Source organism: Oligosphaera ethanolica (assembly GCF_030814695.1).
GTDB lineage: Bacteria > Verrucomicrobiota > Lentisphaeria > Oligosphaerales > Oligosphaeraceae > Oligosphaera > Oligosphaera ethanolica.
In genome coordinates, this window is the sequence record NZ_JAUSVL010000001.1 from 2,190,619 (window position 1) to 2,305,961 (window position 115,343).

At 59.8% G+C, this 115,343-nt stretch carries 90 protein-coding genes, 1 tRNA gene, 1 pseudogene and 1 CRISPR repeat array (1 of these 93 running past the window's edge); of the genes and pseudogenes, 28 read left to right on the plus strand and 64 right to left on the minus strand.

Annotated features, from left to right (window positions below; all coding sequences use genetic code 11):
• A protein-coding gene (locus tag J3R75_RS07360; protein ID WP_307260838.1) for a heparinase II/III domain-containing protein crosses the window boundary here: on the minus strand, positions 1–162 show its start. Its footprint begins 2,085 nt before the window's first position; the window shows 162 of its 2,247 coding nt (coding positions 1–162); the start codon lies at positions 160–162; the stop codon falls past the left edge of the window.
• 225 nt (positions 163–387) lie between these two features.
• On the opposite strand from J3R75_RS07360, the gene J3R75_RS07365 reads away from it, so the two are divergent.
• The 3 genes from J3R75_RS07365 (at position 388) to J3R75_RS07375 (ending at position 4,028) form a co-directional block, all read left to right on the plus strand.
• On the plus strand, positions 388–2,175 hold the full coding sequence (locus J3R75_RS07365; RefSeq protein WP_307260840.1) for a hypothetical protein: 1,788 nt from the start codon (positions 388–390) through the stop codon (positions 2,173–2,175).
• A gap of 60 nt (positions 2,176–2,235) precedes the next feature.
• On the plus strand, positions 2,236–2,442 hold the full coding sequence (locus J3R75_RS07370; RefSeq protein WP_307260841.1) for a hypothetical protein: 207 nt from the start codon (positions 2,236–2,238) through the stop codon (positions 2,440–2,442).
• Between the two features lie 416 nt (positions 2,443–2,858).
• The gene (locus tag J3R75_RS07375; RefSeq protein ID WP_307260842.1) at positions 2,859–4,028 is read left to right on the plus strand and encodes a M14 family zinc carboxypeptidase; all 1,170 of its coding nucleotides are present in this window, start codon (positions 2,859–2,861) and stop codon (positions 4,026–4,028) included.
• 118 nt (positions 4,029–4,146) lie between these two features.
• On the opposite strand, the gene J3R75_RS07380 is transcribed toward J3R75_RS07375, so the two are convergent.
• Positions 4,147–4,974, minus strand: a complete 828-nt coding sequence (locus J3R75_RS07380; protein ID WP_307260843.1) for a sugar phosphate isomerase/epimerase family protein — start codon at positions 4,972–4,974, stop codon at positions 4,147–4,149.
• A gap of 200 nt (positions 4,975–5,174) precedes the next feature.
• Here J3R75_RS07380 and J3R75_RS07385 point away from each other — a divergent pair, with 200 nt between their 5' ends.
• Complete coding sequence (locus tag J3R75_RS07385; RefSeq protein WP_307260844.1) at positions 5,175–5,963, plus strand: glycerophosphodiester phosphodiesterase; 789 nt, start codon at positions 5,175–5,177, stop codon at positions 5,961–5,963.
• A 9-nt stretch (positions 5,964–5,972) separates the two neighbouring features.
• On the opposite strand, the gene J3R75_RS07390 is transcribed toward J3R75_RS07385, so the two are convergent.
• Complete coding sequence (locus J3R75_RS07390; protein WP_307260845.1) at positions 5,973–7,937, minus strand: glycoside hydrolase family protein; 1,965 nt, start codon at positions 7,935–7,937, stop codon at positions 5,973–5,975.
• A 158-nt stretch (positions 7,938–8,095) separates the two neighbouring features.
• On the opposite strand from J3R75_RS07390, the gene J3R75_RS07395 reads away from it, so the two are divergent.
• A complete protein-coding gene (locus tag J3R75_RS07395) occupies positions 8,096–8,230 on the plus strand; it encodes a hypothetical protein (RefSeq protein ID WP_307260846.1) in 135 nt (44 codons plus the stop codon).
• 999 nt (positions 8,231–9,229) lie between these two features.
• Positions 9,230–13,110: direct repeats of the CRISPR family, unit length 37 nt; unit sequence GTCACAATCGCCTTACGGCTTCAGTCCTGATTTGGAC.
• Between the two features lie 232 nt (positions 13,111–13,342).
• Here the strand turns inward: J3R75_RS07395 and cas2 are convergent.
• The 15 genes from cas2 to J3R75_RS07470 all read right to left on the minus strand — a co-directional run bounded on the left by cas2 (position 13,343) and on the right by J3R75_RS07470 (position 29,995).
• Entirely contained in the window at positions 13,343–13,720 is a 378-nt protein-coding gene (gene cas2 / locus J3R75_RS07400) for a CRISPR-associated endonuclease Cas2 (RefSeq protein ID WP_307260848.1), read from the minus strand.
• Positions 13,717–14,739, minus strand: coding sequence for a CRISPR-associated endonuclease Cas1 (gene cas1, locus J3R75_RS07405; protein WP_307260849.1), 1,023 nt, complete (start codon positions 14,737–14,739; stop codon positions 13,717–13,719). Before cas1 ends, cas2 begins: the two co-directional genes overlap by 4 nt.
• A gap of 22 nt (positions 14,740–14,761) precedes the next feature.
• The gene (gene csx2, locus J3R75_RS07410; RefSeq protein WP_307260850.1) at positions 14,762–15,991 is read right to left on the minus strand and encodes a TIGR02221 family CRISPR-associated protein; all 1,230 of its coding nucleotides are present in this window, start codon (positions 15,989–15,991) and stop codon (positions 14,762–14,764) included.
• Between the two features lie 169 nt (positions 15,992–16,160).
• Complete coding sequence (locus tag J3R75_RS07415) at positions 16,161–17,519, minus strand: PDDEXK family nuclease (RefSeq protein ID WP_307260852.1); 1,359 nt, start codon at positions 17,517–17,519, stop codon at positions 16,161–16,163.
• Positions 17,516–18,682, minus strand: a complete 1,167-nt coding sequence (locus J3R75_RS07420; RefSeq protein WP_307260853.1) for a hypothetical protein — start codon at positions 18,680–18,682, stop codon at positions 17,516–17,518. Before J3R75_RS07420 ends, J3R75_RS07415 begins: the two co-directional genes overlap by 4 nt.
• Before the next feature lie 149 nt (positions 18,683–18,831).
• A complete protein-coding gene (locus J3R75_RS07425) occupies positions 18,832–19,812 on the minus strand; it encodes a hypothetical protein (RefSeq protein WP_307260855.1) in 981 nt (326 codons plus the stop codon).
• Positions 19,809–20,252 (minus strand): hypothetical protein, encoded by a 444-nt coding sequence (locus tag J3R75_RS07430; RefSeq protein ID WP_307260857.1) that lies wholly within the window; start codon positions 20,250–20,252, stop codon positions 19,809–19,811. The genes J3R75_RS07425 and J3R75_RS07430 overlap by 4 nt, the downstream gene beginning before the upstream one ends.
• Before the next feature lie 276 nt (positions 20,253–20,528).
• Positions 20,529–20,909, minus strand: a complete 381-nt coding sequence (locus tag J3R75_RS07435) for a hypothetical protein (protein WP_307260858.1) — start codon at positions 20,907–20,909, stop codon at positions 20,529–20,531.
• 988 nt (positions 20,910–21,897) lie between these two features.
• A complete protein-coding gene (cmr1, locus tag J3R75_RS07440) occupies positions 21,898–22,989 on the minus strand; it encodes a type III-B CRISPR module RAMP protein Cmr1 (protein WP_307260859.1) in 1,092 nt (363 codons plus the stop codon).
• Complete coding sequence (gene cmr6 / locus J3R75_RS07445) at positions 22,986–24,326, minus strand: type III-B CRISPR module RAMP protein Cmr6 (RefSeq protein ID WP_307260860.1); 1,341 nt, start codon at positions 24,324–24,326, stop codon at positions 22,986–22,988. The genes cmr1 and cmr6 overlap by 4 nt, the downstream gene beginning before the upstream one ends.
• A complete protein-coding gene (gene cmr5, locus J3R75_RS07450) occupies positions 24,310–24,702 on the minus strand; it encodes a type III-B CRISPR module-associated protein Cmr5 (protein WP_307260861.1) in 393 nt (130 codons plus the stop codon). The genes cmr6 and cmr5 overlap by 17 nt, the downstream gene beginning before the upstream one ends.
• 13 nt (positions 24,703–24,715) lie before the next feature.
• Positions 24,716–25,639 (minus strand): type III-B CRISPR module RAMP protein Cmr4, encoded by a 924-nt coding sequence (cmr4, locus tag J3R75_RS07455; RefSeq protein ID WP_307260862.1) that lies wholly within the window; start codon positions 25,637–25,639, stop codon positions 24,716–24,718.
• Positions 25,640–25,655: 16 nt separating this feature from the next.
• On the minus strand, positions 25,656–26,978 hold the full coding sequence (locus J3R75_RS07460; protein WP_307260863.1) for a type III-B CRISPR module-associated Cmr3 family protein: 1,323 nt from the start codon (positions 26,976–26,978) through the stop codon (positions 25,656–25,658).
• Positions 26,975–29,716 carry a type III-B CRISPR-associated protein Cas10/Cmr2 gene (cas10, locus tag J3R75_RS07465; RefSeq protein WP_307260864.1) on the minus strand — a complete coding sequence of 914 codons (2,742 nt, stop codon included), beginning with the start codon at positions 29,714–29,716 and terminating at the stop codon, positions 26,975–26,977. The genes J3R75_RS07460 and cas10 overlap by 4 nt, the downstream gene beginning before the upstream one ends.
• A 3-nt stretch (positions 29,717–29,719) precedes the next feature.
• Positions 29,720–29,995, minus strand: a complete 276-nt coding sequence (locus J3R75_RS07470; RefSeq protein WP_307260865.1) for a hypothetical protein — start codon at positions 29,993–29,995, stop codon at positions 29,720–29,722.
• Positions 29,996–30,748: 753 nt separating this feature from the next.
• On the opposite strand from J3R75_RS07470, the gene J3R75_RS07475 reads away from it, so the two are divergent.
• The 4 genes from J3R75_RS07475 to J3R75_RS07490 all read left to right on the plus strand — a co-directional run bounded on the left by J3R75_RS07475 (position 30,749) and on the right by J3R75_RS07490 (position 38,913).
• Positions 30,749–34,390, plus strand: a complete 3,642-nt coding sequence (locus J3R75_RS07475) for a DUF6259 domain-containing protein (RefSeq protein WP_307260866.1) — start codon at positions 30,749–30,751, stop codon at positions 34,388–34,390.
• 414 nt (positions 34,391–34,804) lie between these two features.
• Positions 34,805–36,790 carry an alpha-L-fucosidase gene (locus J3R75_RS07480; RefSeq protein WP_307260867.1) on the plus strand — a complete coding sequence of 662 codons (1,986 nt, stop codon included), beginning with the start codon at positions 34,805–34,807 and terminating at the stop codon, positions 36,788–36,790.
• Between the two features lie 136 nt (positions 36,791–36,926).
• Positions 36,927–37,889: a thiamine pyrophosphate-dependent dehydrogenase E1 component subunit alpha gene (locus J3R75_RS07485; protein WP_307260868.1), complete on the plus strand. Its 963-nt coding sequence runs from the start codon at positions 36,927–36,929 to the stop codon at positions 37,887–37,889.
• Between the two features lie 34 nt (positions 37,890–37,923).
• Complete coding sequence (locus J3R75_RS07490) at positions 37,924–38,913, plus strand: alpha-ketoacid dehydrogenase subunit beta (protein WP_307260869.1); 990 nt, start codon at positions 37,924–37,926, stop codon at positions 38,911–38,913.
• Between the two features lie 40 nt (positions 38,914–38,953).
• On the opposite strand, the gene J3R75_RS07495 is transcribed toward J3R75_RS07490, so the two are convergent.
• Entirely contained in the window at positions 38,954–39,823 is an 870-nt protein-coding gene (locus tag J3R75_RS07495; protein ID WP_307260870.1) for a PHP domain-containing protein, read from the minus strand.
• 143 nt (positions 39,824–39,966) lie between these two features.
• Here J3R75_RS07495 and J3R75_RS07500 point away from each other — a divergent pair, with 143 nt between their 5' ends.
• Together J3R75_RS07500 and J3R75_RS07505 are read left to right on the plus strand one after the other, a co-directional pair.
• Positions 39,967–42,048 carry a PEGA domain-containing protein gene (locus tag J3R75_RS07500; protein WP_307260871.1) on the plus strand — a complete coding sequence of 694 codons (2,082 nt, stop codon included), beginning with the start codon at positions 39,967–39,969 and terminating at the stop codon, positions 42,046–42,048.
• Between the two features lie 80 nt (positions 42,049–42,128).
• A complete protein-coding gene (locus tag J3R75_RS07505) occupies positions 42,129–43,766 on the plus strand; it encodes an ATP-binding protein (RefSeq protein WP_307260872.1) in 1,638 nt (545 codons plus the stop codon).
• 406 nt (positions 43,767–44,172) lie between these two features.
• On the opposite strand, the gene J3R75_RS07510 is transcribed toward J3R75_RS07505, so the two are convergent.
• The 11 genes from J3R75_RS07510 to lexA form a co-directional block, all read right to left on the minus strand.
• Positions 44,173–46,164, minus strand: coding sequence for an alpha-amylase family protein (locus J3R75_RS07510; protein WP_307260873.1), 1,992 nt, complete (start codon positions 46,162–46,164; stop codon positions 44,173–44,175).
• A 52-nt stretch (positions 46,165–46,216) separates the two neighbouring features.
• On the minus strand, positions 46,217–48,130 hold the full coding sequence (locus J3R75_RS07515) for an endo-1,4-beta-xylanase (protein ID WP_307260874.1): 1,914 nt from the start codon (positions 48,128–48,130) through the stop codon (positions 46,217–46,219).
• Positions 48,131–48,226: 96 nt separating this feature from the next.
• Positions 48,227–49,171: a TonB C-terminal domain-containing protein gene (locus J3R75_RS07520; protein ID WP_307265509.1), complete on the minus strand. Its 945-nt coding sequence runs from the start codon at positions 49,169–49,171 to the stop codon at positions 48,227–48,229.
• A gap of 647 nt (positions 49,172–49,818) precedes the next feature.
• The gene (locus J3R75_RS07525) at positions 49,819–49,944 is read right to left on the minus strand and encodes a hypothetical protein (RefSeq protein ID WP_307260875.1); all 126 of its coding nucleotides are present in this window, start codon (positions 49,942–49,944) and stop codon (positions 49,819–49,821) included.
• 443 nt (positions 49,945–50,387) lie between these two features.
• Positions 50,388–50,828: an ExbD/TolR family protein gene (locus tag J3R75_RS07530; protein WP_307260876.1), complete on the minus strand. Its 441-nt coding sequence runs from the start codon at positions 50,826–50,828 to the stop codon at positions 50,388–50,390.
• Positions 50,829–51,001: 173 nt separating this feature from the next.
• Complete coding sequence (locus tag J3R75_RS07535; protein ID WP_307260877.1) at positions 51,002–51,793, minus strand: MotA/TolQ/ExbB proton channel family protein; 792 nt, start codon at positions 51,791–51,793, stop codon at positions 51,002–51,004.
• A 15-nt stretch (positions 51,794–51,808) separates the two neighbouring features.
• Positions 51,809–52,651 (minus strand): 16S rRNA (adenine(1518)-N(6)/adenine(1519)-N(6))-dimethyltransferase RsmA, encoded by an 843-nt coding sequence (gene rsmA, locus J3R75_RS07540; protein ID WP_307260878.1) that lies wholly within the window; start codon positions 52,649–52,651, stop codon positions 51,809–51,811.
• Between the two features lie 40 nt (positions 52,652–52,691).
• A complete protein-coding gene (locus J3R75_RS07545; protein WP_307260879.1) occupies positions 52,692–53,570 on the minus strand; it encodes a YicC/YloC family endoribonuclease in 879 nt (292 codons plus the stop codon).
• Between the two features lie 48 nt (positions 53,571–53,618).
• On the minus strand, positions 53,619–54,659 hold the full coding sequence (gene ruvB / locus J3R75_RS07550) for a Holliday junction branch migration DNA helicase RuvB (protein ID WP_307260880.1): 1,041 nt from the start codon (positions 54,657–54,659) through the stop codon (positions 53,619–53,621).
• 58 nt (positions 54,660–54,717) lie between these two features.
• On the minus strand, positions 54,718–55,344 hold the full coding sequence (gene ruvA / locus J3R75_RS07555; protein ID WP_307260882.1) for a Holliday junction branch migration protein RuvA: 627 nt from the start codon (positions 55,342–55,344) through the stop codon (positions 54,718–54,720).
• A 416-nt stretch (positions 55,345–55,760) separates the two neighbouring features.
• On the minus strand, positions 55,761–56,381 hold the full coding sequence (gene lexA / locus J3R75_RS07560; protein ID WP_307260884.1) for a transcriptional repressor LexA: 621 nt from the start codon (positions 56,379–56,381) through the stop codon (positions 55,761–55,763).
• A gap of 202 nt (positions 56,382–56,583) precedes the next feature.
• Here lexA and J3R75_RS07565 point away from each other — a divergent pair, with 202 nt between their 5' ends.
• A complete protein-coding gene (locus tag J3R75_RS07565; protein WP_307260885.1) occupies positions 56,584–57,624 on the plus strand; it encodes a DUF4159 domain-containing protein in 1,041 nt (346 codons plus the stop codon).
• Between the two features lie 69 nt (positions 57,625–57,693).
• Here the strand turns inward: J3R75_RS07565 and J3R75_RS07570 are convergent, their stop codons facing one another.
• The 6 genes from J3R75_RS07570 to J3R75_RS07595 all read right to left on the minus strand — a co-directional run bounded on the left by J3R75_RS07570 (position 57,694) and on the right by J3R75_RS07595 (position 64,234).
• Complete coding sequence (locus tag J3R75_RS07570) at positions 57,694–58,200, minus strand: HIT family protein (protein ID WP_307260886.1); 507 nt, start codon at positions 58,198–58,200, stop codon at positions 57,694–57,696.
• Between the two features lie 413 nt (positions 58,201–58,613).
• Positions 58,614–59,051: a helix-turn-helix domain-containing protein gene (locus tag J3R75_RS07575; RefSeq protein WP_307260887.1), complete on the minus strand. Its 438-nt coding sequence runs from the start codon at positions 59,049–59,051 to the stop codon at positions 58,614–58,616.
• 253 nt (positions 59,052–59,304) lie between these two features.
• Complete coding sequence (gene nikR / locus J3R75_RS07580; protein WP_307260888.1) at positions 59,305–59,730, minus strand: nickel-responsive transcriptional regulator NikR; 426 nt, start codon at positions 59,728–59,730, stop codon at positions 59,305–59,307.
• A 38-nt stretch (positions 59,731–59,768) separates the two neighbouring features.
• Complete coding sequence (locus J3R75_RS07585; RefSeq protein WP_307260889.1) at positions 59,769–61,637, minus strand: glycosyl hydrolase family 95 catalytic domain-containing protein; 1,869 nt, start codon at positions 61,635–61,637, stop codon at positions 59,769–59,771.
• A 92-nt stretch (positions 61,638–61,729) separates the two neighbouring features.
• A complete protein-coding gene (locus J3R75_RS07590; RefSeq protein WP_307260890.1) occupies positions 61,730–63,439 on the minus strand; it encodes a carbon starvation CstA family protein in 1,710 nt (569 codons plus the stop codon).
• 672 nt (positions 63,440–64,111) lie between these two features.
• Positions 64,112–64,234 (minus strand): hypothetical protein, encoded by a 123-nt coding sequence (locus J3R75_RS07595; protein WP_307260891.1) that lies wholly within the window; start codon positions 64,232–64,234, stop codon positions 64,112–64,114.
• Between the two features lie 657 nt (positions 64,235–64,891).
• Here J3R75_RS07595 and J3R75_RS07600 point away from each other — a divergent pair.
• From J3R75_RS07600 to J3R75_RS07610, 3 genes are all read left to right on the plus strand, one after another.
• Positions 64,892–64,966 (plus strand) — tRNA-Asn (locus J3R75_RS07600).
• A gap of 624 nt (positions 64,967–65,590) precedes the next feature.
• On the plus strand, positions 65,591–66,391 hold the full coding sequence (locus J3R75_RS07605) for a type IV toxin-antitoxin system AbiEi family antitoxin domain-containing protein (protein ID WP_307260892.1): 801 nt from the start codon (positions 65,591–65,593) through the stop codon (positions 66,389–66,391).
• Positions 66,392–66,411: 20 nt separating this feature from the next.
• Entirely contained in the window at positions 66,412–67,353 is a 942-nt protein-coding gene (locus J3R75_RS07610) for a nucleotidyl transferase AbiEii/AbiGii toxin family protein (RefSeq protein WP_307260893.1), read from the plus strand.
• A 693-nt stretch (positions 67,354–68,046) separates the two neighbouring features.
• On the opposite strand, the gene J3R75_RS07615 is transcribed toward J3R75_RS07610, so the two are convergent.
• On the minus strand, positions 68,047–68,502 hold the full coding sequence (locus tag J3R75_RS07615) for a hypothetical protein (protein ID WP_307260894.1): 456 nt from the start codon (positions 68,500–68,502) through the stop codon (positions 68,047–68,049).
• Between the two features lie 103 nt (positions 68,503–68,605).
• On the opposite strand from J3R75_RS07615, the gene J3R75_RS07620 reads away from it, so the two are divergent.
• Entirely contained in the window at positions 68,606–68,908 is a 303-nt protein-coding gene (locus tag J3R75_RS07620) for a hypothetical protein (protein WP_307260895.1), read from the plus strand.
• A gap of 23 nt (positions 68,909–68,931) precedes the next feature.
• Positions 68,932–70,005: an IS3 family transposase gene (locus J3R75_RS07625; RefSeq protein ID WP_307260896.1), complete on the plus strand. Its 1,074-nt coding sequence runs from the start codon at positions 68,932–68,934 to the stop codon at positions 70,003–70,005.
• A gap of 70 nt (positions 70,006–70,075) precedes the next feature.
• On the opposite strand, the gene J3R75_RS07630 is transcribed toward J3R75_RS07625, so the two are convergent.
• Together J3R75_RS07630 and J3R75_RS07635 are read right to left on the minus strand one after the other, a co-directional pair.
• Complete coding sequence (locus tag J3R75_RS07630; RefSeq protein WP_307260898.1) at positions 70,076–70,351, minus strand: hypothetical protein; 276 nt, start codon at positions 70,349–70,351, stop codon at positions 70,076–70,078.
• Between the two features lie 66 nt (positions 70,352–70,417).
• Complete coding sequence (locus tag J3R75_RS07635; RefSeq protein ID WP_307260899.1) at positions 70,418–70,648, minus strand: DUF2188 domain-containing protein; 231 nt, start codon at positions 70,646–70,648, stop codon at positions 70,418–70,420.
• 188 nt (positions 70,649–70,836) lie between these two features.
• On the opposite strand from J3R75_RS07635, the gene J3R75_RS07640 reads away from it, so the two are divergent.
• From J3R75_RS07640 to J3R75_RS07650, 3 genes are read left to right on the plus strand one after another with little or no spacing between them, the layout of a single operon-like run.
• The gene (locus tag J3R75_RS07640; protein WP_307260900.1) at positions 70,837–71,406 is read left to right on the plus strand and encodes a sigma factor; all 570 of its coding nucleotides are present in this window, start codon (positions 70,837–70,839) and stop codon (positions 71,404–71,406) included.
• A complete protein-coding gene (locus J3R75_RS07645; protein ID WP_307260901.1) occupies positions 71,396–71,836 on the plus strand; it encodes a hypothetical protein in 441 nt (146 codons plus the stop codon). The genes J3R75_RS07640 and J3R75_RS07645 overlap by 11 nt, the downstream gene beginning before the upstream one ends.
• Positions 71,805–72,620, plus strand: a complete 816-nt coding sequence (locus tag J3R75_RS07650) for an ImmA/IrrE family metallo-endopeptidase (protein ID WP_307260903.1) — start codon at positions 71,805–71,807, stop codon at positions 72,618–72,620. Before J3R75_RS07645 ends, J3R75_RS07650 begins: the two co-directional genes overlap by 32 nt.
• Before the next feature lie 16 nt (positions 72,621–72,636).
• Here J3R75_RS07650 and J3R75_RS07655 read toward each other — a convergent pair whose 3' ends face one another.
• The 19 genes and pseudogenes from J3R75_RS07655 to J3R75_RS07745 form a co-directional block, all read right to left on the minus strand.
• Complete coding sequence (locus tag J3R75_RS07655; RefSeq protein ID WP_307260904.1) at positions 72,637–75,567, minus strand: ATP-binding protein; 2,931 nt, start codon at positions 75,565–75,567, stop codon at positions 72,637–72,639.
• 303 nt (positions 75,568–75,870) lie between these two features.
• Positions 75,871–76,437 (minus strand): hypothetical protein, encoded by a 567-nt coding sequence (locus J3R75_RS07660; protein ID WP_307260905.1) that lies wholly within the window; start codon positions 76,435–76,437, stop codon positions 75,871–75,873.
• On the minus strand, positions 76,434–77,543 hold the full coding sequence (locus tag J3R75_RS07665; RefSeq protein WP_307260906.1) for an AAA family ATPase: 1,110 nt from the start codon (positions 77,541–77,543) through the stop codon (positions 76,434–76,436). Before J3R75_RS07665 ends, J3R75_RS07660 begins: the two co-directional genes overlap by 4 nt.
• Before the next feature lie 13 nt (positions 77,544–77,556).
• Entirely contained in the window at positions 77,557–80,568 is a 3,012-nt protein-coding gene (locus J3R75_RS07670) for a DUF1156 domain-containing protein (protein WP_307260908.1), read from the minus strand.
• Between the two features lie 4 nt (positions 80,569–80,572).
• Positions 80,573–82,705 (minus strand): hypothetical protein, encoded by a 2,133-nt coding sequence (locus J3R75_RS07675; RefSeq protein ID WP_307260909.1) that lies wholly within the window; start codon positions 82,703–82,705, stop codon positions 80,573–80,575.
• Positions 82,702–86,145, minus strand: coding sequence for a helicase-related protein (locus J3R75_RS07680; RefSeq protein WP_307260910.1), 3,444 nt, complete (start codon positions 86,143–86,145; stop codon positions 82,702–82,704). Before J3R75_RS07680 ends, J3R75_RS07675 begins: the two co-directional genes overlap by 4 nt.
• 22 nt (positions 86,146–86,167) lie before the next feature.
• Complete coding sequence (locus tag J3R75_RS07685) at positions 86,168–86,365, minus strand: helix-turn-helix domain-containing protein (protein WP_307260912.1); 198 nt, start codon at positions 86,363–86,365, stop codon at positions 86,168–86,170.
• A 704-nt stretch (positions 86,366–87,069) separates the two neighbouring features.
• On the minus strand, positions 87,070–88,488 hold the full coding sequence (locus J3R75_RS07690) for a PDDEXK nuclease domain-containing protein (RefSeq protein ID WP_307260913.1): 1,419 nt from the start codon (positions 88,486–88,488) through the stop codon (positions 87,070–87,072).
• A gap of 374 nt (positions 88,489–88,862) precedes the next feature.
• Positions 88,863–89,186 carry a hypothetical protein gene (locus J3R75_RS07695; protein WP_307260914.1) on the minus strand — a complete coding sequence of 108 codons (324 nt, stop codon included), beginning with the start codon at positions 89,184–89,186 and terminating at the stop codon, positions 88,863–88,865.
• Between the two features lie 84 nt (positions 89,187–89,270).
• A complete protein-coding gene (locus tag J3R75_RS07700; RefSeq protein WP_307260916.1) occupies positions 89,271–92,504 on the minus strand; it encodes a type I restriction endonuclease subunit R in 3,234 nt (1,077 codons plus the stop codon).
• A 2-nt stretch (positions 92,505–92,506) separates the two neighbouring features.
• Positions 92,507–93,211: a DUF4276 family protein gene (locus J3R75_RS07705; protein ID WP_307260917.1), complete on the minus strand. Its 705-nt coding sequence runs from the start codon at positions 93,209–93,211 to the stop codon at positions 92,507–92,509.
• On the minus strand, positions 93,147–94,376 hold the full coding sequence (locus J3R75_RS07710; RefSeq protein WP_307260918.1) for an AAA family ATPase: 1,230 nt from the start codon (positions 94,374–94,376) through the stop codon (positions 93,147–93,149). The genes J3R75_RS07705 and J3R75_RS07710 overlap by 65 nt, the downstream gene beginning before the upstream one ends.
• 242 nt (positions 94,377–94,618) lie before the next feature.
• Positions 94,619–95,977, minus strand: coding sequence for a restriction endonuclease subunit S (locus J3R75_RS07715; RefSeq protein ID WP_307260920.1), 1,359 nt, complete (start codon positions 95,975–95,977; stop codon positions 94,619–94,621).
• 32 nt (positions 95,978–96,009) lie between these two features.
• Positions 96,010–96,930, minus strand: coding sequence for an ORF6N domain-containing protein (locus tag J3R75_RS07720; RefSeq protein ID WP_307260921.1), 921 nt, complete (start codon positions 96,928–96,930; stop codon positions 96,010–96,012).
• A 528-nt stretch (positions 96,931–97,458) separates the two neighbouring features.
• Positions 97,459–97,695: pseudogene (locus J3R75_RS07725) on the minus strand (ORF6N domain-containing protein); the annotation flags it as partial.
• On the minus strand, positions 97,679–99,220 hold the full coding sequence (locus J3R75_RS07730) for a DUF8451 domain-containing protein (RefSeq protein ID WP_307260924.1): 1,542 nt from the start codon (positions 99,218–99,220) through the stop codon (positions 97,679–97,681). The gene J3R75_RS07730 and the pseudogene J3R75_RS07725, both read right to left, overlap by 17 nt.
• Before the next feature lie 47 nt (positions 99,221–99,267).
• Positions 99,268–100,893, minus strand: a complete 1,626-nt coding sequence (locus tag J3R75_RS07735; protein ID WP_307260925.1) for a type I restriction-modification system subunit M — start codon at positions 100,891–100,893, stop codon at positions 99,268–99,270.
• An 83-nt stretch (positions 100,894–100,976) separates the two neighbouring features.
• The gene (locus tag J3R75_RS07740; protein WP_307260926.1) at positions 100,977–101,174 is read right to left on the minus strand and encodes a helix-turn-helix domain-containing protein; all 198 of its coding nucleotides are present in this window, start codon (positions 101,172–101,174) and stop codon (positions 100,977–100,979) included.
• A 232-nt stretch (positions 101,175–101,406) separates the two neighbouring features.
• Entirely contained in the window at positions 101,407–101,580 is a 174-nt protein-coding gene (locus J3R75_RS07745; protein WP_307260927.1) for a hypothetical protein, read from the minus strand.
• 546 nt (positions 101,581–102,126) lie between these two features.
• Between J3R75_RS07745 and J3R75_RS07750 the strand changes: the two genes are divergently transcribed.
• The 8 genes from J3R75_RS07750 (at position 102,127) to J3R75_RS07785 (ending at position 110,997) form a co-directional block, all read left to right on the plus strand.
• Complete coding sequence (locus J3R75_RS07750; RefSeq protein WP_307260928.1) at positions 102,127–102,714, plus strand: type IV toxin-antitoxin system AbiEi family antitoxin domain-containing protein; 588 nt, start codon at positions 102,127–102,129, stop codon at positions 102,712–102,714.
• Positions 102,714–103,580 carry a nucleotidyl transferase AbiEii/AbiGii toxin family protein gene (locus J3R75_RS07755; protein ID WP_307260929.1) on the plus strand — a complete coding sequence of 289 codons (867 nt, stop codon included), beginning with the start codon at positions 102,714–102,716 and terminating at the stop codon, positions 103,578–103,580. Before J3R75_RS07750 ends, J3R75_RS07755 begins: the two co-directional genes overlap by 1 nt.
• 124 nt (positions 103,581–103,704) lie before the next feature.
• On the plus strand, positions 103,705–104,043 hold the full coding sequence (tnpA, locus tag J3R75_RS07760; RefSeq protein WP_307260930.1) for an IS66 family insertion sequence element accessory protein TnpA: 339 nt from the start codon (positions 103,705–103,707) through the stop codon (positions 104,041–104,043).
• On the plus strand, positions 104,043–104,405 hold the full coding sequence (tnpB, locus tag J3R75_RS07765) for an IS66 family insertion sequence element accessory protein TnpB (RefSeq protein WP_307260931.1): 363 nt from the start codon (positions 104,043–104,045) through the stop codon (positions 104,403–104,405). The genes tnpA (J3R75_RS07760) and tnpB (J3R75_RS07765) overlap by 1 nt, the downstream gene beginning before the upstream one ends.
• A 56-nt stretch (positions 104,406–104,461) precedes the next feature.
• On the plus strand, positions 104,462–105,808 hold the full coding sequence (locus J3R75_RS07770) for an IS4 family transposase (RefSeq protein ID WP_307260932.1): 1,347 nt from the start codon (positions 104,462–104,464) through the stop codon (positions 105,806–105,808).
• 196 nt (positions 105,809–106,004) lie between these two features.
• On the plus strand, positions 106,005–107,669 hold the full coding sequence (tnpC, locus tag J3R75_RS07775; protein WP_307260933.1) for an IS66 family transposase: 1,665 nt from the start codon (positions 106,005–106,007) through the stop codon (positions 107,667–107,669).
• Between the two features lie 93 nt (positions 107,670–107,762).
• Entirely contained in the window at positions 107,763–108,647 is an 885-nt protein-coding gene (locus J3R75_RS07780) for an IS3 family transposase (RefSeq protein WP_307260934.1), read from the plus strand.
• 301 nt (positions 108,648–108,948) lie between these two features.
• Positions 108,949–110,997 carry an RNA/DNA-binding domain-containing protein gene (locus tag J3R75_RS07785; protein ID WP_307260935.1) on the plus strand — a complete coding sequence of 683 codons (2,049 nt, stop codon included), beginning with the start codon at positions 108,949–108,951 and terminating at the stop codon, positions 110,995–110,997.
• 486 nt (positions 110,998–111,483) lie between these two features.
• Here the strand turns inward: J3R75_RS07785 and J3R75_RS07790 are convergent, their stop codons facing one another.
• The 6 genes from J3R75_RS07790 to tnpA (J3R75_RS07815) all read right to left on the minus strand — a co-directional run bounded on the left by J3R75_RS07790 (position 111,484) and on the right by tnpA (J3R75_RS07815) (position 114,885).
• On the minus strand, positions 111,484–111,621 hold the full coding sequence (locus J3R75_RS07790) for a hypothetical protein (protein WP_307260936.1): 138 nt from the start codon (positions 111,619–111,621) through the stop codon (positions 111,484–111,486).
• Between the two features lie 201 nt (positions 111,622–111,822).
• Positions 111,823–112,047 (minus strand): transposase domain-containing protein, encoded by a 225-nt coding sequence (locus J3R75_RS07795; RefSeq protein WP_307260937.1) that lies wholly within the window; start codon positions 112,045–112,047, stop codon positions 111,823–111,825.
• A 253-nt stretch (positions 112,048–112,300) separates the two neighbouring features.
• On the minus strand, positions 112,301–113,872 hold the full coding sequence (gene tnpC / locus J3R75_RS07800; protein WP_307260938.1) for an IS66 family transposase: 1,572 nt from the start codon (positions 113,870–113,872) through the stop codon (positions 112,301–112,303).
• Between the two features lie 62 nt (positions 113,873–113,934).
• Positions 113,935–114,276, minus strand: coding sequence for an IS66 family insertion sequence element accessory protein TnpB (gene tnpB / locus J3R75_RS07805; RefSeq protein WP_307260940.1), 342 nt, complete (start codon positions 114,274–114,276; stop codon positions 113,935–113,937).
• The gene (gene tnpA / locus J3R75_RS07810; RefSeq protein ID WP_307260941.1) at positions 114,276–114,614 is read right to left on the minus strand and encodes an IS66 family insertion sequence element accessory protein TnpA; all 339 of its coding nucleotides are present in this window, start codon (positions 114,612–114,614) and stop codon (positions 114,276–114,278) included. Before tnpA (J3R75_RS07810) ends, tnpB (J3R75_RS07805) begins: the two co-directional genes overlap by 1 nt.
• Before the next feature lie 100 nt (positions 114,615–114,714).
• Positions 114,715–114,885, minus strand: a complete 171-nt coding sequence (gene tnpA, locus J3R75_RS07815; protein WP_307260943.1) for an IS66 family insertion sequence element accessory protein TnpA — start codon at positions 114,883–114,885, stop codon at positions 114,715–114,717.
• Between the last annotated feature and the right edge of the window lie 458 nt (positions 114,886–115,343).

The window sequence follows — 115,343 nt, forward strand, 5'->3', positions numbered from 1 at the left end:
GTAATCGCGCAAGCCCGGCAGCATATCCTGGTTGATGAACAGGCGCGGGCGATCCGGACGAATCTTCGCCACGACCTCGTCAACGCTCGGCGGCGGCAGACCCTCGGCCATAGCCAGGCTCACGGGTAGGGCAAGTAACAACATTGTCTTCAACAGGTGCATATGCGGTCCTTTCGCGGCAACGGCGACTCGTATGATGTGATAATCCTTGCGGCAACACTCAACAACGGGCATACAATATCAGCTTTTCCGACATTGGACAGATCAAAGCGCGGATTCTCGGCAGCCAGCACGTAATGCCTTTTGCGTGTATGTCCTTTCATAGCCGCTAGCATCTTGCTATTGTAATAGCGCCGCCATACCACACACCATCCAGGGGGCACCACGATGTTTCGCATCCGCAGAGTCTTTGATGACATTTCGCCGGTCAACCAGCTCATATTGACGCAGGCCCAGGACTTGCTGCGGGAGCTGTTTGCCGGCCTGGAGCACAAGAAGATCGACCGTATTCCGGAAGTCCTGCGGCACCCGCTCAAATACGGCTTTCGGACGATACTCTACGTCGCCGAGGATCAGCGACAGCAGCTGTTGGGTCTGGCCCTGCTCGACCACGACGCCGGGCTGTCCTTCGCGTATCTGGACTACCTGGCCAGCGCAAGTCGCCTGGCTGGCCGTGGCGTGGGCGGCGCTCTGTACGACCGCGTTCGCAGCGAGGCGCTGTCGCTGGGCGTGAAGGGACTGTTTTACGAATGCCTGCCAGACGACCCGGCGCTATGCCGCGACCCGGCCATTCTCAAACAGAATCGCGCGCGACTGCGCTTCTACGAGCGCTACGGCGCGCGACCCATCGCCGGCACGGCCTACGAAACGCCGGTCAAAGTCGGCGGCGACAATCCGCCATACCTGGTCTTTGACGACCTCGGCCAAAGCACGACGCTACGACCGGATTACGTTCGCGACGTCGTCAAGGCGATCTTGCAACGCAAGTACCCGGAGCTCTGTGGCCCGGAGTACATCCGCATGGTGCTGGCGTCCATCAAAGACGACCCGGTGCGACTACGGGGGCCGCGCTACAACGGCGCGCGTGACAACGCCGAGAAAAGCGCGGCGCCCAGCCCGTCGACGTTGCGCCGCATCGCCGTGGTGGTCAGCGACCAGCATGAGATCCACCATGTCCACGAGCGCGGCTATGTCGAGTCGCCGGCGCGGGTAAAGACCATCCGGCAGGCGTTAGCAAGCAGCGACGCCTTCACCGAGCTGCCGCCGGCGCATTTTCCCGACGAGGCGATTATTGCGGTGCACGACCCGGGCTACGTCCAGTATTTCAAGCGGGTTTCAGCCCAGATTGATGACCGCACGCCCTTGTATCCCTACGTCTTTCCGCTGCGCAATCGCTCGCGGCCACCGCAGGACCTGCCGATCCGCGCCGGCTACTATTGTTTGGACACCTTCACGCCCATCAGTCGCCATGCCTACATCGCCGCGCGCCGCGCCGTGGACTGCGCGCTCACCGCCGCGCAGGAAGTCCTCGCCGGCCGCAAGATCGCCTATGCGCTGGTGCGGCCGCCCGGCCATCATGCCGAGCGTGGTGTCTTCGGCGGCTTCTGCTACTTCAACAACGCCGCCATCGCCGCGCAATACCTCAGCCCCTTTGGTCGCATCGCCATGCTGGACATCGACTACCACCACGGTAATGGCCAGCAGGACATCTTCTTTAAACGGGCAGACGTCTTCACGCAGTCCATTCACGGCCATCCACGCTTTGCTTATCCTTATTTCACCGGTTTTGCCGACGAAACCGGCGAGGACGCCGGCCGCGGCTTTAACCATAATTATCCCCTGCCAGAGAAAATCAGTCCGGAGCTCTACCTGCAGACTCTCGGCAAGGCCCTCCGGCGCGTGCGCGAATTCAAGCCGGCCTACCTGCTGGTCTGCCTCGGGCTGGACACCGCCGGCGGCGACCCCACGGGCACCTGGGACCTCAAAGCCGCGGATTTCAGCGCCGTCGGCAAGGCCATCGGCCAACTGGGCCTGCCGACACTGGTCGTCCAGGAAGGCGGCTATCGCCGCGGCGCCCTCGGCAGCTGCGCCAAAGCATTCCTCCTCGGCCTCCGGGACGGACAGGGCCCCCAGACCGCACAAAATCCCCCCCCGACAAAAAACGCCCGTGAGTAACCCACCCGAAGCCGGCAATCGGTCAGTAACCACCCCGGTGGGGAAAACACCGGGGACAATTTGCAGGAAACCCACGGCCAGTCGCCGCCCAGCCAGTCGACCTTGATTTCCGCTGACCTTTGCGGCAGCGTGTTTCATAGGAGTAACCACCCCGGTGGGGAAAACACCGGGGACAATTTGCAGGAAACCCACGGCCCGCCGCCGCCCAGCCATTCGACCTTGATTTCCGCCGACCTTTGCGGCAGCGGGTTTCATCGGAGTGATTGATAATTAAGTCATCGAGCCTGGTGCGGAGTGAAGCGTGCCGGTTTCCCTGGCCGCGAAGCGGCAGAAGCGCTGAAAGCGCGAAGCATACCAGCCCAGGGCAAGCACGCTGAAAGCGTGCGCCGCCCTGGGTAGAACGGCGACTATGTTCGTGTTCCTCGGCCTCTTTGGCCCCAGTCGGCGAAGCTGACTGGGGCCAAAGAGGCAATGGAACTCCCTTGCTCACCTGGGGGTAATGTCAGAGGCTTACCGGTCGGCACAACGCCACGGCGTTTGCAGGACCGCCGCAGTGCATTACAGTGTGCTGTTCCGGGGAGAAAGCCCAGCACGAAGGACCTACGCAATGACCATACGACTCTTGCGTTCTGTGGGGCACGGCTTGCCGTGCCCTGCGCCAAGCAGCACGAAGGACCTACGCAATGACCATACGACTCTTGCCCGTAATCCTGGCAGTGGCCTGCGCCGGCTGCCTGAGCCCGCAACAGCAATGCACATCTGAGGAAGCGACCATGGCATCACTGCGCGACGCATATCAAAACCTCCGTTTCCCGCAATCTGAATATGGCGGCCAGGCGCCGCGGCCGTCGTGGTGGCGCTGCCGGCCGGAAGAAATCGCCGACCTCTGCCTGGGCGTCAAGAAGGGCCGCTGCGAAGTCATTGGCCAGACCGCGGCGGGCTTTCCGCTTTTCGCCGTCTTGTATGGCGAGTTCAACGACGGCGGACCACGGCAAAGCACGTGGGCGGCGTCGTCGTCATCGGATGCGTATGAGTGCTATTATGGCCAACCGGAGAAGCAGACGATTGTCTGGGCAACAGGCTTTCACGGCGCCGAGCCCGAAGGCGTGGTCGCAACGCTGAACATGATTCAACTGCTGGAAACCGGCAAGGATCTACGCGGCCGCAGCTACCCGAAGCTGCTGGAGCTCGTATCGCAGTTCCGCATCATCTTCCTGCCCTGTGTGAACATGGACGGCCGGGCCATCTCGCCGGACCACCTGCAGGGCACCGACAAAGTGACCTTCCGCAAGGCCTGCCAGGGCGAATGGCTCGACGGCCAGCCCATCGAGTGGCGAGAAAGCAAGCGCTACTTCCCCCTGCCGCTGGATCGCGTCAAACACCCCGGCGGCTACCCCAATGCCGATGGCTTCAACATCATGCACGACGCCACCCCGGGCAATATCCGCACACCCGAAGCGCGAGCCATGCTGGAGCTCATTGAGCGCTATGGGGTGGATTTCTTCTTCAACGGCCATTCCTGCGAGGGCAAACCGTTCATGATCATGCCGTCAGAGATCAACTACCAGGCACACGTCGAACGGGGCCTTGAACTGGCCGACGCCATCAACGCCCGTCTGGTCGAGGCCGGCCTGCGCAGCGGCATGCCCAAAAAGGCGGCGACGCGGACCCTCAACTTCAACAATCTCGTGTCGCTCACCAGCGGCGGCCTGGCGCTGTCCAACGAGCTTAATTCATGGGCGGAGAGCTTCGACGACATGATTGAGCCCAATTTCATCATCATGGAAGTCATCCTCGCAAGTGCGCTCAAAGAGCCCCTCGCCGACCGCGCGGCACTCCTCCGCGGGAAATAAGGCGGCGCGCCAAACACGAGCGGCGGCAGCCCCCCCCCAAAAAAAAACGCCGTCGCGCCCCTGCCGTGCATCAGCTGCACGGCAGGGGCGCGACGGCGTTATGGGGATATGTGCTCGTTCAGCGGGCTTTTTTCTGGTCGAGGCGATTCATAAAGGTGACGAAGGCCGGGAAGGCCATTTCGGGCTCGGCCAGCTCGGGGTGCCACTTCTTCTCCCATTCGAAGGAGAAATAGCCCTTGTATTTATCATCCTGGAGCTGCTTGATGATCTTCTCCAGCGGGATGTCGCCTTCGCCGAGCATGCAGAGCTTGAACTGCCCGTTCTCGCCGCGCTGGTAGTCCTTGATATGGACGTGTTTGAGCTTGGGCTTGATCAGCTGGTAGAAGGGCATGAAGTCGTCGCCACAGGTCTTGTCGCTGTGCTGGACATCCCAGAGGATACCGAAGGCCTTGTTGCTCTTGAGGGCCTTGACGATGGGCTCAATTACCTCGACGCTGTTGAAATTGCCGTGGATCTCCAGATTGACATCGACGCCCTTGGCCGCGCCGTAGTCGCTGAGGTCCTTCAGGGCGGCAATGACGCGCTCAATAATCGCGTCGCGCTGGGCCGGGTCCTTGATCTGGTCGCCAAAGACGCGGATGGCCGGAATGCCCATGCGCTGGCAAATGTCAATGGCGCGCTTGGCGGCGGCCACGTTGGCCGCGCAGGTCTTCTCGTCATGAAAATTGGCGGAGGTGCCAAAGCCAGCCCATTTGAGGCCGAAGCGATCCATGAGCTTCTGGGTCTCGGCCATGTTCTCAGGTGCGAACCAGCTGATTTTCTCGGCGTCCATTTCGCCGTCGAGGCCACGGACTTCCAGGCCTTTAACCCCGCAGATGCTGAGTTCCGTCAGGACCTTCATGAAATTCCACTCTGGGCATCCCAGTGTCGATATTGCCAGTTTCATAACCACCCCGTCGTTGTTGCGCGCTCAACTGCTTTTATGCCGGCTGCGGTGTCGTGCCGCCGGCGTGTGTGATTTATACGTGAAAGATGTACATTACCGCGACAAGGCCGCCGATACAATCAGCCCAGGGGGCCAAAAACGGGTTTCGTGGAGCTGCAGAACAAGCCGTTTGGCGACGCAATGAAGGAGCATGACGAGGCATGGCAACGAGTCGTTATCATTCCCTGACGGCCCTCTCTGAGGACTGGGACCAGGTCATCATCACGGCGCATCGCGGCGCCAGTGGCTGCTATCCGGAAAACTGCGCGCTAGCCATGCGCAAGGCGGTAGAGTGGGGCTGCGACATGATCGAGTTCGACCTGCGCATGACCAAGGACTGCGTGCCCGTCCTGCTGCATGACGCCACCCTCGACCGCACGTCCAATCTGCAAGGGCCGCCCGCGAACTACACCCTCGCGGAACTCAAACAGGGCAATTTCTCCCACCAAAACGCTCCAGATCAGCCGCCGCGCGCCGCCACCTACGCGGAGATGCCCATCGCCAGTTTTGAGGACATCCTGCGGGAGTTCCGCGGCCGCGTCGGCATGAACATCCAGGTCTATGCCGGCGCGGCCGGCATCGCCGAAATCTGCCGCCTGTACTTGCAGTACGACATGGTCGACCACGGCTATCTCACCCTGGCGTCGCTGGACGAGATCAAGGCCGTCCGCGCCATCAATCCGGCCATTGAAATCTGCTACACGCCGCCGTGGCAAGAGCGTGGCAATCCCGACCAGCTGCGCCTCTGCAAAGAGCTCGGCTGCCGCTTTGTGCAACCAGTCGCCGCGCATAGCGGGCCGGAATGCTACGCGCTCTGCAGGGAGCTCGGCCTGCGCGCCAATGCGTTCTACTCCGACACCGACGTCGGCAACCGCCGGCTTCTCGCCCAAGGCGCCACCGGCTGGCTCAGCAACCGCGCCGATATCGGCCTGTACACCATCGGGCGCTAACGACGACGGTCAATCCGCGCGCAGCGGTGCAATCCTGAACTCGGCGACCGCCGTGGCACTTTCCGCCAGCAACTCGACACGACGCGGCCGCAGCCCCGGCCGGCACGTGATCATTGTCTGCTGGCCGGCGAATTCCGCGTCGAGGATGCAGCCCCCCAGTTTGTTGTCGACCATCACCAACAGACGCAACGCGGTGGGCGTGTTGGCAGCGAGGACATTCTCCCGGCAGAAATTGCGGCCGCGCATATGGGTATTTGGCAGCTTGTGGAAGCTCTTGACGTCGGGATTTTGCGCACAGAGCTCGCGAGCGCTGGGCAGGGCTTCGGCAAGCGCACCATCGGGGCATTGATCATGCCACTGGGCGCGGCCGCGTGCGAAATCCAGCTGCAATTCACAGCATTGGCCGCCGTCGCCATAAACACGCAGGGCAAAGCGCCCGGGTGCCGTCGGCGGTGGCGTAATGCGCATGCTCAGCAGCAGCGACTGCGCGGGCAGATCGCGATTGAAACGGGGCGTTGCCGGCCCGATAACGGTGCTTTCGGCGATGATGTCCGTTGGTGCGGTGTCAGGCGTGGCTTCGGGCAGCCATTTCATGCCGAGGTTGCCGTCAGGGAGCTGGATCAGTTCGCGCAGCACCAGGTGTCCGCCCCAGCCATTGCCGGCGAGCCACCCGGCCAGGACACGGCGGTCGCCAGTGAATGCCGCGACCATGGGCACGCCAAGGCCGTCATAGAGATCATGCCCCTCGGCGGCGAGATCGCGGTAAGGGCCAAGCGGGCCGTCGTCGCTGACAAAGAAGCCCGAGAAGCCCCCGAGGACGTAGTCACGACCATGCCAGGTGAAATAGCACTGGCATTCCGAACTGTTGCGCATGGCGGCGCCGCCGCCGCTGGGCGGGAAGGACGGATTCACGCAGCGCCAGGCGCCAATGCGGTCCGAGAGCCAAGTGCCTTCCAGGCCATAGCCGGCAAAAAGCAGCAGCCGGCCGGCGGGCAGGGCGTAGATGCTGGGATTTTCGCAGGGATGAATGACCTCGCCGCTCTTGCGAAAGCTGATGCCGTCGTCGCTGTAGGCGCAGAGGGTGCCTGCGGGCACGCCGGGCAGCTCATCGCGAGTGAAAACGCCGCTATGGCCATGGGCGGCAAGGTAGTCACGCTGAACCCGGACGGACTCGCGCGCGGATGCGTCCATGCGCGCCGAGTGCATACCGTAGGAAAAACAGACGCGGCCGTCCCACAAAAATGGCGTGCCAGTGCCGATAGTCTCCCACTGTTCGTCAATCCCGATCGCCGTGGGATGCTCCGTCCAATTCCGCAGGTCGCTGGAAGAGAGATGGGCGAAGTAATGCCCGCCACAGCCAAATTTGCTCGCGTGGTGGCGACGGTCAAGGAGGTAGTAAATGTGAAAAACGCCGGCGTGAAAGAAGGTCACGACGTCGCCAACCCAGCTGTTGTGACCCGCCGGAGTGTAATACTGCGCCCGCAGGCCCGTCCGCGGCGCCACGGCCGACGGACGCCGCCCCGGGCACGACAAGGCCGGCGCCATAACACCCGCCGTCACCCGCATCTCCCCAGCGGCAGGCCGAGCCGGATAGCCGTAGGGGAAATTTTCGTCCATGAGCCAGCCATCGGCGTAGAGCCGCAGGGCCGCGCCGCTGAAGTCGAGCGAAATTGCGATGTCGCCCTGGTCCGATCGCTGCAGGCAGCGCAGGGGAAAGCCCACGCGAATTTCACGCCACTCGGGGCGATTGTCGCTATGCACGGTCAGGACTGCCTCCAAAACCGGACAAGAGCCATCAGGGAGAGCGTAGCATTGATAATTCTGCTGGCGATCCCATGCTTGCAGTGCGGCGTCATCACCCGTCTGACGCAGTAGGAGCACGCAGACGCCGGGAAGGGCGATCAACTCCCCGGCTGGCACATCGCGGCGCAACCGACAGGACAAGCTAAAATCTTCGCAACGTTTTGGTTCCATACCATTCCCCGTTTTGATTGCTTGTAGACTTTCGTTGGCTCCCGCGCAGTCGAGCAACGACAGCATCCCCGCCCACAAAAAGGCTCTGAGAAAGACACTCTGCTCAGCATAACACCGGTTCAAGTCACTGTATAATCCCACGGCATGAATTCATTTTTTTGCGTAGTCAGTCAGTGTACACCCCGGCGCTTCGCTGGGACAATTTGCAGGAAACCCACGGCCCGCCGCCGCCCAACCATCCGACCTTGATTTCCGCCGACCTTTGCGGCAGCGGGTTTCATAGGAGTGATTGATGTTGGATGCACGATATGCCTCTCTCCGGTGCGGTGAGTCTGGACGTGCCTAGCCAATGTGGCACCCTCCGGGCGCCTCATCCGGGGATATGCATGGTACGGCCCTCCGGGCCGAACTTGGCCGATCTGGCATTTTATTGCCGCGAAGCGGCAGAAGCGCTGAAAGCGCGAAACATACCAGCCCAGGGCAAGCGCGCTGAAAGCGTGCGCCGCCCTGGGTGCAACGGCGACTATATTCGTGTTCCTCGGCCTCTTTGGCCCCAGTCGGCGAAGCTGACTGGGGCCAAAGAGGCAATGGAACTCACTTGCATACCCGGGGGTGACGTCGGTGGCATGCCTAGCATCCGTTATCAATCGCTGACCGATTTCCGCCGACCTTTGCGGCAGCGGGTTTCATAGGAGTCATTGCTACTGGCGGTTCCCGCAACCGGTGGACCTAGGCGCGCTACCGGCAACCCCGGCCGGGAAACACACGCGCGGCGGTACCGGGATATGTCCTGTGCCTCGCGGCTTGCCGCGAGGGTAGCGGGTATGATCGCGGGCCGTCCTGGGCCTCGCGGCTTGCCGCGAGGGTAGCGGGTATGATCGCGCGCCGGCCTGTGCCTCGCGGCTTGCCGCGAGGGTAGCGGGTATGATCGCGGACCGTCCTGGGCCTCGCGGCTTGCCGCGAGGGTAGCGGGTATGATCGCGCGCCGGCCTGTGCCTCGCGGCTTGCCGCGAGGGTTAAGCCGAGGAACACTTGAATAGGATCGTTCGGGTGTCGCGCGAGAAGCTGGCCTCTCGTAACGGTGCGGGCGAGACGCCCGCACCACGGCCGGAACACGGGCAAGCGACAAGAAGAGCCGCCGGGACGGCGGCGCTCCCAGGAATCCCCAGACGGCCCATGGGACCAGCTGGTATCAAGAGAAGGAATGATTGCGCCCCGTAGTAATCGGTCAATCATTGATACTGGCAATTCCCGCAACAGGCGAAGCGAGTAGCGACCGCGCGCCGTGACGCGTCACAATCGCCTTACGGCTTCAGTCCTGATTTGGACTGGAAGGAACCACAAAGGTCTCCCTGGAAGTGCTGTAGTCACAATCGCCTTACGGCTTCAGTCCTGATTTGGACGATGGCTGCATTAATGGCTGAGATGAAAGCCATGCGGGAGGGTCACAATCGCCTTACGGCTTCAGTCCTGATTTGGACGGGAAGGGACCTACGGTGATTATGTATATGTCTGGGCTGAGTCACAATCGCCTTACGGCTTCAGTCCTGATTTGGACCGACTTGCGCTGGCGTATAGCGTTGCTGGCGGGTATGGGTCACAATCGCCTTACGGCTTCAGTCCTGATTTGGACCGACGTGACGGGCGATTTTTTCGACGTCGGTGAACATTTGGGTCACAATCGCCTTACGGCTTCAGTCCTGATTTGGACATACCCGCTGTGCCGAGCTTACCATACTCGGCATGATTGCGCGGTCACAATCGCCTTACGGCTTCAGTCCTGATTTGGACGCCGGCGTTGATGGCCGGTGATCAAGGCAGGAGCTTATGTCACAATCGCCTTACGGCTTCAGTCCTGATTTGGACTGGTGACGACGAGCCAGAGCCGTCAAGGCATGCGCATGGTCACAATCGCCTTACGGCTTCAGTCCTGATTTGGACCTGGGTACCCGCCAAAGAAGAGACAACCTTCTCGCGTGATAAGTCACAATCGCCTTACGGCTTCAGTCCTGATTTGGACAAATAAGGTCTATAGCACAGACGAGCTTTTTGCCTGGATGAGTCACAATCGCCTTACGGCTTCAGTCCTGATTTGGACCAGGGGTGAGGGCACGTATGGCGACTATATCTATATGTCACAATCGCCTTACGGCTTCAGTCCTGATTTGGACGACTATCGCGGGCTGCATGGAGTCGGAAAAAGCCGAACAAGCGTCACAATCGCCTTACGGCTTCAGTCCTGATTTGGACACAACAAGGAGGATTGAACAATGGAAAAGCAAGTGAAGGTCACAATCGCCTTACGGCTTCAGTCCTGATTTGGACCAAATCTCAGAAGGTCATCAGTATGTTCCAGCGTCTTATTGGTCACAATCGCCTTACGGCTTCAGTCCTGATTTGGACGGCTGCATGGAAAGCGAAAGAGCGGAACAAGCGTGCAGTCACAATCGCCTTACGGCTTCAGTCCTGATTTGGACGGCTCCACGCCCATAACCGTCACCATAGGACAATTGCCGCCGTCACAATCGCCTTACGGCTTCAGTCCTGATTTGGACCGCGAAGAGGAGGAGTATAACAGCTTCATCGAAAACGTATGTCACAATCGCCTTACGGCTTCAGTCCTGATTTGGACATGAGATTGTTATTGGGCTGAATGACAAAGACACCAAGCAGGTCACAATCGCCTTACGGCTTCAGTCCTGATTTGGACGGCCCTGGTGAACTTGGTAGAGCGGTTTAACTCCGCCGCCTGGTCACAATCGCCTTACGGCTTCAGTCCTGATTTGGACCCATGTATATCCACCAAGATAATCTATACTTCGAGCACAAGGGGTCACAATCGCCTTACGGCTTCAGTCCTGATTTGGACAGTGTTGCGTCAAGGTGGATACGGGTATGCGACCAAGAAAAGTCACAATCGCCTTACGGCTTCAGTCCTGATTTGGACTTGCACGCCCACGCCATTGCTTGCATGACGATCGCGGCGTCACAATCGCCTTACGGCTTCAGTCCTGATTTGGACCAGTATGCGCTTGATTGCTGGAGACCGTCGAAGGAAGAGACGGTCACAATCGCCTTACGGCTTCAGTCCTGATTTGGACAAACGCATACCCACCCCACCACTTCCCACCAAACGAACAAAGTCACAATCGCCTTACGGCTTCAGTCCTGATTTGGACTTGAGCCTTACGGAATTCAAAACACAATTCGAGTTATTTGGTCACAATCGCCTTACGGCTTCAGTCCTGATTTGGACGGGTGCTTTTTGGCTGCTGAATAGGGGCGTTGACTTAGGTTGGTCACAATCGCCTTACGGCTTCAGTCCTGATTTGGACCCTTAACGCCGCGATCAAGATGGTTGTACGAGGATGGTACGGTCACAATCGCCTTACGGCTTCAGTCCTGATTTGGACTACGTTACTACGAACCCGCAACGCTACCGTTTGGTCAGGTCACAATCGCCTTACGGCTTCAGTCCTGATTTGGACTTGGCTCATCTGGAATGAAGAGGAGCAGGAGGCCCAAAGTCACAATCGCCTTACGGCTTCAGTCCTGATTTGGACGCGAGCAAGGCCGCAGGAATCCGCGAGCAGCTGGATCGGGTCACAATCGCCTTACGGCTTCAGTCCTGATTTGGACATAACCCAATCACGCCGGGGCCGCAACGCCCCGGCGGATGTCACAATCGCCTTACGGCTTCAGTCCTGATTTGGACTTGGCGATATTATTGATTTCTGGTTGGATGTTGAAGTCACAATCGCCTTACGGCTTCAGTCCTGATTTGGACTTTGTGTTGATGGCTGCTACTGAATATGATTTTGCTCGGTCACAATCGCCTTACGGCTTCAGTCCTGATTTGGACATACCGGCGGGGCTCTGCGCATCTACGACTACAAGAACGGCGGTCACAATCGCCTTACGGCTTCAGTCCTGATTTGGACGGCAGCTGGGTGATGGTCCTTTGGCGACGTTTGGTGGGTCACAATCGCCTTACGGCTTCAGTCCTGATTTGGACGCCGGAAAGAAGCTGGAGGAGCTTATTAAACGGCATGACTAGTCACAATCGCCTTACGGCTTCAGTCCTGATTTGGACGGCTATGGGATATAGCATGGAATACTGCATATGATGCAATAGTCACAATCGCCTTACGGCTTCAGTCCTGATTTGGACAAACAACTACCAAATCGCAACGTATCATCGGAATGTTTGGTCACAATCGCCTTACGGCTTCAGTCCTGATTTGGACGCGGCAATGGCCTTCGCAATGCGGTAAAGGTCATTGCTTCGTCACAATCGCCTTACGGCTTCAGTCCTGATTTGGACGCCTAGGCAAGGCTGCGAAAATTATTGTGCTATTTTTCTCGTCACAATCGCCTTACGGCTTCAGTCCTGATTTGGACCTTCAAGCAGATTCAAGACCAAGGCGCCAGGATCAAAAAGGGGTCACAATCGCCTTACGGCTTCAGTCCTGATTTGGACCGCCGCTGGCGTTGTCGATAGTGGCAACATACGCGGCATGTCACAATCGCCTTACGGCTTCAGTCCTGATTTGGACAGGCACTCGGCATCAGCGAGGACAGCATGAAACGCCTGCTGGTCACAATCGCCTTACGGCTTCAGTCCTGATTTGGACATGGAAAGAGCAAGGATAAAAACGGCAATGGCAAAGGTCAGGTCACAATCGCCTTACGGCTTCAGTCCTGATTTGGACGCAGCCACCATCACGCCGGAACAACTCGCAACGCTAGGGTTGTCACAATCGCCTTACGGCTTCAGTCCTGATTTGGACCTCTGGAGAGAGATTGTTAACGCCGAGAAACTTATAGAGGTCACAATCGCCTTACGGCTTCAGTCCTGATTTGGACCACCAGTAGACCGCTGGAGTAATGCACAGCTACTCGTTTACGTCACAATCGCCTTACGGCTTCAGTCCTGATTTGGACAGGTCCACAATATCCTATATTTGATTAGGATGGTGTCGTCACAATCGCCTTACGGCTTCAGTCCTGATTTGGACCTACACTAACGGGAACGCTAAACGGTAACGCACTATTAGCGTGTCACAATCGCCTTACGGCTTCAGTCCTGATTTGGACAAATTGGTTACATGACCGTTAAGCTGCATGAGCACGGCCGTCACAATCGCCTTACGGCTTCAGTCCTGATTTGGACTGTTGTGGATGTACTATAGTGCAGGATAGGGAAATAGGGATGCTGATCGGCGGGGGGGGTAAAAATGGGGTCCATTTGGTGTTCACGTGGTAGTAGAAAATGGCGATTAATAGTCATAAGTGTTTGCCTGTACGTTGTCGGCGGCGCTTCTGCGTGGCGTGGTGATTTTTTTCTGCCGCCGACGAGGTGTTATTGGGGTTTCTGGTCATGCTGGGATTGTGGTTGTGATTCATCAGATGATGTAGCAGATTGCCTTACGTGGCCGGGAGATTTTTCCGAGGACCTCGACTTGTTTGACGCATGCTTTGCAGATTTGGTAGGCGACGACGCAGTCATCGTCTTCTTCGATGACGCCCATGAGTTCGAGCCAGAAGTCTTGGAAGCGTTCATCGGGCAGATCGCATTCGAAGACGCTTTTTTCGACTCTGACGCCATAGAGTTCGCAGATTTTAGCGACCTTGCGGAGGCGTTTATCGTCGGTGATGTCATAAGCGACGATACGGAGCATATTTCGGTACTCCCAGTCGGCGGGTGTAGACTCGATGTGGTCGGCGGGATAGAACCGTTCGTACCACTGCACGGGTTGTTGCCAGAGATCGTCGTCCATCATGGCATCATGAAGAATTGTGGTTCCTGGTTGCTTTCGACGGTCTGCGAGATGGCATTGACCATATTGCGGATGACTCTGCGGAAGGTCACTCTGCTGCCCCCCTTGGACTCGGCGAAGAACCGCTCCATATACTGCTCGTATTCGCAGAAGAAGATTTTTCTGCTGTCGGATTTGAGGTAAACACCGCCGTCATCGGCGTGATTTTCAAAGTGTTCTTTTTTCAATAATTTATGATTGAGCAGATTCAGCGCGAGCAGATCACACAGCGGCGCGCGTAGGGGCTCGACGAGATCGAGAGCGAGTGACGGCCGGCCGTAGCTGATATCATGCAGGAAGCCGAGGCAGGGATCGAGGCCGGCGCAGCGGATTTCGGCGTCGATTTCGGCACCGACGATCGTGTAGGTCCATGACAGGATGGCGTTGGCGGCGTCGCGGGGTGGTCGGCGACTGCGGCTGGTGAAAGGCAGGTCTTCCGGGAAGAAGGCGCCGAGGCGCCGGAAGTAGCATGCCGAGGCGATGCCTTCGTAGCCGCGAATGGCGGCGACGGTGTCAGCGTCCATGACTTTTTGTGCGTAGCCCAACAGGGAGTTACAGGCGTCCATCTGCTCGACGTCTTGGGATTGTTCGCGATTGGCGGCCAAGCGTTGCAGGACTCGGCGCATATTGCGAATTTTGGCGTAGACCAGTTGGCGGGCGATCATGACGGCGAGAGTGGCTGACCGCGCCGCGTCGTACTGGCGGAGGCGGCGCAGGGCGCTGCCATTGCTGTTGGGCACCATCGAGCTGACCCAACGGCCGTGAGCCGAGAGAAAGTACACCGGGATATTGGCGTACATGAATTTGTGCAGGAGCTGCATGCTGACCCTGGGCGTGCCGATGACCACCACGCGGTCAATATCGAAGATCGGCACCGTAAAGGCATCGACATCGTCATTGGTGTAGTCGAAGCGACTCAAGGCGACGCGGCGGTCGTTCAGGCGGGCATCGACGCCCTGGCTATTCAGATAGAGGGTTGGCACAGCGGTAGTTCCTCGGATTTAGTTAGGGTCTTGGCTGCATATCTTCGTAGCGCGTAAAGAGATCATCGGCGATTCTGCCGAGCACCTCGCGGAAGCGATTTTCGTCTTGAAGCAGCCCCTGCACTTCGCGGCTGATTGCCGAACGCGTTTCCGGCGAAGATGCGTGGGCGAGGCAGTTGCGGAGTTCGTTGAGGAGTTCGTCGGTGTGGTCGGTGTCGCGATTGAGCTCGCTGAGTTTTTTGTCTCGGGCGGCCTGATTGTGCTGTTGGTTTGGCGGCAGTGCCAGGGACACGCGCGCTTCGCGCAGGAGGATGACGCAGCGCAGGAAATCGCCGGCACGGAGCGCGGCCTTGGCGGAGAGGATTTGCCAGGACGCCAGGTCGTCGCCCTTGCGCCAGTTGAATTTGCGTTGCAGGGTCGTGCGATAGAGCTCTGCGACTGGATCGGCAAAGGACTGTTCGAGCAGGACGTCAATGTCTTTGGCGCTTTCACGGGCGGCGACGGTTTGATTGGTGCGCAAATGCAGACTGTGCGCCGAGAGGGCTTGCGCCAGCTCGGGGCGTTCGGTCATGAGTTCGGCCAGGGCGTCATAGCGGCCCGTGCCTTCGGCTATGGGCAGAGTGCTGAGCCATTTGAACAACTCCAGCACGTAGTCCAGGCGAATCACGGGCGCGGTAAGCACGCCAGCATTGCTCTCGGCGAGATCGGCGGCGCCATAGAAGAGGCCGGTGACGCGCGCTTGGCGCACTTGCTGGAGGTAGATCATCGCCAGCAATTCCAACAGCGGCAGAATGCGCAGACCGTGGGTGACATCAAGACAGACGGAGGCCTTTTCGGGCGTTTCCGCAGCCATGATGCGGAGAATCTCGGCCTGCTCGACGGCATTTCGGCCCAGGGGAATGAGTTGGCAAGAGATGTCGTAATGCAATACGGCGCTGAGTTCGCGGCTGAGTTCGCGGAGGGTCTGCGGCTGGACGGCGCCGGCGTCGGTTTCCGTCAGGACTTTGTCGGCCAGCTCGGTATTGTCCATCGGCGTCATTTCGAGCAAGGCGTCCCACATGGAGGAGGCCGTGCCCATGACCAGAATGCGTTCCGGCGCTTGTTGCAGCTTTTCGCAGTGCTTCAGCAGAGCCAGGAGGAAAAAGCTGCTGGTGAAAGTGAAGCCATCCGCAAACTGGTAGCTGATTTCGCGGTAACGGCCGTTGTCACTTTTGCGTGCTTTGCCGAGAGTGGTGATCAGAATGGACGACATGGGCTGCCTTTCGGTTTTGGTCGTTCGTAATGCCTGTTGGTTGACAATCTATATAGGGAACCCCACACGCGTTTTTCCACGCTGCGGGCGCAAAAAAACAAAAAAAGAAGCGATGGTCATTCGGCGGCGGCCCGCGAACAGGCGCAGTGGCCACGCGCGGCTGGCGCCATCACCGCCACACGGCGCTGCGGAGTTCGGCCAGAGAGGGCAGGGGGCCGGTGAATTGCCGTGGAGCGCTACCATAGAGATACCCCCAGTTCACGCGTTGGGGTTGGGGGCAGTTGTTGCCGTGGACTTTGCCATTGCGGGGTAGATCGACGGGGCCCTGCGCGAAATCAATCACTTCCAGCTCATCGGGTTCAGCGTTGATATCGCGGTAGATCATTTTCATGCCCTGGGCTTTTGCTGCGAGCATGGCCGCCTGCCCCATCAAGCGATTGCCGCCCGTGATATTGACCAGCGCAGTCGCTGGGTCGCGCTGGCCAAACTGGTTGCGCAGCAGGACTTCACTCAAGGCCAAGTGATTGGAGGGTATTTCCTGGGTCGTGACGATAAGCGCGACGTGCTTTTGGTCAGCAAAGAACGCCTGCAGGAGATCGGCCTGCGGCTTGGTCTGTGGCGAATAGTACAAACACAGCTCGCGTGGTTGGATCAGCAGCGGCACACTCAGCGCGGGGGGGAGCGCGCCGCCCACGAGCTGGTGGAGCACGCTTACAGATGTGGGAAACTCAAAGTGCTGCTCGAAGACACCGTGGTCGCGAACGTAAATCACGGCGTCGCGCAGACTGCTGGCGGCATAGACGGCGACGGCGGGGTTCCGGGCGGCGGCGGCAACGGCGAATTCCTGCCAGACGTCGTTGGGGACCAGCCAGTAGCGAGTGGTTCTAGCCGCAAGCTCGGCCTTGTTACCAATAGCAACTGAAAGGACATCCCCTTTGCCATCACAGGCGCCGCTGACCGCCCAATAGCTGCCTAGGCGCACGCGCATCGCGCGGTCAGCAATGGCGATTTTGGCCATCTCGGCGGCGAGCTGCCAGGAACGGCCCTCCAACGGCGCCGCCGACCAGGACGGCGGCTGGACGAGCAGGCTGCAGTCGGTGGCGACATTCTCGCTGAAGGCCAGCAGGCGACGGGAGTCCTGGCGCAGCCGGTGGGCAAGAACATAGATTCTCGCCAGTTCGGATGGCTGGCCATTGCAGCCGGCCAGAGGAAAGACGGCCATGGCGGCGTGGTGCGCGTGTTCGAGGAGCTCGCGCAGACTGTAGTCAAGATGGGGAAACGGCCTGACCGCCAGCAGCCAGGAGGGCAAACGGTCATCCGTAACGGCGTCAAGCGCGATGGCCTGCCATAAAGCCAATTCAGCCAGGAGCGCCTGGGCGCGAATATCGAGCTCGCTGACGCGCGGCGATGAATAACACGCACGGAAATCCCAGCTAGGAGACGGCTCGTGCTCGAAGCATTCCCAGAGCATGAGCTGGGCGTCGCCCATCAAGAGCTTCTGCAGCGATGGCAGGACTTGTGCGTTCATAGAACCGCAGTCTCACAGAGCAAAATGGTCAGATCGGCTGCACTAGCAAGCGGCGGGTGTTCGCAGGGTAGCCAGTCGCTGAGCACTACGCTGCTATCTTCCTCGTCCACCCGCGCATAGCCACTGGCAAGCAGGGTGCGGCGCTTGCTGTGGATGAAGAGCGCGTCGTAACTCCCCATGGGCAGGTCGCAATCGGACAAATCCCACAGGAGCGTCCGATACTGATCCGGCTGCAGGGCCGCGAAAGGGCCGCCATAATAGCGGGCATAAACTGCGTCCACGGCGGGGCCGGTCGTCGCCAAATCGCCATGAGCCATGGCTGGCAATGCCTGGTTGGCTGGCAGCGGCACGCGCCAACAGGGGCTGCGTTGAACTGCCCCGGCGGCGGCGTACTGGAGCTCCTGCTCGGCAACGCGGAGACGGCGGCGGCGCGAAAAATCCACCGGCTGGATGGTGTTTTCCCGACCGGCCGGCGTGGTGGCTGACGAACGCCACGCGGCGTGCTGAGCAAAATGGTCGCATTGTTCCATCCAGGCAAAATCGGCGCTATCCAGGGCTGCGAAACGATCAAGCGTTGCGGCCTTATAGTCGAGTCGCGGATCATCGGCGCTCTGAATGGGCAAGGCCATGTGCGACAAAATTTCCTCAGGCAGAACCTGGCCGGTTTGAACAAAGGCGAGGGCCTGCCGCGCCGTCGTCAACTCGCTGTCCGTGAGGGTATCGACGAGCCAGCTGCGGCGCAGGAACAGCGCGTGTATGCTGCGAGCATTCCATAACTGCAGCACGGCGAGGTAGTCCGTACGGCCGTCATTGAGCAACAGTTCTTCGTCCGTAGCCGGTAGAGGAAAGCGGGAAAAAGGTACAATTAGGTAGCTGGCAGAATCCCACTGCCGGAGCAACAGCACATGGCAAAGACTATCTGGTTGCGACAAGAGACGAATCTGTCCGGCAGCCAATTTATCCATGGCAAAATCCGCAACCAGGGCCTTGACGGCGGCGCCATGGCCTATGCTAGTGGCGTGTGGGAGCGTGGGCGGCGGCTCGTCCTCGTCGGCGCTGTCGTCGGAATGCCCTTGCACCGCTAGGTACACCAACAGCTGGTCGATAAAGCGTTTGGTCAAATCCCGCCGCAGGGCGTCGATTCCGCAGTGTTTAGTATTCATGATGCACCTGACATTTCACCAGAGAAGTAACTGACTGCCGTCATGCTGGCCGCAAGACCATGGCATTGCGAAGACGGCGGCCGGTGGCGCATGACTCCCTGTCCTATATAGGGACCAAGCGGCGCAAATTTCCGGCAGTTGCGGCAGGTTCACTGTGCTGCCGCCGGCAAAGCCGTAATCATCGCCAGAAAATCCCGTATGTTCTGGTTATGGGTTGATTGTTCCTGCAAAGCGTGAACAAGGACTGCGCGGAGAGCGAGAAAGAAGGACACGTTCATCGCTGGGCGACCGCTACTCTGGGCCAACCAGAACGACAACTTCTGCGGCAGCGCCGCCGCGAGCCGACAGCATGTTGTTTTTTGCCGGCCGACGGCCTTACACAGTTCGGCTGCTGACGCCTTGATGCCATGCAACATCGCCAGGAGGATGATAATTTCTTCTTGGCTGAGTATCGCGATCAACTCATGAGCGTGGTACGCGTACTCGACATCGTTGTCAGCGGCGGCTTGATCGGGAGGCAAGGCCAGTTCATCGACAATCATGTCGCCGAGTGTGCGCGCGTCGTTGTCGGCGACCTGCTGGTCGATGCTCTGGGCATAAAAAAAGCGTCGGACCGTTTTTTGGCTTTCCTGGTGGATGACTCTCGCGCGGAAGGCCGGAAAATAGGACTCGATCAGCTCATTGCCGACTTCGTTGATCATGCCGCGCGGCCCGAGTAACATGCCGTTGATGACTTTCATGGGCGGATCTGCGCTGGCGCTAATCTTTGCCCAGACGAAGTCTTTGTGTTCTTTATACTGCCGGCGGCTAGGGCCGTGGCTCGGTTCCGGCGCGTCGGCCGGATTGCTGTGCTGGTCAGCGCATGCCGGTTGGTCTTTGCTGGCTCGAAACAAATCGAAGGCCTGAATGATGTCATGATCGCTAACCGGCCCGTACTGCCCGTTGCTGTTGAGACAGTCACGACGCTCGAGAGCACCATTGTTGACGAGCAGCCGCAACATCTTGCTGACAATGCGCCGCTGGAGATAGGACCGCACCGCCGGCGGACAACCATCCACGAAACAGATTTTTTTCCAGGTATTCCAGGCTGCCAGTTCCTCTTCTGGTGACAACAACGACGGGGTAGTCATCGGCTAAGACCTCCTTCGACCAAAAAACGCGTGAGTTCCTGCGTTTCCTCCGAAGTCAGCTTTGGCTTATGGAGATTGCGTTCAACTTCGGCGCGCCACTGGCGCGTGTTGCAGAAATTCAGCGGCCGTACAGGCACGGGCCGCAGGATGCTGAAGTAGGTCCGGCGCTCCGGTTCCCTCTTGGCCATGATGTCACATGCCGAAAAACATCGCGAGCGAGCTTTGCTGGTGCCAATCAGCATACTAACGACGTCCTGCAGGCTGCTGGGTGTCCGTCGATTGACGCTGAGCCCAGGATGGGCGCGGCGAGTGCTGCGTTGATCATAGCCCGCAACCGTGCGCTTGAGCAGACTTTCCTTGAGAAACCACAGCGTTCCCAGGTGACAGTCGATGCCAAAGTTGAACAAAACCAGCCAACGTTTTTCTTCGCTTGCTTCCACCGCCTGCTCCCAATTCCACCTGTATGGTCTTCCGCCACCCACGCCATGGTCAGATGCCCGCTATTGCCGCGCGCCCTAGGACTGTCACTACGGAGTGAACAATAACCAGCACGCCGGCATTGTCAATGCGGCAAGCATACGCAGGGCAAACCAGGAGGAGATTTCCTTTCTTGCGCAAGAGAAGAGGGAGGAGAGGTTCATGGCCCGCCCCGCAACCAGACGCAATTCCCCCCGCCACAAGCAAAGCGCTTTCTGGGGTAGCGCCGACGGCTGCGGCTAGTTTGGGTCCACAATACAAGCCGTGCCGCCCAGAACAGGCGGGGGCGTTTGCCAGCTCAGGTACAAGACCTGCCAGGACATAATCGCGCTCTCCGGAACTTCCTGCCCAGGCGCCGGCCGGAAATTGGCCACATAGTTGGGTGATAACAGCCAGCATTCCTGAAAAGACCGCCCCCAAAAACAGGGCAGCGCCGAGGCGTCGAGGCTGATGACCGGCCGACGCTGGGGAGGAGTCAAATCGCAGCCCAGATAACGCGATGCGGCCAGCAAGGTGTTGTCATGGCCCCAAAACGAAAACAGGACGCAATTTTGCAGGGCGCTGAGCAAAGCCGCCCGTTCCCGAGGCACGATAAGCACCGGCCGACGGATTAGACTCATGGGAAAGCTGTTGCCAATTAGTAGACCGGGGGACTCGGGTTTAACCGGCAATGGTGATATCGACGATGATGACGCTTGCACAATAATGGCCTCCGCCGGTTAACGCCCGGCGTGACGGATGGACGGGGACGGCAATGGACGAAGCTGGAAACAAAGAAGGCAATACAGGGAAGGCAATACAGGGAGTTCTATTGCCTCTTTGGCCCCAGTCAGCTTCGCCGACTGGGACCAATGAGGCCGATGAACACGATCATCAATGGCGCGTTACCCAGGGCGGCGCGCGCCTGCAGCGCTGCTTGCCCTGGGCTGCTATGTTTCGCGCTTTCAGCGCTGCTGCCGCTTCGCGGCAAGGGAGTGCCACGGCAATTGTGTGGTCTTCAGCGGAGAGGGGGCGGCCCGAGCGTCTTTCTTGTTATCGCGGACAGGCCGGTCGGATCGTCTTTCTTGTTATCGCGGACGGATCGGACGGATCGGACGGATCAGACGGATCAGATGATTGATCGGTCCGATCGGTCCGATCCGTCCGATCGGTCTGATGGCAAGGCGCAACATTACGTTCTATTGCCTCTTTGGCCCCAGTCAGCGTCGCCGACTGGGACCAATGAGGCCGATGAACACGATCATCAATGGCGCGTTACCCAGGGCGGCGCACGCCTGCAGCGTGCTTGCCCTGGGCTGCTATGTTTCGCGCTTTCAGCGCTTCTGCCGCTCCGCGGCAAGTAAATGCCACGGCAATTGTGTGGTCTTCAGCGGAGAGGGGGCGGCCCGAGCGTCTTTCTTGTTATCGCGGACGGATCGGACGGATCGGACCGATCGGACCGATCGTCGATTTGATCAGTCGGATCAGTCGGATCGTCTTTCTGGTTATCGCGGACGGGTCGTGCCACGTCGCCACCGGCCCGCGCCACCGGCCCGCGCCACCGGCCCGCGCCGACACGCACCGCCCCGTCGTTTAGCCCACGGTTTTTGGCCCTCAATCGCCAGCAACTTAATCCGGTGACAGTTCTTTAACAAGAGATAGCTTCGGGTCCTGTTTCATGCGTTGGTACATTTCCAAACTGACTTTGTGGTGTTCCTCCTTTGTGAATTTTGAACGAAGAACAACCTCGGCTTGTGGCGGCCAAGCATACTTGTCCACAAAGAACACAAGAGCCTTTTTGAGACCGGTATGAGGGGAACGATATGGCCTAAGAATGACGGGAGAAGCAAAGCGCTCCATGCCCTCTTCTGCGGGCTCCCAATTCACGGTGGGATTCGCATTTCGATACCGTTGGATAATTGGCAAGCCGAGAGCAGGACGGTAAGTCGTTTGTCCTTGTTTCTCGAAGTGAAACCCGACATCGTGGTCATTCTTGGCGTACGAAAAGCCAGGTGCCCCTTCGTTGGGTTCCATGTTATGATTGAGGTAGGCCCGCCAGTTGCGTAACCAGGCTGCCAACACCGAAACCGGATCTTCGCGATCCGCCATGGCAATCTCGCGAATACAAAAGCTGTCCGGCTCTGCAAAATGGCGGATGACCTCTGCAAACGGAGGAATGCGTTGGTCATTGTCGGGAGCGAAGGCCAAAGCGCCCATTGCGCGCCGTGAGCGCATACCCAATGAACCCAAATAGCCAAAGAGAAATCCGAGAGCTTCAATATCGGCAACCCACTCAGCATCACCACGCCAATTCAGATACAACTCAAAGCTTGGCAGACAATCATCGAAGACGGCGCGTTTGGCCTCTTGAAGCGCGTTTGGATTCTTTTTCTGTTCAGCAGGCCTAAGAGGGAAGAGCAAGTAGTCATAGGATTGTTGCATGTCACAAAGATTTTTGGGCGTACTCTGCGCACTACGCATGATGCGTACCCGCACATGCAATTGACTGGCCTGGCATTTGTCTTTCCGTGCTGCACCAAAGATTGTGTCTTCTTGTTCGCGCAGCCCCATCCCTTTTTGGCGCAGACTGGCAAAGCCTCCGAGCAGGCGAAACCACCAACGCAGCTGGCCGCGTATGGCCGGCACGCGAATCTCGGCCCGTGTTTTGGGCTGTGCTCCACCACAGAATCCGGGTGAAATCAACTCCAAGTTCATTTTCATGTCAAATCCACTCCTGTTTTACGTGCGGCGTTGCGCAAAGCTTCCACGCGACGGAAGGCCTTGCCATTTTTTTTGTCGTCCGGGCCCTTGGCTTTGAGTGCATCCCGACAATCGCTCGCCCATTCCTTAGCGAAATGCAGTTTGAAAGCCAAGCAAATCATCCGCTGTTCATCCACTGACAGCGAATCGATTTTCGCAATCATCCCTTTCAAGGCGCCAAGTTCATCGCCTTTTGGCAGGCTTTTCATGAATTTGGCAAGCTCTTGTTCTTCTGGTGTCATCGACTCAAAGGCCTCCTGTGCTCGCCGTTCTTCCTCGGCCTTATCACGTTCTTTTTGCAGGGTTTGGGTCTTTGTTTCATTGATTTCCAGCCAGCCGTAGCCAGCGCTCGTTTTAGCGCCAATGCCATACTCGGACAAGCCCCCGCGTAAGCATTCCCCCCCGAATGCTAGCGGCGAAAACGACACATCTTTCTCAAGCGCCCGCAAAGGCAGCAAGACAAAGAGGAAATCAAGATCGGCGCAGACTGCTGGGAAAAAGTTGGGTATCGGTGACTCTATATCCAAGGCGATACGATTTTGCCTCTCGTCTTGATAATACTTACTGTGATGGCAATTCACGATGTCGGGATCCAGTAGTGAAAGAGAGAGTTTGTTCGGATTCGTCAGAATATCATCAGAGATATGAACACATGCGGGTAGGAAAGCAATGGTGCCGGCAAAGTTTGTCAGTGCTTTCCATGGTTCATGACGATGCTTGTCAGTGATAATCGTTCCTGTGATATCAGCCAATTTCCGAGCACACTTTTCCCATACAATTTGCCGATGCTCAGCGCACGCGTAAACGAAAGCACTGAGAGGCTTTTTGTCATTGACTGCCGACGGTTTCGGCTCCGACCAATCTTGTTCCGACCAGCCGAAGGTCAACGCCGTTTTCAGCAATAATTGGCATTTCGTGGCGTGATCCGTTGCCCCGCGAACTGCCTCTAACGCATATTTCCGGGCAATACCCTTTTGTGCGCTACCGGGAATCATTGGTGTCCCATGGAAACGATGCAAACACAAGCCGGTATTTTCCAGGATGCCACCAGAATGATTGATCAGCAGTCGGGACTGGGTTGTCATAACAAACTGCTCGGCACCGGAGATACGATGGAATGGGAACGTAGAAAACGACAGGTTTTTCTTCGTGTTAGCACAACGACAGATTTGCTCTATTTCCAAGTTCTTGTCTTTTTGACGCTGAACCACGAATTTCTCCAGTCGCAGGGATGGCGACTGGCAGCGTTCGAAGGTGTTTCCGAGGAGATCGACAATATCCTTAGTTGCGGTTTGCATCGTCATCTCCTTTTTTTGCGAAGCGGCGGAGGATACTGAGATACGCCATAGCTTCGGCGGTGACAACGCGGAGGGTATCGGATTGTTTGCTGCAAAGCCAGGACGCGAAGGCGTCGAGGTCGTCTGTACCGGCGTAGAGAGCGATGTCGCGATCGGCGAGGTGCTTGATGATGGCGCGGAAGGTCTTGGCGTAGCCGGAATCGGCATTCTTGCCGTCGTGTTCGTCTTCGATGGCGAATGCCAAGGCGCCGATGAAACCGTTCTGCTGGATCATGGCGGGGATTTTTTTGACGACCTCGCCATCGTTTTTGCCCTTGATGGACTCTTTGGCGGCCAGGAGCGCATTTTTGGCGCGGATTTGTTCGAGATTTTTCATGCTTGGCCTCCGCTTAGTTATTGTTATTGATGACATTGACGCTGCACCAGCCGAGGCCGGTGGTGGCGTCGGCGCCGATCTGCAGCACATTGTCGTTTGCGTGCAGCTTCTCAGCGAGTTTATTGATCATCCCATCGGCCAGTTCGTTCAAGACGACATAGAACATGCATTCGGAAGGCACATTCTCCTGGTTGAAGAGCGCGCCGCCCTCAGCCGTGCCGGTATCGGGATTGATCTTGACATGCTGGGCGATTTCGCAGGCATTGGTGACGAAGTAGGAGAAGAATTCGTCGGAGACGACCACGAGGTGGGCGGCCAGTTCTTCCTGCCAGGACTCGTCGTCGCTGAGTTTTTTCAGCGCTGTCACCAGGTCAGCGGGAACATCGCCAGCGCGCTTCAGGCAGTATTCTTCGAGGATGACTTTGCCGTCGAAGCCCATGCATTCGGGTGCCAGGCAGGCCTCGGCGTCGTTCAAGGTGGGCAGAGTGAAGGCCAGGCCGGCGTCGCGTTTGAGGCGAGACAGGGCCAGGGGGCAGGTCAGCCAGGCAAAACCGCCCTTGGCCGAACGCACGGGAAAGGCGAGGATTTTGCCCTCGCCAATGAGGAGCTTGCCGGACTGGGCGTTCTTGGGATCGCGGTCGGCGCCAAAGAGCTTCGCGAGGTCAGAATCCTTTTTGCGAACACGGCGCGGTTTCGGGGCATTTTTGCCGGTGCTTACGGCTTCGTCCACCGGCTTTTCGGATTTGTCGTCCGGCACGATTTCTTCTGTCTCCTCTCGCCACAGGTCAGCGAGGACGCCCTTGAGGCTGGAGCCCGGGATGACCGGGTAGCCGGTATGGCGTTCACGGATAATGGGCAGGTCCACCGCGCCGACGGATGAGCCGGCGCCAATGTGCATGGGGGTGCGAGTGAAGATTGCGAGCAGCTGTTGTTTCATGATCATACTCCTTGAATTAGTCCTGATTGCTGGGAATGAGACTGCAAACACCGATACCAAAACCTTTTTCGCCGTAGAGCGACGACCGCCGGTTGATGCGTCCGGGCGTAGCCTGGGCATCCAGCACCTGCCAGAGGGCAGACAACGCGGCGTGATCGTCACAGGCAAAGACATAGACCGATCCGGCGGGCACGGCCGCGCGGGTGGGTTTTGCGCCCTGGCCGAGAGCGTCGTCGCCCTCGGCGGCATTTTTTGCATGCAGGTCCCAGCCGGAAAAGAGCTGGGGCTTGCCGATGCGCGCGGCCACGAGGGTCGCGGCGATGGGTTTTTGCTGCTGCTGTTGCCGGGTGCGCCAGGCGCTGCGGTCTTCGCCGGGGCGGCGCGCAAGTGCCTCGCCAGGCGCGAGCAGCTGGACGGCGCCGTCTGCCGGGTTGATCCAGGTCGGCAGCCAGCCGCCGGGATGCCCGCCGGGGTAGCTATCGCTGGCGGCCAGGGACGGGAATACCGCCGGGCTCAGGAGCGTCCAGCGCAGAAGCGTCTTGGCGGAGCTGGTCGCCGGTGCCGCGCTCTGCGGCAGCTGCCACGTGGCGTGGTCGATGGACATGACGCCCTGTTGGCCGCCGAGAATCAGGTTCGCCGGCAGGCCCAACTGCGCGAAGACATCAACGAGTTTATCGCCCTGCCCCTTGGGTTTGATCATGCAGGATGCCAAGCAAGCCAGACTGATGTCGTCATGCAGACGCAGATACTCGGCCTGATAGAGCTTGCCGTCCTCGACGCTGCCACGCTCGGCATCAACGCCAATGCCGATGCGGCGTTCGGCGGCGTAGAGGTCGGGGACCGCCTTGAGCTCAATAGTCTTTCCCTCCAGGTAGGAGAAGTAGTCGTCAGCAGAAAGCCATTGCGGCAGCTGTTGTTTGCCCAGCACCGGTGTGCTGAACGACCGCGACAGCGGCTGCGGTAAATTGGTGCCGGCGCAGTCGCTCAAGGTCATGGGCACGATTGTGCCATCTTCGGACATGGCCAGGTCCAGCGGGCAGGGCAGATAGAGCGTGCCGTCCCGGTCATCGAGCGGAAAGGGCCCGATGCTCTGCAGGGCGCCGAAGCGATCCGAGCTGTGCCGCGTACTGCCGCGTTCGCGATCCGTTTTCCGGTGCTCTGCGCCCTCCCATTGCTGGCGTTCCGGCCAGTTGCGATGGAAGCAGTTGATCAATGCATTCCACAGCTGGTCGGGCCGTGGCCAATTGGCCCCCAGGCCGGCATCAGATGCCTCCATGGGCCGCGCATCACGCAGAAAAAGTAGATCGCGGGGTTTGAGTTTCAGGGTGTAATTACTCATTCGTCACCTCTTGTGCCACGATTGATGAAGGTCTCAGTCATAAACGGCTGGATGAAATCGCCCAAATGCTTAAGAGAAGCGCCGGCCGATGCAGCGGTGGCCGGCTTCTGGTCGGCAGCCTGCACGGGCTTTGTCTCGGCGCATTCGTCAAGCCAGTCGTTCATGTCTTGGCGGAGGGCCATTTTGTCCTCTGGCCTGAGGTCGGCGCCCTGCCGTGACAGCACGTGATCGACTTCTTTCATGACGATTTCGCAAAGCGTGTCGCGATCAATGGTCAGGTTCTTGTCCTTATCCAGCCGGTAGGGCGCCAGCAACGCCGCAAGGGCGTAGGGGAAGCGCTCAGAGAGCTGGCCGGCGGCGCTGCCGTTGCCATTCTTGTCGTCTCTGGCGCTGAGCTGTTCGAGACGGGTCATCAGTGGCAGTGCGGCACTCGTCCATTTGCAGCCCCACTGAATGATTTCGCCTGAGCGCTTATAGAGTGAGAAGGCCACGGCCGCCCGGCCATAGTGATGTTTTGCCCGGTGCTCAGCCGCCTGGGCTTCTCGCACCAGCATTTGCAGGGGGGCCTGGAAATGGCCGATGGCGATGCCAATTGATACCTCCGCGCGTTCACCGGGCATCTGCAAGGGATAGCCCGCCGCACCGTGTACCATGCCTTCTGGCTCGACATTCAGGGGGTAGTTGCTCGGTTCTTCGGGGCATTTACCGCGGAAGAGTTCACGCAGGGCCTTGGCGCAGGCCAGCGCGCGGTCGGCCGGCAGCATGGCCAGGACGTCATCGCCGCCGGCGTAGATCAGCTGGCCATCGTGGGCCTCGACGACTGGGCGGGCAATCCAGGTGGCGAAATTGGCCAGCGCCTCGCTGAATTGCAAATGGTAGGACGGCGTGAGCAGGCGCCGCAACTCGGCGCAGTGGTGGGCCTGCAGCAGGGGCTCCAGGTAGCGCCGGGCGGGCTCTGACAGCTGGTCTAGGAATGCCGGCGTATTCATGCCCGACACCCACTTGCCCATTTCGTCGCCATCCATGGCCAGCACGGCGACATACTTGCCGTGGCGTTGATTACCCTTGGCAATATCTTCGACGGAATCGAATTTGAGGACGTCCTGGAAATCGCCAGAATCCAGTCCCAAAGCATCACGGAGGTACGGCACGATATTGTCGCGGCACCACAGGCGTTTGATGAGATTCATGGCACCGTAGCTATGCCCCGCCGTGGTGAAGAGATTGCCATTGTCCTTACCGTAGTGTTCGCGCAGGTAATCCCAGAATTTCTCGTCGCCGATGACTTCTTCCTTGCCCGAGAGGGAGTCCTTGATGCTGCTGGTTGGGCATGGGTCATTCCAGGCAGCGAAATCGCGGGTGTTGCGCCGGGCGGCGAGTTTGGCATCGACCAAAGCGTAGTGCGCTGACCAGAGAATGCCGGGGTTGTTGAGGCGGTCTTTGAGTTCTTTATCCGTGTAGTAGCGCTCGTCGCGGTCGGCCTGCGGCAGCCATTGTTCGGCGAGAGCGAGGACCGTGTTGAGCAGGTCGAGCGGCGTGTGGTCGGCGCCATGGGTCTCTTTCGCCGGCTTCTGTCGCTGATTCACCGGCAGTTTGGCAAAGTGCTTGAGGCATTCTTCCCGTTCCAGCCATGGCTGTACGGCCCAGGTGATTTGCGGGAAGGCCTCAATTTGCGCATGCCAGCGTTTGCGCCATTGCTCAAGGCCTGTGCAACCGGCGGCTTGTGCCTCCCGGTCGATCCACGCCCAGACAGCGTCGCCAATCCGCTTCAGCTCGTCGCGCAGGGCTTTTTCGGCGGCTTGGGCGAGGTCTTCGGCGCGGTCGGCGGGTACCAGAGCGAGGAAGCGATTGGGCAACGTGGGTGTCGTCAGCCAGCGGGCAGCCGGCGAGGCGGCAGCGGTCATACCAGACCGGACGGCGTCATTTTTTTCGTGGAGGATGCGTTCCCAGAGACTCTGTTTCTTGTCGCCGCTGTTGAAGGTGACCGCGTACATGGACTCGCGGTGGAGCGCATCGAAGATGCCATTGCCACGCAGGTTCGGAAAGATCATGGCGTCTGGCCCGACGGCGTCACTGACGGCTTTCATGGCGTGGCCCATGAGCCATGATAGCAGGTACGATCCGCTCCAGAGGTCGCGGGTGCTGCGGGCCTGAGCGATGAAGTCCTGGACCGGGCCGAGCTGGAAGAGAAGCATGGCCGGGCGCAGCACGCTATCGACGGCACAGCCGGCCAGCGCGGAAGTGGCGCTGTTATGTATCCAGATGCTGTGGTCAGGTATGCGGGTGTCAGCCGGCAACAAGGCCAGATCAAAATCCTGTCCGGCGGTCGCGGCGTTTTCCAGCCAACGCCGCCAGTACAGAAAGAAGGCCTTATGTGGGTCGTCCGTATCAATACCGCCGATAGCACCCTGAAGGATGTCATGGACCAGGCCGGCCTGGTTGAGTAGCTTGCCGACGGGCAATTCGTAGGGCGTCGACGATAGCGGATGAATGACCTTGCCGCTTTCCGAGGCGCGGAAAATCGTTGCGCACTTGCCTTTGGCGAAGGCGAAGCGGTCGGCGGCGGCGGCGAAATGATCTGCGGCCTTGACGACATGCTGTTCGAACATGTCCGGCTCGACCAGGCCGGCGCCGACTTGAAAACGCCTGGCGCTTTCTTCGTGGTCGTGGATCGCCAGGCACTTGTCTGGCGGATCATGAAGAAGGGCCGCCAATTTTGTCTGCCAGGATGATGTCATGAATTACTCCTCTCTAAATGATGGTTCGTCACAAAACAACGGACATGAGCCGATTGTCAAATCGTGCATAAGCCAATCTTGCCGTGTGGTGCAAAGACCACGGCGCAGCAGCCATTTCATGGTCGCGCGGCGGCGTCTCTTCCCTGGAGAACGTCGAGCATAAGTAAAGCGGAACAGATGGGTATTGCAAGCCGTCGGCGTTTCTTTTTCCTGGCCTTTGTGGGCTCCTGTTGTGCGCACTGAAGCGGCCCAATTTGTATCGTTGTCGGTGTATTGCATGGGGTATCTCCGGGACTGTTGGTTTTGCGTTGCGAGGGCGGCTAACGACGCACCCCCGACACTTCTTTCTGCTGCATATAGGGCCGCAAGATGGCGCTTTTCCAGGCCCGGGATATTTTTTCCCAAAATTTATGGACGCTCTGGACGCAATGGACGCAATGGACGCGGAAGTTTTGTCCGCAGATGGCGCCGATTGACGCAGATTGTTTGAGGGAATTCGCCAAAAAATGGATTCAACCGCCGGATATGGAAAAGCGCATGTACGGTGGCGTGGAAGGGCACGGGGCGAAATCCACGTTGCCCCATCCGATCGGCCGGGAAACGGGCGCGCGAGTGGACAGGCCGGGAAACGTCTGCGTGGGGCCGTTCGAGTGTCGTGCGAGGAGCTGACCTCTCGTGACGGTGCGGGAGGGACGCCCGCACCACGGCCGAAATACACGCAGGCGAGACGCCGGGCACCACGGCCTTCCCTTGGCGATTGGGCTAGGCGGCCGCTTGCGGGCCTTTCCGTCCTATGCCGCGCCGCTTGCGGCGCGGATTCCCCGCGCCGCCCGTTCTGTGCCGCGCCGCCGTTCTGTGCCGCGCCGCTTGCGGCGCGGATTCCAGCGCGGATTCCCGCGCGGCGCCGGCGGTACGCGCCTGTTGTTTTTTGGGCGGCGCGGGCTAGATTCACTGAGGCTTTGTCGCTATGGACAAAAACACACGCCAATAGGCGCGATTCCATGCTCATTATATCGTCGGGGAGTTGACACTATGGACGAAAAGATTCGCAGACAGGCCGATCAGTTCATCAATGAAGAGAGCCAATTCCACCTGGGCTTTCTGCCGACGGAGCAATCCAACCCGCTGACGCACGGTTTGGAGGACGATTTTCGGCGCTCGCCGCTGGCGGGCGTGCGCACACTGCAGCGGGTTGACCGCGAAGTGCTGGCGATGGCGCAACGGGTATTGGCGGCGGCGCCCTACGCGCGGCTGGTCGACTGCGGCGAGCGAACCATTCGGAGCGGCGGCCGGATCATCTTTTCTGGCTGTGGCGCGACGGGCCGTCTGAGCATATTGCTGGAGGGCATGTGGCGCGACTGCTGCGCCAAGGACGGCGCGGCAACGCCCTATGCCGACCAGGTGGAGAGCATCATGACCGGCGGCGACTACGCGCTGGTGCGCTCGGTGGAATTTTTCGAAGATTACGCGGCCTTTGGTCGTCGGCAGGTCCAGGATGCGGGCATGAGTTCCAAGGACATGCTAGTGGCTATTACCGAGGGCGGCGAGACCTCGTCGGTCCTGGGCACGGTCGACGAAGCGTTGGCGCGTGGTGCGGCGGTCTTCCTGCTCTTCAACAATCCGGCCGAGCTTTTGGCGGAACGCTTGGAGCGTTCGCGGCGGGCGATTCGCGATCCGCGCGTCTGCGTGCTTGATCTCAGCTGCGGTCCCATGGCGCTGGCGGGGTCGACGCGCATGCAGGCGACCACCGCCGAGCAGCTCATTGCGGGCGCCGCCCTGGAAAGTGTCATGCACCGGCTCCTTGGTCGGCCCCAGCGCGACTACGCCACGGACTTTGCGGCGCTGCTCAGCTCACTGGAGCGCGACGACAATGCCCAGGCCATCGCCGATTACATGGCATTCGAGGCCGACGTCTATCGCCAGAAGGGCAAAGTCACCTACTTCGCCAATGATTTCATGCTCGACATCTTCACCGACACCACCGAGCGCTCGCCGACCTTCATGCTGCCGCCTTTCCGCCGGCGGGACAACAAGAGCGCGCCGGCGTCATGGGCCTTTGTCAAGAATCCCCTCGGTGACACCGCCGAGGCCTGGTCGCGGAGCATGCACCGGCCGTTGCGCTGCCTCAACTGGAACGTCGCCGACTACGACGCCATGGGCACTGCGGACAAGATTCGCAGCAATCCGCCCGCGCTCAGTGCCGCTGATCTCCTGCAGTTCCCCATCGGCGCCGAAGAGCTCGACGAGCGCTGCGATCAAGCCGCCGATGCCGCCGTGATGGTCATACTTGCGGATGACGCGCCGCTGCGCCAGGCTTACGCCGCGCTCCGCCCGCGCTTCCAGCGCCATGCCGTGCTGGCACTGACCCCGCAACGCGACCTCCCCGATGCGGTCGTCATCAACGCGGCCGACGCCAGTGGCGCGCTTGGGCTGATGAAGCACCTCGCGCTCAAGCTCGTGCTCAACACCGTCTCGACAGGCACCATGGCTCTCCTGGGGCGCATCACCGGCAACTGGATGAGCTGGGTCGATTGCACCAACAAGAAACTCCTCGACCGCGGCACTCGCCTCCTGGTGGAAATTGCGCAGGTGGACTATCGCCAGGCCTGCGAGACGCTCTTCGCGGCGTTGGACGCCCTCAAACACTTCAGCGGCGAAAAGCCCTCGCCAGTGCAAGTCGCTCTGCAATGGCTGCGCCGTCAGACGCCAGCGACCCTCGCTGATTTCCTCCGCGACGCCGACGAAGGCTGGCGCGTCGTCATCGGCAAGGCCGGCGGCGCCGCACCGCAGCGCTACAGCTCGACGGATATGCTGCGCCGCAGGCAGGACATCTGCGCCGACGGCAAGAGCGCCACGATCGTCTGGGAGGGCCATCCCGTCCTAGGCGAGACCTTCCGCGCCACGGCGACGTGGACGCAGTGCGCCGACGGCCGCTTCGAGGGCCGCTGGGAATGTGACGGCTACACAGGCGACGAGTTCTTCGAGGAAGTCCACTTCCCGATCATCCGCGCGCCTTTTGACCGCAGTTCACGCATTTTGCTCGGCAGCTGGGACACGGGCTTACTACTGCATGACGCCACGCTTCCCGGCCCCGGCGCAACCCGGCACGACGCCTTCCGGTCCATGCAGTTCAACGCGCTGCTCAATACAGCCGGCCCCTGCGTCTATGTGGACCATCGCGATCCGGACTGGTATAGCAAGGCCAGTGAATTCACGGTAGCGGCTGACAGCTGGTCCGCGACCTACAGAGGCATCTTCATGGTCGGCGCCGGCGCTGCGCCGACGGCGGGCTGTGCCGTGCCCTATCCGTCCAGCGTGGCCTATTTTGCCGGCGACTGGTATGACGCCGCGCAGATCTACAAGCCATGGGCCTGCGCGCAGTCGTGGTGGGCGTCCCGGCCAACGGCGAATCCCATGCGGGACATCGCCATGTGGGTTTGGAACCGCGGGCTGATCGAAGACGTTGTGCCCACAGTTGAGAAACTCCAGCAGGACGCCGGCGTGCCGGTGGCCCTCGACTGGTACTGGTGGCACAACAACGCCTACGACACCGACTACCCCAATTTCTGGCCGCCGCGTGAAGGCGTCGGGCCGTTCCGGGCCGCCGTCAAGCGCCTGCGTGATCAGGGCATCTACAGCCAGGTGTACGTCAACGGCGTCTGCTGGGACCTCGATGGCGTCGATTTTGAAGAGGGCGGTCGCGACGGCGTAGTCGTCAGACGCGACGGCACGCCGAATGCCACGGCCTTCAACAAGTATAACCTGCACCGCCTGGCCTATATGTGCGGCGAGGCACCGGCTTTCCACGACCGCATCAGCGCACTGCTCGGCGAGCTCAAGGCCAGCGGCCTCAATGGCCAATATCTCGACATGATTGGCTGCGCTTACCACATACCCTGCTACAACCCCGCCCATAAACACAGCAAAGGCGGCGGTAACTACGTGGTGCAGGGCTACCGGGGCCTGCTGGAGCGACTCCACCGCGAGTTGCCAGACTACCCCCTGACCACCGAGACCGCGCACGAGGCCTACATGGACCTCTTCGATGGCTCTATCATCTGCAATTCGACCTCCAGCGAGCACCTCGGCATCACGCCCGACACCCTGCCGCTGTTCACCGCCGTGTACCACGGCAAATACGCCTTTTTTGGCAATTACGCCCATCCCGACGGCATACCGCCATGGGACCCCAAGTGGCCCGCCGCCGACCGCTGGCAGCATGAGCAGCCGTGGCACAAACTCTATCCGGACCAGTTCGCTATTGAGCTCGCGCGCACCGTCGTCTGGGGTGCCCAGCCCATGATCTGCCATATCCGCCCGGCAGTCCAGAAAGACCCGGAATTCGCGGACATTTATCGCTTCATCCTCGACACCGCGCGCTTCTACCACGCCCAACGCGCTTTCCTCTTTGATGGCCAGATGCTCTCGCCCGACGGCTTTGCGTGCGACAGCCGCAGCGTGTCCTTCATGGCCCGCATGATCTTCACCAAAGAAGCCCAGTGCCGAATCGTCACCAAGGAGCAGCCCGCCGTCCTCCATTCCTGCTGGCAGGCCCCTGACGGCCGCAAGGCGCTCATTCTGGCCAACTACGGCAGCGACGAGCAGGCGTGGTCCTTCCGCGGACTGAGCGGCCGGCTGGCGCCGCGCAGCTATGCCTGCGTCGATTTGCCCTGAGGTCACAAGCTGAGCAATGCCGTCGCATGTTACACACAAGGAGTGTGAGTTCCATTGCCTCTTCGGTCCCAGTCAGCTTCGCCGACTGGGGCCGAAGAGGCCGAGGAACATGGCCATAAATGGCGTTTTACCCAGGGCGGCGCGCCCCTGCGGGGCGCTTGCCCTGGGCTGGTATGTTTCGCGCTTTCAGCGCTTCTGCCGCTCCGCGGCATTGGCAGACCGGTTACGGCTGAAGGCACCCGCAGCGCTTCTGCCGCTTCGCGGCATTGGCAGACCGGTTACGGTTGAAGACACACAGTAAGATACCCAGTGTGGTTATTGCATAGGTCAGAAGCCTTGTCGAATCGTCATGCAACGCATCTCGCTCCATTTCGGGAGTCACCAACCAGTCGCGCAAGCAAGGGAGAAATTGCCATGAAGCCGCTCAAATGGTGCCTGTTTTTCGACTTTCACACCATGCCGGCCAACCCCGATGTCGGCAAGGACTTTGACGCCGAGGCGCTGGCGGCGCTATTTGCGCAAGCCGGCGTGGACTACGTGGTTTTTCCAGCCCGCTGCAATCTCGGGGTGGCGTATTACCCGACGAAGCTCGGCATACCCCATCCGTCGTTGCATCGCGACATCCTGGGCAGCCTGACCAGCGCCTGCCACCGCCGCGGCATCCGCGTCAGCGCCTACATCAACCTCGGCCTCAGCCATGAAGAGGGCCTGCGGCACCGCGACTGGCTCGTCTTGCCGCAGAATGGCGAGACCTACAGCAAAGATCCCCTGAACAGCTTCTTCCGGCAGATGTGCTACCTCAGTGACTACGGCGAACACGCCATCGCCATGGCGAAAGAGGCCGTGGCGACCTGCGGCGTCGACGGGCTTTTCCTGGACTGCATGAACACGCGGCCCTGCATTGGCAAGGAATGCCTGGACGCGATGGCCAAGGAGGGCGTCGACTGGCAGGACTCGCGGCAGTTGCACGCCTTCAACCAGCGCAAGATTGTCGGCATGGCCAAGCGCCTGGCGGATGCGGTGCGCACGGTCAAGTCCGACCTGCTGCTGTATTTCAACGGCGTGGGCTACGAGGCGCAGCAGTCCATCGGCAGCTATCTGGAGTTCGAATGCCTGCCCACGGGCGGCTGGGGTTACGAGACGCAGGCGGTGGGCTTCCGCTATCTGCGCACCTTCGGCAAGCCCGTGCTCAATATGACCGGCCGTTTTCACCGTTCCTGGGGCGACTTCGGCGGCATCCGTACCGAGGCGAGCCTGGAGTACGACTGCCTTAACGGCCTGGCCAATGGCATGCGGCCGACGATCGGCGATCACTTCCATCCCCGCGGCGACATCAACCGCGCCGTCGCCGCCCTGGACACCCGCATCTACCAGCGACTGCAGAAGCTCGAACCGTGGCTGGAAGATGCCAAGCCCCTGACGGAAATCGCCGTGCCCACGCTCAGGCCTTACCCGGGCTACGACTACCTCGCTTCCGAAGAGCGCGACGACTACAACCGCGACTTCACCGCCATCAAAGGCGCGACGCGTATGCTCTGCGAGCTCAAACAGCAGTTCGACGTGCCATCGCCCATCAGCTCCTGGGAAAACTACCGCGTGCTGGTCCTCGCTGACAGCGTCATCCTGGACGGCGACTGCCGGCAGCGCGTGGCCGATCATCTCGCTCGCGGTGGCGTGGTCATCGCCAGCGCCCAGGCCGGCCTGGACCGCGACCGGCGCGACTTCGCGCTCCCCGAGTGGGGCCTGCAATACCACGGCGACGAGGCAACGGAAACGACTTTCCTGCAAGCCGGGCCGGAGCTTGCCGCCGGGTTACCGGATATGCCTATGGCCTTCTACGAGCGCGGCGTGGTCGTCAGCGCCAAGCCGGGCACGGCCGTGTTGGGCACGGTTGTCGAGCCCTATTACGATCGGCACTGGGACGGGCGCCACGGCTTTGTCTATCTGCCGCCGGACAAGGACAGCGGCAGGCCGGCGGTGACCTGCAACCGCCAGGTCGGCTATCTCTCGCACCCGGTTTTCACCAGCTACTACAAGCACGGCTCAGTGCCCATGCGGCAGCTCGTCGAAAAGCTGCTGGCGCGGCTCTTCCCGCAGCCGCTGCTGCTGACGCCGGGCGCGCCGTCTTTCATGCGAGCGACGGTCTGTTCGCAGACGGGGCGCCGCATGGTCCACCTGCTGGCCTATCTGCCCGAGACGCGCGGTGCCGGCTGCGCCATGATCGAAGAGCCACTGCTGGTCGAACAGCAGCGCATTGCGTTGCGCGAAGACGACCGGGAAGTCCGCGATGTCTACCTCGCGCCGCAGGGCGAAAAACTGCCCTTCAGCCGCGAAGACGGCTACGTCGTGGTCACAGTGCCGAAGCTGCGCGGCTACGCCCTGGTGGTCTTCGCGGAATAAAAGGCCGGCACGCGGCAAATCCGGCCAAGCATCCGCTCGTTGTTCATGCTGAAGACGACAAGCGTAGCGCGTTGCGGTGGCGCCGCGGGGCAAGAATGCCTTGCGGCGCTGGCGCCATGATGAGAGGAAGCACGGCATGAACGACCTGATCAGCAGCAGCGATTTGCTGCACATGTACCAGCGGATGGTCAGCATCCGCGCCTTTGAAGAGACCCTCAGCGGCCTCTTCAGCAAGGGCCTGCTTGGCGGCACGTCCCATTTCTGCATCGGGCAGGAATCCTGCGCGGTCGGCGTCATCAGCGCCGCTCGGGAAAGCGACTGGCTGGTGTCGAACCACCGCGGCCACGGCCACCTCCTCGCCCGGGGGTTGGACATCGCCCGGGTGATGGGCGAGCTCATGGGCAAGCTCAGCGGCTACTGCGGCGGCCGCGGCGGCTCGCAGCACCTCTGCGCCATGGACCGCTGCTTCCTCGGCACCAACGGCATCACGGGCGGCGGCATACCCATCGCCACCGGCGCGGCGCTGGCTCTCAAGTACCGCAAGAGCGACAACGTCGCCATCGCCTTCTTTGGCGACGGCGCCAGCAACCAGGGCACTTTCCACGAGAGCCTCAACATGGCGTCGCTGTGGAAACTGCCCGTGCTGTTCGTGTGCGAAAACAACCTCTACGGCATGAGCAACCCCGTCAGCAAATCCTGCGCCAGCGGTACCATCGCGGTGCGGGCGCCGGCCTACGCCATGCACGGCGAGACCCACGACGGCTTTGACGTCGAGCTCGTCCACGAGGTCACCAGTGCGGCCCTCGCGCGCGTCCGCGCCGGCCAGGGCCCCGAGCTGCTCGAACTCATCACCTACCGGCAATGCGGCCATTCCAAAAACGACGCGCGGGTCTATCGCAGCCGTGAAGAAGAAGCCCACATGGCTGAGCGCGACTGCCTGCTGCTGACAGCCAAGAGCCTCCGGCAGCGCGGCGTCAGCCAAGAGGACATTGACGCCGCAGCCGAGGCTGCGCGGCAGGACGTCGCCGCCGCTGCCGAGGCTGCTCTGGCGGCTCCGGCGGGCGGCCGCGAGCACGCTCTCGACGGGCTCTTCGCGTGAACAGCAGCGGCCGCAGTGCCAGAAAGGCCATAGCATGACAGACGACGAACGCACCATCTACTATTCCAAGGCCGTGAACGAGGCCCTTGATGACGAGCTCGCCCGCGATGACAGCGTAATACTCATCGGCGAGGACATCGGCTGCTACGGCGGCTCCTTCGGCGTCACCAAGGGGCTCTATGACAAATATGGCGCCGAGCGCCTCTGGGAGACGCCCATCTCCGAAAACAGCTTTGTGGGCATCGCGGTTGGCGCGGCGATGATGGGCCTGCGGCCGGTGGTGGAAATCATGTTCATGGATTTTCTGGCGCTGGCGTTGGACCAGCTGCTCAACAGCGCGGGCAAACTGCACTACATGTACGGCGGGCAGGTGACGGTGCCCATGGTGTTGCGCACGCCGGGCGGCGCCAAAGGCGGCTATGGCCCCAGCCATTCGCAGATGCTCAGCAATCTCCTCGTGGGCATACCCGGCATCAAAGTCGTCGCGCCGTCGACGCCGGCGCAGGTAAAGGGCATCCTCAAGGCGGCGATACGCGATCCCAACCCGGTCGTCGTCATTGAAAACAAACGGCTGTATCCCCAGCGGGGCTACGTCCCGGCGGAGGACTACGTCCTGGCGCTGGACAAGGCCGTGATCGCCGCGGCCGGGCAGGACATCACCCTCATCAGCTACTCGTCCATGACGCCGGTGTGTCTGGCGGTGAAAGAGGCGCTGAAGCCGGTGGGTATCGACCTCGAAGTGCTGGACTTGGTCAGTTTGCAGCCGCTGGACAAGGAGAGCATCTTCGCCAGCGTCCGCAAAACCGGCCGGGTGATCATCGTGGAAGAGGCCTGCCTCACAGGCGGCGTCGGCGCCGAAGTATCCGCGCTCATCTCCGAACACTGCCTGGACGCCTTGGAAGCGCCGGTCATGCGCGTGGCTGCCGCCGACATGCCCATACCTTCCGCGCTGGCGCTGGAAAAATTTGTGTTGCCGCAGGCGGAAGACATCGTCGCCGCCGTCAAGCGCATCCGGGAGTACTGAGCAACGCCACGAGCCGCCGGCACATGGCGTCAACGGCGTCTCAGGTGCTTTGCGGGCGGCGTGCTGCGATGCGGTCGATGATAGGCTGGAGCAGACAGTCCGGCACTTGGAAGGGATGGCCTTTGCCAATGCCGAGCCGGAGGCCGGGGATATTCTCACCATGAAAATCCGTGCCACCACTAAGCAGCAAACCGCGTTCGCGGGCGATAGACCTGACTGTGTCGGTCTGGCCCTTGGTATGTTCGGGGTAGTACGCCTCAATGCCGTCCAGGCCGCCGGCCTGGAGTTCTTCGACGATGCGGAGGCATTTGCTGCCGGTCATGCTATTGCTAGTCATGGGATGCGCCCAGATGCTCACGCCACCAGCGGCGCGAAGCGCCTGCAGGCATTCGGCGGCACTCGGGACTTTGCGGCCGACGTAGGCGGGCTTGCCGCGGCCCAGGTAGCGATCGAAGGCGTTCCGCATCGTCCGGCACACGCCCATGCGGACCATCGCCTTGGCAAAATGCGGCCGCCCCAAAACGGCATTTTCATTGCAGGACCGGACCTGCTCCAGGCTCAAGTCGACACCGACTTCGCTCAACTTCACCAGCATCTGTTCGTTGCGCTGGTGGCGGTAGTCCACCAGCTGCGCCATCAGCGCGCGCAGCATGGCGTTGGCCGGGTCAATCCCCAGCCCCACCAGGTGGTAATGCTCGCCGCTGCTCACCGACCCAGCCAACTCCACGCCAGCAAGAAAAGTGATAGCGGGAAATTTCTTTCCGGCATTCATAAATGCTTCGACACCATCTATAGTATCGTGATCCGTCAATGCGAGAGCGCTAAGTCCCGCGGCGTGAGCCAGAGCCGGCATCTCTTCCGGGGCGACAGTCCCGTCGGATGCCGTGCTGTGGCAGTGTAAATCAATCATCGGATTGGCAGCCTTTCTCATACATCAACCAAGATTTCGCCGCCGCCGAGAGCATTTTTGTCTCGTGTGTGCGGACGCGGGGAATAGCCCCGCCAGGAAACGGGCCAATATAGCTCCGAATTGCGCTGGAAAGGGATTTGGACATGAATCTGCGAGTCGTCAAAGGCGATAATCCCGGTCAGGACATCCCGGTCGATGGCGGCGTTTTCGCCATTGGTCGCGAGAAGGACAACGGCTTCGTCATCAATGACCCGGGCATTTCGCGGCACCACTGTGTCTTCCGCCGCGAAGGCGGCCAGTGGTGGATCGAGGACCTCCAGAGCGTCAACGGCGTTGCCGTCAATGCCGTGAAAATCACAGAGAAGACCCAGCTCAAGCCTGGCGACGAGATCACCGTTTTCAACCACATCTTTGTCTTCGAGCCGATGGACGTGGTACCCGTTGCCGCGAATGGCCTCAAGGTGCGCAAGCTCGAACAACTGCCCGGCGACACGTCGGCCATCGCGCCACCCGGGGCGGTGCCAGCGCCCGCGCCAACTTCAGCGCCAGCGCCCGCCAGCAGCAAGGCTGAACCGGCGGCCAGCAATGGCCCCAGCCCGATCATCCTGATTGTGAAGATCGCCATGCTGTTGATCATCCTGGCCCTTGCCGGCTACATGGCCATGCTGATGTTTTCCGGCGATCCGCAGGCCGGCACCGAGCCCATGGAACTGGCCGCCGCTGGCGAAACCGCCGCCGCCGCTCCCGGCGCTGGGGCAACCGCAACGGCACCCGGCGCCGAACAAACGACGGCACTACTTGACCCGGCGACCCTCGACCAGCTGGAGGCACCCGTTGACGAAGCGCCGATGTTTGCCCCGCTGACCGATGCCGCTCCACAGACCGAGCCTACTCGGCTGCGGCCCCTCCCCCAAGCCAATGCCGGTGAGGGTGAGGGCGACGGCGACGATGACGACGATGGCGCCCCGGCACCACTTGCCACCGGCGCGGCGGTCAATCTCGTCCTGGTGACCAGCGATCCCAGCGCTGCCGAGGTCTATCTTGACGACCAGCCCGTCGGGACGACGCCCTTGTTGCTGCGTGATGCGTCTCCTGGACGGCACATGCTGGCCTTGCGCAAGGACGGCTACGAAGACCTCACCCGGCAGATACAGGTCCCGGATCAGCTGCCGAGCCGGCCCTATCAACTGCGGCTCAAGGCCGGCACGCTGCTGATCACTTCCGAACCCAGTGGCGCCTGGGTGATGCAAGGCCGGCACTTCCTCGGTTTGACGCCATTGCTGCTTAGCGACCTGCCCGCCGGCGAACACGAATTCATCTTGCGTGGTCCCGGCTGCGAGCCCCAGAAAGTCGCGGCGTCAGTCAACCCCGCCGCCGGGGAAACCGTGCGCGCCGAACTGGCTTCGCTGCTCGGCAATATCGAGCTAAACAGCCGGCCACCCGGCTGCCGAGTGTATCTCGATGGCGTCCTCATGGGCGAAACTGCCGAGATGGAGGGAAACCCCATGCGCGCCGCGCCCTTTATCCTCAAATCCCTGACCGCAGGCCCGGCCTTACTGAAAGTCGAGCATCCCAGTGGCATCAACGTCACGGGCAAAATCACGATCCCCAAGGGCGGCACCGTCCGTCAACAGGCGGCCCTGTGGGTGCCGACCCACCGCCTCACCCTCATTGACGGCGCAGTCAAGTTCGGACTCCTCCTTGAAGAAAACGAGCTTGGCGACGTGGCGCTGGAAGAAGTCGGCCGGCGCAGCGCTCGCTACCTCAAACCACAGATCGCCGAACTGCATCGCCTGAGCAACGCTGAAATCACCGATTACATCGCCCAAAGCAACAAAAGTCGCCAAGACGCGGCCGCTGGCGCCGGCGGCGAAGCCTTGGAACTGGCCCGCAAAGACGACCTGGTCATGAGTGTCGCCGATATGCTCCAGGACCTGCGGCGGCTGACCATCAACGACTTCAATGCCGCGTATCGCGACAAGCAAATACGCATCAGCGGCAACTCGTCAACGCGCTATAAAGACAACACCGAGACCATTGTCGTCGAGTTCGGCACCAAGGCCATTCGCTGCACATTTGAAAAAAACACGCCCAACGAAGACTGGGAGATCATCTCCCAAGCCGCCAAAGCCAAGACGCCCATATCCGTCCGGGGCTTTTGTGAGGGTCTCAAAAACGACATTGTCGTCATGAGCAACTGCTCGCTGGTCATGGGATTCCAATAGCCGCGCAGAATACGGAATCAAGATGGGAAGGGAAGCGCAAGAGGCAAACAGGAACCGGTCTGTAGCGCTTCAACTGTATTATGAGTATTGAAGGGCAACTCAGCGACTACAAATCCCTGCGGGCTATCACCGGCAATAACTCCGAATGGGCAGAGCTGGCCAAGGATTGTGTTGCCTTTGCCAATGCCCAGGGTGGACAGCTGCGAATTGGTATTGAAGATGGCGCAAGCGAGCCTCCTGCAGGGCAAAGTGTTCCAACAGAGTTGATCGAAAAAGTTCGTTCCAGAATTGGCGAATTAACAGTCAACGTGACGGTTGGCGTACAACTCCACCGATCGATAGCCACTGGCGGAGAGCATCTGGTGATTAGGGTTTCGCGTTCCGTTTCACCGGCTTCGACAACTGACGGGCGTTTTTACCTACGGGTGGGCGACGCCTGCAAGCCGCTGGTCGGCGAGGAGGTGCAGCGGCTGCTGGCAGAACGCAGCGCCCAGCCATGGGAAACCTTGACCTCGTTGGGGGTCTCGCGAAACGAATATGACCCAGCCCTTCTTGCGTATTTCGTTTCCGGCATCCGTGCATCCAACCGGGTCAAGGCTTGCATCAAGGAAAAAAGCGACGAAGAGCTGCTCGACCACTATTATCTAGCCATTGGGACTCAGCTAACCAACCTGGGTATCCTATGTGTAGGCCGCCGCGAACACCGCGCTCAACTCGGTTCCGCGCCGATCATCCAGTCCATCAAGTACGACGAGGCTGGGCGCAAGGTCAACAAGCTGCTCTGGGACGATCACACCTTGTCCCCGATGCAACTGGTTGATGTCGTTTGGCGGGACATTGCTGAATTCCGGGAAAGTTACGAATTGCCGGATGGGCTTTTCCGCCAACATCTTCCTGTCTACGATGATCGCGTTGTTCGTGAATTTCTGGTCAATGCCCTAGTTCATCGCCCCTACACTCAGCGCGGAGACATCTACATAAATTTGCACCCTGACCACCTAGAAGTAATCAACCCCGGCCGGTTGCCATTGGGAGTAACCCCGCAGAACATCCTTCATCAGTCCGTTCGACGCAACAATGAATTGGCGCGAGTTTTTCATGATCTCGGGCTAATGGAGCGTGAGGGCAGCGGTTACGATCTGGTGTACGAGGTGCTTCTTTCGCAGGGCCGTCCTTTGCCACAACTTGTTGAAGGGCCAGATTACGTAAAGGTGGTCGTTGAAAAGCGCATCGTTAAGCCCGAGGTGATCGACTTTCTGGTGAAGGCCGATCAGAGCTACCAGCTCCGGCAGCGCGAACGAATCGTACTCGGATTGTTGGCACAGAGTGAAGGCTTGACGGCGCGTGAACTGGCCGTCGCATTAGAACTGCCCGATACTGACAAAATAGCGGTCTGGCTGGGCCGCCTGCCGGAAATCGGCATTGTGCGGCAGACCGGGCGCACCAAGGGCACGCGCTATTTCGTGGAACCTGAGTTCTTGCGGCGGCAGGAGTTTCCCAGCCGAACCAGCTTGGCTCGTATCGAACCACACCGCTTGGATGCCTTGGTACTTGAGGATATTTCGCGATATCCGGGAGCGGCAATAAGCGAGATTCATGAAAGAATAGGGTCGGAAATCAAGCGGCGACAGGTCAAACTGGCGTTGGACCGCCTTTGTGCCACTGGTAAGATGCGACCGGTAGGAGACAAGCGTGGCCGGAAGTACTGGGCGAGATAATGGATGATTATCGACGGAATCATCGCCAATAAGCAATACGCGTCGATAGTTTGCGTCGATAATTCACGCTAATTTATTTGCAATCAATTATTTACACTATTGACGTATGATGACTTGCGGTCAAATACAGGAATAACGTGGAGTCTTAACCGACATGTCCCCACCTCTCCACGGAAGAACCTCTCATTCAGCAGACCATCATCGGGCTCATGGGAGTATCTGTGCTGCCCAGCTGAAATTCCTGCTGCCTCTCCATCTGCCGCAGGCCGTAGACAAGCGCAAGCCAGTTGCGGGCCTGGCGGTGCCCGCTGCATAAGAAACCGCCCCTTGCCTTAACGCCGCCCTCACACTACGAACGCGTCCATAGCGTCCATCGCGGTAATCGCTCTCGCCGGGAGGCCTGCGCTCAGTATTCGACGGCGACCAGCTGTGCCAAGACGAGTTTCGGCAGCGTGAATGACAGCACGCCGTTTTGCCACTGGTGGGGCACGTCGCTGCCTTCGGGTGCGAGGACGACTCGGCGGGGCTGTTGCTTGGCGCGGAAGGACACGGCGATATCCTGGAGGGGGACGACGTCCTCAATCACTTCAACGGCGCCGCGTTTGACTGGGGCAGCGTAGAGGAAATGGAGCACGTGGCGTTTTTCGCTGGCCTGCCAGGTCACGGCGCTGCGTCCGCAAGACGGCAGGGCGGCCTGGAGCAGCGGCTGGGCGTAAAGCCGTTGCAGGCAATTGCTGACCACTTGGCGGTGTTGGCGCATGCCTTCGGCGTCATACATGCTGAAAATGGGATGTGCCAGGTAGATGATGCGCCCTTTCTGGAGGGCGGCCGGCCAATCCACCTGCCCCCCAGGAGGCGTATTGCGATGTGAGCAGAAATGCGCGTAAGTGCGGTTGAACTGCGGCTGGATAGTATGAGCCAGCACGTCGGCGTCCCTGACCTTGGCTTTAATGCCGCTCTGGTAGAGCAGCACGGGTGAGCGCACCATGCCTTCGCTGAGCGCATCAGTGACATCAAGGTACTCGACATCAAAAGGCGAGGCTCCCTCGCAGTCGGCGCCGATATCCAGGGCAAATGACCAACCGTCGCTGGCCACGCCGCTCTCATAAGACATAAGCAGGGCGCCGCCGTTTTTGAGGTAGCGCGTCAGTTTATCGCGCACGCCGTGGTCCAGGCGCCCCTTGTCCGGCATAATGATCAGCCGGTAGGGCGCAAAGTCCATGGTTTCGTCAATGACAGCGTGGGGTACCTGCAGTTCCATAAGCATCTTGCCGGCGCCCTGGATGGCCTGCTGGCCAGTACGGCTGAAAAACATCTCCATGGTACCGAGGATGGCGACATCCGAGTAGGGACGGGCGCCTTTGAGCCAATCTTCGCGCTCTTCGAGGTATGCGTAGGCATCGCCAATAACCCGATATGTTTCCGGATCCATGTAGCCGGACGGATGCAGCTGGTCGCCCGTGCAGGTCAGACAGCCCAGACTGGCAATCTGCGCGCATTCGTAGCGCAACGCGACGGGGTCTTTGAAGCCACCGAATTCGCCCCAGGATTTGTGAAATTTACCGGTCATGCCCACGACTTGCAGATCATCGTTCAGCGCAGTGAAATAGCGCGCATTGGGCGGAAAGTGGTCGTAGCCCCAGCCGCCCGTCGGTAACGACTCGATTTCAATGTGGCTGTCGAAGGGATAAATGTCATGACGGGCGCGGAGGCTCGACCCGTTGTGGTACACGGTCAATGACGGATCGACGCCCCACACCAGCTTGGTGGTCGCCTCCAGATAATTGGCATAGACGCCGGCGGCGAACTTCTTCTGGTCGGCCGCATTTTCGGGATTGAGCCCGGCGGCCAGCATGTCTGCGCGGCACTTGTCGCAGAGGCAGACCGTCTCGCCAGTGATGTCGTACCAGATGCCATTGGGGCGATAGCGTGTGAGGACATCGCGGGTCACGTCCAGCACCACCTGCAGGTAGTCCGTATTCAGGCACATGCGCTTCCAGCCCCAAGGGCGGGGGCTGTCCGGATGGCCTTCCGGCGGGCTGTTGACGAACTTGCCGTCGGCGCTGCGCACGCACCACTCGGGATGCTCGCGGCTGGCCTTGTCATTCCAGCCGACCGTGATGTAAATCTCGGCGTTGATGCCTTCGCGGCGGCAGACATTGAGCATGCCGCCGACCAGATCCTGGCGCAGCTGCGGATGGCTCAGCCCGCGCACTGCGTCGGGATAATAACACCAGCCGTGGTGGCAGTAGGCGAAGAAATTGATGGAGCGCACCCGACCGCGTTTCAGCATCGCGGCAAACTGCTCTTCACTGAATTCGGCGCCAACGTCCTGGCAATGTTCGGAGGTGTGGAAGTCGAGGTGGATTTGCCGGTCGGGCAGTGCTGTTTTGAACATGTTGTGGGGGCTCTCCGCATGGGCGGCCCGAGCGGCCGCACGTGGTGTTGGGTTAATCGGCGTTAATGACTACGGCGATGCCGCTGTCGGTCTTATTGAGCGTAACGGGGCCGACCTTGGTGGCTTTGGCAGGGCGGTCGGCCAGGGCGGGTATATCGATAGTGGCTTTGATGTCTTTGCCGTCGACTTTGGCGATCAGCTCATAGCTGCCCACGAAGGCGTCGAGCGCGGTCGTACCGTCTTCGCCAGTGACCAGGTCGGCCTTCGTCAGCCATTCCTCCGTCAGCAGTTTGACGAGCATGGCGCCAGCCGCGCGCGGGGTGAAATCGGCATTGACGTAGGCCATGTTGGAATTGAGCAGCGCTGGCGCCCACTGTTCGGCGATGGATACGCTCGCCACTGCGGGATGGGAAAAGAACAGCAGCAGATAATCGCGAAGCATATCCGCCTGCCGTTGTTCGTCATCGGTATTCAACGACAGCCCGGCGATATGAATGGGCAGTGACAGCCGGCCGCTGATTTGGTCGAGGCGTTTTTCCATGGACTGCGGGCCGACGTCAAGACGCTTAAGCGTCGCGCCCATGACAATGCCATCGACTTTGGTGCCGCCCTGGTTCAGCCAGTCGACGAGCTCAATGGTATCGGACAGGGGCACGTCAGACAGCGCCGTCAGCGACTGGATGTCGCTCACCATGAGCTTGGCTTCTGGCGCGGCCTTGCGGGCGATCTGGAAAGCCCGGGACATGCTATCGACACCGATGTAGTCGTAGATCTCGTAGTAGTCGATGCCGCCGTGAAGCACGGACCATTCGGCCACGCCGGCCTGGTGCTTTTCGGCCAATTTGCGGATATGGCCGACGAGGGCGTTGGTCAACGCTTCGCGGTCCATGTTGCGGCAATTTACTGGCGCATAGTGATAGGCGGGGACGTAAAGCGCATGCCCGCGCACGGCGAGACCCGCCGCGCGCGCGGCGGCGACCAAGGCACTGTCCACGTCCTTGCCCCACACGCTGCTGTCACGCCAGATCAGACCGTCGTAGAACGTGATGAATTGATAGAGGCTGCTTTTTTGGAAAATCCACTCGCGGTATTTTGGCAGTTCCGCCTGTTGTTCCTTGATTTGGCGGGCCAGTTCGGCCAGGGCAGGTTTGGCCAGCACTTCCGGTGCCAGCAGGGCCATGGACGCCTCGACGCCGAAGCGGAAAGGCCGGGCCGTTTGCCGCAGGGACACGCTGACGCCGGGGAGGCCTTTGCCGCCCTTCTGCACAGAGACGGTCACCGGCAGCTGCCGGACCTTGGCCAGCCGCGCCTCCTGGATGCCGCGCCAGTCCTTATCGTAGAAATCGCCGCCCAGCACTGGCGTGGCGTTGGTCACCAGCGTTTCGGGGTTGACATCGGCCGGGACCATGACGGCTGAAAGGCGCCGCAGTTCCAGTACGCCAGTCTGCTCGGCAAGGTGGAAAGAGAAGGCCGTCTGCGCTGGCTGGAAGGTCTGGTGTACCGGCACGGCCATGCGCACTTCGTGCCAGCTGTCCACCGGCGATGACACATGTAGGGAGAGCAGCTTGGGCCAGGGCGACACTTCCTGCTGCCAGTAGAAATTGAACGAATAACCGGCAGTGATTTTATACTCGAAACTCACATAGACCGTGCTGCCCTTTTCAACCACAGTTTCAACCTTCTGCAGCAGTTCCATGGTCCAGGGCCGCGGTGAAGTCTGATTCACCTTGATGCGCAGACTGTTGACCTCGCCTTCCTCCTTGGCCTTGATGACCGAGATGGTGCCGAGGCCACCGCTGCGTGGCGACCATAGCGCCAGACCGCCGGCCTCGTCGTCAAAGCCGGCGTTGCGCAACAGCTGCTGCCCCGTCGGCAGCGGCGGCAGCTCTTCCTGCGCAAACAAAGCCGGTACTGCCAGAGTGAATCCCATGACGAGTGTTGCCACCAGACCGAAATTTATCTTCATGCCATCGCCTCCAGTTTCCTGAGCAGCCCGAAGCCGCTCCGAGTGATGTCAAGTGTCTTTATCTATATGCCAAATGCCAAACGCTATCGCCAGGCATTACATCCGGGCCCCTAATTCCATGTTGACGACAATGCGCAGGCTGGCTGAACGAATACCGACCTGGGAAAAGGGGGTCAGCTGCGTCATCTGCCGCAACAGCGCTTCGACAGAACGATTCATCGCATCGGAATTGGATCGCTTGGTCAGCTTCCAGCCTGCGACACGACCATTGGCCAGCACCGTGAAAGTCACTTCCACCGGCGTCGGCCAGGACTGCTGCAATTCACCCCGTGACGGCTGCTGCCAGCGGGCATAAAAGAGCGGCCGGACAACCTGCTCCGCGTAGTTCAGCTCATCCGCTTCTTTCTGCGCGTCAATGGCCGCCGGCGAAACTCCGGGCACCGTCGTGGTTTTGGGGAGACCGCGAGTAAAGGCATCGGCCAACTCAGACTCGCTACGACGAGGCGCTGAAGGCGCGCGTGGCGCCGTCGGTTGGCTCGGCGCGGTCTTCGTCTCAGCGGCCGCCAGACGCTCGCGCAATAACTCACGATGGGTCTTCGCCGGCGTGGGCTTCGGGGGTGCCGGCGTGGGCTTCGGGGGTGCGGGCGTGGGCTTCGGGGGCACCGGCGTGGGCTTTGGCGGCTCGGGCTTCGGGGGCACCGGCTCGGGCTTCGGGGGCACCGGCTCGGGCTTCGGCGGCTCGGGCTTTGGCGACTCGGGCTTCGGCGGCACCGGCTCGGGCTTCGGGGGCACCGGCTCGGGCTTCGGCGGCTCGGGCTTCGGCGGCTCGGGCTTCGGCGGCTCGGGTTTTGCGACTGTGGGAGGCGCGTCTGGGACCGCTTCGGGCTCAGCAGCCGAAAGCAGCCGAACTTTAATAGTTTCCAGTTTTTTCGGCGGGGTAACGACAGCGACGAAAAACAGGAAGGCAATGGCACCGATATGAATGGCCACGCTGGCCACATACGCACCAAAAGACCTGACTGTTTTCATTTCCGGGTCCATCACCGTCACAAGAATCCTTTGCGTTATCAGGAAAAAAGGCTGGTAACAGCGTCTGACCGACTCTGCGTGGCACCGTGTGCTCCGGCCGTTCTTGGCGTCAAGGGTATAACCTAAGGCCTGAAGTCGCTGCTGCCACATCAGCGGCGCCGGAAGTGGCCGCGCCGGTGAAATCGGTCAGCGATTGATATTAGATGCACGACATGCCCCCCCTCCGACGCAGTGAGACGGGACGTGCCGAACCAATGTGGCGCCCTCCAGGCGCAATTTTAAGTTATCGTCACACCCCTGGTTGCGGCGCCCTCCGGGCGCCTCACCAGGGGTTATGCATGGTCCGGCCCTCCGGGCCGAACTTGGCCGATCAGACGACTTGCTTTGTTCGATTCGGGCCGAAAACCACCATCATTCGATGGCTATGTTTCTGCGCCGTAACAGATGGTTAGCTTTGTTCGATTCGGGCCGAAAACCATCATCATTCAATGGCTATATTTTTGCGCCGTAGGCGCTTAACCATGCTTAACCCCAGGCTTTAGCCTGGGGACGCAGCCTGCCAACAGACTGTGCCTCGTAGAGGCACCACAGTTTTGGTTATCAATGACTCCTATGAAACCGATGCTCTTCATTTAACGGTATCCATGGCACTTGTTGTTTCAACCAAGCAGCCTTTTCTCGTCGTGCATTTCCGCCGCGAGGCGGCAGAAGCGCTGAAAGCGCGAAATATGATAGCCCAGGGCAAGCGGCGCCGAAGGCGCGAGCCGCCCTGGGTAGCGCGCCATATTGGTCCGTGTTCCTCAGCCTCTTTGGCTTCAGTCGGCGAAGCTGACTGGAGCCAAAGAGGCAATGGAACTCATTGATTGCTGCGGCAATTTTGCGCTGTGACCCTTCGTCGCAGGTCTTTTAGGCCGCCCCTTCAGGGCTCTTTTGGGATGGGGCACCTTACCCAGGGCGACGCGCCCTGCGGGCGCTTGCCCTGGGCTATCTTAGGGCGCACCTTCGGTGCTCAAAACCTCGGCGAATGATCTTGTGCATGGTTACCAATCAACTCATCGCCGGCGATTGCCGCATGCTATGTGAAGAGCATTGCTCCTATGAAATCCGCTGCCTGGTTAGCCACCTATGTGTAATGGCTGGGCGGCGGTCGGCCGTGGGTTTCCTGCAAATTGTCCCCGGTGTTTTCCCCACCGGGGTGGTTACTGACCGATTACCGCACGGGACGCGGTCAGAGCCGTTTGCCCGGCGTAACTCGTTCTGCTTGGGTAACGAGCGAAATAGTCTCGACATTGGCGTGTTTGGCGGCCCGCATGATTGCGATCACATCTTCATAGGGCCTGGCGCCATCCGCGCGAATGAGCAGGGACATATTGGGGCGCTGAGCGCGCAGGGAGCTGAACAGTGCATCAAGCTCGTTGAACTGTATCTTCTGGTCGAAATACAGCACCTGGCCCTCGCGAGTGAGGTGGATGACTACTGACTGGTCTTTGGCGCTCGCCTCGTTCTGCTTGTTGTTCAGCTCGGGCGGCGTGGCATCGACTTTGGTCGAATACTCCAACACCGGCACAGTGATGACAAAGATGATCAGCAGCATGAAGGTCAGATCCATCAGCGGTGTGATGTCGATCTCCGACTTCAGCTTGACTCGGGATGTGCGTCGTCTTGGCATTACTTCGTTGGCTCCATATCATCACGCCCTAAGGCGATACACGGTCATCGGCCAGCATGGGCCACTCGCAACAAGGACAACGGGCTTGGCGTACGCCTTTGCCTCAATCAGCGACCTTGAACCTTGCCGCCGCTAAGCCAGCGGCGCGTCGGAAGCGGCGCCGCGGCCGCTCGTCATTGCAGTTGGTCGCCGCTACTGCCGCTCATCGTCATCGGCGCGGCCTCTGGTGCCGTCATCACATTGACCCGTGCCGATGGCTTGTCCGCATCTTCCAGACGGATGCTGGCGAGAAAGTCATCGACAAAGGTTTCCATTTCGACCATGGTCGCCTGGACGCTGCTGACGATGGCGTTGTTGCCAATCAGCGACGGAATGGCCACGACCAGGCCGGCGACCGTCGTCAACAAAGCGCCGCTAATCCCTGGTGCGATGGCACTGAGTTCCGGCGTGCCAGTCTGAGCGATGCCAATGAAGGTCGCCATCACGCCCCACACTGTCCCGAACAAACCTAAAAAAGGCGACAGCGAGACGATGGTCGAGAGAAAAACCAGGCGGTCCTCGAGGATCAGCGTCTGAATGTTCAGCGCGCGATTCATCGTGCTGCGGATCTTATCCATCTCAGCGCTGCTGAGCTCGCGTGGCAGATGACAGTGGCGGAAAAAGGCACTCTGCCGGTCAGGATGGATTGAGCACACCGCAAACAGTTCTTGAATGCCCGCCGAGGCGATTTCCTTCATCGGGCCGTGGATGTCATCCAGGTGTTGCCCCATACCGACCGGCGATTTCACCCGTTCGTACAAGCGCAGGAACTTCTTGCAGGACTTTCTTACCGCCAGCACGCCGAAGCCCTTGTCAAGCATGAGCCCCCAGGCATAGAGACTCATGAAAAACAGTAGAATGACAATGCCTTTGCCGACCTGGTCACTTTGGAAAAACGCATACTTGAGTGTTTCAAATAGGCCCATGGGGTCACTTGTCCTTTAGCTGTTGGAACTCCCTGCCGCCGACAATTCGGCGGCGAGCTGCAAAAATTGCGCTGGGGTAATATCCTCGGCGCGGGCCCCTTCGGCAAGCCCCGCCGACACAAATGCCTTGGCGACGGCAGCGGCCGGATAGGCCGTGCTCAGAAGCCGCCGCGCCTGCTTGCGGCGTTGGCTGAAAGCCAGCGTCGCCACCCTCGCCGCCGCCGTCCACTGCGCCGGCGAGGGCCGGTCCGCCCGCAAGCGCAGGCGGACAAACGCGGACATGACGTCCGGCGGAGGGAAAAACACCGCTGGCGGCACGGTCCGCACCAGCGTCATGTCGTAGCGCAGCGCCAGTCGCACCGTCAGCACGCCATAGTCTTTACTGTGCGCTGCCGCCGTCAGGCGATCAGCCATTTCCTTTTGCAGGAGCACATGCATGTCCTGCGGCGGATTGGCTAGCGAGCCCATCGTCGCCAGGAAAGGCGAACTGCAGGAATAGGGCAGGTTGGCCACGCAGCGATAGGGTTCGGCGCCCATCAGCGCAGCGTAGTCTTGCTTGCAGGCATCGCCCTGGATTAGCCGAAAATGCGGTGCCAGGTGGCCGTAGGTCCGCTCAATGTAGCCCGCCAGGCGCCAGTCGAGCTCCACCGCCGTAACCTCACAGCCGGCAGCCAGCAGCCGCGATGTCAGCACGCCCGTGCCCGGACCGACCTCTAGCACCCGCTCGCCGGGGCGCAACTCGGCGCCCTTCACCAGCGCGTCGAGCAAATTGGGGTCCAGCAGAAAATTCTGTCCGAGCCGGCGGCTGGGATGCACGCCGAGCTCAGTCAATAAAGTACATAATTCCGTCTTATTCATGCTTGTCCATCGCGCCCTGGCTACGCCGGGCGCGTCGGGCCTATTCAATGTTCATGATTTGTTCGCGGATGCGCGCCAGTTCGGCCTTGAGGGCCAGCGCCCAGTTCGAGATACTCAGGTCGGCGGTCTTGGCGGCCAGGGTGCTGACCTCGCGGTTCATCTCCTGTCCGAGGAAATCCAGGTTGCGGCCGGGGTCGTTGTTGCTGACCAGCAGCTCGCCATACTGGTCGAGGTGACTGCGCAGCCGCACGAGCTCCTCAGTGATATCGGCGCGTTCGGCGAAAAAGGCCAGTTCTTTGGCGAGGCGCTCGTCGTCGAGGGTCAGTTCGACGCCGAGGGCGGCGATGCGCTCGCGCAGGCGTTGTTTCTGGAGCAGGAGCGCTTCGTCGCCCCGCGCGGTGATTTTGTCCACCAGGTCAATCATGGTCTGTCGGCGCATCAGCAGGTCTTCCTGCAGCTTGACGCCCTCGCGGTTGCGCATGTCGTCCAGCGCGGTCAAGGCGTCTTTGAGGGCGGCGACGGCGAGGTCCTTGAGGGGCTCGTAGGGCGAACTGGCGGCTTCGACGACGACGCCGGGCACCGATAGGATGTCCTGCAACGTAATTTCGCCGTTGATGCCGGTCTTTTTGGCGACTTCGCGCAAATTGGCGGCGACGTGGCAGGCCATATCTAGATCGACTTGCGCCATTTGTTTGCGCGCGGCGGGGTTGAGCACGTAGCTCAGTGCGACATAGAGACTACCGCGGGACAGTTGATCCTGTATCTGCTGGCGCAGCACGGGTTCAAGCATACTCAGTTCGCGGGGGATGGCGAAGCGCATATCCACTTGCTTGCGGCTGTTGACCGCCGATACTTCCACGGTCACCTGATTGCCATCGGCCGATGTAGTTGCGCGACCGTAGCCTGTCATGCTTTTCATGCCAAATATCCTTCTTTCAACGCGTTAAGCGGCGCCATCGCGGCTGGCTTAGAACAGCTCCGGCTGCCGGGGCTGTTCACTGACATCGCCGCCTATGCCTTTTATGCCGAAACGCATTTCGGCCTTATTGGTGACGACCCGTCCGGCAGGCGTCCGCAGGAGATACCCCTCCTGTATCAAATAGGGCTCGTACACATCTTCAATGGTGCCTTCTTCTTCGCCAACGGCCACGGCGAGGCTCTTCAAGCCAACCGGCCGCCCGCGGAATTTGACCAGAATGGCCTCGATGATGCGATTGTCCATTTCGTCCAAGCCGTCCTTATCGATATCGAGCATGGTCAATGCCTGGTCAGCGACAGGGCCGGTAATGATGGACTCGCGGCGCACTTGCGCGAAGTCGCGCACCCAGCGGATGAGGTTGTTGGCGATGCGCGGCGTGCCGCGGCTGCGCCGCGCAATCTCGTGCAGGCCGGCGGTATCAGCGGCGATATTGAGCACATCGGCGCTGCGAGTGAGGATTTTCTCCAGCTCGTCCACGCGATAATAATCCAGCCGGCAAGTCATGGTGAAACGCGAACGCAATGGCGAGGAGAGCTTGCCCTGGCGCGTGGTCGCGCCGATCAGGCAGAATTTGGGTAGATTCAGTCGCACCGAACGGGCGCCGACGCCCTGTTCGAGCATGATGTCGATGACGAAGTCCTCCATAGCGCTGTAGAGATACTCCTCGATCTGGATGGGCAGGCGGTGAATCTCGTCAATGAAAAGAATGTCGCCTTCATTCAGGCCGGTGAGCATGCCGGCGAGGTCGCCGGGCTTCTCAATGACGGGCCCGCTGGTGGATTTGATGCCCGAGCCGCGCGCGTTGGCGATGATATTCGCCAGGGTGGTCTTGCCCAGGCCAGGCGGGCCACAGAGCAGAATGTGCGACAACGCTTCGCCGCGGTTTGTTGACGCCTCGACCATGATGCGCAGGCGCTCTTTCACCCTGTCCTGACCGGGAAAATCCGCAAAGACCTGCGGGCGCAGCGTGGCCTCGAAGTTCTCTTCGCGGGCATTCAGCTCAGATGTAATAAAACGTTCATTTGCCATGGTCGCGTATCTGCTGCCTACTTCTGGCGGATGGTGCCCGGCTGGCTGGCCGCTGCGGTCACGAATTTAAAATCATCAGCGCTTTACGAATCAGCGCTTCGGAGCCCAACGGCTGCTTGCCGGCATCGTCACAGAGTTTCTGAACGACCTTGGTGGCGACGTCATGCTTGAAGCCCAAAGTGCCCAGCGCCGCAATGGCATCCTGCGCATCGCGAGGCAGCGCGCCCGGCGCTGTAGTCCCGTCGGCCCCCGCACCGCCAAAGGCCGCTGCCGGCGACACCGCCGTGACCTTGTCGCGCAGTTCCACCACCATGCGTTCGGCTGTGCGTTTGCCCACGCCGCTGATCTTGGCCAGGCTCTTCAGGTCGCCATCGGTAATGGCACCACAAAAACCGTTCACACTCATGCAGCTGAGGACGTTCAAGGCCAGGCGCGGACCAATGCCGCTGACGTGCTCAATCAGCAAGCGGAACAGCTCGCGTTCCTCCTTGCTCACAAAGCCAAAGAGGATGATGGCGTCTTCGCGCACATGGGTGTGGATCAGCAGCGTGACCGGCTCACCAAGCAGCGGCATCTTGTCGAAGGTGCTTAAGGGCACCGTCACCGCATAGCCGACGCCATGGACATCAACGACGACTTCCGTCAGGTCGCATACGGCGAGCTTGCCGCTCAGCTGCGCTATCATGGCACCGTCCTATTCTCTGAAATACACTAAAAAAGACCGCCCTTCAAGATAAATCTGCCAGCACGCATTACAACTATCACCAGGCTAACTGACGACGCTTTTTGAGGCCCGGGCCAAGCGACGGGGGGGGAGTATGGGACGAAGGGGAGGAGTATGGGACGTATGGGACGTATGGGACAAATAGGACGTATGGGTTTGATCAGTCTGATCGGTCTGATCGGTCCGATCAGTCCGATCGACGACTGACCGACGACTGATCGACGACTGACCGACGACTGACCGACGACTGATCGACGACTGATCGACGACTGACCGACGACTGACCGACGACTGATCGACGACTAACCGACGGCTGACCGACGGCTGACCGACGGCTGACCGACGGCAATTACCTTCGCGCGCCTTCGGCGCTGCCTTCAGAATGTGCGTTGGAGGGCGACGACGACGCCTTGGATGACCAGGTCATCGAGCGGGTAGAAGCGTGACTTGTAAGCCGGGTTCGCGGGTCGCAGCTCCCATTTGCCGTCGCTCAAGTACAACGACTTGACAGTAGTTTCACCGTCAACCATGGCGATGACGACATCACCGATGGATGCGGTTTCGGTTTGCTTGGCGATAAGCAGATCGCCATCCATGATGCCGAGATCGCGCATGCTTTCACCCTGGACCCGGAGGCCAAAGAGCTTATGACCACCGGTCTGTCGCGGCAACAGCGTCGGGTCGAAGGAGATGTGCTGTTCGACGTGTTCTTCGGAGAGCAACGGTGCACCGGCGCTGATGCGGCCGAGAATGGGAATGCTCAGCGACAGCGAGAAATGCCGCGGTTTGTTGCTCTGCGTCAAGGCGAGGCTACGAGCCTTGGACGAGCGGTTCACGTAGCCCTTGCGCTGCAGGGCGCGAATGTGGGAAAATACCGTCGCCGACTGGACTTGAAAGTGGTCGCTGATCTCAAAAATCGTCGGTGCCATGCCCTCTCGATGGGTGAATTCGGAGATGTAGTCCATGATCTCCTGTTGCTTGTCAGTCAGTCCTTTCATCGCTGCGCTCCCTTCATTTGCAGTCAACGCACTCTCTGGACCACGCCTGCGGCTTAAAGCGCCAGCATGCGTCATTGGAACTATATTAGGCCCCGCTGGTCAACAGCTCGCAAGGCGGGTGGCCTGAAAAATACCACAATTATATTAGCATATATTTATATGCATGTCAAGAGAAAGTGCTGTCCTGGTGAGGTTAATTTTTGTGCGTAAGCCATTCTTTTTTGTGCAACGGCTGGTTTTTGCCCTGCTGTTGCCGGCAATTGTGATGACCACGGCGCGAGGAGCCGAGGCCGGTGGCGATGCCGCGCAACCAGCGTCCTCGGCGGCGGCGCTGGTCGCGACCCGGCCGGAGATCCGCATTGCGCAGCTGTCGCCGAGCGGTGACCCATGGCGGCGCAATTACGCCAATGCCTTGCAGTCGCTGCTCAGCCATGTTGCCGAGAAGACCTACACCAACGTGGTGCCCGAGCCGGTGCTGATCAACGATTTTACGGACGAGCGCCTGCTGGAATGCCCCTTCGTCTATGCCAATTTCGCCGATCGCGAGGACTGGACTTTCAGTCCCGCCGAGCAGGCCGCGTTACGGCATTATCTGCAACATGGCGGCTTCATCTTCATTGACGCGGGCATTACGGCGTCCTTCCTGCGCGATCATCCCGAGCTCGGTCAGCATCACAGTTACGCCGAATGGGATGCCAGCCCGCAGATCAAGGAGGCCTTCGCCGCCGTCTTCCCCGGCAAGGAATTCCAGCCGTTGCGGCGCAACGACCCGCTGTTCCGCGCCTTCTACCAGGGCCTGCCGGACACGTCGCTCCTGCCCGACACCGTTCGCACTTACACCGAAGAGGAAAAATGGCCCGACGGCACCTACTCGGCCGCGGCCCTGCGCATCAACGGCCGCATCGCTGTGCTGACCACGCCCATCATCGCCATGGGCTGGGGCAAAAATTCGCTGGGACAGTGGACGACCACCATTCGCTTCCGCGTCCTCGAAGGCACCAGCGGCCTGGACAGCTATCTCGAAAAAGCCGCCTACAGCGGCGCGCGCTTCGAAGTGGTGCGCGAAGACGGCGGCAAGGACGTTATCTACTGCCAGGAACAGGCCCTGCCCGCCTGGGCCAATGAGCCAGGCGGCAAATGGCGCGTCTTCAGATACTACGGCAGCCGCGAAATCAGCGATTTTGCCCACGTCTTCTACACCCGCCTGGGCACGAACATACTGGTCCACGCCCTCACCAACTGACAGGGCCGCGACTGAAGCGTGATATGTTCACCAGTACCGGCGACAGCGGCGCTGCGCTTCGGCAGCCGTTTATTTCCATGCCTGACGAAGCAGCTCAGCGGTAGCATCCAGCGCTTCCGGGACGACGCGCGGCCCGCCCAGTACGGGCATGAAATTGGTATCGCCCTGCCAACGCGGCACGACGTGGCCGTGGATGTGGTCTTTGACGCCAGCGCCAGCGGCTTCGCCCACATTGAAGCCGACGTTGAACGCCTGCGGCTGCATGACGGCGCTAAGCACGGCCTGGGCTTGAATGAGCAGATCCATCATTTCAGCGCGTTCATCGGCATTGAGTTCGCCCATGGTAGCCAGGTGCCGATAGGGCGCCACCAGCAGATGGCCGGAGTTGTATGGATAGTCATTGAGCAGGACAAAGGCGTGCCGGCCTTTGTAAATCACGTGGTCGCCCAGACAGTCCCGCGCGCCCTTCACGCAGAAAAAACACTCGCCGCTCTTGGGGCCGCGAATATAGTCGATGCGCCAAGGCGCCCATACCGGCCGAGTGTCGGCCACGTAATCATGCCGTTCTGCTGACATACAATGCTGCCTTTCCGGTCTGCCGTGGAGATGTTAAGCGCGTTACTATAAGGCCGGACAGCTCGACACAAAAGTCCGCAAGGGCAGGAACCCGTTTCGTGGATAATCGGTCACCCATTGAGAACGGACGCCCAGACATGTCACGACGTCACCCCCGGGTAAGTAAGTGAGTTCCATTGCCTCTTTGGCCCCAGTCAGCTGCGCCGACTGGAGCCAAAGAGGCCGAGGAACACGGACGTAGTCGCCGTTGTACCCAGGGCGGCGCGCGCTTTCAGCGCTGCTTGCCCTGGGCTGGTATGTTTCGCGCTTTCAGCGCTTCTGCCGCTTCGCGGCCAGGGAAACGGGCGCGTTTGACTCAGCCAGAAGCTCTGTGGTTTAATTCTCAATGGGTGACCGATTACTTTCGTGGGTGCTTATTGCGTCGTCTTCTCCGCGGCCATAGCCATGGCGCGTTGTAGCGCCATGGCGGCCGCAGCAGTCAGAGCCAGTTCGAAGTCGGCGAGGGCTTCCGGATGTTGTTCGCCAAGCAGACAGAGCTGCTCAATTCGCTGCAGGCGCTGCTGCGACGCGTCGTAACTGGGATTGTAGATGCGCTTGCCGCGCAATTCAGACCGGTAAAGAAGCCGTTCGTCATAACGGCCACCGAGAAAATCGGCCAGGAGCTGCTGCATGGGCAACGTGCAGCAGCAGCATTCGCCCAGCTCCCACTTGCGCAAAGTGGACCAGCTGACTCCAAGCGCCTCGGCAAGTCTCTCGTAGCTTAGGCCCAGGGCTAGTCGGCGACTGTGCAGGCGCTGGCTGATTGCAGGAGTGATGCGACCGTCAAATTCCTCGATGCGTTGTTCTTGCATGGGCACCTCCAATGATCTGGCTTGGACACCGCTGGAGCAGCGAACAGCGCCACTGTAGCACCCGTGCAAATATAACGCAAGTGTCTTGTAATCAATATCATAAAGACTAATATATTTTCATGCCGGCATGGGATTAGCCGTGAATAGCGAAGACAGCCGGTGTCAGGCCGAGAACCCGGTAAAGCGCATCGCGCCGCGCCGTGATTACGGCGCGCTGTGGTACGAGATCCCGTCGCGATCCTGGCAAGCTCGGTCAATGCAATTCTTCGCCGGTGCTGCTCATGCTGAGGGCGGCGTGGAGGATGCCGCGGGGTTGTTTCAAGGCCAGGTAGAGCTTGCGGATTTCGGCTGCGGAGCCGCTGATCATGATCATCTCGGCGCAGATTTCGTGGCTGAGGTGCACATGGGTGGCGGCGAGGATATGGACATGCGCGTCATGCTGGATTTCCGTTAGGCGACCACAGAGTTCGCGCTGGTGGTGATTGTAGAGGATGGTGACTGTCCCCAGCACACCGGCGGCATTCTGCTCCCACTCCTGGTCGACAATGCGTTCGCGAATCATGTCGCGGACGTATTCCGAGCGATTCTGGTAGTTGGCGGCGCGGACCAGCCCATCGAGGGCGTGGCCGAGCTCTTCGTCCAGCGACATGCTCAAGCGAACCAGTTGTTTTTTGGGCATAGCGACCGTCCCCGTGTTGTCCATCCGGCGTGGTGTTATCAGTTTTGGGCGGTGATGATCTTGCCGTTGAGCCCCGGTAGTTTGAATGCCACGTGGTCCCAGCTTGACGGCATGGCCGCGCCGACACGGCCGTCCTGGACCAGCAGTTCGTTGATGGCCTGGACAAAACTGCCTTCGGCCGTCGTGAACCATGGGTGGTGGCCCGTTTCATATATCTCGAATATCTCCGAGAAGCAGCCAGTCGCGGCGGCGGCCTTGCTCAGCAGCGCCAGTGCGGCGTCGCCATCGCCCAAGCGGGCATAGACAATGGCCATCCATGACGCATACCACGCGCAGACCGCCGTGCCTACCGGGTACATGTTGCCGGCGGTTTCGGCGACGGCGAGGAAGTCGTCCAGCGCGCGGCGCTGCAGCGGGTCGTCCTGCGGCAGTGCCGGGAAGGGAAAGATGCCGCTGAAAACAGCGACGCTCTTGTCGGGACAACCCGGGTAGGGGATGTACTTTTCACCGTCGTTGGGAAGGAAGCGCCGGAGGCCGTCGGCGAGGCGTCGCCATTCGCCGGCCAGTTCCTTGTCTTCGGCGAGAACGACGGCGGCGTCTGCCGCAGCATTGAGGGTATTGATGGCGCCGCAGCTGGTCATGTAGGCGTTTTCACGGGCGGCGCCGAGGCGCTCCAGGTCCGTGCATTTACCAACATAGATCCGCCCGGAGGCATCTTCATTGATGGCGTGGACGCGGAAGAATTCCGCGCAGGCGCGCAGCAGCGGATAGCCGGTTTGTTGCAGATAGTCGCGATCGCCGGTGTAGCGGTAGAAGTCGTTCGCGCAGCAGGCGATGGTGGACATGTGGAAGATGTGCTCCAGCCAGAATCCGGGCGGGGCGCCTTCGACGCCGGGCACTTCCACGGTCTCCCACACAAAATGGGCGGCACCGCCGCTCTTGCCGAAATAGCGGTGGGCGCGCTGTTGCGCGGCGTCAAGGTGGCTGCGGCGGAATTCGGGCACCCGACGGGCAACGCCGAAGTGGCCGGAGCTGGCCAGGCCGCGGAACATGAACATTTCGTCGAAGCCGAAGTAGCGGCCCTCCCAATGGGTCGGGAAAAGGCCGACGGGCATTGACCAGCGGGTGGCGTTGATGCGCAGGTGGTACTGGGAGGTGGCATAGACCTCCTGGAGCTTTTTGTCAGGCAATTCAACCCAGCCTTCTTCCCAGTACTCGTCCCAAAGTCGGCGCTGCTCGGCGAGGAGGCCGTCGTAACCGAGGGCGAGCAGCTGCGCGGGAACGCAGTCGTCGAAGGCCATGAACAACGTGATTTCCGGCGCCGAGGAGCGGATGGTCCAGGTGACATCGCAGTCGCCGAGGGGCCCACTGCGGTCCTCGACCTCCGTCGTGACCGGCTGGTCGGCGACGATGAAAATCGTGCCGCGGTACTGGCTCTGGCCGTCAATGTGGTACTCAATGCCGGTGCCAGGCATGCCGGTGGCACGCATCCGCCGGCCTTTCAGCGTGTAGGTGAAGACGAAATCGCCCTGGCCGCTCAGGCGGCGGCGGAGAACAACGACGTTGCGATCGAGCAAGCAGAAGCTGCTGGCCTGCAGTTGCCGGCCATCGGCGTAGGTCGTGGTCGAGGCCACGATGCCGTAGCATGGGTCGAGGCTCTGCTCCCAGTCCACGGCCTCGCCAGCGCCCTCGGGACCGCACTGGAAGGCGCCGAAGCGCACCAGTGGCCGGGAGCCAAAATCGTAGCGCACGCCCGCACGGCAGATCACCGGCGTCATATGGCCGGAGTACTCGCGCGGCTCCATGGAACCGCAGTAATCAATCTGCAAAGACAGATCGCCATTGCCAATGGGCAGGGGGACATAACGGCGATTCTCGGCGTCACGGCGTGTGCAGGATATGATCATGGCTTCCTCGTCGTCCTTTCGTCGTTCGTTGAAAATCCACCGGCCGGTCAACCAGCCGCGTGCAAACTGCCGCCGCTGGCACCGCCCACTGCCTAGTTGCCACTGCGCGCGCCTGCCGCCCGCAGCGCGTGGGCCTTATGCACAGCCTGGGCCGCCAGGCCAAGCAACAGCAGCGCCAGCACCAGCAGGATGATGCTTACCGCTACCAGCGGCCAGGACTTCTGCCAGTTGTCCATAATCAGACAGACCAGCGCCCAGATGCTGATAATCGTCATGAAAAACATCGGCAACATGGCAAACAGTACCGGCCGTTTGCCACGAATCAACCACAGCGTCACCGCCAGCAGCGTCAGCGCCGCCAGCAGCTGATTGGAGGCCCCAAACACCGGCCAGATGCGCAGGCCGCCGCCCGACAGGCCCAGATAGCCCGCCAATATCACCACGATCAGTGTCGCGGTCCAGCGCGATGACAAAAAACCGCGGAAGCCACCAGCAGCGGCGGCAGGCGTGACAGGCGCGGCCGCAGTGGCCGCCGGCGATTGCGGCATCAGCAGTTCCTGCCAGACGAAGCGGGTGAGGCGCGTGGCGGTGTCGAGAGTCGTCAGCATAAAAGCCGATATGGCCAGGCTGACGAAATTGACCCCGACATCGTAGCGGAGGCCGAGTTTGGTGCTGAAGGTCGCCAGGCCGCGGGCAAAGGCGACCTGCGGCGGCACTTTGTCCGCGCCACTGAGCAGCTGTTCGAAGGCCGACATATCGAGGTAGCCGACGCTGATCAGCGCGATGATCGCCAGAATGCCCTCGACCAGCATGCCGCCATAGGCCACCGGCAGGACATGGCGTTCGCTGGCGAGCTGCTTGGCAGAAGTCCCCGAGGCCACCAGCGCATGGAAACCCGAGCAGGCCCCGCAGGCCACCGTCACAAACAACAGCGGAAACAGCTTGGGAATGGTTTTTCCCGACACCGCGAAGGCCGGCATGGCCATTTCCGGCCGATACAGGAAAATGCCCGCAATGCCCAATATCATCATGGCGTACAGGAGGTAGGAATTGAGGTAGTCACGCGGCTGCAGCAACACCCACACCGGAATGATCGAGGCAACGGCCGCATAGTAGAGCAGCATGATAATCCACGCGGACGTCGCCCGCTGCGCCGTGCCCAGCGCCGCCACCAGATCCAGGGGGATCAGCGTCCCCAGCCACACGCAGGCAAACAGTATCGGCACAAAAATCAGGCTCGCCTCGGCCAGACTCAGAATCTTGCGACCGACGGCGACGCCAAACAGCGGCGCCATCGCAATGAACAGCACGGACGCCGTGGCCACGGCCGGCGTGGCGACAAAACACTGCGCGACCAGTAGCGCAAAAATCGCCACCACCAGGATCAGCGCCGCAAAGCAGAAGGACAGGAAGAGCTGCCGGCCGAAATAGCCCAGCTCGCGCTCAATGGCGTAGGCAATGGAACGACCGTCGTTGCGCACCGAGAGGAACATCGCCGCAAAATCGTGCATGGAGCCAATGAAAACGCAACCCAGCAATATCCACAGGCAGGCCGGCCCCCAGCCAAGGTAAGCAGCCACAATCGGCCCGACAATCGGCCCAGCGCCGGCAATGGACGCAAAATGATGCCCGAAAAGCACCATCATCGGCGTCGGCACGTAGTCGATGTCGTCTCGCAGGCGCTTGGATGGGCATTCGCGTTTGCTCTCAATGCCGAAGATGGCCTTGAGTTTCCGGCCGTAAATGCAGTACGCCAGCAGAAAATAGACCAGAGTAACACCCAACAATGTCGCGCCGTTCATGTTCAGAACTCCTGTGTTCATCTTGTCCGGGCACCACCATGATCCATGGCGGGCCACACATGACGCTTACAGGCCAGGCGGTCTGTCGTCCTTTGCGCGGGCGGGGCGGCTGCTATCCATACGGCCACTCAAGCAAAGCGCTAATATAAATCACCCGCCAGCCATACAAGCCGCAGGCGCAAAAATCGGCGCCCCCCAGCGTAATCGGTCAGTAACCACCCTGGTGTTTTCCCCACCGGGGTGGTTACTGACCGATTACGTCTCGCGGCCGTGGAGTGGGCGTCTCGCCCACTCCGACAAGACGGCTCATTAAACCGTCCTCGTCATCCACGCCGACCGTACCCGGCCCGTCTCCCCCGCCGCACGAGCCGTGCACACAGCGGCTGGAAGCCGCTGCTACTCTGGGCCCGCTATGACTCCGCTGCCGCAAAGGTCGGCGGAAATCAAGGTCGAATGGCTGGGCGGCGACTGGCCGTGGGTTTCCTGCAAATTGTCCCCGATGTTTTCCCCACCGGGGTGGTTACTGACCGTTTACGTCTCGCGGCCGTGGAGTGGGCGTCTCGCCCACTCCGACGAGACGGCTCATTAACCCGCCCCGATCATCCACGCCGACCGTACCCGGCCCGTCTCCCCCGCCGCACGAGCCGTGCGCACAGCGGCTGGAAGCCGCTGCTACTCTGGGCCCGCTATGCCTCCGCTGCCGCAAAGGTCGGCGGAAATCAAGGTCGGATGGCTGGGCGGCGGCGGGCCGTGGGTTTCCGGCAAATTGTCCCAGCGAAGCGCCGGGGTGTACACTTACCGATTACGTCTCGCGGCCGTGGAGTGGGCGTCTCGCCCACTCCGACAAGACGGCTCATAAAACCGTCCTCGTCATCCACGCCGACCGTACCCGGCCCGTCTCCCCCGCCGCACGAGCCGTGCGCACAGCGGCTGGAAGCCGCTGCTACTCTGGGCCCGCTATGCCTCCGCTGCCGCAAAGGTCGGCGGAAATAGAGGTCGAATAGCTGGGCGGCGACTGGCCGTGGGTTTCCTGCAAATTGTCCCCGGTGTTTTCCCCACCGGGGTGGTTACTGACCGATTACGTCTCGCGGCCGTGGAGTGGGCGTCTCGCCCACTCCGACAAGACGGCTCATTAAACCGTCCTCGTCATCCACGCCGACCGTACCCGGCCCGTCTCCCCCGCCGCACGAGCCGTGCACACAGCGGCTGGAAGCCGCTGCTACTCTGGGCCCGCTATGCCTCCGCTGCCGCAAAGGTCGGCGGAAATAAAGGTCGAATAGCTGGGCGGCGACTGGCCGTGGGTTTCCGGCAAATTGTCCCCGGTGTTTTCCCCACCGGGGTGGTTACTGACCGATTACGAAAAATTCTCTGAAGTCCGGCGTCGCTGCTTGCAATCGACGATTCGGCAGTTAGCTTATATGCCGTTTTCAGCACAAAAGACATTTTCATTGTTCCGGCATAGCTCAGCGGTAGAGTAGGTGGCTGTTAACCACTTGGTCGCTGGTTCGAATCCAGCTGCCGGAGCCATTCTTTTTCGGCTCCATCATTCTGGAGCCTGCGCTTAGCGGCCTGCCATCCGGTGGGCCGTTTCGCTTTCCGGCCACAAATCCCGCTCAGCCAAAGGGATTTGTGACGCGCGCGCCGCCGCTCTCTCGCCGCCCGGCGCGCTCTATCCTCCCGCCGTTCCTGCCGCCGTTCGGGCCGAAAACCGCCGCGAGACGGCCAAAACTCTCTGGTGCTCTCGCGCTCTATAGAGACAAAAACTCTACGCACCCGCGCGCGGCCCGTTTTCGCCCCGTCTCCGGGACGTCCCGACGGCTCCACCCCCGGCTTATTGAGCGGCCCTGTGGCGGTCGCGCCGCGATGCGCTTGGCGTAGAGCAAGCCAACGCCTCTCTATTGCTCTCGAAGTGCCTGGAATCATGTAACTTGGCCCGTTCACTGTTCCCTCCGAAGCGCTGTTAAATGGGCTTCCGGCCACGCCCCGCCACGGAGGCGTTGCCGCTGGCGGACCCGCGCCAGCGGCCGACGGTTTTGTCCGCCCGCACCGACAGCCTCGGTAGTTTCCTTTTAGACGGACTTGACACAGGATGCCCCAAGCGATAAACTAACTATCACTTAAGGATCGTTGGATCAAACGCGAGAGTACAGCATGGACATGCGAACATTCCTGGCCAAGCACCCGGTGTTCACGCGGGTGGAGATCGAAGAGGCGTTGGGCGAAGACTACTCGACTGACCGGGGAACCGCCAACGCCCGGCTTGCCTATCACGTTCGCGCCGGACATGTCGTGCAGCTTCAGCGCGGCCTGTATGCCAGCGTGCCGACCGGAACCGATCCATCCTCGTTCGTTCCCGATCCCTGGCTGGTGGCGTCGAAGTTGGCGGATGACGCCGTGATCGCCTACCGCTCGGCCTTTCAGTTCCATGGGCGGAGCCATGCCGTATCGGACGATGTCGTATTCCTGAGCAAGGCCGCCATCAAGCCGCGTCAGATGCATGGGCACCGCTTCCGCCGCGTCCCATATCCACGGGCATTGCGGGACCAGGACCAGGTGTTGTTCGGCGTCGAGACGCTTGACCGCCTTGGCCAGGATGTCCGTGTTGCCTCCCTGGAAAGATCGCTGGTCGATGTGCTTGACCGCCCGGACCTCGGCGGCGGCTGGGAGGAAATCTGGCGCTCAGCCGAGTCGGTCGAGTACTACGACATCAGCCAGGTTGTCGAGTATGCCCTGCTTCTGCGTAACGCCACGACGGCCGCGAAGGTCGGCTTCTTCCTCGAACAGCACCAGGAGCAGCTTACAGTGGCGGCGAGCCAACTCGACAGGCTGCGAGAAGTCCGCTCGCGCCAGCCGCACTACTTGGAGCGTGGAAGATCAGGCCGACTTGTCGCGGCCTGGAACTTGATCGTCCCCGAGGAGGTGTTGAACCGGACGTGGGAGGCCGAAAGATGAGGCTCTCACGCGAACGTCTGATGGCCGAAGCCGAGGCGACCGGATTCCGACCGGAGGTACTGGAGAAGGTCATCCACCTGCTCAATCTACTGACCGTGTTCCAGCGGCATCCGGCGCTTGGTGGACGCCTCGCACTGAAAGGCGGTACCGCCCTCAACCTGTTCTTCTTCGGCCTGCCCCGCCTGTCGGTCGACATTGACCTGAACTACGTCGGCGCGGTTGGTCGGGAGGAGATGCTTGCCGACCGTGAAAAGGTGGAGCGGGCCGTGCAGGTCGTCTGCCAGCGCGAGGAACTGTCTGTGGCCCGTGTTCCGAGTGACCATGCAGGCGGCAAGTGGCGTCTGCGTTACGGCAGCGCGCTCGGCGGCAGCGGTAACCTGGAGGTCGACCTGAACTTCATGTTCCGTGTCCCGCTGTGGCCGGTCGCCTCGATGAGATCGGTGGATGTGGGCACGTATGCCGCCAGCGGTATCCCCGTCCTCGACCTGCACGAACTGGCGGCGGGCAAGCTGGCTGCGCTGTTCGCCCGCCAAGCCAGCCGGGACGTGTTCGATGCGCACGGACTGTTGACTGCCGGGGGACTCGACGCCGACCGCCTGCGGCTTGCCTTCGTTCTCTATGGAGCCATGAACCGCCGCGACTGGCGAACCATCTCGCTGGACGACGTGGGCTGCGATGCTCTCGAACTGGAACACCGGCTCTTGCCAGTGTTGAGCCGTTCTGTCCGGGAATCGCTCGAAGCAGATTGGGCGGTACGGATGGTCGAGGTCTGCCGGGAGCGCTTGGCCAGTTTGGTGCAGTTCACACCCGAGGAAGCCGAATTCCTGGATCGCCTGCTCGACCACGGCGAGATCGTGCCCAGTCTTCTGACCGACGACACCCAGATGGGCGCGCGCATTCTGGCCCATCCTCTCCTGCAGTGGAAAGCGCTGAATGTCCAGCACCACCGTGAGAACCGGTAGCCATGCCCCAACGCGCAGGAACAACCGCCCACCGGCCTCCCAGTTCTGCGTATGCCATCTACACCCGGCAGTCGCGGGTGCGCAATGACATCACGCTGTCGTCCTGTGACGTCCAATTCCAGATATGCCGGGACCATGCCGAGGCGGTCATGCCCAGAGTCTGCACCTGGTGCGGCCGCCGCGACTCGGCTGGCGGCTCGGCTAGCACCCCGCGCTGAACCTGGCCGTTCAGTCGCCGGTTAACCATTCCGCATTAGGCATGTCAGTGGTGTTTTGAGCCATTCTTTTTCGGCACCGAACCATCGGGGCCTGCGCTTAACGGCCAGCCCCCCGGCGGGCCGTCCCTCTTTCCACCCACAAATCCCGCTCACCCAAAGAGATTTGCATCACGCGCGCCGCCGCTCTCCCTTCCCCGGGCGCGCTCTATCCTCCGCCCGTCCGCGCCGCCCTGCGGCCCGCAAACCCGTCCCGGACAGCCAGAACTCTCCGTTGCTCTCTCGTTCCATAGATACGAGAACTCTACGCACCCGCTCGCGGCCCGTTTCCGCGCTCCACCCCCGGCTTATTGAACAGACAAAGTCGGGCCTAGGCGGCATCGCATATCCTCCGGAAAGCAGGGGCATACGGTTGAAACAGATAGAGGATGAATATGCGAAGAAAATGAAGAAACGGCTTGCTTGCTTTTGAAAGCCGTCAAGAAAATGCAGAAGAAAAAATCGCCCGGAAGTGGGGCCACAACGAATGCCAGAAATGGACACTCCCCGCTGCCGCTAATGGTACACTTTCAACTTGGCGTTGACACCAGCTCCCGTCGGATTCCCAGATGATCTCCGTGTCGGGATGATCGCCCAGGTAGACGAATAGGTAGTCCTGGTGGGCGTTGCGCCGCAGGGGTTCGATATGGCAGAGCTTGCCCCGGCCCTGGGCTTGCCAGAAGAATGCCGAGATGTCGGTCTGGAGCTGTTGCAACGCCGCCGGAGACAGGTCGGGGGGCTCCTTGGGCAGGCCGTTGCGCTTGTGCCAGGAACGTTCCTGCAGCGAATCCGCGTGGGCCAGAATGGCGGCCTTGTCCCACACCTCGTCGTGATTGATCAGCATCCACACGGCCTTGTCGTAGCGGCTGTCGAGTGTGTCGAGCGCGGCGGCCACATCGAGACCGTGGTGTTCTGCCCATCGGTGAATCGAAATTTTGGCATCATCCCTTAACCGCGATTACATTCAGTCAATCGCCCAGCCATCAAGGAACACCAGGATGCCAAAATTGAAGTACCAGACTAATCTCAAAGTCCAAGCCATCACCCGCCACTTTCAAGATGGCGAGCCGCTATCCTCAATCTGCGCGGACCTGCGCGTGCCGCCGGTCGTATGTGAGCAATGGTGCAAGGACGTCATCAGCGGCCTCCCGTCGTTCTTTGACCAGTCCCTCCGCAAGCAGGACCGGCAGAAGGATCGTCGCATTGAGGAGCTTCACACCGAGCTTGCCCGCAAACAGGATGTCATCGGTGAAATCATGGAGGCGTTCACCACCCTAAAAAAAAAGAATGGGGCAAACTGAGCAATGCGTGGGTTGAGCTCAGCGTGCGGGAGGAGGCCATTGCCTTCGTGGACAAGTGGAAGGCAAAGACGGGCCTCGCCGCGAAACTCTTCTGCCAGTGGATAGGTATTTCGGAAAGCAAGCTGAGCATCTGGCGCACACGCACGGGAATGCCCACGGCCCATGCGCATTTCGTGCCCAGGGAGGACTGTCTTACCCAGGAGGAGATTGACGCGATCGTGGATTTTTACCTGGACCATACCACCGATGGCTACCGGCGATGCACCTACATGATGATGGATCAGAACATAGCCTGCGCCAGCCCGTCGACAGTCTATTCGGTGCTCAAGCGCGCCAGTGCGCTTCGTCCCCGAAGCGGCAAGACCGGCTGCAAAGGCAAAGGTTTCCATCAACCATTAGGCCCGCACCATCATTGGCATACTGATATTACGCACGTCAAGGTTGGTGGCATTTCCGCCAACCTGTGTTCGATCATTGATGGTTACAGCCGCTATTGTGTGGCACATCGACTCAGCAAGAACGGCGAGGCGCTGGACGTCGAGGCCGTGTTCCAGCAAGGCGTCGAACGCTTTCCTGAGGCGAAAGGCAGAGTGATCAGTGACAACGGCAAGCAGTTCGTCTGCAAGGAATACAGGGAACTTCTCACCTTGAGTGGCTTCACCTATTGCAACACCTCGCCATACTATCCACAGTCGAATGGCAAGCAGGAACGCTTTCACGGCTCACTCAAAAGTGAGCGTCTCAACCGTAAGCATCTTAATGATTTTGACTACGCGGAGAAAGTCATCGATGACTACGTTGACTACTACAACAATGTCCGGCTTCACAGCGCTATTGGCTATGTCACGCCGCGAGACATGCTGGAGGGTCATGCGCCAGTTATCCAGGCTCTGCGCAGCCAGAAGCTGAAGGACGCTAGAGAAAGGAGGCGGATGGCGTTCCAGGAAAACAAGCTTAGTTTAACTGCGCACTGCGAAACGGAAGACGGCTCTGCTGGAGAGCAACCGTCCAGGGATGGCAGTGTAACTACAACGGCTAAGACCGTGCCGGCGGGTAATACCGCCGGTGTCTTGAAAGCCACGGTGTGTGCCGGGTAGTTCCATGCCTAAGAAAACTCCGGGGTCCGGGGCAGAGCCCCGGCCAAAAATCGGCAGCCAAAATTTCGATTCAGACCCAACCAAGACAGCGGTAGACCGCCTCCTCGATCAGCAGGCGCACGCCAGCGTCCATCTGGGCGATGGTGTGGATGCCCTGAAGCTCGATGTCCAGATTGCGGCGATCCCCTTCCGGCAGCTTCAGATAGGCGTCATAGATGTCCTGGACCTGACGGGGACCAAGGTTCTCCCAGTCCGCGTCGAGGGTGTGTCCATGATGCTCGAAGAAAGCCTTCAGCATCGGGTTGCCGACCTGGCGGAGGACGGATTTTGGGTTGTATTGCACCATCGCTTACCTTTCATCTTGGTGTTTGTGAAAGTGCCGGGCCGGGGGTGCCCCGGCCCGGCGTTAGGCTCAGTGTTTGGTGTCTTTCGGGGGACACGGGTCGGGACCGTAGCTGTCCTTGTCCCGAATCTGCCCGTTCGGACGGTGGGTCACCACCTCGCTCCTTTGGCGGATGGCGATTTCCCTTGCCCGCCCGATGGCGTCTCCCTGTGTTGGATGGATGGAAGTCACGCGGCGATTCCCCTCGCCACGGACTCCCCATCCGCCTTCGTGCGGCACGACGTGCTGGTTCTTGCCCATTGCAGGACTCCTTGTGTTTGGGGACTCCTCGCCGGAAGAACCGCTTCCGGGTCTGGAGGCCCAGGTTTCATGTTTGGCGACCATTGTGTTTATGGCCTCCAAGGCTATAGTGCGGAGCACTATTCACTTTTGGGGACGGGAATCCCAAAAAATCTTCGCACTTCCGCATTCAGTAGTGGACGGCACGCATGGACAGTGACGTTGTCAAACGATTATACGAGGCCGACTGGGACATGCTGGTACCCAAGCTGCTCAGGCACGCCAAGTTCAACATCTACGATCCGAGTCGCCTGCTGCCAGGCGGTCAGTCTGCGGAGGACATCGTGCAGGAAGCTGTGGCCAAGGTCATATCCGGGGAACGGAAGTGGGACCCGGTGAAGCATCCTGACCTGGAAGCTCATCTCAAGAGCATAATCGACAGCATGCTCAGCAGGAAAGGGCTGTTCGGGTTGAAGGAATGGGAGGCCATGGCCAACGTGGATGATCCCGAGGAATGGGAACGTATTGCCGCAAGGTGCCAGAACATCGACGGCCTAGCGCATGATGCGGAAGTATTCATCGCAGCGATGCGCGACAACATGCAGGGCGACGCGGAGCTGAACGACCTATTCGATGCCGTAATCGAGGGTTTTGACAAGCCTGGCGACATTTCCGAACTGACCGGGATTCCGGTCGAGCGTGTCTATGAACTGCGACGGAAGCTGGAGCGGCGGCGTTCTGATGTGCTGAAGAAACTGGAGACTACTGATGAACCGTGACGCCTTGAAACAGTGGTGTCGCCTGCACGACTTCTTGAATACACCATCGGGCGATGTCGCCGAAGAGTCGGCACGCCTTACGGATGAAGGTGTCGACGTTCAGGGCACCGTCGCACGAGTTAAGGACATGGTCCGTAAGGCGTATCAAGCTGATCTGCGGGCGCAAGCGGCAGCCGACCAAGAAGGATCTGTGTGGCGCGCCCAGGTCGTGAAGACCAAGGTCGCGGGCATGTCGTTGGCTGCCGTCAAGAGAATGCTTCAGTCCTATGCTTTGGGCACTGGATTTGGGCAACCACAGGCGGCGGCGGTTGCGTTTTTCAGAGACAAGTCGGCTGACGAGTGCTCGGAGGAAGATCTGCGTTCGCTTCTTGCTGATATCATGGCCGCTGAGGAAGGTAATGCGGAACCTGAGGATACAAACGAGCCGTAGTCGAGCAGTCGATCTTCTGCGGGATATCGCGGTTGAACAGCCTGACGAAATCGATCTTGAGCTTCTTGCCTGGCGGGTTGCACGGTTGCGGATCGAGGAGGGCGCGCTCAAGAATGCTCTTGGGCGTCTGATTCGTGGGACCGATGGTGGCACGATCCGGGTAAGCGGCGACATTCAGCACCGTGGGCGGAAGCGCTTCACGATAGCACACGAAATCGGACATGCCGTGTTGCACGCGCCAGGTACGCCATGGGATGGGCACCGTGAGCTTTCGACTTGGGACGACTCATCAATAGAGGCCGAAGCCAACGGGTTTGCAGCTGAACTGCTTATGCCTGGCTTCCTGTTTGGGGCCCGCCTCGTCGGTCTCAGGCCTGAGCACCGAGTAATCGATGCTCTGGCAGAGGACTTTGGCACCAGCAATCTGGCATCTGCCCGACAGTTTGTGGAGTACACACACGAACCAGCCGCGCTGGTTGTGTGCACCAGGAACGGTGGAAACGGCAATGGCTGGAAATGCTGGTTCCGTCGCGGTTCACACTTCACACACAGGATCAAGCAGGGCCGCCCTCATCCTTACACGGCCGCCGGGGAGATCATTGACGGCAAAGGAGAGAGCACCAACGGCCTGGTGAAGATACCCGCCGATGCCTGGCTGGAGAATGTCTCTTCGGGCAATCGCTCCTGTATTCTGGAGGACTCCAGATCGATCCCGGCGCTTGGCATGGTGGTCTCCCTGCTCTGGATCGACGATGAGATCGAAGAGGAGTGGAATCGAGACTGACCCCCGCACGCACGCCTCAATCGCCCGACGTCACATCGTCATCCAAGCCCAGTTCACGCAGCGTTGCTTTGGTTTCCTCGATCCGATGCGGCGGCAATCCGCCCTCGGGGGTGACCTCGAACTTCACCGTCAACTTGAGGTCGCTGTTGGTGGCGAACTTGGCCAGGACCTTGGTGTAGAAGTTCATCCACTTCTGAGGCGGGACCGCCCCAGACCACTGCATCGTTTTTGCTTCGGCCTTGGGTTTGGGCGGCAGCGGGGATGGAGGAGCGTCCTCCTTGGTGATCAACACCGTTGCGTGTGTGTTGAGTCCACCGGCGGTTGCCTCGACGACGAACTCGCCTTCATCCTGACCCGCGCGAAACGCGCCATTCCCATCAATCTCTCCGCCCTTGGCTAACCACGCTAGGTCGGTCACGGCGATGGGCCTTCCGTGCTGGTCGGTTCCTCTGGCCACAAAGCTGGTGCAGCCGCCAAGGCGTAGCCGAACATCCTGTGGCGAGACTGACAAGGCCGTGAGTTTCGGCGGCTCGATGTGCTTCTTGGCTTCCTCAGCAGTGAGGATCACCACATCCTCGGAGATCTCGACCTCCATGACAGACATTTCCCGGTCGATCAACAGGGGTTCGTAATGCCCGTCGGGTTTTTTCCCCGCGTAGGCGATGATCCCTTGGCTGACGCCCCTGGCGATGGTTTCCTTGACTCCTTCGACGCTCAGCAGGCGGGGAAACTCCGGCGAAGCGAAGAATGCATCGCGGACTGCCTTCGTGGTCCACTCGGGGAACCCTGGCCACTTCCGAACCAGGAAGTTGGGGCTGATGCTCTTCTCAATGTCGCCATCTTCGCGCAGACGTTTGAGGATCACCTCGACGAGAGTGGCTGCCTGGCTTGAATTGACCAGCCCAAGGTCGATCTTACGCATCTGGTTGTCTTTGCCGAGCAGCAGCAGGAACTTGTAGCTGCGCCAGACGGCTTCCTTGACATCCCGCCTCGACCGCCGGACTTGCTCGTCCAGTTGACGCTTCTGGCTGTCCTCGATATGGAGGTCATCCTTCTCGGCGTCGATGGCTTCCCAGGCCAGGGCCTTGCGGGCTTCGTCGCGCAGTGTCTGCCCCGACTCCGCCACACACCAGATGATGGCGCTCTTGAACGTGCGCCCGGATTTGCCGCACTCCCAGGTCATGCTTCTTGCCAGCGCCTTGGTCTCCGGTTCGTCTTCCATCGAGTGTTCCGGCCCCAGAACCGCCAACGTAAGCGCCGGTCGGTCGGGGATGGCGTTGCTCTTCTCCGGGAAGAAGATGCGGTCGATGCCTCCCTCTGCCGTAAACACCTTCTGTATCTCAGAACGGACGCGCTCCTCGATGGCCTTTTCCGAGATGCTCGCGCGACGGTCCGAGTAGCGCTTGATCAGGTTCTCGGTGGTGCTGAAGCGGTAGCGGTTGCGTTCGACTGAGAGGTAGTAGCACTCCTGGCTTAGCGTCTCCAGCACTGTCTCGATGTGACCGATGTCAAGCTCCGGCTCGCCGACCGCCAAGCGGATTTCAGGCACGGTTGCTTCCGCCCGCATCTGGCCGCCGTTGGACTCGAAGAACACCGTCGTCGCCGCCTTGCGGTGCAGCCGTGCCTTCTTGATATCCTCCGTCGCCTCGCGATCCAGGCGCGTGGCATGCGAGTCGCGCTTGCCGCAGATGTCGGTTGTCACGGCACCTTCCAGTTTGGCCTCGCCAAGTTGCTCGAAGGCGGCGGTGCGGAAGAAGGGGTCGTCCAGGGGAGCGGTACCCAGTCCGATCAGGGGGTCGCGATGCGCGCCCTTGAAGCCTTCGCTGTACGCCTTGGACACCCAGAGCGCCAGCAGGCGCAAGACGCCACGAGTCTGCTGAAAGCGCGGAAGCTGCTGCCATTTGCGCTCGAAGACCGACAGCACCACCGGGTGGAACGGATAGGTGGCGCGGAATGCGTCACGCGCGTTGTCCACCGGGAACCATCCGGGCACCTGCGTCCGGTGCTCTACGGCCCAGTCGGCGAAGGCGGCCACGGTTTTCTCTGCGTCCTTCGTTACCCCGTCCCACTCGAAGAGACGACGGCGGATGATCTCTGCCGTTTCGGCCTCGGCCGACATGATGATAGCCTTGCCCAGTCGATCCAAGACCTTCTTGAATCGGTCGTAATCCGCCTGATCCTCGGCATTCATCTCAAGCTCGCTGGCCGGGATGGATGCCACCAGCACCACCCGGTCTTGTCCGCGCGCTTCCTCGGAGAGGTTTTGCAGGAAGTTGTAGAGCTGACTCGCCAGACCGCTCTTGCGGTTGCGGCTCACGTAGTTCATTAGCTCGTCCATCAGGATCAGGCACGGCTTGTCCTTCGGCAGGAACGCGCGGATCACCTCGCCGGACGGCGCGATGAGTTTCGCATCATGCTCCGCGACGACCTTGAAACCTTCCTCGCCGCCGATCTGCCAGGCCAACTCGCCCCACGGCGTCTTGCGCAGCGGCGTGCCGTCAGTCCCCCCTCGTCCCGTGATCGAATCGAACTCGGTGCCCACGAAGACACCAACCGCAGCCTGTGTGACGTCCGGTACACCCGCCATCTCCAGGATCGCCTTGACTCCGGTCCAGTTCCGCGCCTCCTTGCCGCCGGTGGCCAGGTGGTACAGCAGTGTCAGCGTGTGCGTCTTGCCGCCGCCGAACTGCGTCGTCATGTTGAAGACCGCCGACGTTTCCGTCTTGATGCCCGCCATCCGCCGGACCGTCTCCGAGGCTACGGCCAGCAGGCTCTTGGTCAGATAGGTCTTGCTGAAGAAGCGCGCGGGGTCCTGGTAGTCAGGGTTGGCACGACCGTCGCGTACCTGATCCAGGTGAACGGCAAACTCGGAAGCGTCGAACGGCTTCCCTTCCCGCAGGTCTTCTCGAGGATAGACGACTTTGTACCAGGGCTGTAGAGTGGCCATTTGAGATTCCCGATTTGAGATTTCCGAATTTACATTATGAAGACGCGCTGGTGAACCAGTTACAGAACCGTCGTCAGCGCGTCTCTTGTTGCCTTGCCGACGCCGAAACGCACACAAAACGCGCGTTAAACACGCGCCGCGTGATTATGCCTAGCCCGCGCGTTTTACTGCGCGTTTATTCTCCTATATTTCGCCCCTCTACCCATTCCTTCCTGTCTTAACAGCGTTTCATCCCGAAGCTTACGAAGAAGACGCGACGCCTGATCTTCGCTGCATTTTTGCGTGTTCTCCAACTCACTTCTATCACGCCCCCGACAGCACGGAGCGGATTTTTTCGAATTGGCCGCATGCTTTAGACAGCGAATCTGGTGGTGTCTCCAACTTCTCCCGCCGCCTGCATTTTTCAGCAAGTATGTCAATTAGTGAATGCGCCTCAGATTCTTTCATGCGGAAACCCAGTTGCTGTTTGTAGGACATCTCTTCATCAACAGGATCGCCCTGCAACCATTTCAGCCACGTGTCGATGGAACGTTTTGGAATGACGCAGCACACAGGCTCATCATTACCGACATCCGGCATCGATGCTTGTTTCAGCGAGTTCTTCAGGTCGTCGGCTCGCTGCTTGACAGTTCTGTTGTCAGCGTCGACAACGACGATCAGTGCTGTTCCTGCGCTGCGGCTGCGGACAGCCTTCAGTTGTTCCGGATAGTTGGCAATGACGTAAGCAGCTCCCGAACCCGCGCCCTGGGGATAGTCGAGAACACGGACGGTACGGTTCGCTACGCCCCACTTCTTCAAAAACCGTCGCACGAAAACATCGTGCAGTTTATCTTCACACAGAACGATAATTTGTGACGCACGGTTGTTCATTCCGTCCACCCCCTTGCGACAGTCTCGGCGGGCGACAATCCTGGTGTTTGTGGCAACTCGTCCCTACATTCAACGGGTCCGTTTTCCTTGCGCGTGAACCAGCGTTCCGTACCTCTCGCCATTCGGTTGATGACTTCCGGATGGTGGGAGATGATAATGGCTTGGCGATCCTGATCATCGCAGACATCATGGAGTTCGTCGATCCACGGCTGGATCTCGCGCAATGAGACGAAGTTGTTGGGTTCATCAATGAACAGATTTGTGAATACGCCCTTCTTCAGTGCTGCCAACAACGTATAGAGCAGGATCAGTTGCCTTTGGCCATCGGACAAGTCGGAGAAATCGAAAACATGATCTTTGTTACCGATCCGCAAGGTTACCTTCAACATGCGGGAATCCCCTGCATCACGCAGGCTCAGTTCGTCAAATCCCAGGATGACGAGCTCCAGCAATTGCCGTGCGTCGTATCCGATCCCCGGCGCTTCCTGTAGAATGTGCCGATACCATTCGCCCAAGTTTTCGCAGTAGCGGCCCAAATCGTGTGACTCGATTCTGGCGGATCCCTTCATGACGAAGGGGATCGGCTGCACAATCAGCCATTTGCGCACCTCTTCGCGAAAACGGATCAGCGGCCGATTGTCGCCACGCTCGGCAATGCTCGGGATCATGGACCGGCTCCAGTCGGCCGAGAACTTCGTTCCCTCCTCCACCTTCCCAGACCTACTGTTGATCCGGTACAGGTGGGCTTCCGATCCGTCGAAGCGGTAAAAAGTACTGCCATTCCAAGTAAGTGTTTCCTGCTGAATCCGACAGCGTTCTTCCCCATCCATGTGCTCGATGGCCAACTCGTACTCATAGTCCTTACCGTCGATCTCCAATCCGACGCGGAAGGTCTGTACCAACCGCGTATCCCAGACCGTGAGCGAACTGCGCTTGAATACATCGGCCACGTTGTGTGCCGCCAGGACGCGTTGCAGGCTGCGCAGCGCATCCAGCGCCGAGGTCTTGCCACTGCCGTTGTTGCCCAGCCAGAGCTGATGTTTGGCCAGGGTCACTTTGAAATTCTGGAAGCAGCGGAAGTTGTCGATATATAGTTTTTTGAGCATCGTCTGTCTCCTTTTAGAATCCGAGTCCCTTCTTCCTGGCCAGGATGCCGTCGACCCAGCGCTTCTCGTCGCTGGCTGTCGGATACAGGGCCGAGAGCGATTGCGCAAGCGTCCAAAAGCGGCCGTCGCGGCCAACGCCTTCTTCGACCAGGAAGCGGCGCAGGGCCTCGCTGCGACCCGCCGCGAAGAGGATCATCGTCTGGTGGACGCGGTCAAGCGTGGTCTCGCCGACCTTCGGCGCGCCCTTCTCACCCCAGCCCGACTCGGTCTCGGCCTGTTCCAGTTCCTGAAACATCGGCAGCATCTGCTGGGTATCCTTTTTCTTCTTGCGCCCGACAGGTGCATCGGCCTGATCCTTGCCGAACAACGCCTTCGTGCGTTCGGCCACGGGCAACAGCCGCGCCGTCTCGCCTTTGACCTCGACCACGGTGCCAAGGGTCTCAAGGTGTGCGCCCAAGCCTTGGGCGATCTTACGGGCCGTGTCGTACTCGAGCACGTAGCCGCCGGAAACCTTCTTCTTGGCTGAGCCGCTGTCCTCGTCGGAATCGTCGCCATCCTCAGCATCGGCCGAGTTGCCGGTTTCCTGGCCATTACCCGAACCAAGTGTCCACAGCCACATGGCGGTCAACCGCGCGTCCTCTTCGAAACCACTGGCATCTGCGCCTTCAAATACCAGATGCAGAGCCTCCTGTGAAACCGCTGCCCAGACCTGTTCGAGGTAGTCCCGCAGACTGACCTGTTCCCCGCTCGCCTTCTCGACTCGCGCATAGCGTGAGAACACCTCCAGTGCGGGGCCAAGGCAGGCAAAAATCGCATCAGCGCCGACAACACCCTCTGCCGCCAGGCGTGGCATCCACTCGTGAATGCGCTTCGGAAGCTCCGCCAACACTTCGCGCCATTCGCCAACCTTACCCTGAACCAGCGAGCCATCGGGAGCTTCTCTGGGGCGACACACAAGGTGAACCGATGATGCAAGCACAGCCGAGTTCTGGGCTCGAAGTCGAGCTCCCATCTCAGTGTCGATTGGCCAAGATCCGGTGATAACCCATCCTCCTTGTATCATTGCCTGTAGCTGGGCTTCCCACCCTGACGTTGACTTGTGTGCAAAAACCACTATGCCAACGCCATCCGGAGATAGCACACGACGGCCATCTGCCATCGCCATTCCCATTTGTTGTTCATACCATTGGGCATTCTTATTCGAGTACCGTAATGGATCCCAGCCAGCCATCTCACATAATTCATGGTCCTTAGGGCTGGTGTCTTCCGTAAAGAGATCTGGATGCTCCGGCGTTAGAGTCCGCCTTAACCACACGTAGAAAAAGTCGGAAAGATCAGCGTAAGGAACTGCGTTGTAATATGGGGGGTCAGTGGCAAACAACTTAGCACTGTTATCGGGTAGTGGATGCGCCGTAGCAGATGCTCGCTCAACATGCCCTTGAACAATCGTTGATCTCGCGACTCGTTCGCATACATCCGCGACCCAAGAAAATGCCCCTTCGAAGTTTCCACTTCCATTAGCGAACGGACAAACTTCAGCAAAATCCCAAATCATCCCGAGTGCTTGCCGACCGTAAGTGTGGTTCAGTTTCTCGCCAGTTAAATGCCAACTACACAAGGACGTGGTGTAGTCAGCCTGCCTATCCATGGCGAGAGAGAGGCAAGTCTTGAGCGCCGTTGACATCGTGTTATCCTCGGCCATGTTCAAGGTAGCCCCACAATCAACAACCAGTCGTGCGATTGTGCTTATCGACAACGCCTGTCGCGCTGTAAACAATGTGCCCCAATCAGTGTGTCCATAGATCGGCACATTAAAAACACCACTCATTAGGGGAAGCGGCTCATTCGGCACAAGCGATAGAGGTCCTTTCCAGGACTGCCCGCGTTTCTCTATTTCGCTTGTTGCATCGCAGACGGCCTTGATATCTGCGTTGGTGGGCAGCCTGTAGAGCCGCCCTTGTTGGTTTTTGCGCGTGGTGACAACAGCTAGCAATCGGGCATCATTTGCGCCGCCCTTGCGGGCCTTCATCTGCACGCGAACCGAGGCCACCGGCGTGGTAAATCCGCAGCAGGGACAGGTCGCCGAGCCGCGCCGAACGGTTCCTTCGCCGACATTGCCGGACTTGGCATTCTGAATAATCTCGAAGTCTACCCGTTTTTGCACCGGGTTAGGGACGATCCGCAACGCGACCGAACAACTGCCTTTTTTCGCCAGCCACAGCGAGCGTATCAGAGGCACTTCCGCGCCGCAGCCGGGGCCCTCGCATTGGACTGTGCGCGCCCAGAGGTAGGCGATGGGCGTGGCACCATCCGGGTCTTTCGGGTAGAACGCGACGAGTTCCTTCTCGGCCTGTTCCTTGATCCATTGGCCCCACTTGCGGACTTCGTCAGCCAAGCGTTGTCCGTATTTCGGGATGTATTCGAGGACGACCTTGTTGAGCAGGACGGCGACGGGATTCAGATCGCTGGCGAAGGCGTCCGCGCCGACCCGCAGGGCTTCGAGTGGGATCGCCCCGCCCCCAGCGAAGGGATCGACTACCAGCGGACGGGTGCCGGGCACGCCGCCCAGTGCCTCGTGCGCCGCCTGGGTCAACGCCCGCGCCGTCGCCAGGTAGTCCAGATTGGTCGAGTTGTCCCAGTTTGCGAAGTCCGCAATGAAGTCGAGGAGAGCGTGGCGCAGTTCCACGGGATCATCGAATAATCCGGCATCTTTCCGGGCGGCGTTGAAGCGCTCTTGGCTCTCCACGCTCATCATGGCCTGCCGTTCGTAGGGAGCCCAACCCAGCATCTCCCGTTTCGCCGCTTCGATGAACTCTGGCGGGCAGTTCTCGTCAGCCGGGTCTGGCCACAATGCGGCGCAGATCACCGCCCGGCAGGCCGCCAATGGCCGCCGCGCCCACCAGATGTGCAACGTGGAGATATGCCCGTGCCGGATGGATTTCTCCCGCCTGGCATGTGCCGATATCCGCTTGATCGGCAGATCAACTTCGATAAGGCGTTTCGGGTAGCGGGTGGTGGAATCCATGATACTAATCATCCCCCTTCCACCATTTTATGTGTTTCATTCGTTCGCGCCCCATGACAAAATATAACAGACCTGCCACAATAGCGGTTACACAGCCAAACCACCCCCAGGCATTGGTCAACTTCTGAAAAGCATTGTCTCCAGTCCCATCGCGTAAAGCCCACCAACCTACATATCCCCATCCAAGAAGTAGCAGCACCCCCAAGAACACGAACCTTCTCATTACGGACCTCGTTAATCGATCCCGTTCGGCAGATCGAAGAAGACGATCTGTCTGCCTTCTGACCTCGTCTAGTTCTGTGCTCGTCGCCTCTCGCGCCGATACTTCCCGTTCGAGTGCGGTCTGAGTTTGTTCTTGGGCATTTCTAGTTTTGCCCAATTCCTCTTGAACTTGAGAGAGCGTCTTCTCCGCAACCTCACGAGCTTTTTGTTCAGCGTCAAGTTGCTCACCAAGCTTACGATTGGCTGCATTGAGATTGGCCATTTCTTTCCGAAATTTGGCCCCAGGATCAGCAAAGTACCCCTGAATCGTCCTGCCTATCTTTTCCCGGTCTTCCGCCTTCCCTGGGTCGAGATTTGGCCCGAGTAAGTGAATTTCTCTGACGCAGGCCTCAACGTCGCTGGCAGGCAACTGCGACGTTTCAATTTCCATATCCGCGAAAACCAGAAAATCTCGTGCTTCCAAGAACTGACCAGCCGGCAAGAGTTGATATCGCAAAGCAGATGCGTAGACAGCCGCAACATGTTCTGCCGCTTTCTCTGTGGAAATACAGTGTGGCTCGGCCCATAGGAGAAGCGCATCCAACGTAATAGTCCGAGGATGCGTTTCAGTTTCTTCGCGATCCGTAGCGACCAAAGTAAGGTCCAGCGTTGCCACACGAGCGTCAGATTCTCCTATCGCACGACGCTGATCGATCCATCGGATCAGTAGGGCATCATGCACTGCTGCTGTTTCAGTCTTGTTTTTATGGCGCATTTCCTTAACCTTGGATGCCAGGGATTTTGCCAGCTTCCGAGTCTCAGGAGAATCGGCCTCCTGATCGAACCATCTATCATCCTCGACTTCAACATCCAGCACTTCACGAATTCTATCCATGGGGTGATTGAAATTATCAAGAAAGTCATCTATGCCTAATGATGGATCGGTTTCGAGTGCGTCCCTATATGCATCCAGAAGGAAGCATCGGACTTTGGGCAATGTTTCCGCCGGTATGACGGAATATGCACGCCGCAAAACAGAAGCATTTGCAAATACAGTTCTTCTCAGCTCCTCGACCGTAATATGGGCAACCTTGACCTCGATCCCAAGGTGTTTGCAGGCTCCCACCACTTCCCTGAATGCACCATGGTTTTTGCTTTCCGGCACTAAGCCGGCAATCAGTACGTTCGTATCAAGGAACAAAGTAGTACCGCGGAGCAGGTCATCCGAAAGCAGTCGAGATGCAGGAGCGATGCCTAGAGCAGCAATAACAAAATGATTCTGCGCCATGTTCCACTTAATGGCGTCAAAAGATGGATTACTTTCCTCAAAGAATCGGTTAACCCCATATTTGAACGCATCGTCATCAGGAACACCGCATTTTGATAGGGCCGACTCAATCCCCTTCTCTATTAAATGGTTTGCTCCCTCCCTGCCAGATTCCCTACCTGTTAGGACAGCAATGTCGCTGGCACTCAAGCAGGAGAATATATTGCAGAGAGTGTCAGTAAATGCGACGGCATATGCATCTGGTCCTTTCGGCGCACCAGAAAAAAGGCTCTTCAAAACGCTTTCCCAGTTTGTCATTGACTGTTGAATCTGGTTTTCCACATCAGCGAGAGCTTTTTCCGCGAGAGAAAATAGATCCTTTTTCTTTCGGACCCGACCGGTCGATACAAGGCGCTTAAGAGCCCCCTCGACTTCTGGCAAGCTGAGTATCGGCACTCCTTCTGCCGAGGCGATAGCCGCGTGCAATCCTCGCAGTTGGATTCCTTCTGAAGTCGCATAGGCAAGATGCTGTTCAACAATGCGTTCAACAGCTTGCTCTCGAATATTGGCACCCGTCGGCGAAAAACGCAGACGGGCGTTCAAAAGCATTGCTCGCTTGTCATCAATAGATGAAGGACACTTCTCTGACTTCGAATGGTTGGCCGTCATGGCTGTTTCTCCCTCGCTTGCCCTTTCTCCGCAGCTATGATATCGTGCGCACCAACTAAATAATGCTCCACCGTCACAATGGGTTTCCAACCCAGTCGAGCCGGATTACGAATCACATGCACATCAGGCGCTGACCCGCAGTTGTAGACCACGTAGAGCCAGTAGTCGTTCTTGAGGCGTTCCGCCGTCTTGTACTCGTTGGTCGTCAGCGCAACCTCACCAACGGCGGATCGTCCCTTGACCTCGATGAAGCGCACCTCGATGGCGGTGGCCGGGTCTTCGGGATGGGCGCGACGGGAGATCAAGTCGAAGCCCCGGTTCTGGGACTCGACGCTCTCCACCGTGCGCCCCTGGGACTCCTCGTAGGCGACCACCGCCTGCACGGCGATGCGCTCGATTTCGTCGTCCCGGACCATGGGTGCAACGCCGGGCGAGGTGCGTTCCGGGTGCGGCAGGACCCAGGCACAGCCGACGTGCTGGATATCGCCGATGGTGCACTGGCACTCGCGTTCGAGATCGGCCAGCCGTTGCTCGCGCCGGTGATTGAGTTCTTCCAGGCGATCCTCGGACTGCTTCATACTGGCAGCCAGCCACGGTGGCGTGGGGGTCAGCTCCGCAGCCTGCTCGTGGAGCCCGGCAAAGGTCAATTGCTGGCGATGAATGAGTTCGTTGAGGCTGATCTCAATATGGCGACGAATGGTCTCGGTATCCTTCTGGCGCTGCGCGGCGACCTCGGCGAGGAACGCGATGAGGCACTTCTCCATGAGGGCTTGCTCGCGGGCATCCCGCCTGGCGAGGCCGTCGGCCGAAGGGGCGGCGGTGCCCCTGGGGGCGACCGTGAGATCGAGGAAGATGGTCGGTTGCCGGACCGACAGTTCGCTCGATGGGCTTGCCTGGACGACGAACAGGCGGCGATGGAGGACGTTGCCCATACCGTCCTTCACGGAGGCGGAGAAGACGTCCAGGTGGTAGGCGACGCTGCTGTGCAGATCGTAGAACACCGATCCTTTGGTCAGGCCGTCCCGAACCTGCTCCCACAGGGTCTGGCGTACTGTTTCGAAGAGCGGATGGCCGGGGGTGACCCATTCAGAGGTCGCGTCCTTGGCCAGCAGGGCTTTGTCGAAAACGATCTGCTTGTAATCGTGCCCCAGCTTCCCGAAGCGGGGTTCGAGCTTGTCGCCCATGGCCCACAGGTGGCGCGGCACCCGGCCGAGGCGATAGAGATGGCTACGGGCCGCCTGCTCCTTGGGAAGAATGCCGACCACCGGCCCGGCGCTCACGAAGAAGTCCTCAATCACCTCCGGCACGAGTCGCCGCTCGCGGGCTTCCGCCGACTTGCCAACGATGGCCGACAGGTTTAGCTCCTTCTTGGCCAGTCCTTCGAGAGTGGAGTCGGTGATCTGCCGGAACCGCTGAGTATCGACCTCGGCAACTATGCGGTTCTTGATGCTCTCTTCGGTCTGGTTGTGCAGGTACATGTCGCGGATCATCTTCTCAAGCTGATTCGCGGGAAACACGTCGCCCAGCACGTTGAAGACCTTGCCGGTGCGTAGGGGGTCGAGGTCGGCCTCGATCTGCTCCAGGCGCTCGAAGAGCTTCTGCAGAACGCGACCTTCCCGGGTGTTGGTCGCGACGAAGTTGAAGATGAGGCAGTCCTTCTCCTGACCGTAACGGTGGATGCGGCCCATGCGCTGCTCGAGTCGGACGGGGTTCCAGGGGATGTCGTAGTTGATCATGAACCAGCAGAACTGCAGGTTGATGCCTTCGCCCGCCGCTTCGGTCGCGACCAGCACCTGGGCGGATTCCTTGAACTCGCGCTCCGCATAGATGCGGCTGCCGGGTGTGTCGCGGTCACCGATCTTCATGCCGCCATGGATCTGGGTAACCGACAAGCCCCATTCGTTGAGCTTCCCGACGAGGTAGTCGAGGGTGTCCTTGTGCTCGGTGAAGAGGAGCAGCTTCATCGCGGGGTCTTGGAAAGCGCCTTGCTCCGAAATAACCTCGCGCAATCGGCTGAGCTTGGTCTCTACTTCGCGCTGTTCCAGTATCCGGGCCTGATTGATGAGCTTGGTCAGTTGAAAAATCTCCTCGCGCAACGCCCCTGGGTCGACGGAAGCGACCACGTCCTCCAACTGGGCGAGAATCTCCTGCTGCTCGTCTTCCGGCAAATCGTCGTAGTCATCCGGCAGTTTCTTGGCGATCTGCTCCTGACGGTACGCCTGCGGGTCTTCGAGAATCCGCTCGCGCTTCTCCTTCATGCGTTCGAGGCTTCGGCGGGCGGCGTAGACGCTGGAGGCCAGGCGGCGCTGGAGCATGGCCATGGTGAATCCGACCGCTCGTCCGGTGGTAGCGTTTGCGGCCTGGGCCTTGATGGACTGGTCCTCGACATAGCGGGTCAGTGCGTCATAGAGGTCCCACTCGTCGCTGTCGATCTGGAACCCGACTGTCTGGACATTCCGCTTGGTGAACAGCTTGCTGATCAGGCCGGTATCCGGGTCGGGGAAGGTGACCAAGGCTTCCTTCGTGCGGCGGAGATAGAACGGTGCGGAGTTTCGCTGCATGGCCTCTTCGAGGCTCTTCACGTCTCCATAGACATCGGCATCGAGCAGCCGCAGGAACAGGCAGAAGTTCTCGGGATCGCCCTTGTGCGGCGTGGCGGTCATGAGCAGATAGTGGTCCGTCATGCCGGACAGGTGCTCGCCCAACTGGTATGCCAGTGTCTTCTTGTCGGCACTGTAGGCCGACATCTTGTGGGCCTCGTCAACTATGATCAGATCCCAGTGGCTCCGCAGCAGGCTTTCGCGCGCGTCTTCGATGCGGGAAACCCACGACACCGACGTGATGACTTGGTTCTTGTCCTGCCAGGGATTCGATCCGTAGTTGGCACGCAGCACGTCGCCGCGAACGATCTCGAAGTTCTCCCGGAACTTATCCTTCAGCTCCCGCTGCCACTGGAAGGTGAGATTCGCCGGGGTGACGATCAGCGTCCGCTTGACCAGCCCCCGTATCTTCAGCTCCTTGAGCAGCAGGCCAGCCATGATCGTCTTGCCTGCACCGGGGTCGTCCGCGAGCAGAAAGCGGATGCGTGGCAGCTTGATGAAGTAGTCGTAGACGGCCTCAAGCTGATGCGGCAGTGGGTCCACCCGGGCGATGGACAGCGAGAAATACGGATCGTACTCGTAAGCCAGCGCCAACCGCAACGCCTCCACGCCCAGGCGGAACTGCACGGGGTCGGCGTCGAATGGCGGCTGCTCCGGAGTGACTCGCAGTCCGGCGAGTTGTTGTGCATCGAGGATAGGCTCGTAGACCTGGCCAGAGTCAAGCCCCTTGCCGATGAGCTTCACGGAGCCGCCCAGCGGCGTACAGACGATGACCTGCACCGGCTCAGGAAAGAGAGAGCCTCGTACAATCGATCCGGGTTGTGGTACCTTGTCAGTCACTGATATGTGCTCGCTTCGATATTCATTCCGACTGCGAATCTTCGCCTGCTTTGCCCTGCCGTATCCACTCGTCGATCTCCGTGGCCTTGAACTTCCAAAGCTTACCGAGCTTGTGGGCAGGCATATGCTTCCGCTCTATCCACTTGTAGATCGTGTCCCGGTTGACGCCCAAGTGGGCGGCAATCTCCTCGACCGAGAGCCACCGTTCCTGTTCTTGCATGGTTGGCATCTCCGATTCTGCCGCAATAATAGTCGACTCAGTACAAATGCTCGTGAATATAGCATTCGCGTCCATGTATGCCAGTGTAAACCCGCCAGAATCCGACAGGATCCAACAAGACGGCAGGAGTTGAGCTTGCAGGATCGGCGCAGGCGAGAGAGTCGGAGAGAGGTATCAGCGGTGGGCGTTCACGGGTTGGGGGCGGAGGCCGGAACGCGGGTGTAAAGTGACGCGGCGGGAAGCGCCGGTTCGGCGGGCCGGTTGGCGGCGGTGCTTTCGAGATCGATTCCGTTTTCGCGGCGGCGATGGCCATCGCCCAATAAGCTCTGGCCGGGCGCTGGTGCGGCTAAGTGCGGAGCCATTCTTTTAGCCCTGCATTCTTGCGGGGCTTTTTTTGTTTGTGCGCCGATGACCAGGATGAGTCATCGGCGGAATGGGTGACGGCAATGACGATGCGCGGGACAGGGGCGGCTTCGCCGTAGCCCACCCGGTCCACGCGGTCTCACTTCTGCCTCAAAAAGGACTGTAGTGCCTTTTTGAGGCGAGCTTTGCCCCCGAATGCGAAAGTTGGGCTAAGTCATCCAACGCTGCGGACGCTCTTCCGAGCCAAGCTCATGACCGTTTTTCCTTGTTTCCAGTCTCAAGTATCAAGAACGATACAACAAGAATCACATTGCGCATCGACAAAGCCCACGATTACGACATTATCCTTTGCCCTTGGCACGTATCCTTTGTGCCCCATCCGCTTTAAGGATTGCGACATATTCGTCCCGCACATCAAGAGCGAGTGTCTTGCCGGCGGCGAGGGCGGCGAGGTGCTCAGGAGAGAGCGGGATTGTGCCGCCATCCCGCCGGGAACCGAAGGGGGTCTCGGCGCCGCTGGTCGCGAACGGCGCGTTCACGATCCGCACGCGATCCGTGCCGTAGGCGGCAGGCGCTTCGCGAGCTTCTCCGTCGGATTGGCCCCGTCTGGAGCGTGCTGCGGTTTGCTCGACCGCCGCGCTCAGCTCGGCTTCGATCTCCGCGATGGTGGGGAGGCTGCTCTTGAGATCGGCGGGGAGGGTCTCGGTGAGTTGTTTTGTCCAGTCGGCCACGCCGATGGGGCGTTTGCAACCACTCAGGGCGTATTCCGCGATGATCCGATCTTTGCCCGCACACAACAGCAGACCGATGGTCGGCTGGTCGGCGGGATGCCGCAAGAGATCGTCCACCGCGCTCATGTACATGTTCAACTTGCCGACGAACTCCGGCTCGAACGGCACGGCCTTCAGCTCCACCACCACGTAGCAGCGAAGCTTGAGATGGTAGAAAAGCAGATCGAGGTAGTAGTCTTTGCTGGCGAACTCCAGATGCACCTGTCGCCCGACAAAAGCGAAACCGGCCCCAAGCTCGAGCAAGAACTTCTGCACATGGTCCACAAGAGCCTGTTCGACCTCGCGCTCGCGGCGAGGATCGGCGGTGCCGATGAAGTCGAACAGATATGGGTCCTTGAAGATTTGTGCGGCCAAGTCTGAATCGGCTGGCGGTAGCGTCAGGGCAAAATTGTTGACGGCCTTGCCCTGACGGAGATGAGCTTGAGACTCGATCTGGAGATCAAGGATGCTGCGCGACCACCCGTTAGCGATCGTCTGCTGGGCATACCACAGACGGGTGGGCGCATTGTTAAGCTTCTCCAGAAGGGCGATGTTCTGCCACCAGGGCAATTGTGCAAGGGCCCCTTGCACAATTGCCTGATCAGGCCACGCATCGGCGAATTTTCGCATGTATTTGAGGTTCCGCGGGGACAGCCCCTGCATGTCCGGGAACTCGTTGCGCAGGTCGGTGGAGAGCCGATCAATCACCCTCGTGCCCCAGCCTTCATCCGCTTGACGGGCCAGAATAACTCGCCCGATCTCCCAGTACATCAACACCATGGCTGCGTTGGCAGCCATGGCCACGCGGACGCGTTCGCTGCGTATGCGGTCCTTGATTTCGTTCAGCGTGGCGATGTAGTCCGACGGCGTGCCCGCATGCGACGGTGGTGCGGGAAACGAGGCGGTACCGCGTGTGCGGCCCCGGCTACGACGGGACGGCACCCCTTCACCATCAACCGAGGCGGGCGAGAGTTTCTGCTTACTTGCCATAGCCAAGACCCTCCAAGTTGCCCAAATCAACTCAACAAGCATTAAGGTAGCACCGACTGCCCGGCGCGTCCCTCCCGCGTGTTTCATTACCGTAATCGGTCAGACATTGATAATGGATTCCAGACATGCCGCCGATGTCAATCCCAGGTAAGCAAGTGAGTTCCATTGCCCCTTTGGCCCCAGTCAGCTTCGCCGACTGGGGCCAAAGGGGCCGAGGAACACGAACATTGTCGCCGTTGTACCCAGGGCGGCGCTCCGCCTTCGGCGTCGCTTGCCCTGGGCTACGATGACACGCGCCCCTCCAGGGCGCGTGCCGCTTCGCGGCCAGGGAAACGGGCGCGTTTGACTCAGCATGAAGCTCTATGGCTCAATTATCAATGGCTCCTATGAAACCCGCTGCCGCAAAGGTCGGCGGAAATCAAGGTCGAATGGCTGGGCGGCGACTGGCCGTGGGTTTCCTGCAAATTGTCCCCGGTGTTTTCCCCACCGGGGTGGTTACTCCTATGAAACACGCTGCCGCAAAGGTCGGCGGAAATCAAGGTCGAATGGCTGGGCGGCGACTGGCCGTGGGTTTCCTGCAAATTGTCCCCGGTGTTTTCCCCACCGGGGTGGTTACTCCTATGAAACACGCTGCCGCAAAGGTCGGCGGAAATCAAGGTCGAATGGCTGGGCGGCGACTGGCCGTGGGTTTCCTGCAAATTGTCCCCGGTGTTTTCCCCACCGGGGTGGTTACTGACCGATTACACATCACCGGCATCCCCTGTGCCCTTCAGTCGGCAGCGTCACAGCGTCCACTCCCGGCAAAGTGCTTCCGTCTGTTCAAGCACCAGTTCGGTGGCGCGCTGTGCCATGTCGGGTGGGTAGCCGTACTTGCGCAGGACGCGCTTCACCAGCACCCGAATCTGCGCGCGGGCGTTCTCCCGCATCTGCCAGTCGATGCTGACGCTTTCGCGAACGCGGTTCACCAACTCCTGGGCAAGCAGGCAGAGCGATTCGTCGCCCATGACCTCGCGGGCGCTGCCGTTGTCCGCCAGGGCATCATAGAAGGCCATCTCGTCGTCATTCAGGCCGAGCTTCTCGCCGCGCCCCTGCGCCTCGCGGATCTTCCTTGCCAAGTCGATCAGCTCCTGGATGACCTCGGCCGCCTCGATGGCCCGGTTCTGGTACTTGCGCACGGCCAGCTCGAGCATCTCGGCGAAGGAACGGGCCTGGACGACGTTCTTGCGCGAGCGACCCTTGATCTCGTCATTGATGAGCTTCTTCAGGAGTTCCAGGGCGAGGTTCCTCTGGGGCAGGTGCTTGACCTCCTCGAGGAATTCGTCGGACAAAATCGAGATGTCCGGGCGGTCCATGCCCGCCGCCGCAAAGATGTCCACGACTTCGGTGGACGCGACCGCCTTTGACACGAGCTGCCTGACGGCGGCCTCGACTTCGTACTGGCTCCTGCCGGTCTCGTCGCCCGTGGCCTTGATCAGCGCGGCACGCACCTCCTGGAAGAACGCGATGTCGTCGCGTAGGGCCAGCGCCCGCTCGTCGGGCACGACCAGAGCAAAGGCCTTCGACAGATTGGCGACGGCGGGAAGGTAACGCTTCTTGCCGCCTGCCTGCCGCGTCGTACCACTTTGCGGCGCAGGCAGGTCCTCCAGGGAGAGAATGAACTCCATGGCCTGCGCGATTCCGGCGATGCGGCCCGAGGCCGGGCCGGTGACGACCGCCCGGTAGTCGAAATTATGGAACATTTGCTGCACAATCTCGAACTTCTCGAGGAACACCGCCATGGCCTGCTCGCGGTCGATGGCAGCGCTGCCCTTGCCACCGCTGGCCGTGTAGTTGGCCAGCGCCCGTTTGAGCGAGTCCGCCAGGCCGAGGTAGTCCACGACCAAGCCGCCCGGCTTGTCGCGGAACACCCGGTTGACGCGGGCAATGGCCTGCATCAGGTTGTGCCCGCTCATCGGCTTGTCCAGGTACATGGTGTGCATCGACGGGCAGTCAAAGCCGGTCAGCCACATGTCCCGCACGATGACGATCTGCAGGCCGTCGCCGGGATTCTTGAAGCGCCTGGCCAGATCCTCGCGGGCGTTCTTTGTGCGGATATGCGGCTGCCACGACGGATTGTCGGAGGCGCTGCCGCTCATCACGATCTTGACCCTGCCGCAGGCGTCATCGGGGCTGTGCCAGGCGGGGCGCAGCGCCACGATGGCGTTGTACATGTCCACGCAAATGCGGCGGCTCATGCACACCACCATCGCCTTGCCGTCCAGCACCTCCAGGCGCTTCTCGAAGTGGGCGACGAGGTCGCGGGCCACCAGTCCGACGCGCCGTTCCGTGCCGACCATTGCTTCCAGCGCGGCCCACTTGCTCCGTAGGCGCTGCTTCTGGGTCTCTTCCTCGCCTTCGGTGATCTCCTCGAACTCGGGGTCGATCTTCGGCCTCTCCGATTCCTCAAGCTCCAGCTTTGCCAGGCGGGATTCGTAGTAGATCGGCACCGTCGCGCCATCCTCAACGGCGCGCAGAATGTCATATTTGTCGATATAGTCGCCGAACACCGCCGGGGTGCTGCGATCGTCGGTCTCGACCGGGGTGCCGGTGAAGCCGATGAAGGAAGCGTGCGGCAGCGCCTCATGCAGCTTCCGGGCGAACCCGTCGATGAAACCATACTGCGAACGGTGCGCTTCATCGGCGATGACCACGACGTTCTCGCGGGTCGTCAGGGTGTCGTCGCCCGCGAATTTCTGGATGGTGGTGAAGATGACGCCGCCCGAGGCGACCTTCAGCAGGTCTTTGAGATGCGCCCGGCTGGCCGCCTGAACTGGCGTCTGGCGCAGCAGCTCGCGACAGTTGGCAAACGTGGTGAAGAGCTGCTCGTCCAGGTCGTTCCGGTCGGTGATCACCACCAGGGTCGGATTGCCCATGTCCGGGTGCCGGATCACTTTTCCGGCGTAGAACGTCATGGAGAGACTCTTCCCGCTGCCCTGGGTGTGCCAGATCACGCCGATGCGGTGGCCGCCGAAATGCGTGGTGCCCTTGCCGTACCTGCCCGCCCCCTCGCCAATCGCCAGCTCGCCATTGGGATCGAAGGCCGGGAAACGCCCGATGAGGCGCATGTCGTCGGTGTCGATGCCGCATGCGGAGAACGTGCAGGACAGGGCCCGGTTGACCGCCCAGTATTGGTGATAGGCGGCCGCCTTCTTGATCACCTTCGCGCCGTCATCCTCGAACACCACGAAGTTCAGCACGTAGTCGAGAAAGCGCCTCGGCTCGAAGACGCCCCGGATCAGCGTTTCCAGTTCCGGGGTGCCCTTGGGCACCACACCGGTGCCGTCCACGGTCCGCCACGGCATGAAACGATCCCAACCGCTACTCAGGGTTCCGAGCCTGGCCTGCAGGCCGTCAGAGATGACCAGCACTTCATTGGCGGTAAACAGCGACGGAATGTCCGCCTTGTAGGTCTGCAACTGGTTGAAGGCATGCCGGATCGTGGCGTTCTCGCTGCCCGGATTCTTGAGTTCCAGCACCCCCAGTGGCAACCCGTTCACGAACACCACCACGTCCGCGCGCCGGTTCTTTTTGCCTGACACGGCGGAGCCTTGCGAAGACGGTTCCTCGATGACCGTGTATTGGTTCAAGGCCAGAAACTCGTTGTTCGCCACGTCATCCAGGTCGAAGAGCCAGACTTTCACATGCTGCGTGCCGCCATACTCCTCGGGCGCGGCCACCTCCACGTCCACGCCGTCGGTCAGCAGGCGGTGAAGCGCCCGGTTGTTCATCATTAGATCGGGCGACGGCGGGTTCAGAATCCGCCGCATGGCCTCGTCGATACCCTCGGCGGACACGCCGGGATTGATGCGTTCGAGCGCCTGGCGCAGGCGCCCGACCAGAATGGTCTGCCGGTAGTCTTCGCGCTCGGGGCTGCACCCATCCGGGGCCAAGTCCGGCCCGTGCAAGGTCCGGTAGCCCAGCTCGGCAAACCAGGACAGCGTCGTTTCTTCGAGAATGTTCTCGGTGATGGCGGGCATTGTCAACATGCTCCATGCAAAGAAGCCTCGGCGATGTCGTGCAAGCAGCGACAGAAAGTCTGAAAGCTGTGTGATGTATTGCGTGAGGGTTCCCAGTGCACTGCAATGGCCCGGGCAGCTTCAATTTTGCGCAGTCCCGAGTGAAAATATCCGGCGCGCTGCAATATCCGTTCAAGAGCTTCCCAAGTGCCTCCGGCTATGGCGTCCGGATCACGATACCGTGCCCGCAGGGGAATACTTGCCGTAACGCGTGGATAAGCGGCGCAGACGGCGGACCAGTCCCCAAAATACCAGGCTTCAAGCTCCTCGATGGCCAGACGGCTGGCCACTTGCCAGTTCTTGGCCAGTGACGTGGACTTGTTGCGCATGCCGGAAGTGGCGACCATGTTGTCCAGTTTATGCTTCAATTCCAGGCAATCATCATCGTCACGGTCGATGACGACGATGATTCGCCAGTCATCGGGCAACCAAGCCGCATAGCCACGCAGGCGTTGCGGCAGGTACGTCAACAGACCGTTCTTGCCCTGATAGCAGTGAATGGTGAAGGTGATCTTGCCCAGGAGTCGCGGCAATAGTTCGTTGAGAGCGGCTTCCATGGATGGTTCTTCAACCAGAAATTCGATGTGTGAGACCATCTTCTCTTCATCTCCTGTCAGCTGGCGCGCCAGAGTTGACCAAAGGGTCGCCGAGTCCCAGATGTCCCTCAAGCCAAAGATGGCCCATCGAGGCCCCTGCCTTGATGAATTCGGCAATTCCCCGGATGTCGGCGGCTCGAGTGACTTGGCTGAAGCCCCGTTCATCACGATAGATGACGCGAACTTCCTCCGGGCGCATTCCGTTGATGAAGAATGGCGAGTGGGTGGTAACCAGCAGTTGTGAGCTCTCGGCGGCGGCACGGCACTCCTCGGCCAGGCCGGGCAGGAGGCGCGGGTGCAGGAAATTCTCCGGTTCCTCAATGCCGATGAAGCGGGGTGGCTGCGGGGCCATCAGCAGAACCAGATAGGACAGCATTTTCATGGTGCCGTCGGAGGCAAAGCGGGAGAGTACCGGCTGCTCGAAAGGAGCATCCTTGATCTGCAGCAGAAGGCGGCCGTCAGGCATGGCATCGGCAGTCACCTTTTCCAAACGGGGAATGCGTCGGCGCAACGCCTCGTAAATTTGTTCCAAGCGATCACCGTGCTGTTCGTACAGATACTGAATGACATTGGGCAGATTGTCTCCGGTCTTGCTCAAGCGTTCCTGCGGACCGGCTTCTGGTTGCCCGCGAGTGTCTTCTATCGACAGGTAAGAAACGTGCCAGTCCGCGATGAACTCGCGCAAAGCGGCCACCCGGGGATGCTCGGCAAACTGCCCCAGCGTGTTTACGGCAATCAGATCGGGCGAGCGCAAAGGGATTTCAACCCGGTGGTCGTCGCTGTCGGGCATTTCGCCACTGATGGCGCGCCCTTTTCCCTGCGCATAATCAAGAAAGCGAAAGGGCTTGCCATACTGACCACGCCGCCATTGCAGCCACTCCTCGGCGACATAGGGGCCGCGCGGGCCTTCATCAATGGCTAGATGATAGGTGATGACCGGGTCGTGGGACTTTTCCCGATACGCGATTTCGATCACAATCGGTCCGTCTTGCCCGCGGGTCTTGAGTTCTTTGGCGCGGCCACGCCGGTCCCAGGCGTGCCGCAAGCCAAACTGGAAACATTCGGCCAGAAAATTGAATACATCAAAAATCGTCGATTTGCCGCACCCATTCGGACCGAGCAAGGCCATGAATGGCGTGATATTCGACAATTTCACATCCTGCAACGCCCGGAAATTCCTCACCCGCAGCGATTCGATGCGCGCGGGATGCTCTTTTTTCATTTTGCTATGGCTCATGCTTGGCCTCCTGCAATGACGCCCTGTCGAGCTTCGTCCACTTTTCTGTTAAGATAACTCCAACGACCTGACTGAAACACCCCCGCTGCAAGTTCGCGCCGAAACCGACGCGGTTCGTCAGCAAAGCGGTTCTGACCATGACTTTTGCCCCGGGGTTGGTGGCTTCCCTTGAAGAAGGCAGTTCAGGACGTAGGCCATGCGAATGCCCCGGGCCCGCCTTCTTGTTAATGCGTATGAATCCGTCATCGATCTGCCTCCGCTGTCAGCGTGGCCGCGACGGGAACCGTCACCTCGCCAGACAGTAGCCACGGGAGAAGCGTGTCGCGGAGTTTCGTCAGTGCTTGCGCCTGCAACAGGACGCTGATTGCCTTCTCCATGGCCGGACCCAACTGTCGGTCGGCTGCGCCCAGGACGTCGCCACTTGGGACGACAACCTTGGCAGCAGTCAGATGGTCGCGCTTGATGTGGCCCATGGTTGTGGCCTTGTCTGCTGCGATCTGGATGAAATCCTGAAGGTGATGATCCGTCCACAGGTAGATGAACCACTTCGGGAAGGCATCGGACGTCACTTTGAACAGGTGCTGGTTGAGAACGCCGGGGCCTTCCGTCCAGGGCCGCACCAAGAGGCTACCTGACCATGAGAAGAGGATGTCCCCGTCTTCAACCAGGTACTTTTTCGGCACGGAGGCGGTCGCCCTGTCCGTTTGTTCGCTGATCCCGCTCCGCAGCTCGCGAATCTTGATGACTGGCAGGCCGTGTTCGCCGTCCTGCACCGGGTACTTCTGGCAGGCCAACCCATTCATGTAGTCGGCGACTTGGTCGAGAGCACGAATACTCCACCCCTTGGGAATCCAGCCCATGGCGTCTGTGTGGGTGAATTCGGCGGGGAAGAGGGCGCGGAGGTCGTCGGGGAGGGGCTTGGCGTGTTCTTCGGCGGCCTGCTGGCGGAGGGCGGCGCGGTCGGCGAGTTCGTCGGGGATGGGCTTTCCGGCGGCCAGGGCGTTGTCGATCACCGGGTCGAAGTCGATGAACCAGCTCTTGAACAGGGCGCGGACGATGCCCTCAAGGGTGCGGTTCAGCCGCCGGTTGCACTCAATCTTGTCGTCCAGCGTCCCGAGCACGTGCGCGATGGCGCGCTGCTCGGGAAGGGGTGGTAATGAAATCGGATAGTCACGGAGAACCTTAGCATTGGCACCAGCTTGTGCTGATCCGGTCTTTGAAGCATTTACATAGGTCCACCAGTATTGGGAGCGCATGGTGAACCAAACAAACCGTGCATCTGCCTTGCATGGGTCGATTTTAAACCGAATCAGGTAGGATGCAAACACTGCATCCTCGGTGCTATCGAAGAGGTAGTTCTCTCCCGTACTATTGCCGGTACGGGCAACGACTATGTCACCTTGGTGAAGCCGGTATTTTTCGTGTTGTTCAGGAGTTATTTGACAATATGGCACGGTGTGCCAGTCGACAACACCATTCTGAATGTCAGTAATCCGCAGAAAACGAGGTCCCACACGATCTATAGACGCGCTTTCTGTATAGCCGTAAGTGACATCGCATGAGATGTCACCAAGAGTTACCATTCTCCACTCATTGGCCATGGTTATGTGTCTCCGCGTTGCATCGTTTCCCATTACGCATGGCATTTTTTCAGGATGGCCGCTACCCGTTCCATGACGGACAAGGCGCCGGCATCCATTTTTGCGAAGGCGAACCATTTCTTGCCGAGGTCCTTGAGGGAAGCGCCGAGATGGTAGACGACGTTCCCGTCGAGGATCAGAAAGCGGTCATGGCTGTCGGCGAATTCACGGATGGCGACGGGCGGGTATTGGGCGTTATGTTTTTCCAGGTCAAGGGCCAGCGTTTTGCTGATGCTCCGGGTAAGGACAATGACACTGACGCCTGTCTGGCGCTTGGCGAGCAGCGTCAGCACGCTATCATCCACATAATTGTCAATGAGAACAATCGACTTTTGCGCCTGTCGCAGGAGGTCGCTGACGAAACGATAGGCATCGAAGACCTGGCCATCGAAAAAGACGCCCTGTTCGGGCTGCTGGCGCTTGGCGTCGAGGGCGGCAAAGACCTGCTCGAAGCGGGCGTCGGTTACCATCTCATGCCCAATCTGGCGCTTTTCCAGGGTGTCCAGGCGTTGCAGCAGAGGCTCGTGAGCGACCAGAAAGCGTCGCATGGCGACAAAGGCATTGATGATGCTGATGCTAATCTCAATGGCGGTGCGGCTGCGAAGCACCGCCGAAAGCATGGCCACGCCCTGTTCGGTGAAAACGTACGGGAGAGTTGACGAATGTTTAAGGCTTTTGAACCGGTCACAACTTGTGACCAGTTCGTTTTTTTCATTTTCAGTAAGCTGGAAACGAAATTCAGCGGGAAAGCGTGACAGGTTTCTCTTGGCGGCCTGGTTGATGGCTTTTGTTTCGACGCCAAAGAGGACGGCAAGATCATGGTCAATCATGATCTGAACATCACGGACAGTATATATCTGTCGGCGTATATTTTCTTCCTGCGGAGTGATGACGGCAATATTTCTGTTCACCACAGTTGCTACCCTCCTTTCTGACCTGTCGTTTGTTGTTCCTCTTCCGTCTCAAGCCACGCTCTTATCATGACTACCCCTTGTTCGGTAATGGCAAAGGGCATCGCTCCGCCGAATACTTTTTTGGTAATGTGCGAAATCTTGTGATAGAAAGAGATACTTGACATGCGCCGTAGGCGCTTAACTATGCTTAACCCCAGGCTTTAGCCTGGGGAAAATGCTCTCCAGTCAATCGTGCCCCGTAGGGGCACTACTGGATGCCTGACAAACACAATCTAAACACGATTACAGACCATTTTCAACCAAGACTTCGGGGCTGTAGTGCCTCTACGAGGCACTGTTCGATAGGACACCTTCCCCAGGCTGAAGCCTGGGGTTAAGCATGGTCGTGCCCCTACGGGGCAAATTCATGAATAACCACCTGATAAGGAGTCTATTGTCAAAAAGCCTTTCGCAAAAGAAGAGATTAGGTCACATTGGCGCAAATACATGTGTTCATCACAAGATTTCGCACATTACCACTTTATTGGATGGTATCACAGATTGTGACACCAGCATGTCGATCTCGGATTCCTCCAGCACGAACAAGAAATCTTCGGGGAAACGCCTGCGGTTTCTTTTTACGGCCTGCTTAAGTGCTCTGGTCTCGATCTGGTACAAATCGGCCAAATGGCGATCCAGCATTACCTCCACGCCGCGCACCTTGTAAATGAGGGCGCGAAGCTGTTCCTCCCGCAAAACGACAGCTGTATCATTCCTGTTTGCCATGGCCGGTGCCCTCCCTGTCGGTCAGACGCTTGCCGGTGGCGGTGAGGCGGTATTTCTGGAGTCGGCTGTTCGGCTTGTCGGGGATGGTGTATTCGATCATCCCGTTGGACAGAAGGCGCCTTACGGTTCTGTTCAAGGCACCAGTCACGGTGTTCAGTCCGAGCCGGGCGGCGATCTCGGATTTCGTCAATGGCTGTCCTTGCAGAAGCAGCAGGACTCTTGTCGCCCCTGACTCTGCCCCTGACTCTGCCCCTGACTCTGCCCCTGACTCTGCCCCTGACTCTGCCCCGACTTGTGCGGTGACTGGGTCGGTGACTTCCGGGGCGACGGGTTCCGCGCGTTCGCCGAATTCAGGCACCTTGACCGTTATTCTGAACACATCGCCTTCGACCAGCTCGGGGTCCGCGCCACCGTAGGCCCGGCTGTACTTCATCATCTTGCGCATGCCGGAACCGAGTTCGTCGGCACGCCCGATCTGGCGAAAGAACTTGGCAATCACGGGGTTCTTGGGGAACGGAGTGAAGGTCTCAGGGTCGAGCCGTCCGAATCCATGGGGGCGGCTGCTGTTCTCGGTGCGGACCTGGCCGTATTCGATGATCAGCTTGGCGGGAAAGGCGTTGGTGTACTCGCGGTGAATCAGGAGGTTTGAGGCGACCTCGCGAAAGATGGCGTCGCGGATGCTGATGCTGGTCGTGCCTTCCAGGTAGAACGGGTCTGGCAGGTGCTTGTGGACGAAGGCCATGATGCGGTCATAGCTCTCGACCAGGTTTACATCGACGAAGTCCCGGTCGTCGTAACGGTCGAGATTCACCTTGCGCAGGATCAGGTCGGTGCGGTGATGCGGAACCGTATTCAGCAGCGGAAGCTGCCGTCCCAGGAGTAGAATTCCCGCCAGGGTGATGCCGCTGGTGCCGGTTTCCGAATTGGTCTGGTAAAGTTGGGCGCTCTTGAGCAATTCGAGATCGTCCATGTCTTTCCACGGGTGATCTTCCCAGCGAAGCCTGGCGATTTTGCGGCACTTGGCGATCAAGTCGCGGTCGAGATCGTCCAATCCCAAGTGCGGGAAGACCCGGTTTTCGCTGTATGTGGCCTGTTTGCGCTGGTAGAGTTGGGCAACGAGCACGGTATTGTCGGTGATGTCCAGGTCGCCGTCTTCGTTTCGGTCATAGATGCGGCCGTTGCAGCGATGCACCTGCGAACTTTCCGGGACGTAGACGTGCAGCAGCGATTTGCCGTCCATCTCGACCTCAACGACGGAGAGGTAGGCGGGCGGATGCAGCTTCTGCGGGTTATTGACGGCGGTGACGAAGTCCTTCCTGATTTGGGCCATCGCGTCCGGTTCGATACCGCCGACCTGGCCCGAGTCCTCTACGCCCAGCAGGATCGTCCCGCCATGGCGATTAAGGAAGGCGCAGACAGATTCGTACACATCCCGGCTGAGCTGGCTGCGGCAGGTCTTGAATTCAGTGGAGAGTCCTTCTCCTTGACTGACCAAATCTCTGATTTTATCCTCGGAGGGGCTCATGGTGGCTCCATGTGGAATTTGTCATTGGTGGCGGCACCAATTTATTATTACTGGCCATAGCCCAAGGCCTCCATGTTGGCGCGGATCGCGTTGTCCAACTGGCTGGACTCGGTCATCTGCTCGTAGAGGGCCGCCGTGAGTTCGGCCATCTTCTCCTCGAAGGGGACGCCGTCGTCCTCGACCGCCTCGGTGCCGACGTAGCGGCCAGGCGTCAGCACGTAGCCGTGCTCCTTGATCTCCTTGAGCGTGGCCGTGCCGCAGAAGCCCGGCTGGTCCTCGTAGGTTCCGTAGGCGTCGCCCTCGGAACGCCAGGCGTGGTAGGTGCGGGTGATCAGGGCGATGTCCTCGTCGGACAGCTCGCGATGGGTCCGGTCCATGAGCGTGCCCATCTTCCTGGCATCGATGAAGAGAGTTTCGCCGGAACGGGCACGATAGCCCTTGGCCCGGTTGGCGGTCTTCTGCCGGGTGAGGAACCAGAGACACACGGGAATCGGGGTCGTGTAGAAGAGCTGCCCGGGCAGCGCGATCATGCAGTCCACCAGGTCGGCCTCAATGATGGCCTGGCGGATGTCACCCTCGCCGGAGGTGTTCGAGGACATCGAGCCGTTGGCCAGCACAAAGCCGGCGGTGCCGTCCGGGGCCAGGTGGTAGAGGAAGTGCTGAATCCAGGCATAGTTGGCGTTGCCGCCGTCCACGGTGATGACCGAGCCGTCCTTCTGCTTGCGCTCACCGCCTTTGGGGGGCGTGCCATACTTCCAGCGGACGTCGTCGGCCACCTTCGAATGGCCCCAGTCCTCCATGTTGAACGGGGGATTGGCAAGGATGAAGTCGGCGCGCAGGTCCTTCTGCTTGTCGTCGAGGAAGCTGTCGCCCCACTCGATGTGTGCGTCGATGCCCCGGATGGCCAGGTTCATGAGCGCCAGCCGCCAGGTGGTGTAGTTGGACTCCTGGCCGAAGATCGAGATCCGGCGCTGGGTCTGCGCCTTGCTCTTGCCGCCTGCCTGTCCGTTGGAGGAGGCGTGTTCGGTGACGAACTTGGCGGCCGAGACGAACATACCGCCCGAACCGCAGCAGGGGTCGTAGACGCGCCCCTTGAAGGGCTCCAGCATCTCGACCAGCAGCCGCACCACGCACTGGGGCGTGTAGAACTCGCCGCCGCCCTTGCCCTCCTTCTCGGCGAACCGGGCCAGGAAGTACTCGTAGACGCGGCCGAGAATATCCTTCTTGCGGCTTTCGGCATCGCCCAAGCCGATGGTGGCGATCAGGTCGATCAGCTCCCCGAGCCGGGTCTTGTCCAGCGCCGGTCGGGCATAGTCCTTGGGCAGGACGCCCTTGAGCTGGACGTTGTCGCGCTCGATGGCCTTCATCGCATCGTCCACAAGCTGGCCGATGCTGGCCTGCTTGGCGCTCTTCTGCAGGTAGGGCCACCGCGCCTCCGGGGGCACCCAGAAGACGTTCTCGGCCAGGTACTCGTCGCGGTCCTCGGCCTCGGCGTAGTCGTCGGCGGCCAGCCGGTCGTGCATCTCCATGAACGCATCGGAGATGTACTTGAGGAAGATCAGCCCCAGCACGACGTGCTTGTACTCCGCCGCGTCCATGGTGCCGCGCAGTTTGTCCGCTGCGGCCCACAGCTTGTCCTCAAAGCCGAGATTGGCTCCTGTCCCGTTTGCCATGTGCTGTCTTTCCTCTTTATACAAAACGGCATGCCGCAAGGCAGCCCGCCGCCATTGTCAGTTTTCCTCGAAGCTGCGTTGGATCAGGCTCTTGACCGTGTGTTCTCCGGGTGCTGCTTCAGCCACTCGTCGATGGCGTCCTTGTGGAAGCGCCAGCGCTTGCCGAGCTTCTGCCCCGGCAGGCGGCCCTCTTGAACCAACTTGTACAATGTCGACCGCGAGATCTTCAGGTACTCGGCCAGCTCGCCGATTGACATCACCTCGTCGGGTTCTCTTTTCATGATCGGTAACCTCCGGTTCGGAATTCCCGAGCAGACTCAAAGTGTGCGGATAATGTCAGTTGTTATCAGATGTTGTCAAACTAGAATGCCCGACGTTTGCCACAATACTGCCGAAGAAGTCTCCCGCTCTTCTCTTGGCGAGGCCTGCGGCATTCCCCTCATGGCCGAGAGCGACGGCGGTCGGGCCGCCGCTCGGCCGAGAGAGCCGGGGAGAGGCAACGGAGCCGGGCGATCACGGGTTGGGGTCGGAGACCGGAACGCGGGTGTTAAGCGACGCGGCGGGCAGCGCCAGATCGGCAGGCCGGTTGGCGGGATTGCTTTCGAAGGCGATTGCGTTTTCGCGGCGGCGATAGCCAGCGCCCAATAAGCTCTGGCCGGGCGACGGCTCGGTTAAGTGCGGAGCCATTTTTTTTCGGCCCCGAATCACCAGGGCTTTGTCGTTTACGGCCAGCCCCCCGGCTGGCCGTTTGCCTTCATGGCCGCAAATCCCGCTCAGCCAAAGGGATTTGCAACACGCGCGCCGCCCTCTCTCGTTCCCCGGCGCGCTCTATCCTCCCGCCGTCCCTGCCGCCGTTCGGGCCAGAGACCTTCGAGATACGGCCAAAACTCTCTGGTGCTCTCGCGCTCTATAGAGACGAAAACTCTACGCACCCGCGCGCGGCCCGTTTTCGACCCGTTTCCGGGATGCCCCGACGGCTCCACCCCCGGATTACAGAGCGGTCCGGTGGCGGTCGCGCCGCGATGCGCTTGGCGTAGAGTAAGCCAGCACGCTCTACAGGTGCTGTTATCGTCACTCAGTGAGCACATTGCGCTGTTAATCGATCCGCCTCCTGGTGCGTTAAACAGGACTCCCGATGTGTCAGGCTGGGAAAAAAGCCGTCAGCTCCGCCATTGACAAATCCGAACCACTTATTATTATATGGACACGAAACGTCAATACGGAGCCACTGGCATGCAGACCGAGAAGATCATTGACCTGGCGCGAAAACGCGGCGTCATCCGTGCCGCCGACGTCGAAGATGCTGGGGCCAGTCGTACGCTGCTTCCCTATCTTGCGGACAAGGGGGAACTGCGGCGCGTCAGCCGCGGAGCCTATGCGCTGGCCGACTACCAGCCGGAACATGAGACTCTTCTCGCGGCGGCGGCAGGCGTGCCGCATGGCGTCATCTGTCTGCTCTCCGCCCTCCAGTTCCATGAGATCACCACCCAGATGCCCATGGAGACCTGGATCGCGATCAAGCGCGGCACTCACATGCCGACCTGCAAGGGGATCAACCTCCAGGTAATGAAGCTTACCGGACCTGCCTTCTCTGAGGGAATCGAGGAACATGACGCCGATGGCATCCGCATTCGTGTCTACTCGCCCGCCAAGACGGTCGTCGACTGCTTCAAGTTCCGCAACCGCATCGGGCTGGACGTGGCTCGCGAGGCGCTGCGCGACGCCCTGGCGCAAAGGAAGGCCACCCGCGACGAAATCTGGCGACTCGCCAAGTACTGCCGGATGTCCCACGTCATGCGTCCCTACCTGGAGATGGCCTGATGAGCAAGGAAGACACCAGCAAGTCGGTTCACCAGCGGCTGCTGAACATCCGCGACACCACCGGCGAGCAGTTCAATCACTTGCTGATGCGCTACGGCCTGGAGCGTCTGCTGTACAGAATCCAGGCGGCCGGTCACGCCGAGACCTTCGTGCTGAAAGGTGCGATGCTCTTTGCCCTGTGGCACGATGTCCCCGGTCGCCCCACCCGGGACATTGACCTCCTGGGCTTCGGCGATCTCACCCACGACCGGCTGCGCGCCATCTTCGCCGATGCCTGCGCAGTCGAGGTGCAGGACGACGGACTGCGTTTCGATGCAGACTCCATCCAGACCGACGACATTCGTGACGACCAGGAGTACCATGGTGTCCGCGTTCGGTTGCTCGGGTTTCTTGGCCGTGCCCGTCTGGCCATTCAGATCGACGTGGGGTTCGGCGATGCCCTGACACCGGAGCCGCAACAGATCGACTACCCGGCGATCCTGGATTTTCCCGCGCCTCGCCTGCGCGCCTACCATCCGGCGACGGTTGTGGCAGAGAAGCTCAACGCCACGGTGGTTCTCGGCGCTCTCAACAGCAGGATGAAGGACTTCTACGACATGCACGTCATCCTCACGCACATGGGCATCGACGACGATCTCCTGCGCGCCGCCATTCGAGGAACCTTCGAACGGCGCAACGTCCCGCTGCCGGAGGAGTTGCCTGTCGCCTTCACGCCAGAATTCATCGAGGACGGCATCAAGGAAACCCAATGGCGGGCATTCCTACGCCGCAGCGGGCTTGAATCGTTCGGCCTCGATTTGGTCACCGTACTGGCCGACCTCAAGAAGCGCCTCTGGCCGCTGCTGTCGGCAGCCAAGCACCGCTGACAGGCGACGGTTCCATGAGCGCATACGCGATCTATACCGTAAGCGCTCGCCCAGCCCATTAAGCAGGAAATTCTGATGCGTTTAGGTTAATTGGCAGTCCTGAAACCAACCAAGGAGACTGCCAATGACCGACCGTGAAATTGCCTGGCGTGACGCCTTGTCCGCCCATTCGTCGTCCGGAATGCCTTTGAGTTGCTACTGTCGCGACAAGGGGCTCAACTATCATCAGGCGGTGTACTGGCGCCGCCGCCTGGCCACGATTGACGGCGCCGCCGGCTTGTCCGTCCCGGATGCGCCCGCCCCGACTTTTTCGCTCGTAGAGCTATCCGAGCCGCCGCGGCAGGTCGCGGACAGCGGCGTGGCCATTGAGTGCGGACGCTGCCGGATCAGCCTGAAGGCCGGCTTTGATCCGTCGGTGCTATCCCGGGCGCTGGCCGTCCTGTCGGGTCTGGAGGCGGACTGATGTTGTCCCTGCCGCCATCCGCACGCATCTATATTTGCCACCAGGCCGTGGACATGCGCAAGTCGTTTGACGGCCTGGCGGCGACCTCCAGCCAGCTGCTCGCCCAAAGTCCGGCTTCCGGGCATTTCTTCGTCTTTCTCAACGCCCGGCGCACGCTGATCAAAATCCTCAACTGGGACGGCGACGGCTACACCATCTGGAGCAAGCGCCTTGAGCAGGGACAATTCAACCTGCCCAAAGCCGTCGGCGACCGCCTGCTGCTTGATCTGCGTGACCTTCACGCCATGCTTGATGGCGTGAAACCGGGCGCGTACTACAAAAGATTTTCACAGCCGTCCCATAACTTGATGGTGGCTTCGTAAAAAAAAGGATTCACGGCATCTTAATGGTAGCCTAGTAAGCAACCATAGGAGGTACCATGAATCCACTAAAAAGTACTGTGTCAGTCCTCGCGCAGATTGCAAGCTGGATACCTGACCGGATTATCGACAACCTCGCCAAAAAGTACAAAATCCAGACACGGGCCTTCAGCGCCACCAGCCATGTAATGGCTATGCTTTACGCGCATCTGGCGCATTCATTAAGTCTGAACGACATCTGTGACAGCCTCCACAACCATGCCGGCCCCCTTGCTCAGATACGCAACTGCACGCCTCCGAGCAGGAACGGTCTCTCTCACGCCAACAAGACCCGCAATGCGGATATGGCCGAAGAACTGTTCTGGAAGGTATATGAGTCACTGTCAACCCGTTACCCCGAGTTCCTGACCTCCAGCCGCAATTATCCCGGTTTGCCCTACCGCTTCCGGACAAGAACCATTCGCGCCGTTGATTCAACCACCATCAAACTGACGGCATTTAATATGGGCTGGGCCCAGCACCGACGCCAGAAAGCGGCCGCCAAGATGCACACGGCGCTGAACATGCGCTCGTTCCTGCCGAACTTCGTCCTCGTCAAAAGTGCAAAGGATTCTGACCCGAAAAGCGCCTGGGAACTGTGCGCCGACATGAAGGCCGGAGAGGTCGTGGTATTCGACAAGGCCTATGTTGATTTTAAGCATCTTAAGGTCCTTGACACGCGCGGCGTCTCCTGGGTGACGCGGGCCAAGGAAAACATGCTCTATGAAGTTATGGGACAGCATGCGACTGGGAAACCGGAGGCGTCTGATCCCGTCAAACATGCGTCCGCCTCCTCAGAACCCGAGACAGATACGGCTGAAGTTATGGGACAGCAAGCGCCCGGCAAGCGCCGCTATGTCCGCAAGAAATGCAAGGTGTTGTCAGATGAGCGCATCAGGCTGATAGGGGTGCAGACCAAGGACAATTACCCCGATGACCTGCGGCTGGTCACGGCAGAGGTCGAGGTGAAGGGGAAGATGGTGGTGATGACGTTTATTACCAACAACTTCGAGTGGTCGCCGTTTTCCGTGTGCCAGCTCTATCAATGCCGTTGGGGTGTGGAGGTGTTTTTCAAGGAAATCAAACAGACGCTGCAGCTGGCCGATTTCCTTGGATATAACGAAAATGCCGTCCGCTGGCAAGTCTGGACAGCGCTGCTTGCCTATCTCCTGCTACGGTTCGTCGCTTGGTACAACAAGTGGAAGCGCCAGTTCAGTCGGCTCTTTACCTTGTTGCGTGCCGTGCTCTGGAATTACTTCAGTTTGCCCAGTATCATCGAGTGCTGCGACACGAAGCGGGAGCGGCGCCATATTATCCGGGGAAGTCCGGAAAAAGCATATCAGCTGTATTTTGAAGGGATGGTATAGTCTCCTGGCTAAACTTTTCCACACACAAAGAAGGTGTCTTGAAAAATCAGGCGGCCTCGTGCTCGCATGTGCCCAAAAAACAGGTAATTTCAGTGACTATGGGACGGCTGTGAAAGATTTTCAAAAAAAATGTGATTTCGCCATTTTTTTTTGCGTGCCTGCTTGCATGTATTTGTTTTTAATGTAAGTTATTGGTATGCAGAATGATACGTTTCATTTTAGCAACTTTTTCGGCGGCAACGCCGCGCGACTTGCCGCCGAGAACGACCGCCTGCGTGAACAGCTTCTGCAGGCCACCGCCGAGAACGTCCAGCTGGGTGAAACGCTGCAACAAATCCAGCAGCTTGCCACCGCCGAGACCGGCGAGTTACGCGACGCGCTGAAAAAATCCCTCCAGCGCCTGGCCGAAATGGAACTGCAGTTGGCCTGGCTGAACAAACGGCTCTTCGGCAGAAGTTCCGAGCGCGTGGTCGACGAGAAGACCCCGCTGCTGCCGGGCCTGGTTGTGCCGGAAACGACCCCCAAACCGGAACCGGTCAAGGTCCAGGTTCAGGGCCATGATCGCTCGCAAAAGGCCGCCGACAAGGATACCAAGAGCGTTCCTTTTGCCGATCACCTCGAGCGCAAGGACCTCATTCTTGATATCCCCGAAGCCGACAAACTCGGGAAGGAGTTCATCGGCTTTGACGTCTCTGAAATGCTCATGCACCGTTCCGCTTTCTACGTCCTGGTCATCAAGCGCGCCAAATATGTGGTGCCGGGCGAGCCGGAGCTGGGCGTCGTGATGGCGCCGCCGCTGCCGAACGTCCTGTCCGAAGACTCCGACCGCGGCCATTTCGACATCAGCGTGCCCGTTCACGTCCTCCACGAGAAATTCGTTAACCACATGCCCTTCTACCGCCAGAGCGAAGACCTCAAACGCGAGGGCATCACTCTGAGCCGCGGCACCATGTGCGACTGGGCGGACAAGATCGCCTTCCTGGTTCAACCCATCATGGACCGCCTGACCGACCTGCTGCTGAAAAGCGACGTCATTCACGCCGATGAAACTTCCGCGCGAATGCTGGCGAAAGGAAAATGTCAGAAGTGTTACCTCTGGGTGCGCAAGACCGGCGTCGGCCCGCCGATCACCCTCTTTCATTTTTCGCCCGGGCGAGGTCAGGGCGAAGCGCAAAAAATCCTCGGAAATTACGCCGGTATATTCATCAGTGATGCCTATACGGGCTACGACAAGCTGCCCGGAACCCGCGCCGCCTGCTGGGCGCACGTGCGCCGCAAGTTCTACGAGGTGCCTGAACTGGACAACGAGCAGCGCCTGACGGCCCTGAAGCTGATCCGGATCATGTACGACAACGAGGCGCGGGCCGCTGACGAGGTCAAGGACGCCGAGGCCGCGCGGGCCGGCGGCGAGCTCAACATCGTCGTCCCATCCCTGACCGAGACGCGCGGGAAGCAGCGGGCCAATTCGGCGGAGCTGGTCGAGCAGTTCTTCGCGCTGTGCGACGCAATCGTCCGCCGGCGTCTGCCACCGACCTCCATGCTCGTCCGGGCCGCCGTCTACGCGCTCAAGCAACGCCAGGAGCTCTCCGTGTTCCTGAGTGACCCACGCGTGAACATCGACAACAATCCGGCCGAGAACGCCATCCGCCCATGGGCACTCGGACGCAAAAATTGGCTCTTTGTTGGCAACGAACGCGGCGGCGAGAAATCCGCCATCATCGCCAGCCTCGTGGCCACCTGCAAAGACAACAAAGTCGACTTCAAGGCCTGGCTCGAGGACGTCCTCACCCGCCTCGGCACCACCCGGCATGACGACATTGACTCCTTGCTGCCACACAACTGGACTCCCGCACGCAACTGACACCACCCGCACACTATCGCGCCACCGCCCCGATCCGCTTCACGCGGACCGGGGCTTTTCGCGTTCAGGTGTTAATGTAATCACGCGAAACACATGCGGGGATATGGGCTGGGCGAACGCTTACGCTGGCTGGACGTTTCTCCCTGCAAGATTTGCGCCTGGCGCAAGCGCAGGGGGGCTTCAAATCGTCATGGCTGCAACCTCCCTCACGCCAACTGGCTTCTGCCTTGGGAACGCCAGGCCATCATCGATTTCTACCTTGAGCACGAGGATGAAGGGTACCGGCGCCGCGCGTACATGATGGTTGACCAGGACATCGCCTGTGTTCCGCCTTCGACGGTGTACAAGGTGCTGAAAAAGGCTGGCGTGCTGAGGAGAAAGGGTGGCAAGAAGAGCAGAAAGGGATCGGGCTTTGACCAGCCGGACGCGCCGCATCAGCACTGGCACATCGACATCACCTATGTGCACATCGCGGGACGCCATACCTACCTGACCACCGTCATTGACGGTTACAGCAGGTATATCGTGGCTTCCGTGCTGCGCGAACACATGACCAATGCCGACGTCGACCTGTGCATCCAGCAGGCGCACGAGCGTTTCCCGAATGCGCATCCGCGCATCATCAGCGACAACGGCAAGCAGTTCATGTCGCGCGACTTCAAGGAGCTGCTCGGCATTCATGGCTTCTCTCACGTCAGAACCTCGCCGTTCTATCCCCAATCCAACGGCAAGATCGAGCGATGGCACAAATCCGTAAAGGGCGAATGCATCAGCAGCAAGTACTTCGGAACCCTGGAGCAGGCAGCCGAGGTCATTCAAGGATACATCGACTACTACAACATGGAACGGCTGCACAGCGCCATCGGATACGTTACGCCATATGACATGCTGTGGGACCGCAAGGAACAAATCGTCGCCGAAAGAGAGGCAAAGATGGAAGCAGCCAGGAGAAACAGGCTGGGACAGGTGGCAGGATGAAAACCGGCAAATAGGTTAAAGGCGCATTGCGAAACGGAAGGCGGCTCTGCAGGAGTGCAACCGCCCCAGGGATAGCAATGCCACTATAACGGCAACGACCGTGCCGGCGGGTAAGACCGCCGGTGCCTTGAGCTCAGCGGTTGGTGCCGGATAGTGCCATGCCTAAAAAAACTCCGGGGTTTGGGGCGGAGCCCCAATCAAAGTCCGCATAGTCTACAATAACCGAAGCCCAGAATTTCGTTTTCAGAGTAACCAGCACAATAGCTTGGGCATCCTGCCCATGATTTTTTAGGACAAGCCGATGTTCGATATCCACACCATTGAGGAGATCAGTCTGCTGCGTGAGAGTTGTGAACTCGAATGCAAGAAGGCTGGCGGTCGTGACGGCCGGGGAACTGTTCCCGAATCCTTCTGGGAAACATATTCCGCCATGGCCAACACCGATGGCGGCGTGATCCTGCTTGGCGTCAGCGAGAAAGATGGAGAATTCGAATTGATCAACCTGCCGGATACCGGGCGGCTCCGAAAGGACATTTTTTCGACGGCCGGGAACTTGTCTAAAGTCAGCGTCAACCTGCTATCCAACCAATCGGTCAGTGACATTCAGATCGACGGCAAGGCCATTCTGCGGGTGGATGTTCCCCGTGCGAAGCGTTCGCAACGACCGGTTTTCCTGAATGGCAATCCGCTCGGTGGCAACGCCTACCGCAGACTGCATGAAAACGACCAGAAATTAACAGACGACGAGGTGAAGCGTTTTCTGGCCGAACAAGTCGAGGACAGTCGAGACAGCTGGATTCTTCCTGCCGGGTTTGGTTTAGATGACCTGTGTCAAGAATCTATCCGTGCCTACCGGCAGGCGCACCAGAATCTAAATCCCGCCCATCCCTGGGGTAGCCTGGACGATGCTGCCTTTCTGGCGCAAATCGGCGCGTGGCGGCAGGATCGAATGACGGGAAAACAAGGCCTGACGCAAGCTGGATTGCTCATGTTCGGCACGCATCCAGTGATTCAGCAAGCATTCCCGTACTACATGTTGGATTACCAAGAGCGCCCGGAGGCCAAGACCGAGTTGCGCTGGATTGATCGGGTCACGCTGGATGGCTCGTGGTCCGGCAACCTCTATGATTTTTACCGCAAAGTGTATCCGAAACTGATGGCGGATTTGAAGACGCCATTTCACCTGGAGGGCGGGGAACGGAAGCAGGAGACACCCGTCCATGTCGCCCTCCGCGAGGCACTGGTCAACGCCCTGGTGCATGCGGACTATTCAGACCGAGCTTCCGTGCTGGTGGTCAAACGGCCGGACATGTTTGGTTTCCGAAATCCGGGAACCATGCGAATTCCAGTGGAAGTCGCCTTGAAGGGTGGCGAGGCAGACTGCCGGAATCGGCTTTTGCATCAGATGTTCCGTTATGTCGGCTTGGGTGAACAATCCGGCTCGGGCATTCCCAAAATCATGGAGGGCTGGCGCCTGTCGCATTGGCGGCCGCCGGAATTGTATGAAAAGCTGGAGCCCTACGATCAGACGATTATGGAGTTGCGAATGCTTGACCTCTTTCCGCCTGGCACAGTATCCCTGCTCCGAAAAAAATATGGACCCCGTTACGAACAACTTGGATACGAAGGACAGGTGGCCGTAGCGCTGGCTTTGACCGAAGGCACGCTTACTCACGGTCGCCTGGCGCAGTTGACCGGCAGGCATCCGGCCGACCTGTCGCGGGTCTTGCATCAGCTAGTCCATGACGCACAATTGCTGATATCCGCCGGTAATGGGCGAGGCGCCGTCTATCATCTGGCAGATCTGGACTTGCCACAGCCCGACGATGTGTTCGGCAAGGAGATAAGCTCCCCACATTTGGCGGCGAGCTCCCCACATTTGGCGGCGAGCTCCCCACATTTGGCGGCGAGCTCCCCACATTTGGCGGCGAGCTCCCCACATTTGGCGGCGAGCTCCCCACATTTGGATAGTTCCCGGGATGTCCAAGGGCGTCTGGTTTCCTCCCATTTGCCCCACCCCATTGTCGACGACGTTAAATTCCTTGCCCCGAATTTTTGTGCGCAAATGGAACAGCTTGCGAATATACCCAGAACCAAGAGAAAAATTGACCGAGAAATAATGAAGCGAACCATTCACGCTCTGTGTGAGAACCAATACGTCACCCTTGATTGCATTGCAGTGTTTGTTCGCAGAAATGCGAAGTCGATGCAGAGTCAGTTTTTGACACCGATGGTGCGAGACGAACGTAGCTTGGAATGGGCATTTCCCGCCACGCCAAATGATCCGCGACAGGCGTATATCACTGCAAAGGAGATGCCTGTTGATATGGAAATGGAGGAGTCTGAATAACCTTTTTGGGTTCTTCCCGGTTTTTGGAAAAACGGATTGTTTCAGTCACGGAATGCGCTGTGCGGGTATCGAAAAGGTTGCTCTGGTGTGTCGCCGCACGGCGTGAATGTCCTCCGGCAGGGTGCAGTCGCAGCATACATGGTTTCCCCCCGCTGTCTCGAGTTCCCCATTTAGTCGCGATGTTCCTTATCTCCTGATGAATTTCTGGCCACCGACAAGACCTAATGTAAGCCCCGGCAAACGACCAGCCAAAATTTCGTTTCTAAGGTGGGTACAACAGATCTGCCTGAGCGTCTCCAAGTAATCCCTCACTTATTGATAACAGCCGTGCCGCCGCCAAGATGTGTTTTTGTCTCACGCGAAGCCGCGAAGCCGCGATGAAGACAAAGGCAAAGAAGATGTCGGCATGTCTTGCCGCTTTGCGGCAATTCACGCCGCCGCTTCAAGCCGCAACGGACACAAGGAACTGGTGTTCTGAAGGCAAATTCACAGACCGATCCGTCCGCGATAAAAGAAGCCAAATTCGATCCGCATGGCTGAAAGCCGCTTTTCAGCGCTCAAAGGCATTCCGGACGACGAATGGGCGGACAAGGCGTCACGCCAGGCAATTTCACGGTCGGTCATTGGCAGTCTCCTTGGTTGGTTTCAGGACTGCCAATTAACCTAAACGCATCAGAATTTCCTGCTTAATGGGCTGGGCGGTAAGCGTTCGCCCAGCCCATATCCCCGCATGTGTTTCGCGTGATTACATTAACACCTGAACGCGAAAAGCCCCGGTCCGCGTGAAGCGGATCGGGGCGGTGGCGCGATAGTGTGCGGGTGGTATTAGTTGCGTGCGGGAGTCCAGTTGTGTGGCAGCAAGGAGTCAATGTCGTCATGCCGGGTGGTGCCGAGGCGGGTGAGGACGTCCTCGAGCCAGGCCTTGAAGTCGACTTTGTTGTCTTTGCAGGTGGCCACGAGGCTGGCGATGACGGCGGATTTCTCGCCGCCGCGTTCGTTGCCAACAAAGAGCCAATTTTTGCGTTTATGCCAAGCTTGGCATAAACGCAATAATGCAGAGTTTGAGATTATGCGGAGTGAGGGCCTCCGGACGAAGCTTGTCCGGCACCAATTGAGGACAGTCGCACGGTTTTCGCTCTGCATAATCAAAGAGACTCCAGTAAGGATAATAGATCGTCAGGCGGGGAGTAACGGACGGGATGGTCGCTTGGCTCTTGCAGTGTAGCGAGAGCACGCTCTTTCATCGTGAGGTCCGCTTCCACGTAAATGTGCGTGGTCGTGGGTCTCTCATGTCTGAATTATGTCAAGCGACTGATAGAGTCATAAACCTGTTTCTCCTTGAGGACCAACATGCTCCAGCCCAATGCTCCACGTCACTCCGCATAATCCCGAACTGCGCATTATTGCGTCCCAGTGCCCATGGACGAATGGCGTTTTCGGCCGGATTGTTGTCGATGTTCACGCGTGGGTCACTCAGGAACACGGAGAGCTCCTGGCGTTGCTTGAGCGCGTAGACGGCGGCCCGGACGAGCATGGAGGTCGGTGGCAGACGCCGGCGGACGATGTCGTCGCACAGCGCGAAGAACTGCTCGACCAGCTCCGCCGAATTGGCCCGCTGTTTCCGGCGCGTCTCGACCAGGGACGGGACGACGATGTTGAGCTCGCCGCCGGCCCGCGCGGCCTCGGCGTCCTTGACCTCGTCAGCGGCCCGCGCCTCGTTGTCATACATGATCCGGATCAGCTTCAGGGCCGTCAGACGCTGCTCGTTGTCCAGTTCAGGCACCTCGTAGAACTTGCGGCGCACGTGCGCCCAGCAGGCGGCGCGGGTTCCGGGCAGCTTGTCGTAGCCCGTATAGGCATCACTGATGAATATACCGGCGTAATTTCCGAGGATTTTTTGCGCTTCGCCCTGACCTCGCCCGGGCGAAAAATGAAAGAGGGTGATCGGCGGGCCGACGCCGGTCTTGCGCACCCAGAGGTAACACTTCTGACATTTTCCTTTCGCCAGCATTCGCGCGGAAGTTTCATCGGCGTGAATGACGTCGCTTTTCAGCAGCAGGTCGGTCAGGCGGTCCATGATGGGTTGAACCAGGAAGGCGATCTTGTCCGCCCAGTCGCACATGGTGCCGCGGCTCAGAGTGATGCCCTCGCGTTTGAGGTCTTCGCTCTGGCGGTAGAAGGGCATGTGGTTAACGAATTTCTCGTGGAGGACGTGAACGGGCACGCTGATGTCGAAATGGCCGCGGTCGGAGTCTTCGGACAGGACGTTCGGCAGCGGCGGCGCCATCACGACGCCCAGCTCCGGCTCGCCCGGCACCACATATTTGGCGCGCTTGATGACCAGGACGTAGAAAGCGGAACGGTGCATGAGCATTTCAGAGACGTCAAAGCCGATGAACTCCTTCCCGAGTTTGTCAGTTTCGGCAATGTCGACAACCCGTTCCCTGCGCTCAAGGTGATCGGCAAAAGGAACGCTCTTGGCGTCCTTGTTGGCGGCCTTTTTCGGGCGATCATGGCCTTGGACCTGGATCGTGGCCGGTTCCGGTTTGGCGGCCGTTTCCGGCACAAACAGGCCCGGCAGCAGCGGGGTCTTCTCGTCGACCACGCGCTCGGAGCTTCTGCCGAAGAGCCGTTTGTTCAGCCAGGCCAACTGCAGTTCCATCTCGGCCAGGCGCTGGAGGGCTTTTTTCAGCGCGTCGCGTAACTCGCCGGTCTCGGCGGTGGCAAGCTGCTGGATTTGTTGCAGTGTTTCACCCAGCTGGACGTTCTCGGAGGTGGCCTGCAGAAGCTGTTCACGCAGGCGGTCGTTCTCGGCGGCAAGTCGCGCGGCGCCGCCGCCAGAAAAGTCGCTAAAATAAAACGTATCATTCTGCATACCAATAACTTACATCAAAAACAAATACATGCAAGCAGGCACGCGAAAAAAGATGGCGAAAATCACATTTTTTTTGAGAATCTTTTGTAGTACGCGCCCGGCTTCACGCCATCAAGCATGGCGTGAAGATCGCGCAAATCAAGCAGCAGACGGTCGCCGACGGCTTTGGGCAGGTTGAATTGCCCCTGCTCAAGGCGCTTGCTCCAGATGGTGTAGCCGTCGCCGTCCCAGTTGAGGATTTTGATTAGCGTGCGCCGGGCGTTGAGAAAGACGAAGAAGTGCCCGGAAGCCGGACTCTGGGCGAGCAGCTGGCTGGAGGCCGCCGCCAGGCCGTCAAACGACTTGCGCATGTCCACGGCCTGCTGGCAAATATAGATGCGTGCGAATGGCGGCAGGGACAACATCAGTCCGCCTCCAGACCCGACAGGACGGCCAGCGCCCGGGACAGCACCGACGGATCGAAGCCGGCTTTCAGACTGATCCGACAACGTCCGCACTCAATGGCCACGCCGCTGTCCGCGACCTGCCGCGGCGGCTCGGATAGCTCCACGAGCGAAAAAGTCGGGGCAGGCGCATCCGGGACGGACAAGCCGGCGGCGGCGTCAATCGTGGCCAGGCGGCGACGCCAGTACACCGCCTGATGATAGTTGAGCCCCTTGTCGCGACAATAGCGACTCAAAGGCATTCCGGACGACGAATGGGCGGACAAGGCGTCACGCCAAGCAGTTTCACGGTCGGTCATTGGGCAGTCTCCTCTGTTGGTTTCAGGACTGCCAATTAACCTAAACGCATCAGAATTTCCTGCTTAATGGGCTGGGCGAGCGCTTACGCTGGGCGAGCGCTTACTCAGGGACGGACAAGCCGGCGGCGCCGTCAATCGTGGCCAGGCGGCGACGCCAGTACACCGCCTGATGATAGTTGAGCCCCTTGTCGCGACAATAGCGACTCAAAGGCATTCCGGACGACGAATGGGCGGACAAGGCGTCACGCCAGGCAGTTTCACGGTCGGTCATTGGGCAGTCTCCTTGCTTGGTTTCAGGACTGCCAATTAACCTAAACGCATCAGAATTTCCTGCTTAATGGGCTGGGCGAGCGCTTACTGCTGGCCCGCATCCGAGAAACGACGGATTGTCGCCTCGACCTTCTCAAAGTACTCCTCGGAGAACTCACCGGGCTCGGGCTCTGCGCCACTCCAATGCACGCAGATGGTCGCATGGGTGATTCCCGCCTGAACATTTCGCTCAATGTTGGCGGGATTACTAAGAAGTGTCCCAAAGGCATATCCGTCTTTGGCAGTGTCAACTGACCATCTCGCTGGGGCGCATCCTACGAAGCACACTACCGCCACCATGGTCGCCGCAGACAATGTGGTACGCATCAGCATATCGATCTTTCCGGTCAGCACAACATATGCTTAACCTGCGAGGCGTCATGGCGCGATTCTTGCCGAGGAGCGTAGCGACGGCTAGCA

Excerpts from the sequence above, each read along its gene's own strand:
- J3R75_RS07365 (WP_307260840.1), top strand. The coding sequence starts at position 388 with ATGTTTCGCATCCGCAGAGTCTTTGATGACATTTCGCCGGTCAACCAG.
- J3R75_RS07375 (WP_307260842.1), top strand. The coding sequence starts at position 2,859 with ATGACCATACGACTCTTGCCCGTAATCCTGGCAGTGGCCTGCGCCGGC.
- J3R75_RS07380 (WP_307260843.1), bottom strand. The coding sequence starts at position 4,974 with ATGAAACTGGCAATATCGACACTGGGATGCCCAGAGTGGAATTTCATG.
- J3R75_RS07385 (WP_307260844.1), top strand. The coding sequence starts at position 5,175 with ATGGCAACGAGTCGTTATCATTCCCTGACGGCCCTCTCTGAGGACTGG.
- J3R75_RS07390 (WP_307260845.1), bottom strand. The coding sequence starts at position 7,937 with ATGGAACCAAAACGTTGCGAAGATTTTAGCTTGTCCTGTCGGTTGCGC.
- cas2 (WP_307260848.1), bottom strand. The coding sequence starts at position 13,720 with ATGATGGACGACGATCTCTGGCAACAACCCGTGCAGTGGTACGAACGG.
- csx2 (WP_307260850.1), bottom strand. The coding sequence starts at position 15,991 with ATGTCGTCCATTCTGATCACCACTCTCGGCAAAGCACGCAAAAGTGAC.
- J3R75_RS07415 (WP_307260852.1), bottom strand. The coding sequence starts at position 17,519 with ATGAACGCACAAGTCCTGCCATCGCTGCAGAAGCTCTTGATGGGCGAC.
- J3R75_RS07420 (WP_307260853.1), bottom strand. The coding sequence starts at position 18,682 with ATGAATACTAAACACTGCGGAATCGACGCCCTGCGGCGGGATTTGACC.
- J3R75_RS07425 (WP_307260855.1), bottom strand. The coding sequence starts at position 19,812 with ATGACTACCCCGTCGTTGTTGTCACCAGAAGAGGAACTGGCAGCCTGG.
- J3R75_RS07435 (WP_307260858.1), bottom strand. The coding sequence starts at position 20,909 with ATGAGTCTAATCCGTCGGCCGGTGCTTATCGTGCCTCGGGAACGGGCG.
- cmr1 (WP_307260859.1), bottom strand. The coding sequence starts at position 22,989 with ATGAAAATGAACTTGGAGTTGATTTCACCCGGATTCTGTGGTGGAGCA.
- cmr6 (WP_307260860.1), bottom strand. The coding sequence starts at position 24,326 with ATGCAAACCGCAACTAAGGATATTGTCGATCTCCTCGGAAACACCTTC.
- cmr5 (WP_307260861.1), bottom strand. The coding sequence starts at position 24,702 with ATGAAAAATCTCGAACAAATCCGCGCCAAAAATGCGCTCCTGGCCGCC.
- cmr4 (WP_307260862.1), bottom strand. The coding sequence starts at position 25,639 with ATGAAACAACAGCTGCTCGCAATCTTCACTCGCACCCCCATGCACATT.
- J3R75_RS07460 (WP_307260863.1), bottom strand. The coding sequence starts at position 26,978 with ATGAGTAATTACACCCTGAAACTCAAACCCCGCGATCTACTTTTTCTG.
- cas10 (WP_307260864.1), bottom strand. The coding sequence starts at position 29,716 with ATGACATCATCCTGGCAGACAAAATTGGCGGCCCTTCTTCATGATCCG.
- J3R75_RS07470 (WP_307260865.1), bottom strand. The coding sequence starts at position 29,995 with ATGCAATACACCGACAACGATACAAATTGGGCCGCTTCAGTGCGCACA.
- J3R75_RS07475 (WP_307260866.1), top strand. The coding sequence starts at position 30,749 with ATGGACGAAAAGATTCGCAGACAGGCCGATCAGTTCATCAATGAAGAG.
- J3R75_RS07480 (WP_307260867.1), top strand. The coding sequence starts at position 34,805 with ATGAAGCCGCTCAAATGGTGCCTGTTTTTCGACTTTCACACCATGCCG.
- J3R75_RS07485 (WP_307260868.1), top strand. The coding sequence starts at position 36,927 with ATGAACGACCTGATCAGCAGCAGCGATTTGCTGCACATGTACCAGCGG.
- J3R75_RS07490 (WP_307260869.1), top strand. The coding sequence starts at position 37,924 with ATGACAGACGACGAACGCACCATCTACTATTCCAAGGCCGTGAACGAG.
- J3R75_RS07495 (WP_307260870.1), bottom strand. The coding sequence starts at position 39,823 with ATGATTGATTTACACTGCCACAGCACGGCATCCGACGGGACTGTCGCC.
- J3R75_RS07500 (WP_307260871.1), top strand. The coding sequence starts at position 39,967 with ATGAATCTGCGAGTCGTCAAAGGCGATAATCCCGGTCAGGACATCCCG.
- J3R75_RS07505 (WP_307260872.1), top strand. The coding sequence starts at position 42,129 with ATGAGTATTGAAGGGCAACTCAGCGACTACAAATCCCTGCGGGCTATC.
- J3R75_RS07510 (WP_307260873.1), bottom strand. The coding sequence starts at position 46,164 with ATGTTCAAAACAGCACTGCCCGACCGGCAAATCCACCTCGACTTCCAC.
- J3R75_RS07515 (WP_307260874.1), bottom strand. The coding sequence starts at position 48,130 with ATGAAGATAAATTTCGGTCTGGTGGCAACACTCGTCATGGGATTCACT.
- J3R75_RS07520 (WP_307265509.1), bottom strand. The coding sequence starts at position 49,171 with ATGGACCCGGAAATGAAAACAGTCAGGTCTTTTGGTGCGTATGTGGCC.
- J3R75_RS07525 (WP_307260875.1), bottom strand. The coding sequence starts at position 49,944 with ATGGCGCGCTACCCAGGGCGGCTCGCGCCTTCGGCGCCGCTTGCCCTG.
- J3R75_RS07530 (WP_307260876.1), bottom strand. The coding sequence starts at position 50,828 with ATGCCAAGACGACGCACATCCCGAGTCAAGCTGAAGTCGGAGATCGAC.
- J3R75_RS07535 (WP_307260877.1), bottom strand. The coding sequence starts at position 51,793 with ATGGGCCTATTTGAAACACTCAAGTATGCGTTTTTCCAAAGTGACCAG.
- rsmA (WP_307260878.1), bottom strand. The coding sequence starts at position 52,651 with ATGAATAAGACGGAATTATGTACTTTATTGACTGAGCTCGGCGTGCAT.
- J3R75_RS07545 (WP_307260879.1), bottom strand. The coding sequence starts at position 53,570 with ATGAAAAGCATGACAGGCTACGGTCGCGCAACTACATCGGCCGATGGC.
- ruvB (WP_307260880.1), bottom strand. The coding sequence starts at position 54,659 with ATGGCAAATGAACGTTTTATTACATCTGAGCTGAATGCCCGCGAAGAG.
- ruvA (WP_307260882.1), bottom strand. The coding sequence starts at position 55,344 with ATGATAGCGCAGCTGAGCGGCAAGCTCGCCGTATGCGACCTGACGGAA.
- lexA (WP_307260884.1), bottom strand. The coding sequence starts at position 56,381 with ATGAAAGGACTGACTGACAAGCAACAGGAGATCATGGACTACATCTCC.
- J3R75_RS07570 (WP_307260886.1), bottom strand. The coding sequence starts at position 58,200 with ATGTCAGCAGAACGGCATGATTACGTGGCCGACACTCGGCCGGTATGG.
- J3R75_RS07575 (WP_307260887.1), bottom strand. The coding sequence starts at position 59,051 with ATGCAAGAACAACGCATCGAGGAATTTGACGGTCGCATCACTCCTGCA.
- nikR (WP_307260888.1), bottom strand. The coding sequence starts at position 59,730 with ATGCCCAAAAAACAACTGGTTCGCTTGAGCATGTCGCTGGACGAAGAG.
- J3R75_RS07585 (WP_307260889.1), bottom strand. The coding sequence starts at position 61,637 with ATGATCATATCCTGCACACGCCGTGACGCCGAGAATCGCCGTTATGTC.
- J3R75_RS07590 (WP_307260890.1), bottom strand. The coding sequence starts at position 63,439 with ATGAACGGCGCGACATTGTTGGGTGTTACTCTGGTCTATTTTCTGCTG.
- J3R75_RS07605 (WP_307260892.1), top strand. The coding sequence starts at position 65,591 with ATGGACATGCGAACATTCCTGGCCAAGCACCCGGTGTTCACGCGGGTG.
- J3R75_RS07610 (WP_307260893.1), top strand. The coding sequence starts at position 66,412 with ATGGCCGAAGCCGAGGCGACCGGATTCCGACCGGAGGTACTGGAGAAG.
- J3R75_RS07620 (WP_307260895.1), top strand. The coding sequence starts at position 68,606 with ATGCCAAAATTGAAGTACCAGACTAATCTCAAAGTCCAAGCCATCACC.
- J3R75_RS07630 (WP_307260898.1), bottom strand. The coding sequence starts at position 70,351 with ATGGTGCAATACAACCCAAAATCCGTCCTCCGCCAGGTCGGCAACCCG.
- J3R75_RS07635 (WP_307260899.1), bottom strand. The coding sequence starts at position 70,648 with ATGGGCAAGAACCAGCACGTCGTGCCGCACGAAGGCGGATGGGGAGTC.
- J3R75_RS07640 (WP_307260900.1), top strand. The coding sequence starts at position 70,837 with ATGGACAGTGACGTTGTCAAACGATTATACGAGGCCGACTGGGACATG.
- J3R75_RS07645 (WP_307260901.1), top strand. The coding sequence starts at position 71,396 with ATGAACCGTGACGCCTTGAAACAGTGGTGTCGCCTGCACGACTTCTTG.
- J3R75_RS07650 (WP_307260903.1), top strand. The coding sequence starts at position 71,805 with ATGCGGAACCTGAGGATACAAACGAGCCGTAGTCGAGCAGTCGATCTT.
- J3R75_RS07655 (WP_307260904.1), bottom strand. The coding sequence starts at position 75,567 with ATGGCCACTCTACAGCCCTGGTACAAAGTCGTCTATCCTCGAGAAGAC.
- J3R75_RS07660 (WP_307260905.1), bottom strand. The coding sequence starts at position 76,437 with ATGAACAACCGTGCGTCACAAATTATCGTTCTGTGTGAAGATAAACTG.
- J3R75_RS07665 (WP_307260906.1), bottom strand. The coding sequence starts at position 77,543 with ATGCTCAAAAAACTATATATCGACAACTTCCGCTGCTTCCAGAATTTC.
- J3R75_RS07670 (WP_307260908.1), bottom strand. The coding sequence starts at position 80,568 with ATGGATTCCACCACCCGCTACCCGAAACGCCTTATCGAAGTTGATCTG.
- J3R75_RS07675 (WP_307260909.1), bottom strand. The coding sequence starts at position 82,705 with ATGACGGCCAACCATTCGAAGTCAGAGAAGTGTCCTTCATCTATTGAT.
- J3R75_RS07685 (WP_307260912.1), bottom strand. The coding sequence starts at position 86,365 with ATGCAAGAACAGGAACGGTGGCTCTCGGTCGAGGAGATTGCCGCCCAC.
- J3R75_RS07690 (WP_307260913.1), bottom strand. The coding sequence starts at position 88,488 with ATGGCAAGTAAGCAGAAACTCTCGCCCGCCTCGGTTGATGGTGAAGGG.
- J3R75_RS07700 (WP_307260916.1), bottom strand. The coding sequence starts at position 92,504 with ATGCCCGCCATCACCGAGAACATTCTCGAAGAAACGACGCTGTCCTGG.
- J3R75_RS07710 (WP_307260918.1), bottom strand. The coding sequence starts at position 94,376 with ATGAGCCATAGCAAAATGAAAAAAGAGCATCCCGCGCGCATCGAATCG.
- J3R75_RS07715 (WP_307260920.1), bottom strand. The coding sequence starts at position 95,977 with ATGGCCAATGAGTGGAGAATGGTAACTCTTGGTGACATCTCATGCGAT.
- J3R75_RS07730 (WP_307260924.1), bottom strand. The coding sequence starts at position 99,220 with ATGAGCCCCTCCGAGGATAAAATCAGAGATTTGGTCAGTCAAGGAGAA.
- J3R75_RS07735 (WP_307260925.1), bottom strand. The coding sequence starts at position 100,893 with ATGGCAAACGGGACAGGAGCCAATCTCGGCTTTGAGGACAAGCTGTGG.
- J3R75_RS07740 (WP_307260926.1), bottom strand. The coding sequence starts at position 101,174 with ATGAAAAGAGAACCCGACGAGGTGATGTCAATCGGCGAGCTGGCCGAG.
- J3R75_RS07745 (WP_307260927.1), bottom strand. The coding sequence starts at position 101,580 with ATGGCTCCGCACTTAACCGAGCCGTCGCCCGGCCAGAGCTTATTGGGC.
- J3R75_RS07750 (WP_307260928.1), top strand. The coding sequence starts at position 102,127 with ATGCAGACCGAGAAGATCATTGACCTGGCGCGAAAACGCGGCGTCATC.
- J3R75_RS07755 (WP_307260929.1), top strand. The coding sequence starts at position 102,714 with ATGAGCAAGGAAGACACCAGCAAGTCGGTTCACCAGCGGCTGCTGAAC.
- tnpA (WP_307260930.1), top strand. The coding sequence starts at position 103,705 with ATGACCGACCGTGAAATTGCCTGGCGTGACGCCTTGTCCGCCCATTCG.
- tnpB (WP_307260931.1), top strand. The coding sequence starts at position 104,043 with ATGTTGTCCCTGCCGCCATCCGCACGCATCTATATTTGCCACCAGGCC.
- J3R75_RS07770 (WP_307260932.1), top strand. The coding sequence starts at position 104,462 with ATGAATCCACTAAAAAGTACTGTGTCAGTCCTCGCGCAGATTGCAAGC.
- tnpC (WP_307260933.1), top strand. The coding sequence starts at position 106,005 with ATGCAGAATGATACGTTTCATTTTAGCAACTTTTTCGGCGGCAACGCC.
- J3R75_RS07780 (WP_307260934.1), top strand. The coding sequence starts at position 107,763 with ATGCGGGGATATGGGCTGGGCGAACGCTTACGCTGGCTGGACGTTTCT.
- J3R75_RS07785 (WP_307260935.1), top strand. The coding sequence starts at position 108,949 with ATGTTCGATATCCACACCATTGAGGAGATCAGTCTGCTGCGTGAGAGT.
- J3R75_RS07790 (WP_307260936.1), bottom strand. The coding sequence starts at position 111,621 with ATGACCGACCGTGAAATTGCCTGGCGTGACGCCTTGTCCGCCCATTCG.
- tnpC (WP_307260938.1), bottom strand. The coding sequence starts at position 113,872 with ATGCAGAATGATACGTTTTATTTTAGCGACTTTTCTGGCGGCGGCGCC.
- tnpB (WP_307260940.1), bottom strand. The coding sequence starts at position 114,276 with ATGTTGTCCCTGCCGCCATTCGCACGCATCTATATTTGCCAGCAGGCC.
- tnpA (WP_307260941.1), bottom strand. The coding sequence starts at position 114,614 with ATGACCGACCGTGAAACTGCTTGGCGTGACGCCTTGTCCGCCCATTCG.
- tnpA (WP_307260943.1), bottom strand. The coding sequence starts at position 114,885 with ATGACCGACCGTGAAACTGCCTGGCGTGACGCCTTGTCCGCCCATTCG.